This window comes from Microbispora sp. H10830 (genome assembly GCF_014161375.1).
In the GTDB taxonomy this organism is placed as follows: Bacteria; Actinomycetota; Actinomycetes; order Streptosporangiales; family Streptosporangiaceae; genus Microbispora; species Microbispora catharanthi.
On sequence record NZ_JABBWX010000007.1, the window covers coordinates 226320 to 341662 of the forward strand.

The 115343-nt window shown below is 71.2% G+C and carries 98 protein-coding genes and 1 pseudogene (1 of these 99 only partly in view); 47 read left to right on the forward strand and 52 right to left on the reverse strand.

The window, feature by feature from the left end; genetic code table 11:
* Positions 1–102 carry the 3' portion of an ATP-binding cassette domain-containing protein gene (locus HHX35_RS19875; protein WP_182900255.1) on the forward strand. 873 nt of this gene lie to the left of the window's left edge, so the window shows 102 of its 975 coding nt (coding positions 874–975); the start codon falls outside the window, past its left edge; its stop codon occupies positions 100–102.
* The gene (locus HHX35_RS19880) at positions 99–902 is read left to right on the forward strand and encodes an ABC transporter permease (RefSeq protein ID WP_182900256.1); all 804 of its coding nucleotides are present in this window, start codon (positions 99–101) and stop codon (positions 900–902) included. Before HHX35_RS19875 ends, HHX35_RS19880 begins: the two co-directional genes overlap by 4 nt.
* 40 nt (positions 903–942) lie before the next feature.
* Here the strand turns inward: HHX35_RS19880 and HHX35_RS19885 are convergent, their stop codons facing one another.
* The gene (locus HHX35_RS19885; RefSeq protein ID WP_182900257.1) at positions 943–1767 is read right to left on the reverse strand and encodes an SAM-dependent methyltransferase; all 825 of its coding nucleotides are present in this window, start codon (positions 1765–1767) and stop codon (positions 943–945) included.
* 160 nt (positions 1768–1927) lie between these two features.
* Between HHX35_RS19885 and HHX35_RS19890 the strand changes: the two genes are divergently transcribed.
* Complete coding sequence (locus HHX35_RS19890; RefSeq protein ID WP_220505635.1) at positions 1928–2305, forward strand: VOC family protein; 378 nt, start codon at positions 1928–1930, stop codon at positions 2303–2305.
* A 113-nt stretch (positions 2306–2418) separates the two neighbouring features.
* The gene (locus HHX35_RS19895; RefSeq protein WP_182900258.1) at positions 2419–3303 is read left to right on the forward strand and encodes a hypothetical protein; all 885 of its coding nucleotides are present in this window, start codon (positions 2419–2421) and stop codon (positions 3301–3303) included.
* 8 nt (positions 3304–3311) lie between these two features.
* Here HHX35_RS19895 and HHX35_RS19900 read toward each other — a convergent pair whose 3' ends face one another.
* Positions 3312–4175, reverse strand: a complete 864-nt coding sequence (locus tag HHX35_RS19900; RefSeq protein WP_139576730.1) for an aldo/keto reductase — start codon at positions 4173–4175, stop codon at positions 3312–3314.
* Positions 4176–4291: 116 nt separating this feature from the next.
* On the opposite strand from HHX35_RS19900, the gene HHX35_RS19905 reads away from it, so the two are divergent.
* From HHX35_RS19905 to HHX35_RS19915, 3 genes are all read left to right on the forward strand, one after another.
* The gene (locus tag HHX35_RS19905; RefSeq protein WP_182900259.1) at positions 4292–5164 is read left to right on the forward strand and encodes a LysR family transcriptional regulator; all 873 of its coding nucleotides are present in this window, start codon (positions 4292–4294) and stop codon (positions 5162–5164) included.
* Between the two features lie 105 nt (positions 5165–5269).
* Positions 5270–5413, forward strand: a complete 144-nt coding sequence (locus tag HHX35_RS19910; protein ID WP_167769261.1) for a hypothetical protein — start codon at positions 5270–5272, stop codon at positions 5411–5413.
* 187 nt (positions 5414–5600) lie between these two features.
* The gene (locus HHX35_RS19915) at positions 5601–7601 is read left to right on the forward strand and encodes a glycosyltransferase family 39 protein (RefSeq protein WP_182900260.1); all 2001 of its coding nucleotides are present in this window, start codon (positions 5601–5603) and stop codon (positions 7599–7601) included.
* A gap of 6 nt (positions 7602–7607) precedes the next feature.
* Here the strand turns inward: HHX35_RS19915 and HHX35_RS19920 are convergent, their stop codons facing one another.
* Positions 7608–8402, reverse strand: a complete 795-nt coding sequence (locus HHX35_RS19920; protein WP_182900261.1) for an inositol monophosphatase family protein — start codon at positions 8400–8402, stop codon at positions 7608–7610.
* A 175-nt stretch (positions 8403–8577) separates the two neighbouring features.
* Here HHX35_RS19920 and HHX35_RS19925 point away from each other — a divergent pair, with 175 nt between their 5' ends.
* Positions 8578–10161 (forward strand): fatty acyl-CoA synthetase, encoded by a 1584-nt coding sequence (locus tag HHX35_RS19925; RefSeq protein ID WP_182900262.1) that lies wholly within the window; start codon positions 8578–8580, stop codon positions 10159–10161.
* Positions 10162–10268: 107 nt separating this feature from the next.
* Here HHX35_RS19925 and HHX35_RS19930 read toward each other — a convergent pair whose 3' ends face one another.
* From HHX35_RS19930 to HHX35_RS19950, 5 genes are all read right to left on the reverse strand, one after another.
* A complete protein-coding gene (locus HHX35_RS19930; protein ID WP_182900263.1) occupies positions 10269–11708 on the reverse strand; it encodes a WD40 repeat domain-containing protein in 1440 nt (479 codons plus the stop codon).
* Positions 11709–12288: 580 nt separating this feature from the next.
* Positions 12289–13686 (reverse strand): WD40 repeat domain-containing protein, encoded by a 1398-nt coding sequence (locus HHX35_RS19935; RefSeq protein ID WP_182900264.1) that lies wholly within the window; start codon positions 13684–13686, stop codon positions 12289–12291.
* 10 nt (positions 13687–13696) lie between these two features.
* A complete protein-coding gene (locus HHX35_RS19940) occupies positions 13697–13963 on the reverse strand; it encodes a hypothetical protein (protein WP_182900265.1) in 267 nt (88 codons plus the stop codon).
* A gap of 298 nt (positions 13964–14261) precedes the next feature.
* On the reverse strand, positions 14262–14912 hold the full coding sequence (locus HHX35_RS19945) for a protein-L-isoaspartate(D-aspartate) O-methyltransferase (protein ID WP_240809141.1): 651 nt from the start codon (positions 14910–14912) through the stop codon (positions 14262–14264).
* Positions 14913–14995: 83 nt separating this feature from the next.
* Positions 14996–15562: a cysteine hydrolase family protein gene (locus HHX35_RS19950; protein ID WP_182900266.1), complete on the reverse strand. Its 567-nt coding sequence runs from the start codon at positions 15560–15562 to the stop codon at positions 14996–14998.
* A gap of 94 nt (positions 15563–15656) precedes the next feature.
* On the opposite strand from HHX35_RS19950, the gene HHX35_RS19955 reads away from it, so the two are divergent.
* Positions 15657–16085 (forward strand): Rrf2 family transcriptional regulator, encoded by a 429-nt coding sequence (locus HHX35_RS19955; protein ID WP_139576739.1) that lies wholly within the window; start codon positions 15657–15659, stop codon positions 16083–16085.
* A 73-nt stretch (positions 16086–16158) separates the two neighbouring features.
* Entirely contained in the window at positions 16159–17343 is a 1185-nt protein-coding gene (locus tag HHX35_RS19960; RefSeq protein WP_182900267.1) for an FAD-binding oxidoreductase, read from the forward strand.
* Positions 17344–17396: 53 nt separating this feature from the next.
* On the opposite strand, the gene HHX35_RS19965 is transcribed toward HHX35_RS19960, so the two are convergent.
* Entirely contained in the window at positions 17397–18206 is an 810-nt protein-coding gene (locus HHX35_RS19965) for an SAM-dependent methyltransferase (protein ID WP_310739183.1), read from the reverse strand.
* Between the two features lie 129 nt (positions 18207–18335).
* Positions 18336–19793, reverse strand: coding sequence for a GH1 family beta-glucosidase (locus tag HHX35_RS19970; protein WP_182900268.1), 1458 nt, complete (start codon positions 19791–19793; stop codon positions 18336–18338).
* A 398-nt stretch (positions 19794–20191) separates the two neighbouring features.
* On the opposite strand from HHX35_RS19970, the gene HHX35_RS19975 reads away from it, so the two are divergent.
* Together HHX35_RS19975 and HHX35_RS19980 are read left to right on the forward strand one after the other, a co-directional pair.
* Positions 20192–21217 carry a LacI family DNA-binding transcriptional regulator gene (locus tag HHX35_RS19975; RefSeq protein WP_220505637.1) on the forward strand — a complete coding sequence of 342 codons (1026 nt, stop codon included), beginning with the start codon at positions 20192–20194 and terminating at the stop codon, positions 21215–21217.
* Positions 21218–21452: 235 nt separating this feature from the next.
* Positions 21453–21758, forward strand: coding sequence for a DUF6401 family natural product biosynthesis protein (locus HHX35_RS19980; protein ID WP_182900270.1), 306 nt, complete (start codon positions 21453–21455; stop codon positions 21756–21758).
* Positions 21759–21828: 70 nt separating this feature from the next.
* On the opposite strand, the gene HHX35_RS19985 is transcribed toward HHX35_RS19980, so the two are convergent.
* Complete coding sequence (locus tag HHX35_RS19985; RefSeq protein ID WP_182900271.1) at positions 21829–23001, reverse strand: mechanosensitive ion channel family protein; 1173 nt, start codon at positions 22999–23001, stop codon at positions 21829–21831.
* Between the two features lie 145 nt (positions 23002–23146).
* Between HHX35_RS19985 and HHX35_RS19990 the strand changes: the two genes are divergently transcribed.
* Positions 23147–23572 carry a nuclear transport factor 2 family protein gene (locus tag HHX35_RS19990; RefSeq protein WP_310739184.1) on the forward strand — a complete coding sequence of 142 codons (426 nt, stop codon included), beginning with the start codon at positions 23147–23149 and terminating at the stop codon, positions 23570–23572.
* Between the two features lie 256 nt (positions 23573–23828).
* On the opposite strand, the gene HHX35_RS19995 is transcribed toward HHX35_RS19990, so the two are convergent.
* Positions 23829–24407 (reverse strand): TetR/AcrR family transcriptional regulator, encoded by a 579-nt coding sequence (locus HHX35_RS19995; protein ID WP_182900273.1) that lies wholly within the window; start codon positions 24405–24407, stop codon positions 23829–23831.
* 84 nt (positions 24408–24491) lie between these two features.
* Here HHX35_RS19995 and HHX35_RS20000 point away from each other — a divergent pair, with 84 nt between their 5' ends.
* Positions 24492–25373: an SDR family oxidoreductase gene (locus HHX35_RS20000; RefSeq protein ID WP_182900274.1), complete on the forward strand. Its 882-nt coding sequence runs from the start codon at positions 24492–24494 to the stop codon at positions 25371–25373.
* Positions 25374–25421: 48 nt separating this feature from the next.
* Here HHX35_RS20000 and atzF read toward each other — a convergent pair whose 3' ends face one another.
* Genes atzF through HHX35_RS20020 form a run of 4 tightly spaced genes read right to left on the reverse strand, consistent with a single transcriptional unit; the run spans position 25422 to position 32107 of the window.
* On the reverse strand, positions 25422–27092 hold the full coding sequence (gene atzF / locus HHX35_RS20005; RefSeq protein ID WP_182900275.1) for an allophanate hydrolase: 1671 nt from the start codon (positions 27090–27092) through the stop codon (positions 25422–25424).
* Entirely contained in the window at positions 27085–30627 is a 3543-nt protein-coding gene (locus tag HHX35_RS20010; RefSeq protein WP_182900276.1) for a 5-oxoprolinase/urea amidolyase family protein, read from the reverse strand. The genes atzF and HHX35_RS20010 overlap by 8 nt, the downstream gene beginning before the upstream one ends.
* Complete coding sequence (locus tag HHX35_RS20015; protein ID WP_182900277.1) at positions 30624–31295, reverse strand: urea amidolyase associated protein UAAP2; 672 nt, start codon at positions 31293–31295, stop codon at positions 30624–30626. The genes HHX35_RS20010 and HHX35_RS20015 overlap by 4 nt, the downstream gene beginning before the upstream one ends.
* Positions 31292–32107, reverse strand: coding sequence for an urea amidolyase associated protein UAAP1 (locus tag HHX35_RS20020; RefSeq protein ID WP_182900278.1), 816 nt, complete (start codon positions 32105–32107; stop codon positions 31292–31294). Before HHX35_RS20020 ends, HHX35_RS20015 begins: the two co-directional genes overlap by 4 nt.
* 130 nt (positions 32108–32237) lie before the next feature.
* On the opposite strand from HHX35_RS20020, the pseudogene HHX35_RS45145 reads away from it, so the two are divergent.
* Positions 32238–32330: pseudogene (locus tag HHX35_RS45145) on the forward strand (hypothetical protein); the annotation flags it as partial.
* Positions 32331–32445: 115 nt separating this feature from the next.
* Complete coding sequence (locus HHX35_RS44655) at positions 32446–33039, forward strand: TetR/AcrR family transcriptional regulator (protein WP_396780493.1); 594 nt, start codon at positions 32446–32448, stop codon at positions 33037–33039.
* Here the strand turns inward: HHX35_RS44655 and HHX35_RS20035 are convergent.
* Entirely contained in the window at positions 32971–34518 is a 1548-nt protein-coding gene (locus HHX35_RS20035; protein ID WP_182900279.1) for an amino acid permease, read from the reverse strand. The genes HHX35_RS44655 and HHX35_RS20035 overlap by 69 nt on opposite strands.
* Before the next feature lie 214 nt (positions 34519–34732).
* Between HHX35_RS20035 and HHX35_RS44660 the strand changes: the two genes are divergently transcribed.
* Together HHX35_RS44660 and HHX35_RS20045 are read left to right on the forward strand one after the other, a co-directional pair.
* Positions 34733–35197: a MarR family winged helix-turn-helix transcriptional regulator gene (locus HHX35_RS44660; RefSeq protein WP_220505638.1), complete on the forward strand. Its 465-nt coding sequence runs from the start codon at positions 34733–34735 to the stop codon at positions 35195–35197.
* A 40-nt stretch (positions 35198–35237) separates the two neighbouring features.
* Complete coding sequence (locus HHX35_RS20045) at positions 35238–36515, forward strand: MFS transporter (protein WP_182900280.1); 1278 nt, start codon at positions 35238–35240, stop codon at positions 36513–36515.
* Between the two features lie 30 nt (positions 36516–36545).
* Here the strand turns inward: HHX35_RS20045 and HHX35_RS20050 are convergent, their stop codons facing one another.
* The 3 genes from HHX35_RS20050 to HHX35_RS20060 form a co-directional block, all read right to left on the reverse strand.
* Positions 36546–37703, reverse strand: a complete 1158-nt coding sequence (locus HHX35_RS20050) for a lactate 2-monooxygenase (protein ID WP_182900281.1) — start codon at positions 37701–37703, stop codon at positions 36546–36548.
* A gap of 230 nt (positions 37704–37933) precedes the next feature.
* Positions 37934–38677, reverse strand: a complete 744-nt coding sequence (locus HHX35_RS20055; protein ID WP_182900420.1) for an SDR family NAD(P)-dependent oxidoreductase — start codon at positions 38675–38677, stop codon at positions 37934–37936.
* Positions 38674–39912, reverse strand: coding sequence for an acyl-CoA dehydrogenase family protein (locus HHX35_RS20060; RefSeq protein ID WP_182900282.1), 1239 nt, complete (start codon positions 39910–39912; stop codon positions 38674–38676). The genes HHX35_RS20055 and HHX35_RS20060 overlap by 4 nt, the downstream gene beginning before the upstream one ends.
* Positions 39913–40010: 98 nt before the next feature.
* Here HHX35_RS20060 and HHX35_RS20065 point away from each other — a divergent pair, with 98 nt between their 5' ends.
* On the forward strand, positions 40011–40652 hold the full coding sequence (locus tag HHX35_RS20065; RefSeq protein ID WP_139576761.1) for a helix-turn-helix domain-containing protein: 642 nt from the start codon (positions 40011–40013) through the stop codon (positions 40650–40652).
* A gap of 106 nt (positions 40653–40758) precedes the next feature.
* Positions 40759–41241, forward strand: a complete 483-nt coding sequence (locus tag HHX35_RS20070) for a hypothetical protein (RefSeq protein ID WP_182900283.1) — start codon at positions 40759–40761, stop codon at positions 41239–41241.
* A gap of 4 nt (positions 41242–41245) precedes the next feature.
* Here HHX35_RS20070 and HHX35_RS20075 read toward each other — a convergent pair whose 3' ends face one another.
* From HHX35_RS20075 to HHX35_RS20105, 7 genes are all read right to left on the reverse strand, one after another.
* Entirely contained in the window at positions 41246–42199 is a 954-nt protein-coding gene (locus HHX35_RS20075) for an alpha/beta hydrolase (protein WP_220505639.1), read from the reverse strand.
* Positions 42200–42201: 2 nt separating this feature from the next.
* Complete coding sequence (locus HHX35_RS20080) at positions 42202–43032, reverse strand: carbohydrate ABC transporter permease (RefSeq protein WP_182900284.1); 831 nt, start codon at positions 43030–43032, stop codon at positions 42202–42204.
* Positions 43022–43963 (reverse strand): carbohydrate ABC transporter permease, encoded by a 942-nt coding sequence (locus tag HHX35_RS44665; RefSeq protein ID WP_220505640.1) that lies wholly within the window; start codon positions 43961–43963, stop codon positions 43022–43024. Before HHX35_RS44665 ends, HHX35_RS20080 begins: the two co-directional genes overlap by 11 nt.
* Position 43964: 1 nt before the next feature.
* Entirely contained in the window at positions 43965–45245 is a 1281-nt protein-coding gene (locus HHX35_RS20090; protein WP_182900285.1) for a sugar ABC transporter substrate-binding protein, read from the reverse strand.
* A 41-nt stretch (positions 45246–45286) separates the two neighbouring features.
* On the reverse strand, positions 45287–46891 hold the full coding sequence (locus HHX35_RS20095; RefSeq protein ID WP_182900286.1) for an FAD-dependent oxidoreductase: 1605 nt from the start codon (positions 46889–46891) through the stop codon (positions 45287–45289).
* A 6-nt stretch (positions 46892–46897) separates the two neighbouring features.
* Entirely contained in the window at positions 46898–47935 is a 1038-nt protein-coding gene (locus HHX35_RS20100) for a LacI family DNA-binding transcriptional regulator (protein ID WP_220505641.1), read from the reverse strand.
* A gap of 101 nt (positions 47936–48036) precedes the next feature.
* Positions 48037–49998, reverse strand: coding sequence for a hypothetical protein (locus HHX35_RS20105; protein ID WP_220505642.1), 1962 nt, complete (start codon positions 49996–49998; stop codon positions 48037–48039).
* 331 nt (positions 49999–50329) lie between these two features.
* Between HHX35_RS20105 and HHX35_RS20110 the strand changes: the two genes are divergently transcribed.
* Both HHX35_RS20110 and HHX35_RS20115 read left to right on the forward strand, forming a co-directional pair.
* Complete coding sequence (locus HHX35_RS20110) at positions 50330–50752, forward strand: DUF6098 family protein (RefSeq protein WP_310739186.1); 423 nt, start codon at positions 50330–50332, stop codon at positions 50750–50752.
* Between the two features lie 288 nt (positions 50753–51040).
* A complete protein-coding gene (locus HHX35_RS20115) occupies positions 51041–55891 on the forward strand; it encodes a HAMP domain-containing protein (RefSeq protein WP_182900288.1) in 4851 nt (1616 codons plus the stop codon).
* A 10-nt stretch (positions 55892–55901) separates the two neighbouring features.
* On the opposite strand, the gene HHX35_RS20120 is transcribed toward HHX35_RS20115, so the two are convergent.
* The 3 genes from HHX35_RS20120 to HHX35_RS20130 all read right to left on the reverse strand — a co-directional run bounded on the left by HHX35_RS20120 (position 55902) and on the right by HHX35_RS20130 (position 59171).
* Positions 55902–57230 carry an NAD(P)/FAD-dependent oxidoreductase gene (locus HHX35_RS20120; RefSeq protein ID WP_182900289.1) on the reverse strand — a complete coding sequence of 443 codons (1329 nt, stop codon included), beginning with the start codon at positions 57228–57230 and terminating at the stop codon, positions 55902–55904.
* Between the two features lie 112 nt (positions 57231–57342).
* Positions 57343–58212 carry a GDSL-type esterase/lipase family protein gene (locus HHX35_RS20125; protein WP_182900290.1) on the reverse strand — a complete coding sequence of 290 codons (870 nt, stop codon included), beginning with the start codon at positions 58210–58212 and terminating at the stop codon, positions 57343–57345.
* 98 nt (positions 58213–58310) lie between these two features.
* Positions 58311–59171: a DUF1996 domain-containing protein gene (locus tag HHX35_RS20130; protein WP_182900291.1), complete on the reverse strand. Its 861-nt coding sequence runs from the start codon at positions 59169–59171 to the stop codon at positions 58311–58313.
* 815 nt (positions 59172–59986) lie between these two features.
* Between HHX35_RS20130 and HHX35_RS20135 the strand changes: the two genes are divergently transcribed.
* Positions 59987–62293 (forward strand): cellulose binding domain-containing protein, encoded by a 2307-nt coding sequence (locus HHX35_RS20135; protein ID WP_182900292.1) that lies wholly within the window; start codon positions 59987–59989, stop codon positions 62291–62293.
* Between the two features lie 69 nt (positions 62294–62362).
* Here the strand turns inward: HHX35_RS20135 and HHX35_RS20140 are convergent, their stop codons facing one another.
* Complete coding sequence (locus HHX35_RS20140) at positions 62363–62797, reverse strand: ester cyclase (RefSeq protein ID WP_182900293.1); 435 nt, start codon at positions 62795–62797, stop codon at positions 62363–62365.
* Positions 62798–63052: 255 nt separating this feature from the next.
* Here HHX35_RS20140 and HHX35_RS20145 point away from each other — a divergent pair, with 255 nt between their 5' ends.
* A complete protein-coding gene (locus tag HHX35_RS20145; RefSeq protein WP_182900294.1) occupies positions 63053–64315 on the forward strand; it encodes a site-2 protease family protein in 1263 nt (420 codons plus the stop codon).
* Positions 64316–64373: 58 nt separating this feature from the next.
* On the opposite strand, the gene HHX35_RS20150 is transcribed toward HHX35_RS20145, so the two are convergent.
* Positions 64374–64562 carry a hypothetical protein gene (locus HHX35_RS20150; RefSeq protein ID WP_182900295.1) on the reverse strand — a complete coding sequence of 63 codons (189 nt, stop codon included), beginning with the start codon at positions 64560–64562 and terminating at the stop codon, positions 64374–64376.
* Positions 64563–64767: 205 nt separating this feature from the next.
* Here HHX35_RS20150 and HHX35_RS20155 point away from each other — a divergent pair, with 205 nt between their 5' ends.
* Positions 64768–65385 carry a sigma-70 family RNA polymerase sigma factor gene (locus HHX35_RS20155; RefSeq protein ID WP_139576789.1) on the forward strand — a complete coding sequence of 206 codons (618 nt, stop codon included), beginning with the start codon at positions 64768–64770 and terminating at the stop codon, positions 65383–65385.
* A 1-nt stretch (position 65386) separates the two neighbouring features.
* Here HHX35_RS20155 and HHX35_RS20160 read toward each other — a convergent pair whose 3' ends face one another.
* Together HHX35_RS20160 and HHX35_RS20165 are read right to left on the reverse strand one after the other, a co-directional pair.
* Positions 65387–65755, reverse strand: coding sequence for a hypothetical protein (locus HHX35_RS20160; protein WP_182900296.1), 369 nt, complete (start codon positions 65753–65755; stop codon positions 65387–65389).
* A gap of 24 nt (positions 65756–65779) precedes the next feature.
* On the reverse strand, positions 65780–66796 hold the full coding sequence (locus HHX35_RS20165; RefSeq protein WP_182900297.1) for a DNA polymerase ligase N-terminal domain-containing protein: 1017 nt from the start codon (positions 66794–66796) through the stop codon (positions 65780–65782).
* Between the two features lie 121 nt (positions 66797–66917).
* On the opposite strand from HHX35_RS20165, the gene HHX35_RS20170 reads away from it, so the two are divergent.
* From HHX35_RS20170 to HHX35_RS42655, 5 genes are all read left to right on the forward strand, one after another.
* Complete coding sequence (locus HHX35_RS20170; RefSeq protein WP_182900298.1) at positions 66918–68687, forward strand: 5'-nucleotidase C-terminal domain-containing protein; 1770 nt, start codon at positions 66918–66920, stop codon at positions 68685–68687.
* 158 nt (positions 68688–68845) lie between these two features.
* On the forward strand, positions 68846–69589 hold the full coding sequence (locus HHX35_RS20175) for a hypothetical protein (RefSeq protein WP_220505643.1): 744 nt from the start codon (positions 68846–68848) through the stop codon (positions 69587–69589).
* 86 nt (positions 69590–69675) lie between these two features.
* Entirely contained in the window at positions 69676–70794 is a 1119-nt protein-coding gene (locus HHX35_RS44670) for a DUF559 domain-containing protein (RefSeq protein ID WP_182900300.1), read from the forward strand.
* A complete protein-coding gene (locus HHX35_RS20185) occupies positions 70787–71527 on the forward strand; it encodes a hypothetical protein (RefSeq protein WP_182900301.1) in 741 nt (246 codons plus the stop codon). The genes HHX35_RS44670 and HHX35_RS20185 overlap by 8 nt, the downstream gene beginning before the upstream one ends.
* On the forward strand, positions 71524–75228 hold the full coding sequence (locus HHX35_RS42655) for a helicase HerA domain-containing protein (protein ID WP_259405198.1): 3705 nt from the start codon (positions 71524–71526) through the stop codon (positions 75226–75228). The genes HHX35_RS20185 and HHX35_RS42655 overlap by 4 nt, the downstream gene beginning before the upstream one ends.
* Positions 75229–75289: 61 nt before the next feature.
* Here HHX35_RS42655 and HHX35_RS20195 read toward each other — a convergent pair whose 3' ends face one another.
* Positions 75290–75976 (reverse strand): TetR/AcrR family transcriptional regulator, encoded by a 687-nt coding sequence (locus tag HHX35_RS20195; protein WP_182900302.1) that lies wholly within the window; start codon positions 75974–75976, stop codon positions 75290–75292.
* A gap of 97 nt (positions 75977–76073) precedes the next feature.
* On the opposite strand from HHX35_RS20195, the gene HHX35_RS20200 reads away from it, so the two are divergent.
* The gene (locus HHX35_RS20200) at positions 76074–77120 is read left to right on the forward strand and encodes an aldo/keto reductase (RefSeq protein WP_182900409.1); all 1047 of its coding nucleotides are present in this window, start codon (positions 76074–76076) and stop codon (positions 77118–77120) included.
* Between the two features lie 62 nt (positions 77121–77182).
* Here HHX35_RS20200 and HHX35_RS20205 read toward each other — a convergent pair whose 3' ends face one another.
* Complete coding sequence (locus HHX35_RS20205; protein ID WP_182900303.1) at positions 77183–77758, reverse strand: hypothetical protein; 576 nt, start codon at positions 77756–77758, stop codon at positions 77183–77185.
* A 1-nt stretch (position 77759) separates the two neighbouring features.
* Complete coding sequence (locus HHX35_RS20210) at positions 77760–78527, reverse strand: DUF4239 domain-containing protein (protein ID WP_182900304.1); 768 nt, start codon at positions 78525–78527, stop codon at positions 77760–77762.
* Positions 78528–78675: 148 nt separating this feature from the next.
* On the opposite strand from HHX35_RS20210, the gene HHX35_RS20215 reads away from it, so the two are divergent.
* From HHX35_RS20215 to HHX35_RS20235, 5 genes are all read left to right on the forward strand, one after another.
* On the forward strand, positions 78676–79338 hold the full coding sequence (locus HHX35_RS20215; RefSeq protein WP_182900305.1) for an SDR family oxidoreductase: 663 nt from the start codon (positions 78676–78678) through the stop codon (positions 79336–79338).
* 226 nt (positions 79339–79564) lie between these two features.
* The gene (locus HHX35_RS20220; RefSeq protein ID WP_182900306.1) at positions 79565–82012 is read left to right on the forward strand and encodes a M14 family zinc carboxypeptidase; all 2448 of its coding nucleotides are present in this window, start codon (positions 79565–79567) and stop codon (positions 82010–82012) included.
* A gap of 190 nt (positions 82013–82202) precedes the next feature.
* The gene (locus tag HHX35_RS20225; protein ID WP_079315940.1) at positions 82203–82547 is read left to right on the forward strand and encodes an SPW repeat protein; all 345 of its coding nucleotides are present in this window, start codon (positions 82203–82205) and stop codon (positions 82545–82547) included.
* 260 nt (positions 82548–82807) lie between these two features.
* The gene (locus HHX35_RS20230) at positions 82808–83155 is read left to right on the forward strand and encodes a bifunctional 3-phenylpropionate/cinnamic acid dioxygenase ferredoxin subunit (RefSeq protein ID WP_079315939.1); all 348 of its coding nucleotides are present in this window, start codon (positions 82808–82810) and stop codon (positions 83153–83155) included.
* Positions 83156–83172: 17 nt separating this feature from the next.
* Entirely contained in the window at positions 83173–84339 is a 1167-nt protein-coding gene (locus HHX35_RS20235; RefSeq protein ID WP_182900307.1) for an NAD(P)/FAD-dependent oxidoreductase, read from the forward strand.
* Between the two features lie 87 nt (positions 84340–84426).
* Here the strand turns inward: HHX35_RS20235 and HHX35_RS20240 are convergent, their stop codons facing one another.
* Complete coding sequence (locus HHX35_RS20240) at positions 84427–85257, reverse strand: IclR family transcriptional regulator (protein WP_310739187.1); 831 nt, start codon at positions 85255–85257, stop codon at positions 84427–84429.
* A 41-nt stretch (positions 85258–85298) separates the two neighbouring features.
* Here HHX35_RS20240 and betA point away from each other — a divergent pair, with 41 nt between their 5' ends.
* A complete protein-coding gene (gene betA / locus HHX35_RS20245) occupies positions 85299–86933 on the forward strand; it encodes a choline dehydrogenase (RefSeq protein ID WP_182900309.1) in 1635 nt (544 codons plus the stop codon).
* 1 nt (position 86934) lies between these two features.
* Positions 86935–88392, forward strand: a complete 1458-nt coding sequence (locus HHX35_RS20250) for an aldehyde dehydrogenase family protein (RefSeq protein ID WP_182900310.1) — start codon at positions 86935–86937, stop codon at positions 88390–88392.
* Between the two features lie 4 nt (positions 88393–88396).
* Here the strand turns inward: HHX35_RS20250 and HHX35_RS20255 are convergent, their stop codons facing one another.
* The gene (locus tag HHX35_RS20255; protein ID WP_220505644.1) at positions 88397–89272 is read right to left on the reverse strand and encodes an alpha/beta fold hydrolase; all 876 of its coding nucleotides are present in this window, start codon (positions 89270–89272) and stop codon (positions 88397–88399) included.
* 69 nt (positions 89273–89341) lie between these two features.
* Between HHX35_RS20255 and HHX35_RS20260 the strand changes: the two genes are divergently transcribed.
* From HHX35_RS20260 to HHX35_RS20275, 4 genes are all read left to right on the forward strand, one after another.
* Positions 89342–89812: a MarR family transcriptional regulator gene (locus HHX35_RS20260; RefSeq protein ID WP_182900312.1), complete on the forward strand. Its 471-nt coding sequence runs from the start codon at positions 89342–89344 to the stop codon at positions 89810–89812.
* Between the two features lie 40 nt (positions 89813–89852).
* Positions 89853–90563 carry a Mut7-C RNAse domain-containing protein gene (locus tag HHX35_RS20265; protein ID WP_182900313.1) on the forward strand — a complete coding sequence of 237 codons (711 nt, stop codon included), beginning with the start codon at positions 89853–89855 and terminating at the stop codon, positions 90561–90563.
* Positions 90564–90603: 40 nt separating this feature from the next.
* Positions 90604–91530 carry a MerR family transcriptional regulator gene (locus HHX35_RS20270; protein ID WP_182900314.1) on the forward strand — a complete coding sequence of 309 codons (927 nt, stop codon included), beginning with the start codon at positions 90604–90606 and terminating at the stop codon, positions 91528–91530.
* A gap of 68 nt (positions 91531–91598) precedes the next feature.
* Entirely contained in the window at positions 91599–92246 is a 648-nt protein-coding gene (locus tag HHX35_RS20275) for a DUF6461 domain-containing protein (protein ID WP_182900315.1), read from the forward strand.
* 30 nt (positions 92247–92276) lie between these two features.
* On the opposite strand, the gene HHX35_RS20280 is transcribed toward HHX35_RS20275, so the two are convergent.
* Complete coding sequence (locus tag HHX35_RS20280; protein WP_310739188.1) at positions 92277–92960, reverse strand: hypothetical protein; 684 nt, start codon at positions 92958–92960, stop codon at positions 92277–92279.
* 76 nt (positions 92961–93036) lie between these two features.
* Between HHX35_RS20280 and HHX35_RS20285 the strand changes: the two genes are divergently transcribed.
* Complete coding sequence (locus tag HHX35_RS20285) at positions 93037–95640, forward strand: LuxR C-terminal-related transcriptional regulator (protein ID WP_182900316.1); 2604 nt, start codon at positions 93037–93039, stop codon at positions 95638–95640.
* On the opposite strand, the gene HHX35_RS20290 is transcribed toward HHX35_RS20285, so the two are convergent.
* From HHX35_RS20290 to HHX35_RS20300, 3 genes are all read right to left on the reverse strand, one after another.
* Positions 95622–95792, reverse strand: coding sequence for a hypothetical protein (locus tag HHX35_RS20290; protein ID WP_396780466.1), 171 nt, complete (start codon positions 95790–95792; stop codon positions 95622–95624). The two genes, HHX35_RS20285 and HHX35_RS20290, sit on opposite strands and share 19 nt — an antisense overlap.
* 165 nt (positions 95793–95957) lie before the next feature.
* The gene (locus tag HHX35_RS20295) at positions 95958–96566 is read right to left on the reverse strand and encodes a hypothetical protein (RefSeq protein ID WP_182900317.1); all 609 of its coding nucleotides are present in this window, start codon (positions 96564–96566) and stop codon (positions 95958–95960) included.
* Positions 96567–96633: 67 nt separating this feature from the next.
* A complete protein-coding gene (locus HHX35_RS20300; RefSeq protein ID WP_182900318.1) occupies positions 96634–102258 on the reverse strand; it encodes a LamG-like jellyroll fold domain-containing protein in 5625 nt (1874 codons plus the stop codon).
* 371 nt (positions 102259–102629) lie between these two features.
* On the opposite strand from HHX35_RS20300, the gene HHX35_RS20305 reads away from it, so the two are divergent.
* Positions 102630–103079, forward strand: a complete 450-nt coding sequence (locus HHX35_RS20305) for a transposase (protein WP_182900319.1) — start codon at positions 102630–102632, stop codon at positions 103077–103079.
* A gap of 403 nt (positions 103080–103482) precedes the next feature.
* On the opposite strand, the gene HHX35_RS20310 is transcribed toward HHX35_RS20305, so the two are convergent.
* Genes HHX35_RS20310 through HHX35_RS20350 form a run of 9 tightly spaced genes read right to left on the reverse strand, consistent with a single transcriptional unit; the run spans position 103483 to position 112909 of the window.
* A complete protein-coding gene (locus tag HHX35_RS20310) occupies positions 103483–104442 on the reverse strand; it encodes a UDP-glucuronic acid decarboxylase family protein (RefSeq protein ID WP_182900320.1) in 960 nt (319 codons plus the stop codon).
* A complete protein-coding gene (locus HHX35_RS20315) occupies positions 104439–105386 on the reverse strand; it encodes a glycosyltransferase family 9 protein (RefSeq protein WP_182900321.1) in 948 nt (315 codons plus the stop codon). Before HHX35_RS20315 ends, HHX35_RS20310 begins: the two co-directional genes overlap by 4 nt.
* Complete coding sequence (locus HHX35_RS20320; RefSeq protein WP_182900322.1) at positions 105377–106057, reverse strand: SDR family oxidoreductase; 681 nt, start codon at positions 106055–106057, stop codon at positions 105377–105379. Before HHX35_RS20320 ends, HHX35_RS20315 begins: the two co-directional genes overlap by 10 nt.
* A gap of 31 nt (positions 106058–106088) precedes the next feature.
* Positions 106089–107471 (reverse strand): D-glycero-beta-D-manno-heptose 1-phosphate adenylyltransferase, encoded by a 1383-nt coding sequence (rfaE2, locus tag HHX35_RS20325; protein ID WP_182900323.1) that lies wholly within the window; start codon positions 107469–107471, stop codon positions 106089–106091.
* Positions 107468–108019 carry an SIS domain-containing protein gene (locus HHX35_RS20330; RefSeq protein WP_030512289.1) on the reverse strand — a complete coding sequence of 184 codons (552 nt, stop codon included), beginning with the start codon at positions 108017–108019 and terminating at the stop codon, positions 107468–107470. The genes rfaE2 and HHX35_RS20330 overlap by 4 nt, the downstream gene beginning before the upstream one ends.
* A gap of 3 nt (positions 108020–108022) precedes the next feature.
* Positions 108023–109216, reverse strand: a complete 1194-nt coding sequence (locus tag HHX35_RS20335; protein WP_182900324.1) for a glycosyltransferase — start codon at positions 109214–109216, stop codon at positions 108023–108025.
* Positions 109213–110253, reverse strand: a complete 1041-nt coding sequence (locus tag HHX35_RS20340; RefSeq protein ID WP_182900325.1) for a glycosyltransferase family 9 protein — start codon at positions 110251–110253, stop codon at positions 109213–109215. The genes HHX35_RS20335 and HHX35_RS20340 overlap by 4 nt, the downstream gene beginning before the upstream one ends.
* Positions 110250–111260, reverse strand: coding sequence for a glycosyltransferase family 2 protein (locus HHX35_RS20345; RefSeq protein WP_182900326.1), 1011 nt, complete (start codon positions 111258–111260; stop codon positions 110250–110252). Before HHX35_RS20345 ends, HHX35_RS20340 begins: the two co-directional genes overlap by 4 nt.
* Before the next feature lie 8 nt (positions 111261–111268).
* Positions 111269–112909, reverse strand: coding sequence for a carbamoyltransferase C-terminal domain-containing protein (locus tag HHX35_RS20350; RefSeq protein ID WP_182900327.1), 1641 nt, complete (start codon positions 112907–112909; stop codon positions 111269–111271).
* Between the two features lie 196 nt (positions 112910–113105).
* Between HHX35_RS20350 and HHX35_RS20355 the strand changes: the two genes are divergently transcribed.
* From HHX35_RS20355 to HHX35_RS20365, 3 genes are all read left to right on the forward strand, one after another.
* The gene (locus HHX35_RS20355) at positions 113106–113684 is read left to right on the forward strand and encodes an HAD family hydrolase (RefSeq protein WP_310739189.1); all 579 of its coding nucleotides are present in this window, start codon (positions 113106–113108) and stop codon (positions 113682–113684) included.
* A 64-nt stretch (positions 113685–113748) separates the two neighbouring features.
* Positions 113749–114702: a glycosyltransferase gene (locus HHX35_RS20360; RefSeq protein ID WP_182900328.1), complete on the forward strand. Its 954-nt coding sequence runs from the start codon at positions 113749–113751 to the stop codon at positions 114700–114702.
* Positions 114703–114809: 107 nt separating this feature from the next.
* Positions 114810–115322 (forward strand): ester cyclase, encoded by a 513-nt coding sequence (locus tag HHX35_RS20365; protein WP_182900329.1) that lies wholly within the window; start codon positions 114810–114812, stop codon positions 115320–115322.
* The last annotated feature ends 21 nt before the right edge of the window (positions 115323–115343 follow it).

The window sequence follows — 115343 nt, forward strand, 5'->3', positions numbered from 1 at the left end:
GACGCCGGCCTGCGGCGGCCCACCCTCGACGACGTCTACCTCACCCTGACCGGACACCAGGCGTCCGGCACCGACCCCCAGGCCCGGGAGGCCGCCCGATGAACGCGCTCACCATGCCCATCGCCGACGGCTGGACCATCGCCAGGCGCAACACCCTGAAGATCAGGCGGTCGCCCGACCTGCTCGGCTCCGCGATCATGTTCCCGATCGTGTTCGTGCTGATGTTCTCCTACGTCTTCGGCAGCGTCATCGACGTCCCGGGGATGTCGTATCGGGAGTTCCTGCTCCCCGGCATCTTCGTCCAAGCCGTGATCATGAGCGCGCAGATCACCGGCTACACACTGACCCTGGACCTGCAGAAGGGCATCTTCGACCGGTTCCGCTCGCTGCCCATGGCCCCGTCCGGGGTGCTGATCGGCCAGACCGTCAGCGACCTGCTGATGAACCTCGCCAGCCTGGTCGTCATGGCGGTGATGGGACTGATCGTCGGCTGGCGGGTGCACACCTCGCCCTACGAGGCCGTCCTCGGCTTCGGGCTGCTGCTGCTGTTCGCCTACGCGTTCTCCTGGTTCACCGCGGCCGTCGCGCTGGCCCTGCGCACCCCGGAGAGCTTCAACAACATCGCCACGATGCTCTCCTTCCCGCTGATGTTCGTCTCCAACGCCTTCCTCGACAGCTCCGAACTGCCCACGCCGCTCCGCGTCGTCGCCGAGTGGAACCCGGTCTCCACCATCACGCAGGCCGTACGCGATCTCTTCGGCAACACCAGCACCGCGATGAGGACCTCGGACGCCTGGCCACTGCACCACGCCATCCCGGCGTCGCTGCTCTGGATCGCCGTCATCCTGGTCGTGTTCATCCCGCTGGCGACCCGCCTCTACAAGAAGGCGGTCAGCGCCTGACCATCCGCGCCGCCGGTCGGCGACGGGGCCGGGCGCCCGGTCAGGGCTTGCGGGCGACGGCTCCCACGATGCCGGACCGGCTCGTGTCGGCCGGCACCTCCCAGGGGACGTCGGGCCGCCACGCCTGCACGGGGACCAGGCCGGGCTCCAGCATCTCCAGGCCGTCGAAGTAGGACGCGATCCGCGCCAGCGGCCTGCCCGCGAGCCCGCCGGAGGAGGTGGCCGAGTAGACCTGCTTGCTCGCCTCGACGACCTCTTCCTGGATGTCGCCCTTGTGGATGTGCGACAGCACCAGGTGCCCGCCCGGGACCAGCCGTTCGCGGACGCTCGCCGCGATCCGGTCGGCGACCTCGTCCTCGGAGACGAAGTGGAGCACCGCGACCATGAGCACGGCGAACGGCCGGGTGAAGTCGATGTGGGCCCGCACCGACGGGTCGTCGAAGATGGCGCCGGGGTCGCGCAGGTCACCGCTCATGACCATCGTGTCCGGGTTGTCGGCCAGCAACGCCCGCGCGTGGACGAGGACGACGGGGTCGTTGTCCACGTACACGACCCGCGATCCCGGGGCGTGGCGCTGCGCGACCTGGTGGACGTTCTCCTGCGTCGGCAGCCCGGCGCCGATGTCGATGAACTGGGTGACGCCCGACTCGGCCAGGTGCCGTACGGCGCGGCCGAGGAAGCCGCGGTTCTCCCGGGCGATCTCCCGCCCGTCGTTGCCCATCTGGCGGCCGATGGCGAGCATCTTCTCGGCGGCCTCCCGGTCGGCCGGGAAGTTGTCCTTGCCGCCCAGGTAGTAGTCGTACATCCGGGCGACGCTGGGGACGGTGGGATCGATGCCCGCCGGTGCCTGTCCGAAGTCGTCCATGCGTCGCTCCTCACCGATGGGATCGCTCCCACGGATTCCATGACGTTGAAGATCATCCCCTGAGATTCACCCGCGGGCAACAGGGCAGCGGCACGGGCAACACGGCGCAGCGGCACGGGCAACCGGGCGCAGCGGCACGGTGACGATCTCAGGAGGACGCATGACGCCACGCATGACCCTGACGGCGGCGGTGCTCAACGCACCCGACGCGCGCGAACTGGCGGCCTTCTACCAGCGGCTGCTGGGCTGGCCGATCGATGACGACGAGCCCGGATGGGCGACGTTGCGCGCGCCCGGCGGCGGGACGGGCCTGTCGTTCCAGACCGAGAAGCTGTACGAGCGGCCCGTATGGCCCGCGGCGCCCGGGGAGCAGCAGATGATGCTCCACCTCGACATCGAGGTGGACGACCTCGACACCGCCGGGGCCCACGCCGTCGAGGCGGGCGCGACCCTCGCCGGCCACCAGCCGCAGGACGACGTGCGGGTCTACCTCGATCCGGCGGGGCACCCGTTCTGTCTCTGGGTCAGGACGGGCTGACCGGCACCCTGATGATCTGGCGGCGGGGACGACGGACGTGTGAAAGCGGATTAATGCGGGCGACATTCCACGGACCGTGACCACGTAACAACGCCCGGTCAGACTTCCGGGGTATGAGCGAACCGAGAAATGCCGCCGGCGGGGGCGGGCACGCGTCTCCCGGCCCGCATCCCCGGCCCCCGCATAACGAGCACCCGCATAACGAGCACCCGCACCACCGGCACCACGGCGTCCGGTCCTGGCGGCGGGAGGTCGCGGAGCTGGCCGCGCTCTTCCTCGCCGTCGGCCTCGCCCACGTGCTCACCACCCTGCTCGGCCACCGGGACCCCGGTCCGGTGGTCCTCGTCGGCCTCGGCCTGGCGCTGATCCTCGGCTCGGCCGTGCATCGGCGGCTGTCGGCCTCGGGAGGCGTACGGTCACGCGCCCACGTCAGGGCGGAGCAGCCCACGAGCCTGTGGCGGGTGCGGGCCAGGGTCGCCGAGCGCCCCGGCCGCCTCGCCGCGCTCGCCGGGGCGTTCGCCCGGCTGCGCTGCAACATCCTCGCCCTGCAGATCGCGCCCGCCGGGAGCGCGTCGATGATGCCGGGAGGCTGCGACGCCCTGGACGAGTTCATCGTCGAGGCCCCGGCCTCGCTGACGCCCCTCGACCTGTGGCGCGCGGTCGACCGGGCCGGCGGGGCGGAAGCCGTCATCGTCCCCGCCCAGGTCAGGGACCTCATCGACCCCGGCATCCAGGCGCTGCTGCTGGGTCGGCGCGTGCGCGACGACCCGGGCGAGCTGGCCGCGGCCATGACCGAGTTGCTGCGCACGGCGGACATCCGCAGGCAGGGACCCGGCGAGCCGGCTCCGGAGGAAGGACCGACCGTGATGGCCATCCCCGTGCCCGACGGCGGCGTGCTGGTGGCGCGGCGGCCGGACCTGCCGTTCACGCCGACCGAGACGGCGCGGGCCGCCGCGCTGGCCGCGGCGGCCCGCAACCGTCAGTGGGCGGACGAGTGAGGTAGTCCTCAGCCCGCCGCGTCGAGCCGGCCGAGCTCCTCGGGCGACAGCTCCAGGTCCACCGCCTTCACCGAGTCGAGGATGGTCTCCGGCCGCGACGAGCCGGGGATCGGGATCACCACAGGCGCCTTGGCCAGCATCCAGGCCAGGCACACCTGCTGCGGGCTCACGTTGTGGGCCCGCGCCACCTCCGCGAACGGCGCGAAGCGCGAGCCCAGCTCGCCCGCCCTGGAGATGCCGCCGAGCGGGCTCCAGGGCAGGAACGCGATGTCCAGCTCCGCGCACAGCTCCAGCTCCGGCTCGCTGGAGCGGAAGGCCGGGGAGAACTGGTTCTGCACGCTGACCAGACGGCCGCCGAGGATGTCGTCGGCCTGGCGGATCTGCTCGGGGTCGGCGTTCGAGATGCCGGCGTAACGGATCTTGCCCGCGTCCAGCAGGTCGCGGATCGCCCCGACCGACTCCTCGTACGGCACCCGCGGGTCCGGCCGGTGGAACTGGTAGAGGCCGATCGCGTCGACGCCCAGCCGCTTGAGCGAGGCGTCGCACGCCTGCTTCAGGTAGTCGGGCGAGCCGTTGAGCGTCCACGAGCCGTCACCCGGGCGCAGGTGCCCGCCCTTGGTGGCGACCAGCACGTCCGAGGTGTCCCCGTCGTAGCTCGCCAGAGCCTTGGCGATCAGCAGCTCGTTGTGGCCCACCTCGTCCGCGTGCAGGTGGTAGGCGTCGGCCGTGTCGATGAGCGTCACCCCGGCGTCCAGTGCCGCGTGGATGGTCGCGATCGAGCGCTGCTCGTCGGGCCGCCCCTCGATGGACATCGGCATGGCCCCGAGACCGATCGCGCCGACCTGCACGTCGCCGATGCGGCGAGTCCGCATAAGAAGATCCCCCTTCGAAGGACACAGATCAGAGTTCTGTGTCCTATCCTGCGAATCCGGCATTAAGCCGTCCAACAGAAGATTCCGATCGCATTGAGCAGCGTGGGTGATAAGCGGTGGAGTTGCGGCAGCTCAGGTACTTCGTGGCGGTCGCCGAGGAGAGCCACTTCACTCGGGCGGCCGATCGTCTGCACATCGCGCAGTCGGGCCTGTCGGCGTCCATCCGCGCGCTCGAACGCGAGCTGGGCGCCGACCTGTTCCGGCGCAACACCCGGCAGGTGCGGCTCACACCCGAGGGACGGGCGCTGCTGGTGGAGGCCCGCAGGGCGCTCGCGGCGAGCGACGCGGCCCGTGACGCCGTGGCCGCCGTCCAGGGCCTGCTGCGCGGATCGCTGTCCATCGGCTCCCTGCAGTGCCTGCACGCGGTGCACCTGCCGACGGTGCTCGCCGGGTTCGTGGCGGCCCATCCCGGCCTCGACATCCGGCTGCGCCACGGCGGCTCGGGCGAGCTGGTCGAGCAGGTGCGCGAGGGCCGCCTCGACCTCGCCCTGGTGTCCCGCCCGGCGCGCGAGCCCGACGACGTCGTGGTGGCCCCTCTCGCGGCCGAGCCGCTCGTGCTGGCCTGCGCGCCGGGGCACCCGCTGGCCGCGCTCGGGAGAGTGGGGCTGGCGGCGCTGCGGGGCGAGCGGTTCGTGGACTTCCCGCCGGACTGGGGCACCCGGACGCGGGCCGACGAGGCGCTCGCCGCCGCCGGTGTCGACCGGCACGTGGCCCTGGAGGTCACCGACGTCCACTCCCTGCTCGATCTCGTGGGGAACGGCCTCGGCGTCGCCCTGGTCCCGCGGTCGTTCTCGGCGAAGACCGCTCGCGTGCGCTTCCTGGAGCTCGCGGATCCGGCTCCGATGTGGGAGACCGTGGCGGTGAGCGGGGCGCCCGGCGGTGCCGCGGCCGCGGCGTTGCTGGACGAGATCCACCGCGCTGCTCGATAGCTTTCTAGTCAAAAATCACCCAAGTTGGTATATAACACCTCATAAGACTTCGGGGGTCCGGCCCCAGGGCCGCCCGAACAGCCGACGACCACGAAGGCGGCTCCTATGAGCGTGCACGTCCACGTCCGCCTCAACGACGGTTACGCCGTCACCGAGGACGGACAGCTGCTGGAGCGGAGCAGTTGCCACTGCGGCGCCTCGTGGGAGACGACCTACCAGGTGGACGAGGGCGAACCCGAAAGCATCTGACCCACCGGGATCCGGGCGCTCCGGCCCCGCAACCGGGACTCCAGGCGGCTCGGGACCCCGCGGCCGGGACTCGGGGTCCAGGGCTCCGGGCGGTTTCCTTCATCGGATCCTCATGCGGATCTCAGCGGAGGCCGAGATCTGCTTCCTAGCGTCGTGAGACGACGACACGACGCGAAGGACGATCCCGGTGACCGTTGACACACTCCGCCCACCCCGGCCGGCCGTGGGAATCGCCCCCCGCCGGGTGCCCGCCCGGCTCGCCCCGGCCGTGCTGCTCGCCGCCACGGCGGTGCTGTACGTCTGGGGCCTCGGCGCCTCCGGCTGGGCCAACTCGTTCTACTCGGCGGCCGTCCAGGCGGGCAGCGCGAGCTGGTCTGCCTTCTTCTTCGGCGCCTCCGACGCGGCCGGCGCCATCACCGTGGACAAGACGCCTGCCGCGCTGTGGCCGATGGCCCTCAGCGTGCGGATCTTCGGGCTGAACTCCTGGAGCATCCTGATCCCCCAGGCGCTGATGGGCACGGCCGCCGTGGGCGTGCTGTACGCCACCGTCCGCCGCCGTTTCCCCGTCTGGGCGGCGCTGCTGGCGGGCGTGGTCATGGCGCTGACCCCGGTGGCCGTGCTGATGTTCCGGTTCAACAACCCCGACGCGCTGCTGGTGCTGCTGCTCACGCTGGCGGCCCACTGGCTGGTGCGGGCGCAGGAGAAGGCGGAGACCCGGTGGCTGGTCCTCGCCGGGCTCTGCGTCGGCACCGGATTCCTGGCCAAGATGCTCCAGGCGTTCCTCGTGCTGCCGGGCTTCGCGCTCGTCTACCTGGTCGCGGCTCCGGCCGGCCTGCGCCGGCGGCTCGGACAGCTCTCCCTCGCGGGCCTGGCCGTCCTCGTGTCGGCCGGATGGTGGCCGGCGATCGTCGCGGCGATCCCCGCCGGCTCCCGGCCGTACATCGGAGGCTCGCAGGACGACAGCGTGCTTGAGCTCACGCTCGGCTACAACGGCCTCGGCCGGCTCAACGGCGACGAGGCCGGCGGGCTCGGCAACACCAACCAGCAGGCCGGGCTGCTGCGCCTGTTCGACACCGAGGTCGGCGGGCAGATCTCCTGGCTGCTGCCCGCCGCGCTGCTCCTCCTGGTGGCCGGGCTGTGGCTGCTGCGCCGGGCCCCGCGTACCGACCCGGCCCGCGCCGCGCTCGGCGTGTGGGGCGGCTGGCTGCTGGTGACCGGCCTGATCTTCAGCCTGATGCAGGGGATCTTCCACGCGTACTACACGGTCGCGCTGGCCCCGCCCGTCGCCGCGCTCGTGGGCATGGGCGCGGCCCTGCTGTGGGAGCGCAGGCACCGCCCCGCCGCCGTCGTCACGCTCGCGGCGACCGTGGTCGTGACCGCCTGGTGGGCGTCGGTGCTGCTGTCGCGCGCCTCCGGCCGGCTCCCCTGGCCGGCACTGGCGGTCCCGGCCGCCGGCGCGATCGCCGCCGTGGCGATCCTCGCCCTGTGGCGGGCGCGCGTGCGGCTGTACGCCACGGCCGCCGTCGCCGGGCTCGTGGCCTGCCTGGCCGGCCCCGCGGCGTACGCCGTGGAGACGGCGGCCACCCCGCACACGGGCGCCATCCCCTCGGCGGGCCCGAGCGGCTCCGGCGGACCCGGCGGCTTCGGCGCGCGCGGGGCCTTCGGGCGGGGCGGCTTCAACGGCGGTCCGCGCGGCGCGTTCCCCGGCCGGCCCGGTCAGGGCGGGTTCGGCGGGGGGCGTGGCATGGGCGGCCCCGGAGGCGGCGGCCCGGGCGGTGGCCCAGGCGGTGGTGCGGGCGGCGGGCTGCTGAACGCGGCGACGCCCGGTGCCGCGATCACCGCGCTGCTGTCCGCCGACGCGGGACGCTACACCTGGGTCGCGGCGACCGTCGGCTCCAACAACGCCGCCGGATATCAACTGGCCACAGAGGCACCCGTCATGGCCGTCGGCGGCTTCAACGGCACCGACCCCGCGCCCACGCTGGCGCGGTTCCAGCAGTACGTCGCCGAGGGACGGATCCACTACTTCATAGGCACGGGCATGGGCATGGGCCGCGGCGGAACGAACGGCGGCGACGAGGCCACCCGGATCGCCGCCTGGGTGCAGGAGACCTTCGAGGCGCGGACCGTGGACGGCGCCACGGTCTTCGACCTCACCACCGCGGCCACTCCGGCAACCGCCGCCTGACCGTGGTCACCGATGGGCGCGCGCGGTGATCTCCAGCAACGCGGTGTGCGTGTCCCGGTCGGCAGCCACGACGAGCCCGCCGGCACCGGTGTGCAGTGGTTCGCCGTGGATGCCGGTCACCACGCATCCCGCGGCCTGGCACACCGCGATCCCGCTCGCGAAGTGCACGCTGTCGCGCAGATGGCCGTCGGTGACGTACGCGGCGCGCCGCCCGGTGGCGACCCACGCCACCGCCAGGGTGGAGGAGACGACCCGTGGGTGGAAACGCTCGGCGAAGCCCGGGTCGGCGAGGAGCCGGGCGGCCAGGAAGTCCGGTGCGTTCGGGAACGGCGGATCGAGGTTGACGTCCACCAGTCGCGACTCGGCCGACGGCGTGAGCGGTTCGTCCACGGCGTCGCGGCGGACGTAGGCGTGAGCGCCGTCCGTCCAGAACACCTCGCCCGCGAACGGTTCGGCACAGGCCGCAGCCGTGGTGGTCGAGCCCACGCGCAGCGCGACGTTCACCGCGACGAGCATGGTGCGCGCGGCGTAGTTCCGCGTGCCGCACAGGGGATCGACCAGCCACATGCGCTCCGCGCCATCCCGCCCGGCGCGGCCGCTCTCCTCGCCCGTCACGGCGTCGTCCGGACGAGCCGCGCGGATGACGCCGAGGATGGCCTTCTCCGCTTCGACGTCCGCGACCGTGGCGAAGTCGTCCGCGGACTTCGCGAAGCGCGTCAGCGATGTCCCCCACATGGCGCGCACGACGGCGGCTCCGGCCTGCGCGGCCGCAAGGGCCAGCTCCTCGTCCGTGATCGACACGGGAACAGGACTATCACGCCCCCGGCGGCGTCATGACGCGCGAGTGCGGCCCCTCGGCTTGCCGCAGCGCTCCCGGCCGTCGCGGTGAGGGCCGGTGGGCCGCCCCCTCCCCAAGGCGATCGGTTCTCACTAGGCTGATCCAGAAGTTTCCTCTGTTCAGGTGTTGGAGCCGCTCATGTCCCCCGCCTCGCCGGATGTCGCCCTCGCCCGCCGCCAGTCGCTCGCGGACCTGCTCCGGCGCTCCGCCCGGCGGCACCCCGGCCGTCTGGCCGTGGCGGACGCCGCCCGATCCCGTACGTACGCGGAGCTCGACGAGGACGTGACGCGGGTGGCGGGCGCGCTGGCCGCGCGGGGTGTGCGTCCCGGAGACCGCGTGGCGGTGCTGTCGCGCAACAGCGTGGACTACGTGCGGACGATCTTCGGCGTGGCCCGCGCCGGGGCCGTCCTCGTGCCGGTCAACTTCATGCTCGGCGCCGACGAGATCGCCTACGTCCTGTCCCACTCCGGCGCGGTCGCGCTGATCGCGCAGGACGCCCTGCTGCCGGTGGCGCGGGACGCGGCCAAGCAGGCCGACGGGCTGCGGCTGCGTATGGTCTACGGCCCGGCGCAGGAGGAGGGCTGGGAGCCGTTCGACTCGCTGCTTCGGGAGGAGGTGGCCGAGCCGGTCGTGCCGATCGGGCCCGACGACCCCGCGCAGATCCTCTACACCTCGGGCACGGAGTCACGCCCGAAGGGCGCCGTGCTGTCCCACGCCGCGCTTATCGCCCAGTACGCGAGCTGCGTCATCGACGGCGGCATGACCCGCGACGACGTCGAACTGCACGCGATGCCGCTGTTCCACTGCGCCCAGCAGCACTGCTTCCTGGTGCCGGACATCCAGCTCGGCGCCTCCAGCCACATCCTCCCCGGGGCCGACCCGGCCGCCGTGCTGGAGGCGATCGAGCGCCACGGGGTGACCAAGTTCTTCGCGCCGCCCACGGTGTGGATCTCGCTGCTGCGCCATCCGGACTTCGACCGGCGCGACCTGTCCTCGCTGCGCAAGGGCTACTACGGCGCGGCGATCATGCCGGTCGAGGTGCTGCGGGAGATAGGCGAGCGGCTGCCGGACGTGCGCCTGTGGAACTTCTACGGCCAGACCGAGATGGCGCCCGTCGCGGTGATGCTCCAGCCGGAGGACCAGATCCGCAAGGCGGGCTCGGCCGGCCAGGCCGCCCTCAACGTCGAGACCCGGGTCGTGGACGCCGACGGGAACGACGTCCCTCCAGGGGAGATCGGGGAGATCGTGCATCGCAGCCCGCACGCGATCCTCGGCTACCTGGACGACCCCGAGAAGACCGCCGAGGCGTTCCGGGGCGGCTGGTTCCACTCGGGCGACCTCGGCGTGATGGACGAGGAGGGCTACCTCACGGTCGTCGACCGGATCAAGGACATGATCAAGACCGGTGGGGAGAACGTCGCCAGCCGCGAGGTCGAGGAGGTCGTCTACGAGCACCCGGCGGTCGCGGAGGTGGCCGTCGTCGGCGTCCGCCACCCGAGCTGGATCGAGGCGGTCGTCGCGATCGTGGTGACCAAGCCGGGCGTGGCCGTCAGCGAGGAGGAACTGCGGGCCCACGTCCGGGCGCGGCTGGCCGCGTTCAAGGTGCCCAAGGCCGTCGCGTTCGTCGACGCGCTGCCGAAGAACCCGAGCGGCAAGATCCTCAAGCGCGAGCTCCGTGACCGCCACTCCGCCCTCGCCGACCGCATCCCCGCCGCCCGCTGAGCAACGCGGTGCTGATTACGATGCTCGGGCCCCTCCGGTCGGCTCTGTTCTGACACTGCCTGCACGGCGCGGGGCTCCGATGCGAAAGCATCCCGGCGCACGCGGCGTCACAGGGAGCCCCGCCTGATGGCGCATACGGCAAGGGCGTCAGAGAGGTCCTCTCCTTTGTAGTCCGACCAGTCGGCACCGCCCGTGTAGCGGGCCCAGTCCGCTTTGCTGATCTCCGTGCCGGGGTTGTCTCGGCAGGCGGCCCGCTCCGGATCGGCGACGACCTCGGCGAGGCCCCTGAGATCCCATAGGTAGGTGCCCCCGGGGCCGGCCGCCAAGGCGACCTCTCCATCGGCGCCGAGAGCCACTGAATTAATCTCTCGTGTGTATCCCTTCAGTGCGGCCAGCCGGGCCGGCTTGTACGGGTCGGAAAGATTCCAGAGGATGGCGGAATCGCTCGGCCCCGCGAGCAGGGCGGTCTTTCCATCGGAGGTCACGGCCATGCCGTACAAATCAGTGAAAGGCACATCAAGCGCAGCCGTACGAACCGGATGCGACCGGTCATCGAGGTTCCAAATCTCGGCCCGATGCGCGTTCCCGACAAGAATCACGTGCCCATCCGCGTCCATCACCGTCGCCCTCGCATACTTCCCGGCAGGCAGGCCCAGGTCGGCCGACTTGACCGGGCGCGAGGGATCGGAAAGGTCCCAGATTGCCACCGCTCCGTTGTTGAACAAACCGTCGTACGAGATGACGGCGATCCCGCCGTCCGCGCTGAGCCTGAGGTCGCGAACAACAGAGGAGGAGCGCAGTTTCGCCACCGACAGGCGCGCCGGATGAGACCGGTCGGTCAGATTCCACATGATCAGGTCGCCGCCGAGATCCGCAATCGCCGCCGTCCGGCCGTCGCGGGACAACGCCATCGCTCGCACGCTGTTGGCGTCCTCGGCGTTCTTCCCGCCTACCAAGGCGGCCACCCGGATCGGCTTAGCCGGATCGGTGAGATCCCACACGACCGTGTCACCGACGCCGCCGCCGGTCAGCACGGTCCGCCCGTCGCCGCTCAGCGCCGTCATACTCAGACCCTCCCTGCGGTCCTTCAACACGGCGATCCGATCGGCCTTGTCGACAATTTTGGGCTCGAGCCAGGTCGTGAGGTCCCATACGCCCAACTCGTCGCCGCCGGCCAGGGCGATCCGCCCGTCGTCGCTCAGGACCACCTCGCCGGAGGCGTCCGGGCTGAGCACATCGCTGTGCATCCCGACCAACGTGTCGATCAGCCCTGCCCGGGTCTGCTCGTCAGAGTGGATCTCGACTGCGGCCAAACCGAGGTTCCGGGCCATGGCGGGGGCGGTATCCCGCAGCTCCGCGGCATGGAGCGCGAGCCCATGAGCCAGTGCGATGCGCTCCTGAACAGACGCCCTGTCGTGCTCACGCTTCCACACGAGTCCGGTGACGCCCCAGGGGACGGCCAGGAGCACGGCAAGCACCAACGCGCGCGTTCTCCAGCGGGGACCGCCGCGCGCATCCGCATGGCGGGCTCCGGCGAGGTCATTCATCTCGGTCTCCAGTTAGTTGGCTTCGGCGTAATCGTTGCGCCTGGCCTTGCACTCGGCGGTCGTCGACCTCACCCGGCAGTTTTCATACACCGCCGTGGCCGTCACGCAGACGTCACCCTGCACCGTGACTCCCCCACTATTCCGGCACATCTCATACTCAGAGCTGCCCTCGATACAGATACGGCGAGGCATGCGGTCGCCCTCCAGACAGCGGGCACGACACGATTCGAAGACAGGGGTGGCATCTGCACAAGGGTCGACTCCTCCCCGTAAGAAGCACGCTCCATAGACCGCAAGCGACTCGCAGAACAAGGCACGTCGACCGGCAAGCCACAGCTCACATAACTGTCGGCGACGGACTCCACCGCCTTTGCACATGTGTTTCCACTGCAGATAACAGGATCAGCCCCTCGGCATTCCACGATGAACGACTATTGATCGCGGCCAGGTCCAACTATCCGCTACACCCACTGTCCTCGAAGCCGGCCCCGCAACAAAGCGCCATGGTTTCTGCCGGCAGAGCTCGTTACGGCACCCTTCGGCCCAGGCAACATTGGCGGCAACGGCTGGGGGTTGGCCGTCAGGGTTGGGCGCACGGCGCGATGTCCTCCGCTTCGTCGAGAGCGGACGGCCAGGCATGTCCGTCCATCCAGCGGTCCCACCACTGCCGGTCGACGTGCTGGAAATATCGCGGGCCGTCGCAGAAGGTCCGTAGTGGATCCTCGCCGACCCCTGCGATGTTCCAGGTGAAAGCACCCCACCTCGGCGTGGCCATCATCACCGTCGTCCCGGATGCGGCCATGGCGACGCCGTTCGCAAGCGTGGCAGGCCCCTTGAGAGTGGCCGTCCGCACCGGACGCGACCGATCCCGCAGATCCCAGAGCATCGTCAGTCCGCCGAACCCGCTCGTCATGGCGGTCTTCCCGTCCGCCGCCAGCGCCACGTTGTAGACCTCCGACATGCGGGCGGGCAGAGTCGCCAGGTGAACGGGCCTCGCCGGTGTGGACAGGTCCCACACATGCGCCCCGTTGCGCCGATCGACGTCTGTCAGCCCGCCTACCAGAGCGGTGCGTCCGTCGGCGCTGAGCGCGACGCCCTCGACGGTGGAGCCGGGCCGGTCCAACGTCGCCAGCCGTACCGGCCGAGCCCGGTCGGTGACGTCCCATACGACGCCGCTGCCTCCCGCCGCGGTCACGACCGTGCGTCCGTCGGCACTCATCGCCAGGCCCCCAACGCGCGACTTCGCAGCTCTCAGCTCGGACAACCGGACCGGATGGGACTTCCTGGTCAGATCCCACAAGGTCACATCGCCGTTCTCGGTGCCGGCCACCGCGGTGCGCCCGTCCGCGGCCAGCGCCACCTTCGTGACCCCGTTGACCACATCGCCCACCACCATTCCCCCGGCCTTGACCGGGCGGCGTGGATGGGTCAGATCCCAGACGCTCATCGAGCCATCATCACTGCCGGCGGTCAGCGCGACTTTTCCGTCCGGCGTCAACGCGATCGCGGTCACCCAGCCTTCGTGATCTTTGAGAGCGGAGATATCGCTTGCTTCGACACTGTCGTCCATTTCGGACGACAATTCCCAAATCTTCACGCCGGTGTGGAGGTCACTCGTGATCGCCAGACTTCCGTCGGCGCTTATCGCCACCGAGTCGACGTTCACGGTGCCGAAAACGACGCTGCGACGGTGGAGGAGCAACGTGTCGGCCAGGCTCGCCCGGGTGACCTCGTCCGGCCGGATCGACACGGCCGCCGCACCCAGCAACGCCGCGTCTTCCGGCCGGGACTCGCGCAACTCCGCGCCGCGGAGAGCGAGCTCGTACGCCGCGGCGATTCGCGACGTGTTCTCGTACCGACGGAATGCGACGGCCGTACCCGCGGCAAGCAATCCGGCCGTCAGGACCATGACGACGAGGGCCGCGCGGGATGATTTTCTCGGGAAACGCGGCTTCGCGTCGCCGGATTCGGCGTCCATCACCTTCTCCTCAGCAAAGACGCAGGCCCGCGGCGTGGACGTCATGGACGACGATCACGGCCGACGCGGCGATCGCGAGGGTCAAGCTCAGCAGGAGCGCCCTTCCCCAGTGACACCACCCGAGGAATGCGAATCTCCGCGAGGCGGCATCCAGCAGCACGACGGAAATGACGGAGACGAACGCGATGGCCCCGAACACCGGGACCCTCTCCATCAGCCACAGGAATCCCGCGAACTTCTCCGGGGCGTTGAGGCTCCCCGTGCAGTTCAGCTGCATTCTTGTGACGAGGCGCGCGTCCAGGACGGGTCCGCCGAGGCCGATCCCCAGAGCGAGCAGCGCCGCACTCCCGCATCCGTGGAGTGGCCGCTCCTCTTCCTCGTCACCGTCATGGGTGATGGAAACTCCTCGCAATCGCGGCCCGATCGGCTCGATGAATCAGAGGCGCTTTTGATCTTACGGCACGAGCCGTCACTCGGATAGATCACCCGAAAACCGCCCTACGCCAATTAATGCAAATCTCCCTGGCGTCGGGCGTGCGGATTCCTGGACGTCCGCCCAAAGGCCGGCCGTACGGTCAGGACGGATAGCCGTAGCGGCCGTGGAGGCGGACGAAGCGGGCCAGCGTGAGGACCTGGCGCGGTTCGAGGCCGATGACGGTGCGCTCGAACAACACGACCTCCTCGCGGCCGCCCGTGCCGATGGGCTGCACCAGGCGACCGCCGAGCCGCAACTGCTCGACCAGCGGCGCGGGGACCGTGGGAAAGGCGGCCGAGACGATGACGGCGTCGTAAGGGGCGTGCCCGGGCACCCCCTGGCCGCCGTCGCCGACGCGCACCTCCGCGTTGCGGATGCCCTGCCGGGCGAGGTTGCGGCGAGCCCCGCGCACGAGGTCGGGCCACAACTCGACGCTGACCACGTCGGCGGCCATGCGGGCGAGCAGCGCGGTCTGGTAGCCGAGACCGCTGCCGACCTCCAGCACGTGCTCCCGGCCGGTGAGTCCCAGTCCCTCGATCATCGTGGCCGACAGCGACGGCTGGGTCGTCACCTGCCCGTGCGCGATGGGGATCGGCACGTCCTCGTACGCGTGGGCGATGTGCTCGGTGGGGACGAAACCGGCCCTCGGGGTCGAGCGCACGGCCTGGAGCAGGCGCTCGTCACGCACGCCCACCGCCCGGACGGCCCGGACGAGGTCTTCGGGACAGGCGGCTGCGGTCACGTCCACCACGCTCAAGTTCAGACGGTGAGCGGCGCCGTCCCCATCCGCGGCCCGCTCACCCTCGGTGATGCCCCCTCAGCCGCGCCGGAACCTCAGCCCGCGTCGGTGGTGAAGGTCACCTCCGCCGTGCCGACGGTCCCCGCGCGGCGGCCGGGGGCGCTCTGCCACTGCCAGTAGAGGTTCGTGTGCGCGATCACCTGCTCCGGGGCCGGCGCGCCGTAGGCGGTGAGGTCCTCGGTGGTGTGCGCGTCGCCGACCAGCGTCACGTCGTACCCCCGGACGAAGGCCCCATGGAGGGTCGAGCGGATGCACGCGTCGGTCTGGGCGCCGGTGACGACGAGACGGCCCACCCCGCGCTCGGCGAGCAGCGCCTCCAGGTCGGTGTCCTCGAACGAGTCGCCGTACCTCTTGTGGACGAGCGGCTCCGCGTCTTGGCGGACCAGCTCAGGCACGTACTGCCAGTTCTCACTCCCCCGCTGGAGATCGTGGTCGTCGGAGTGCTGCACCCAGATCACCGGCACGTCCTCCGCGCGGGCCTTGCCGACCAGGGTGTCGATGTTCCCGATGACGGCGTCGCGGTTGGGGGCGCCCGCCACCACCCCGTTCTGGACGTCGATGACCAGCAGCGCGGTGTTCGGGCGATCGGCAAGAGTCGTCATGGGCTCCACCCTAGAACCGGCCACCGACAACTTCGGTCCACGCGCAAAGCACCCCAAATTGGAGTGTTACATACCGATTTGATAGCGTCAGGGTGTGCGGTTGACGAAGTTCACGGACCTGGCCCTGCGCGTCACCATGCGCCTGGCGGTCCTGGAACCGGGGGCGTCGCTCACCACCCGCCAGGTGGCCGACGCGATGGTGATCCCCTACAACCACACCGCCAAGGCCATCGCCCGCCTGCAGCACCTCGGCGTCGTGGAGGCCCGCCGGGGACGCGGGGGCGGCCTGGAGCTGACCGAGTTCGGCCGTACGGCCTCGATCGGCTGGCTGGTCCGCGAACTGGAGGGAGAGGAGGAGGTCGTCACCTGCGAGGGGGAGATCCCCTGTCCGCTGCGGGCCGTCTGCAGCCTGCGCGGCGCGCTGCGCGCGGCACAGCAGGCCTTCTACGCCTCCCTCGATCCGATCACTGTGGATCAGCTGGCCTCCTCGTCGTCGAGGCCGGTGCTGCTCAGTCTCTCCTGACCTGCATCAATGGGAAGAACCAGCAGGTTCGTGGCTTTAAATTTGCATATTAGATACCAATTTGGAGGATGCCATGCTCTCCCCGGAGTCGGCCGCGACGGTCCGCGCCACCCTGCCCGTGATCGCGGGTGCGATCCAGGACATCACCGCCCGCTTCTACGACACGATGTTCGCCGACAACCCGGAGCTGCTGCGCGACCTGTTCAACCGCGGCAACCAGGCCAACGGTGAGCAGCGCGTCGCGCTGGCGGGCTCGATCGCCGCGTTCGCGACCGCGCTGGTGGAGCGCCCGGGGGTGCTTCCCGGCACGATGCTGTCCAGGATCGCCAACAAGCACGCCTCCCTCGGCATCACCGAGGAGCAGTACGCCGTGGTGCACAAGTACCTGTTCGGCGCGATCGTCGAGGTGCTGGGCGACGCCGTGACGCCCGAGGTCGCCCAGGCGTGGGACGAGGTCTACTGGCTCATGGCCGAGACGCTGATCGGCCTGGAGCGCGACCTCTACCGCGAGGCGGGCCAGGGCTGGACGCGGGCCACGGTGGTCGAGCGGTGCGACGAGACGGCGGACGTGGTCTCCTTCCTCCTGCGCCCGGACACCCCGATGTCCTTCCGGCCGGGTCAGTACGTCAGCGTCCAGGTGACGCTGCCCGACGGGGCGCGGCAGATCCGGCAGTACAGCCTGTCGAACGCCCCGGAGCGCGGCGACTGGCGGATCACGGTCAAGCGGGTGCGCGGCGAGGGCACCCCCGAGGGCGAGGTCTCCGCCTGGCTGCACGAGCATGTCCGGGCCGGTGACGTGCTCGCGGTCTCCGCGCCGTTCGGCGACCTGACCCTGCCCGAGGGCGACGGCCCGCTGCTGCTCGCCTCCGCGGGGATCGGGGTCACCCCCATCCTGTCGATGCTCGACCACCTCGCCGCCACCGGGTCGGACCGGCGGGTGCTGGTCGTGCACGCCGACCGCTCACCGGACGCGCACGTCCACCGCGACGAACTCGCGGACCTGGTCGCGGCCCTGCCCGGCGCCACCCTGCACCGGTGGTACGAGGACCTGCCGGAGGAGCATGCCGCCGGCCACGTCGCCGCCGTGGGCCTGGCCGACCTGTCGGCGATCGACCTGCCCGGGGACGTCGTGGCCTGCCTGTGCGGGCCGCTGCCGTTCATGCGGGCCGTGCGCGAGCAGCTGGTCGAGCTGGGCGTGCCCGCCTCGGGCATCCACTACGAGGTGTTCGGCCCCGACCTGTGGATCGCGGCCGCGTGATCCGGTGACCGGCCCGCCGCTCGCCCGCGGCGGGCCCTCTCACCGAGGCCGGGTCAGCGCAGCAGGCCGACGCCGGCGTAGCCGTCCACGCCGGGAATCCTCGGCAGCCTCGGCTCGTCGGGCTCGGGCCGCCACTCCTCGGTCACGACCAGACCCGGCTCCACCAGGTCGAACCCGTCGAAGAAGCGCAGCAGTTCGGCGTGGGTGCGCGGGGTGACCGCGCCGGCGGAGGTGTTCTTGTACAGCTCGCGCCCCTCGCGGATCTTCTCCTCGTCGAGGTCGCCGTACGACAGGTGGCTGATGGCCATCGCGCTGCCGGGGGCGAGCCGGTCACGCAGTGTGGCGATGATGCGCTCGGCGTCCTCGGTGCCGGGGATGAAGTGCAGCACGGCCACCATGAGCAGGCCCACCGGCTTGCCGAAGTCGATGTGCTCGTTGATCCGGGGGTCGCCGAGGATGGCCTCGGGCTCGCGCAGGTCGCCGTCCACGACGATCGTCTGGCTGTTGTCGGCCAGCAGGGCCCGGCCGTGGGCGAGCACGATCGGGTCGTTGTCGACGTAGACCACCCGCGAGTCGGGTGCTTCGCCGAGCGCGACCTGGTGGACGTTCTCCTGCGTCGGCAGGCCGGCGCCGATGTCGAGGAACTGGCGGATGCCCTCCCGGGCCATGAGGGTCACGGCCCGGCGGATGAAGCGCCTGTTGGTCCGCACGCCCTCACGCGCGTTCGGGGTCAGCTCGATGAGCTTTTCGGCCGCCGCCCGGTCGACGGCGAAGTTGTCCTTGCCGCCGAGGAGGTAGTCGTAGATCCGGGCGACGCTGGGGACCGTCACGTCGATTCCCGGCGGACCCTGCTCCATGTTCATCCGTCCTGCCCCTGATGCGCTCGTACGTTGATCAAACGTAGCCGATTAATCCGGATTTGGCGCATCAAAGGGGGAATTGACCGGCACGCGCCAGGGCGCGGCCGGTCAACCCGGAGCCCCGCGGGCTCCTCAGTCCCCCGCCGGGCGCTCACCCCCCGGGGTGCCGGCGACCAGGATGTCGACCGGGCCCGTCGTGGCGGGAGCGGCGACGACCGGGTCGGCGATGAAGTCGCGCATCCAGTGGAAGCTGGCCTTCGGCGTGCGCACCTGGGTGTCGTAGTCCACGTGCACCAGGCCGAACCTGGCGGAGTAGCCCCGGGCCCACTCGAAGTTGTCCATCAGCGACCAGCAGAAGTAACCCCGCACGTCCGCGCCCGCCGTCATCGCGTCGCGGGTCGCGGCCAGGTGGTCGCGCAGGTAGTCGACGCGCCCGCTGTCTTCGAGCACGCCGTCGTCGCCGTACCCGTTCTCGGTGATGTAGACGGGCGGCAGGTCCGGATAGCGGGAGGTCAGCCCGACGAGGGTCTCGTACAGCCCCTCGGGCTCCACCACCCAGCCCAGCCCGCTGGTGCGCGCGTCCTCCGGCGTGACGGTGCGCACGCCCAGGTCGAACGCCGAGCGCCGGGCGGGGTCGGCCTCCTCGTACGGCGCGGCCTCCACGTGCAGCCGGTAGTAGTAGTTCACCCCGAGGAAGTCCACCGGCGCGCCGATGATGTCCAGATCACCGTCTTGCCGGAAGGAGAAGTCGGTGATCCGGCCGAACGTCTCGGCCATGTCGGCGGCGTAGGCCCCGCCGAAGAGCGGTTCGGTGAACTGCCGGTTGACCAGCAGGTCCATCCGCCGCGCGGCCTGCACGTCCTGCGGAGAGGAGGTCACCGGCACCGTCGGCGACATGTTGAGCGTCACCCCGACCTGCTGATCGGGTCTGGCCAGCTCCCGCAGGCGCGCGACGGCCAGGCCGTGCCCCAGCAGCAGGTGGTGGGCCGCGGCCAGCGCGCCGTGCCCCTCCTTGGCGCCCGGCGCGTGCCGGCCCTCACCGTAGCCGACGATCGACGAGCAGTACGGCTCGTTCAGCGTGATCCAGTTCGAGACCGACTCGCCGAGGGCGTCGTACATCACCTCGGCGTAGTCGGCGAAACGCTCGGCGGTGTCGCGGACCCGCCAGCCCCCGCGGTCCTCCAGCGCCTGCGGCAGGTCCCAGTGGTAGAGGGTCACGTACGGCTCGATGCCGCCCTCGCGCAGGGCGTCCACGAGCCGGCGGTAGAAGTCGAGCCCGCGCCGGTTCACCGGTCCACGGCCGTCGGGCAGCACCCGCGGCCAGGCCACAGAGAATCGGTAGGCCCCCGCCCCCAGGTCTTTCATGAGATCGACATCCTCTTGCCAGCGGTGATAGTGGTCGCAGGCGAATTCACCCGACTCGCCCCGTGCCACCGCGCCGGGCACCCGGCAGAAGGTGTCCCATATCGAGGGCCCCCGGCCGTCGGTGTCGACGGCCCCCTCGATCTGGTACGCCGCGGTGGCCGTGCCCCACACGAAGCCGGCGGGAAAGGTCCGCCGTATGGCGAGGCGTTCGTCGGTCGCCGTCATTCCCTGTTCGCTCCAGGTTCCGTGCCCGCTTCGATGAACAGCCCGGACACGGCAACAGGCCGTGCGGGCGATGGGACCGTTCCCCCGAAGGCCGCGGGACCCGCCGAGCCGTACGGCGGGCACACACGCGGGCAGACGGAGTTCCGCAGCGGACACCTGAACTCCCTCGCAGGAGAAAGGGAAGCGGCTGCGAGACACGACAGCGGCCGAGCCCGTGGCAACGAGAAAGCGCCGGCCGATGCTCGCCATCACACATAAGAGGACGGGGAGTTGTCAAGTCACGAAAACGTGACGAAAGGAAATTCCGATTACTGGTTGACGAGCTTCCCGGCGTTGCCTATTTTGGGGAAACCGGTTGCATGAAACCGGTTACAGCGAGATGCGATAGCGTTTGGTCCGTGGCAACGATCAGAGAGCTGGCGCGCCTGTGCGGCGTGTCTCCGGCGACCGTCTCCCGCGTGTTCAACAACCCCGAGGTAGTGAACGCGAAGACCAGGGAGCAGGTCCTGCGGACGGCCCGCCAAATCGGCTACCTGCCCAACGAGTCCGCCCGCACCCTGGCCACCAAGAAGTCCTTCATGGTCGGCCTGGTGTGGGATACCGACCACCGCCGACCCGGCTGGCGGCACCCGTTCTTCCAGGAAATCCTCATCGGCCTGAAGACGGCGCTCAGCGGGCGCGGCTATCACCTCCTCATGCTCGCCACCAGCGGGGACACGAGCGGGGAGAGGACGGAAGACGCCTACGTGCGCGCCGTGCGCAGGCACAACCTGGACGGCGTCGTGATGATAGACAGCGGCACCTGGGATCCCTCACTGCGGCGGCTGTCCGAATCGGGCGTCCCCTGCGTCAGCCTCGACCGTCCCGTCGAGGGTTCCCGCGCCACATACGTGACCTCGGACAACGCGGGCGGCGCCCGCCTGGCCGTACGGCACCTGCACGAGCGGGGACGGCGAGCCATCGCCACGATCACCGGCCCGGCGCACACGCGTCCGGGCGCCGAGCGGCTGCGGGGCTACCAGGACGAGATGTCCCGGCTGGGGCTGCCGCACCGTCCCGAGTTCGTGGTCGAGGGCGACTTCTACCTGTCGGGCGGCCACGCCGCGATGCGCCGGCTGCTCGAGGCGGACGAGCGGCCCGACGCCGTGTTCGTCGCAGGCGACGAGATGGCCGTCGGCGCGCTGCGCGCGATCGGCGAGGCCGGTCTGAAGGTGCCCGAGGACATCGCCCTGGTCGGGTTCGACGACATCGAGGTGGCCGCGCTCGTGCCGCCGGGCCTGACGACCGTCGCCCAGGACAAGGCCGGGTTCGGCACCGCCGCCGCGGAGGCGGTGGTCTCGATGATCAACGGTGCGGACGCCCCGCCGCCCCGGATCCTGCCGACGACACTCGTCGTGCGCGGCTCCAGCACGCCCCCGCTCTGACCCTTTCCGCCCGCCCGTGGGCCGGAACACGCGCGCTGTCACGGCCCAGGCCCCCTCTCCGCCCGCCTGGGGCCGGACATCCGTGCCGGCCTGGGCCGGCTCTGCCCGCGCGCTGAGCCGCACCGGACGCTCCCGCTCGGGGTATCGGCCTCTCTGAGCGTTCTGGATCGCTGTGCTCCCGGAGGCGCTTATCGTGATGAGGCACCCATCACCCATGACCCTCCGGGGGACTTCTGTGTCCGAGCAGTCCTGGCCTGTCCGCATCCGTGCCGAGTTCGCGCAGCGCGTCCTGGAGCTGCGGCATCAGCATCCCGGGATCCTCGCCTCGCTGGACCAGCACATGACCGCCGTCAAGCACGCCATCGCGGAGCTGGGCGAGCGGGTCGGGCCGGCCTCCCTGCTCGCCTATCTGATCGGCTACTGGGACGGCGCGCGAGAGAAGGGCTGGCGGGCGCCGGGACCGGAGCAGCCGCTCGACTTCGCCACCCTCCGCATGACCGCGGTCTGCCTGATGCTCGACGCCGCGGCCGAACCCGCCTGACTCCCCACCGCTTCCGGCACAGCGGCGGGGCGCCCCTCCCGATGAGGGACGCCCCGCGCGACTGAAGGGCTCACCGGCGCGGCGACGGCGGCTCCTCCGGGGGATTCGGCCGGGAGGAGGTGGGCCGCACCACCTCACCCGGCGCGTCCTGCGGCATCGGCGGGGTGCCGGGGGCGCCCGGAGGGACCGCGCCCGCCGGGGGGATGGGAGTCGTCGGCGCGCCCGGAGCGACCGGCGGCGTGCTCTCGGGGTACGCCGGCCGGCTCGCCCGCGCCTCCCCGGCGCCCTGCGCGCCCGGGATGTTCCCGCCGACGTTCTGCGGCCGCACGGCGCTCTCCGGCTGCGCGATGTTCTCCTGCTGCGCCATGTTCTCCGGCTGCGCGCTGCCCTGCGGCTGCGCGATGTTCTCCGGCTGCGCGATGTTCTCCCGGGACGCGGTGCTCTGCGGGTACGCGGCGGAGGCCGGCTGGGCGAAGGCCCCCACCCGCTGCCGCGGCTGCTCGGGCCGCGGCACGGCGGCGGTCTCCATCGCGTCGGCGCGGCCACGGCTGTAGGCCGCGGCCTGGGCGCGGATGGTGTCGGTCTCGGCCTCCGCCCGGTTCAGCCAGTGCTCCCAGCGCTGCTGCATGGGCCGGACCAGGCCGCCGCCGACGCCGACGACGAGGATGCCGGCCATGGTGGCCAGGATCGCGATCAGCACGGGCGTGGTGACGGTGGTCGCGACCTCGATCTGGTTGAGCGCGGCGATGACGCCGAGGCCGATGATGAACACCGACGCGATCGTGGCCAGCGCCCGGCCGTACGACAGGGAGCCCAGAGCGGCGGTGACGATGTCCTTGACGGCCCTGGCGATGGCTGTGGCGACCACGATGATGACGATCGCCACGGCGGCCTTGGGCAGCCACGCCACCACTCCGGCGAGCAGGTCGCTGACGGGGTTGGGCCCGAAGACGGAGAAGGCGATCTGCAGCGTGATCAGCAGGATCGCGTAGTAGACGAGTTTCGCGAGCAGGCCGGACGTGTCGTGCTTGCTGCGCGCCAGCGCCCGTCCCACGGCCCCGCGTTCGACCCACCGGTCGAACCCGACGCGTTCGAGTACGGCGTCCACAACCTTCCGCAGTGCCTTGGCGACCAGCCAGCCCACCACGAGGACGACGACGAATGCGAGGAACTTGGGGACGAACGTGGCGACCGACGACCAGGCGTCGGCCACTCCTCTTCCCCAGTCGACCGGAGCGGCCATGGGTCCTCCTGTTGAGAGCCTTCCACGACATACGAGGCCCACGGCTACCCGGTGATCCGCGTCTCATACCCGATCCGTGTCCGGCCCGGCACTCAAAGCTTCCCGTATGCTGTACGGTACAACGTACGACAGAAAGGGGCATTTCGTGTACGAGCCGAGCGACGAGGAACTGAAGAGCGTCGAGGACTGGTTCGCCCAGTACGACGCACTCGCCGAGCAGGGGGCGATCGAGCGGCTGGCCGACCTCGCGGTCTTCCCGATGAACCTGGCCACCGACGTGCCGGGCGGCTTCGCGGCCGTACGGCAGTGGACGCGCGAGGAGTACGTCGAGGCGATGCGGGAGGCCATGGGCGGCGGAACGGCGGGGCTCGATCTGGAGTCGGCGAGGACGCCGCACTTCCTCAGCCCCAACCTGGTGTTCGTGGAGACCACGGCGACGATGACGGTCGAGGGCCGGCGGGAGAGCATGCACTACGGCGACCTGCTGGTGCGCACCGAGGACGGGTGGGCGTTCCAGACGATGGCACAGGGCGGCTGGGGCCACGGCTGGCCGCCCGCCCGGCGCGGCTGACCGGGCAGAGGGCCCGGAAAAGACAGACCGCCGACGCGACCGCGGCGCGGTCAGCCTTTCCCGTGTCGCGGAGGGACGGTGCTGCCGACCCGAACAGCGTGCCGCACCTGGCGGCCGAGGACTGGGCGAGGACTGGGACAGGCGGATCGACCTGAACATCAAGTGTGCCGGCCGGAGGCATCTGCGGCCGGCACAGCACAGACACGCGGGATCGTGCCCGGCTGCGCCTCCCTGTTCCCGGTCGGCGCAGAGTCGATCAACCCAGTGACGCCGTCGCCGTGCGCAGATCTTGCAGGGCGGCCAGCGCATGGTGCGCGAGCCCTCGTGCGTCATCACGATCGCCTTCGGACCACTGGGCGTAGCCCCGCTTGAAGGCAAGGACTCCCATCTCGGCCGCGAGGTGCGCGGTCGGGTCCGGCACACCGCGGGCGATGAGCGCGGCGGTCATGGCGGCAGCGAGACCGACGCTCTTGAGGGCGTCTCGCTCCTGAAGTTCGGCGCTGGCCGCCACGGCTGCTTTCAGGCGGGGGCCGAGTTCGCGGTTCGCCGGCCCCATGGCGCTGGATGCGCGTTCGAGACCGGCTGCGACCGCCTCGAGCGGGCTGGCGTTCGGGGGCGCCTCGGCGATCCCCTCCGCGAGCAACCGGCTCAGGGTCTCCTGGCCGGCGACCAGCAGCTCACGCTTGTCCGAGAAGTGCCGGAAGAAGGTGCTCTTGGTAACGCCGGCGCGCTCGGCGATCTGCGCCACCGTGGTGGCGTCGTATCCCTGCTCGGTGAACAGGTCGACGGCCGCGACGACGAGTCGCTGGGTCGTCTCCGGTTGCCATCGGGCCATGAACGACATCATAGGTGATGGGACAAGTGTCCCGTCGGTGTGTATGGTGATGGGACAATAGTCTCGTCACTTTCGGAGAGTTTCATGCACGTCTTCGTCACCGGCGGTACCGGCACCATCGGCTCCGCCGTCGTTGCCGAACTGCTCGCCAACGGTCACACCGTTCTCGCGCTGGCCCGCTCGGACAAGTCCGCGCAGGCCCTCACAGACGCCGGTGCCCAGGTGCTGCGCGGACAGCTGGCCGACCTCGACGTCCTGCGGGCCGGCGCCGCGCAGTCCGACGGCGTGATCAGCCTGGCGTTCGGCGGCGACTACAGCACTGACGAGGCGGTCGCGCAGTCGATCGCCGAGGAGAGCGCCGCTCTCGCCGCTCTGGGCGAGGAGCTGCTCGGCAGTGATCGTCCGGTGGTCACGGTCTCGGGCACGCCCTGGGTGCCGGGCCGCCTCTCCACCGAAACCGACCCCGCGGCGACCGAGGGACCGGTGGGCGGTCGCGGCCGTTCGGTCAATGCGCTGCTGGATCTGGCGTCGCGTGGGGTGCGCAGCACGGCTGTCCGCATGCCGCGCACGGTTCACAACGAGGGCAAGGGCGGATTCGCCGGCCTGTTGACGGATCAGGCGCGCCGCACCGGCGTGTCCGGCTACCCCGGCGACGGCACCCAGCGCTGGCCGGCGGTGCACGCGCTCGACGCGGCGGTCCTGTTCCGGCTGGCTCTCGAGTCGGCACCCGCCGGGACGGTCTGGCACGCCGTGGCCGATGAGGGCGACGCCGTACGAGACATCGCGACCGTCATCGGCCGGCGGCTCGGCCTGCCGGTCGAGGCGGTGCCGCAGGAGAACTTCGGCCCGTTCGGCCCGATCTTCGCCATGGACCAGCCGGCCTCCAGCGCCCACACCCGCGAGGTCCTCGGGTGGCAGCCCACGCACCCCAGCCTCCTCGAGGACCTGGAGAACATCCAGCCCTGAGACCTGCTCACCTGCCGTAGAGGACGAGCCGACCGCCGGCCCAGCGGGTCAGCCATGGACCGCCAGGGATCGGACGTAGGCGCGCCACCCTCCGTGCGCGGTGATGTCGGCCGCCCCCCGCAGCCCTTCCGGAGCGCAGAGGAAGCCGGGCACGTTCGTGCCGTCGGCCAGTTCGACCTGGCCCAGCGTCATCGGGCGGGGAAGGGCCGTGAGCAGGTCGCCCAGCCCTTCGGCGGGAAGTTCCCACACCTCGCACTCGATGGCCGCGCCGTTCTCGGGATCACCGTCCTCAAGCTCGCGGACGAGCCCGGGTTTGGGCGGGTCGGTGGCCAGGGCGTGCAGCCGGTAGCGCGCGGCGGTCGTGGTGGTGGCCACCAGGCGGGCGCCGCGCGTGGTGAGCTCGTGGTTGAGCGGTTGTCCTGACAGGTGCGCGCCGACCACGGCCAGGCGGACGGCCGGCTGGAGCAGCCGGGCGATGGCGGCCAGGTCGTCGTCGGCGTGGGCCCGGCCGACGAGCATGACCCCGTACGGAAGCCCGTCCACCTGTCCGGCGGGTACGGCGAGCGCGCACATGTCGAAGAGGTTGACGAAGTTGGTGAAGCGGCCGAGGTCGCTGTTGACGCCGATGGGGTCGGCCGCGACCTGCGCCAGGGTGGGATGGCGGGGAGTGACCGGCAGGAGCAGGGCGTCGCGGTCGCCGAGCAGGGACAACGCCCGCTCGCGCAGCGCCGCGAGCCGTTCCAGGTCGGCGAACAGGCGGTGGGCGGGCAGTTCGCGGGCCGCGGTGATGACGGAGGCGACAGTGGGGTCCAGGTCCGGGCCGCCTTTGTCGACGAACGCGCCCACGGCGGTGTAACGCTCGGCGACGAAGGCCCCCTGGTAGAGCAGCGCGGCGGCCTCCAGGAAGGGGGCGGGGTCGATCGGGTGGATCTCGGCGCCTGCCGTGGCCAGCCTGCCGGCCGTGGTCTCGAACGCCTCGGCCCAGCCCGGGGCCAGCGTGCCGAGGCCGGCGGTGGCGGGCACGGCCAGCCGCCAGGGTCCGGGGCGGCGGGCCGGGCGGGATGCGGGCAGTGCGGAAGGGGCGGTCATGAGGGCCAGGGCCTGCTGGGCCTCGGGGAGCGTGCGGGCGAAGACGCTGACGCAGTCCAGGCTCCGGCATGCCGGGACCACGCCTTCGGCGGGGATCAGGCCGCGGGTGGGCTTGAGCCCCACGATGCCGTTGAAGGCGGCGGGGACCCGGCCCGAGCCCGCGGTGTCGGTGCCGAGCGCGAGGTCGGCCAGGCCGAGCGCGACGGCGACCGCCGAGCCCGAGCTGGATCCTCCCGAGATCCGGTCCGGGTCGGTGGCGGCGCGCACCGCGCCGTAGGGGCTGCGGGTGCCGACCAGCCCCGTGGCGAACTGATCCAGATTTGTGGTGCCGAGCACGATCGCACCGGCCCCGCGGAGCCGAGCCACGGCAGGGGCGTCGGCGTCCGGACGGTAGGCGTAGGAGGGGCAGCCGGCGGTGGTCGGCAGCCCGGCCACGTCGATGTTGCCTTTCACGGCCAGCAGGCGGCCCGCGAGGGGAAGGTGCTCGCCGCCCGCCACCCGGACGTCCACGGCGGCGGCCTCGGCCTCCACCTCGCCCTGCGGCCGCAGGTCGATCCAGATCTCCGGACGGTCCGCCTCCGCGATCCGGGTGTAGGCCCTGCGGACCCGTTCCAGTGCCGTCTCAGCCACGATCACTCCTCAGCACCACCAGCGGGACGCCGGCCTCCACCTGATCACCGGGGCCGACCAGGACCCGTTCGACCACGCCGTCGGCGGGGGCCAGGACGGCGGACTCCATCTTCATCGCCTCCAGCACGATCAGCGGCTGCCCGGCGGCGATCCGCCGGCCGGGCGTGACGCTGATCTGCCAGACGCTCGCGGTGAGCTCCGCTTCCACCACCTGGCAGCCCGGTGGGAGTTCCAGCTCGGTCTCGGCCTGGCCTTTGGGCTGCTCCGCCCGGTCGAACTCGCCCGACGCCTGCCAGGCCGCCCGCTCGGCGGCGAAGGCGGCGGCCTGCCGTTCACGGAAGGCCGCGATGGAGTCGGCGTGCTCGACCAGGAAGCGGTGGTAGTCGGCGAGCCGGAACACCCCTTCTTCGATCTTGGGTTCGAGGCGCCCCGCCGCCAGGTCGGCGCGTAGTTCCAGCAGCTCTTCCGCCGTCACCGGATACCAGCGGATGCGGTCGAAGAAGCGCAGCAGCCAGGGAGATCCGGGCTGGAACGCGCCGCGTTGCTGCCAGCTCGACCACACCTGCGTCGTACGGCCCACGAACTGGTAGCCGCCCGGACCTTCCATCCCGTAGACGCACAGGTAGGCGCCGCCGATGCCGACGGAGTTCTCGGCGGTCCAGGTGCGGGCGGGGTTGTACTTGGTGGTGACCAGACGGTGCCGGGGGTCGAGCGGGGTGGCCACGGGAGCGCCGAGATAGACGTCGCCGAGCCCGAGGACGAGGTATTCGGCGTCGAAGACGATGCGGTGGACCTCGGCCACGTCCTCCAGACCGTTCACCCGGCGGATGAACTCGATGTTCGACGGGCACCAGGGCGCGTCGTCGCGCACTCCCGCCATGTAGCGGGCGATGGCCTCCCGGGTGGCGGGGTCGTCCCAGGACAGGGGCAGGTGGACGACGCGGCTGGGCACCTCCAGCTCCCCGGTGGGCGGCAGACCGGCCTCGATGCGGAGCAGTTCGGCCAGCAGATCGCGCTGAGAGAGCGCCGCCGGGTCGAGATGGATCTGAAGCGAGCGGATGCCGGGGGTGAGGTCGACGACGCCGGGCAGGTCTCGGGCGGCGAGCGCCTCCGCCAGGGCGTGCACGCGCATGCGCAGGCCCAGGTCGAGCTCCATCGGCCCGTACTCGACGAGGATGTTGTCGTCCCCGCTGCGCCGGTAGGTGACGCAGGGCCGCTCGCCGGTCTCGGGAAGACGGTGAAGCACGCCGCCGTCGCCGGGGACGCCGATCGCGGGGGGCACGGGGACGAAGGTGACGGTGTCTCCCGGCCGCAGCTGGCCGAGTTTCCAGCGTTCGGAGCTGACGACGGTGGCCGGGCAGACGAACCCGCCGAGCGACGGGCCGTCGGGGCCGAGCACGACCGGCATGTCACCGGTGTAGTCCACGGCGCCCACCGAGTAGGGCGTGTCGTGGATGTTGGAGGGGTGCAGTCCCGCCTCGCCGCCGTCGAGGCGGGCCCAGCGCGGTTTGGGGCCGATCAGGCGGACGCCGGTGCGGGCGGAGTTGTGGTGGACCTTCCACTGGGCGGCGTAGAAGTCGCGGATGTCGTCGTCGGTGAAGAACTCGGGGTTGGCGTGCGGGCCCTCGACCACGCCGATCCGCCAGGCGTGCCCGAACTCGGGCCGCTCCACTGTTTCGGCGCTGCCGGGGACGAGGCGTCCCCCGTATCCCCCGTGCTTGAGGGATCCGTGCAGGACGTCTCCGGCGCGCAGGGCCCGGCCGCCGTGGCCGCCGAACCCGCCGAGCGTGAACGTCGCGGCGCTGCCCAGGTAGGCGGGAACGTCGAACCCGCCCGCCATCAGCAGGTAGACGCGCAGCCCCGGCCCTTCGGCGGCGCCGATGTCCAGCACGCCGCCGGCGGGCACGGTGACCGGCTCCCACTGGGGGACGGGCGCGCCGTCCACCGTGACGGGTGCGGGCGCGCCGGTGACGCAGACGGTGGTGGTGTGGCTGAAGCGCAGCGCCGGGCCGCGCAACGTGCACTCCAGTCCGGGTGCGCCGGGGTCGTTGCCCAGGACGGCGTTGCCGTGTCTGAAGGAGCGGTCGTCCATCGGTCCCGACGGCGGCACGCCCACCTGCCAGTAGCCGGTCCGTCCCGGCCAGTCCTGGACGGTGGTGAGGGTGCCGGGCCGCACCACCTCGATCCGGCGGGAGCCGTCGGTGAGCCCGGCCAGGGTGGCGGTGCCGTGCGCGGCCGCCCGTACGGAAGGATCGTCCACGGCGGCGCGCAGCAGCCCGAGGTTGGTCTCGACACCGTCGATCCTGGTCTCGGCCAGCGCCGCGGCCAGCCGGTCCAGGGCCTGTTCCCGGTCGGCGCCGTGCGCGACGACCTTGGCGAGCAGCGGGTCGTAGGCGCTGCTCACCTGCGTACCCGTCTCCACCCAGCCGTCCACCCGCACGCCCTCGGGGAACGCGACGCGGGTGAGCAGGCCCGCGCTGGGCCGGTGGTCGCGGCTCGGGTCCTCGGCGTAGACCCGGGCCTCCACGGCGTGGCCGGCGGCCGCGGGCGGGGTCCGCAGGGCGGCGTGCACGTGGCTCGCGTCGCCCTGGGCCAGGCGCAGCATCCATTCGACCAGGTCGACGCCGTAGATCGCCTCGGTGACGGGGTGCTCCACCTGCAGGCGGGTGTTGACCTCCAGGAAGTACGGCTCGGCGCGCACCGGGTCGTAGATGAACTCGACGGTCCCCGCCGACCGGTAGCGCACCGAAGCGCACAGGCCGGCGGCGCTGCCGGCGAGCTCGTCCCGCACCCGCGGCGGCAGGCCGGGAGCGGGGGCCTCCTCCAGCACCTTCTGGTGACGCCGCTGCAGCGAGCAGTCGCGGTCGCCGAACGTGACGACGCCGCCCATGCCGTCGCCGAACACCTGGACCTCGACGTGCCGGCCGCCCTCGACCATGCGTTCCAGGAACAGCCCGGCCGAGGCGAAGCTCGCGGCGGCCGTGCGCTGCACGCTCTGCCACGCCTCGGCCAGCTCTCCGGCGTCGCGGCAGGCGCGCATGCCGATGCCGCCGCCTCCGCCGGTGGCCTTGAGCATGACCGGGTAGCCGACGTCCTGTGCGGCGCTCAGGGCCGCGTCCAGGTCGGGGAGCAGGCCGGTGCCGGGGAGCAGGGGCACGCCGGCCCGCTCGGCGGCGGCGCGGGCGGTGTGCTTGGTGCCGAACAGGTCGAGCTGCTCCGGGGTGGGACCGACGAAGGCCAGCCCGGCGGCTTCGACCCGGCGCGCGAAGGCGGCGTCTTCCGACAGGAAGCCGTAGCCGGGGTGGATGGCGTCCGCGCCGCTGTCCAGGGCGGCGCGGAGCACCCGGCCGGCGTCCAGGTAGCTCTCCCGGGCGGGGGCGGGGCCGAGCCGTACGGCGTGGTCGGCCAGGCGGACGTGGGCGGCGCCCCGGTCGGCGTCGGAGTAGACGGCGACCGTGCGCAGGCCCAGGCGGCGGGCGGTGGCGATGACGCGGACGGCGATCTCGCCCCGGTTGGCGATGAGGAGGGTGTTCATCGGACCGTCATCCGCACGGACGTGGGGTCGAAGCCGTTGCACGGGTTGTTGATCTGCGGGCAGTTGGAGATCAGGACCAGCACGTCGGTCTCGGCCCGCAGTGTGACGGCGAGGCCGGGAGCGGAGATGCCGTCCACGATGCCGAGCGTGCCGTCGGGCTCGACCGGGACGTTCATGAACCAGTTGATGTTGCTGACCAGGTCGCGTTTGCCGAGCCCGTGGCGGCTGCCCTCGATGAGGAAGTTCTCGACGCAGGCATGCTGGGAGTAGGTGTGGTGTCCGTAGCGCAGCGTGTTGGACTCCTTGGAGCAGGCGCCGCCCACGGTGTCATGGCGGCCACAGGTGTCGCCGACGACGGTCATCAGCGGGGTGTACTCGTTGGACAGCAGCACGCTGCCGGTGGTGAGGAAGATGCCGCCCTGGGCGTGGATGGTGTCGGGGGCGCTGTAGCGGACGGCGGTGTCGTGCGCGTCGTACAGCAGGCAGTCGACGGCCTGATTGCCGCCGAGGTCGGTGATGGTCAGCTCCTGCCCGGCCCGGATGATCGCCGACCAGGGGGCACGGGCGGGCACGGTCACCTCGAGCACGGGCGCATCAACCACGGGCGCATCAACCACGGGCACATCAACCACGGGCACGTCGAGCGTGGGAACGTCGGGCACGGTCATCGGGTCACCTCGGCGGTGTTGAGGAAGGCGCGGCGGCCTTCGGGGCCGGCCTGCCACAGGGGGTCGCCGGGGCCGGTGGGCCGGGAGCGCCAGGCCAGGACTTCCAGCGGGGTGCAGGTGTAGGCGGGGCGCGGGTCGACGGGGTGGGCGGTGTTGGCGATGAGCACGGTCAGCGGCATCTCGGCGCGCAGGGTGACGGACGCCCCGGGCCCGGCTGAGCCGGTGAAGGTCAGGCCGCCGTCGGGGCCGACCCTGACCCCCTGGAAGAAAGAGATCGACGGGGGCAGGTCCCGGGGCTGGAGTCCGTGCTTGGCGGCGGCCAGCTTGAACAGCTCGCGCCCGGCGGGGGCGGGGCCGTGCGGGGAGCCGTCGCCGTAACGTTCGGTGTTGCGCCGAAGGGTGGAGGCCCCGCACATGGTGTCGTGGCGACGGGAGGTGTCGGCGACCACGGAGGCCAGCACGCGGCCCTGGTCCGACAGCAGCAGGTGGCCTTCGCCGAGGTAGGCGTTCCACAGCACCTTGACGGTGTCGGCGACGTTGAGCCGTTCCCAGGGGCGGCCCTCGACGAAGAGCAGCAGGTGCGCGCAGGCGTCGCCGGCCAGGTCGGTGAGGCGCAGCTCGGTGCCCCGGGCCAAAACCTTGTGGGTGTAGCCGCCCCCGGCCACGGTCTCGGCCCACACGAGGTCGGCGGGGTCGACGCCGTCGGGCGGGGTGGGCCAGTCCGAGGCCGGGAGCACCGGCATGGTGTCGCTTGTGGTGCCTTCCTGTGCTCGGGCGTGCTCGCGCGCGCCGTAGGTCGTGCTGGTCGCCATGACGCGTTCTCCTCTGGGGGGTGAATTTCTGTCGCACGACAGAAATTAGGCGGCGCGTGTTTCCTCTCACGCGCCCCTGGGTTTCCCGCCTGTTACCGGAAGCGCACAGCCGCGGCGGCCGGTTGGAGGTGTGCGAGGATCGTGCGGTGAGTGCCCGTTCCACCACGCCCCGTTCCACCGCGCCTGGCTCCAGCGCGCCCGGTTCCAGCGCGCCCGGCTCCACCGCGCCTGGCTCCAGCGCGCCCGGTTCCAGCGCGCCCGGTTCCAGTGCGCGAAGGGTCGGCAGGCCTCGAGCAGTCGCGCGGCCGCGGACCGAGCTGAGCCCGCGGGAGGAGATCCTGGCGGCGGCGGCGGAGTTGTTCACGACGCACGGCTACGCCGCGACCTCGACGAGGGCGATGGCCGAACGGGCCGGGATCAGGCAGGCGTCGATCTACCACTACTTCGACGGCAAGGAGGACATCCTCGCCGAACTGCTGGAGAGCACGGTGCGGCCCTCGCTGGAGACCGCCCGCGCCCTGACCGGCGGCACACCGGAAGAGCGGCTGTGGGAGCTGTGCCACTGCGACGCCAGGCTGCTCTGCTCGGGCCCGTACAACCTGGGCGCGCTCTACCTCCTGCCCGAGGTGCGCACCGAGCGGTTCGCCGCCTTCCGGCGCATGCGCGGCGAGCTCAAGGACACCTACGCGCGGCTGCTGGCGGTCACCACCGCCGGCGCGGCGCTGACGCCCGCCGACCGGGCGCTGCGCACCGATCTGCTGTTCGCGCTGATCGAGGGCGTCATCCTGATCCGCAGGGACGCCCCGGGCGAGATGGCCGCCGACGCCCTGGAGACGCTGGCGGCCGCCACCGCCGACGCGGCGCTACGCCTGGCCGGCGTTCCCGACCGGGATCTGCCCGACCTGCGCAAGACGGGCCGCGGGCCGGCGTAGCCGCCGGTAGAGCGCGCCCAGAGCGACGACCGCCACCAGGAAGAGCAGGGTGAACCACTGGAAGAACCAGTGGCCGGTGATCGGGGCGTACACCTCGGCCCTCGGCCAGGCCAGGTTGACCATCATCGCCAGGCCGTAGCAGAAGGCCAGCGCGTTGACCGGCAGGCCCCAGCGGCCCATGCTGAACAGCCGGCTGCCGTCCTCGGCGAACCCGCCCGGCGCCCCGCCCCGCCAGCCGCCGCGCAGGCGCTGGAGCAGCAGAGGGCCAGTAACCATCGCGTACGCGAGGTAGAGCAGCACGATGCAGGTGGTGCCGATGGCGAGGAACGCCTCGGGAGAGGCGAAGTTGAGCAGCAGGATGGCCGCCGCGGCCACCCCGGTGACCAGCGCCGGCCCGGTCGGCATCCCGGTGCGGCGCGAGACCCTGGACAGCGGGCCCGACAAGGGCATCGCCCCGTCGCGCGCCATGGAGAACAACATCCTGGTGGCGGCCGTCTGGATCGCCATGGTCGCCACGGTGATCGCCAGCACCACGTCGGCCAGCAGCAGCTTGCCCACCCAGTCGCCCAGGCTGCTGGTGAGCACGTAGGACAGGCCCTCGGCGGCCAGCCTCCCGTCGGTCAGGCTGGGAGCGGCGAGCAGACCGGCGAACAGGATGAGTCCCCCGAGCACCCCGGCCGCCGTGAGCGCGGTCAGGATGGTGCGCGGGGCGACCCGCCGGGGACTGCGGGTCTCCTCGCTCAGTTCGCCCGCGCTGTCGAACCCGATGAGGACGTACGCGGCGGTGAACGAGCCGACGAGCAGCGCGCCGATGGCCCCGCCCTGCCCGCCGGTGCTGAACGTGACGCCGGGACCGTGCTCGGCGTGGGTGAGCAGCAGCACGACGATGAGAATCGCGCCGACGATCTCGGCGGTGACGCCGATGCTGTTGATCCGCGCGAGAACGCGGTTGTCGACGACGTTCACGGTGGTGGTGAGCGCGAGCAGGACCAGGCCGAGAATCGCGGCGTTGGCCGCTCCCGTGGCGGTGGTGGGCGCGGGATCGCCGCCGACGAGCTGGAAGCCCGGCCAGATCGCGGGCAGCACCACCTGCAGGGCGAGCGCCGCGGCGGCGATCACGACGATCTGCCCGAGAATCATGATCCACCCGGCGAACCAGCCGAACGTCGCCGTGCTGAGCCTGGTGGACCACTGGTAGATGGAGCCGGAGATCGGATAGCGGGCGGCCAGCTCGGCGAAACACAGGGCGACCAGGATCTGTCCGGCCAGCACGACGGGCCAGGTCCAGAAGAAGGCCGGACCGCCGAAGGCGTACCCGAAGGCGAAGAACTGGAAGACCGTGGTCAGTACGGAGATGAAGGAGAAGCCGGCGGCGAAGGAGGCGTACCTGCCCATGCTGCGGTGCAGCTCCTGACGGTAGCCGAACGTCTGCAGGGCGCTCTCGTCGGTGGGAGGCGAGGAAGGGACGGTGACGGCCATCGGGGCTCCGGGCGCTGGGGGGATTTCTGTCGGTTGACAGTTATTTACGGGGCCGTCGTTTCCGCGTCGTCACGGACACGTTCATCCGCCGTAACGCACTCCTCACCGCTCGCAGCGGCCCGCTGAGCCCTCGACGAGGGGGGGCGATGTGGTGCACTCCGTAGGGTTGTATAAGCTTCCTATGTAATTTCGGTTCCCGTCCGGAGGAACACCTGTGTCCGTCACCCCGAGCGCCGATCCCCCGGAGGAGTCCCAGGCGGTCGCGGCCGTCCTGGACGACCTCGCGGTGCTCGCCGTACGGCGGCTGTCCGCGCAGAGCGATCTCAGCCTCACGGCCGCGACGACCCTGTCGTACCTGGACCGCAACGGCCCGGAGCGGCTGAGCGTCCTGGCCGCGCGGCAGGCCGTCACCCAGCCGTCGATGACCCAGCTCGTGCAGCGCCTGGAGCGCGAAGGCCTGGTATGCCGGGCGGTCGACGACCTCGACGGCCGCGCGGTGCGGGTCAGCGTCACCGACGCCGGCCGGGCGCTGCTGGCCGAGCGGCGCCGGCGGCGCAGAGAGCGGCTCACCGAGATGCTCGGCACGCTGTCCCCCGGCGAGCTGCGTGAGCTGACGCGGGTCGCCGGCGAGTTCCTCCCCCTGCTCCGGCGCCTGCTCGAGGGCACGGCGGACGAGTAGGGATCAGGGCGCTCCCCCTCGCTAATTTCCAGGAGGTCCGGTGAGCTCTGCTCATGCCCCTGTCTCCAACCCGTTCAAGCAGCCGAAGGCGGTCTGGGCCGTCGCCTTCGCCTGCGTGATCTCGTTCATGGGGATCGGGCTGGTAGACCCGATCCTGCCCGCCCTCAGCACGAAGCTGCACGCCACGCCCAGCCAGGTGTCGCTGCTGTTCACGAGCTACCTGGTCGTCACCGCCGTGGCGATGCTGGTCACCGGGTGGGTCTCCAGCCGGATCGGTGCCAAGCGCACCCTCATCGTGGGCCTCGCCCTGATCGTGGTGTTCGCCGCCCTCGCCGGGACGTCCGGCAGCATCGGCGGCATCGTCGGCTTCCGCGCCGGCTGGGGCCTCGGCAACGCCCTGTTCATCGCCACCTCGCTCGCGGTCATCGTCGCGTCGAGCAGCGGCGGCTTCGCCGGAGCGATCATCCTGTACGAGACCGCGCTCGGCGTCGGCATCGCGGTCGGCCCCCTGCTGGGCGGCGTGCTCGGCGGCATCAGCTGGCGCGGCCCGTTCTACGGCGTCGCGGTCCTGATGGCGATCGCGCTGATCGCCACCGTCACCCTGGTGCGCCCGACGCCCACGCCGGCGACGAAGACCGGCATCGCGGCGCCGATCAAGGCCCTGCGTCACCGCGGCCTGCTCATCCTGGGCCTGACCGCGCTCTGCTACAACTGGGGCTTCTTCACCGTGCTGGGCTACGCGCCCTACCCGATGGAGCTCGACGAGCACCAGCTCGGCCTCGTCTTCACCGGCTGGGGAATCCTCGTCGCGATCTTCTCGGTCTTCGGCGCCCCGCGACTGCAGGCCCGCTTCGGCATCGCCCGCACGCTGTACGCCAACCTCGTGCTGTTCAGCCTCGACATCCTGGTGATCGCGCTGTTCACCGACAACCGGATCGCCGTGATCTGCGGCGTGATCGTGGCCGGCGTCTTCATCGGCGTCAACAACACGGTCACGACCCAGGCGGTCATGACCATCTCGCCCGTGGAGCGGCCCATCGCCTCCGCGTCGTACGGTTTCATCCGCTTCATCGGCGGCGGTCTCGCACCCTTCGTCGCGGGCAAGCTCGCCGAGCACTTCGACAGCCAGCACGCGCCGTTCTACATGGGGGCCGCGGCCGTGCTCCTCGGCGCGGTCGTCCTCACCACCGCGCATCGGCAGCTCGGCGAGGCCGAGCGCGCCCAGGCGGCCGAGGCGGCCGCCGCCGGCCCGGCCGCCGCGCGGCGGGAGGAACTCGAGGAGGAGGCCCTGGCCGAGGACCTCGGTTCGGCCACGTGATCGAGGCACCGGGGCCGGGCGCGGCGGCAGTCAGATCCGGGTGAGCAGGTCCGGGGTGAGCGCGGCGACCCCGGCGCAGCCGGAAAGGGCCAGGGTGAGATCGGTCTCCGCCAGCACGCAGCGGATCACGTGCTCCACCCCCGCCTGGCCGTCCAGGCCCAGTCCGTACGCGTACGGACGGCCGAGCAGCACGGTCCTGGCGCCGAGCGCGAGCGCCTTGACGACGTCGTCCCCGGTGCGGATGCCGCCGTCGAACAGCACGGTGAGCCGGTCGGCCACGGCGTCGGCGACGGCCGGCAGGGCGTCGGCCGCCCCGATCGAGCCGTTGACCTGGCGTCCGCCGTGGTTGGAGACGACGACGCCGTCCATTCCGGCGTCGGCGGCCAGGCGGGCGTCGTCGGGGTGCAGGACACCCTTCAGCACGATCGGGCCGTCCCAGTGCTCGCGCAGCAGCGCGAGGTCCGGCCACGTCTTGCCCGGGTCGCCGAACATCCCCACGAAGTGCAGTACGGCGGCGTTCGGGTCCTCGTGCACGGGCCGGGCGAGCCCGGCCTGGAACGCCGGGTCGGTGAAGTAGTTGGCGGTGCCGACGCCCCGCAGGAACGGCAGGTAGGCCTGGTCGAGGTCGCGGGGCCGCCAGGCCAGCAGCGGCGTGTCGAGGGTGACGACGAGCACGGTGAACCCCGCCGCCTTCGCCCGGGCGAGGAAGCTGAGGGTGACCTCGCGGTCCTTGCCCCAGTAGAGCTGGAACCACCGCTCGCCGTCCCCCATGGCCGCCGCGACGTCCTCCATCGGCGTGCTGGAGGCCGACGACAGGATGAAGGGCACGCCCGTCGCGGCGGCCGCGCGGGCGGCGGCCCGCTCGGCCTCCGGATGCATGATCGACAGCACGCCGATCGGCGCCAGTGCCAGCGGCGCGGGCAGCCGCCTGCCCAGCACGGTCACCGACAGGTCGCGTTCACGCACGTCGCGCAGCATCCTCGGCACGATCCGCCAGCGGTCGAGCGCCTCGCGGTTGGCGCGCTCGGTGCGCCCGCTGCCCGCACTGCCGGCGACGTAGCCGACCGGACCCGGCCCGAGCCGCCTCTCGGCCATCTCCTCCAGCCGGGTCAGGTCGGTCGGCAGCCGGGGCACGGCCCCGGTCATGCCGCTGAGATAGATCTCGTACTGGAAGTCCGCCCAGCTCATCGCGCTCGCCCTCGCTCCGCTTCCACCCGGCCGTCGCCCCGGCGGCTCCTGCCGAACACATTATCGGGAACCGATCATCGGGCCCCGCACGCCAGGTGGGGGTTCGCGGCGCGCGACGTGAGGCGTTCCCAGTTGCGGTGGGCGTCGCGGCCATCGGCCGGGAACAGACCCGGCGGCGGGTCGTCGAGGCCGCCGCCAGGTGGGTTCCGGCTCCTGACCGGGGACGGCGATCAGCGAGGGCCGGGGGCGCGGCGGAAGGCGAAGGGCTGGCTCTCGCGGCCCGGCACCACGAACCAGCACTCGCCCGTGCCCTCGCTCGCCAGCAGCGAGAAGAACGCGTCGACGACCGTCTCGACGTCGAGGATCGGGAACTTCAGCTCGTCCAGCAGCGCCTTGGCCTCGGCGTCGAGGATCGCCGTGTCCGCGAACGACGGGCACAGCCCCTGCACCCGGACGCCGAGGGGCTCCAGTTGCGGGCCGAGCGAGCGGACGAGCCCGACGACCGCGTGCTTGTTGGCCGCGTAGACGGGATCGGAGGGGATGTCCACGATCCCCGCCATGCTCGCGGTGGCCACGATCACGCCCCCGGCCCGCATCGCGGGCAGCGCGGCGTGCACGCCGAAGACGACGCCGTCGAGGTTGACCCCCATCACGCGCCGGTAGCGGGCGAGGTCGAAGTCCTCGCCGAGCCCGAACCCCGAGGCGACGCCCGCGTTGAGGAAGGCGAGGTCGAGCCGCCCGTGCCGCTCGACCGCGAGCGCGACCGCGGCCTGGTTGTCCTCCAGCCGCGACACGTCGGTCCGCACGAACGCGGCGCCGATCTCCTCGGCGGTGCGCGCGCCGGCCTCGGCGTCGACGTCGGCCAGCACGACATGCGCGCCGTACGCGGCCAGGCGGCGGGCGACACCCGCGCCGATGCCGCCCGCGCCCCCGGTGACGAGCGCGACCTTGCCGGAGATGTCGTCGGTGTTCACAGCGGCAGTCCTCCCGTTGCGGCCCTGGTCGAGCCGGTGGCCCGGTACGCCTCGATGGTGCGCTCGGCGATGCGCATCTGGTGGATCTCGTCGGCGCCGTCCGCGAATCGCGCCCATCGCGCGTGCTGGAACATGTGCGCCAGCGGAGTGTCGGTCGAGTAGCCGAGCGCCCCGTGGACCTGGATGGCCCGGTCGACGATCCGGTTCAGGCTGTTCGCCACGAAGTGCTTGGCCATCGAGACCTCGGTGCGGAAGTCCTCACCCTTGTCGATCTTCGAGGCGGCGTGCAGGACCATGAGCTTGCACTGGTAGAGCTCCATGGCCGAGTCGGCGATCATCCACTGCACGCCCTGCTTGTCGGCGAGCAGTGATCCGTGGCTGAACCTGTCCAGCGCCCTGCCCACCATCATGTCCAAGGCCGTCTCCGCCTGCGATATCCAGCGCATGCAGTGCGCCAGCCGGGCCGGACCGAGGCGGTACTGGCCCAGCCGGTGGCCGTTGCCCCGCCCGCCGAGCACGGCGGAGTCCGGCAGGCGCAGGTTGGTGATGACGATCTCGCTGTGGCCGGTGGAACCGTGCATGGTCTCGATCTCGCGTACGTCGTTCCAGCCGTCGGCGGGCAGGTCCACGAGGAAGGCCGTGTTGGCGCCCCGTGCGCCCTCCGGCAGGTCGAACTCGGTCTTGGCGATCAGGATGGCGAAGCTCGCCCTGCGGGCATTGGAGATGAACCACTTGTGCCCGTTGATCACCCACTCGTCGCCGTCCTTCACGGCGCTCGTACGGATGAGGGTCGGGTCGGAGCCGGCCACCTCGGGCTCGGTCATCGCGAAGCACGACATCTTCACGCCGTCGAGTAGCGGCCGCAGGTAGCGCTCCTTCTGCTCGTCGGTGCCCCAGTGCAGCAGCGTGTGCATGTTGCCCTCGTCGGGGGCCGCGCAGTTGAGCACCCACGGGCCGAGCCTGGTCTTGGCCGCCTCGGCCTGCACCATGGCCAGCTCGACGTGGCCGAGGCCCATGCCGCCCCATTCCTTGGGCATGTGCGGCAGCCAGAGCCCCTCCTCCTTGGCCCTGCGGCGCAGGGCCAAGATCGTGCGCAGGTACTCCTCGCGGGTGAGGACCTTCTCCTCGGAGTCCTCGAACGGCTTCACCGCAGGGATCACCGTCTCCTGGACGAACGTCCGCACCCGCGCGCGTATCTCCTCGTGCTCGGGAGCGAGCGTGAAGTCGATGGCCATGGCCCTCCCTCGGGCACGATAATGCGACTGACACGTCAAATAATGCGTTCGCCTGAAATACCGTATCCTTCGGCCGTACGAGCGACAAGGGAGGCACGATGGCGGCGGAGACCACGGTCCGGAGGCTCGTGGACGCCGCGGAACGCCTGTTTGCCGAGCGCGGCATCGACGCGGTGTCGCTGCGCGAGATCAACACCGCCGCCGGGCAGCGCAACTCCACCGCGCTGCAGTACCACTTCGGCGACCGCGCCGGGCTGCTGAAGGCGGTGCTCGCCAAGCACCGGCCGGAGATCGAGGCACGACGCCACCAGCTTCTGGACGAGTACGAGGCACGCGGCCCGCTGCCGCAGGCCGACGCCCTGCGTTCGCTCGCCGCCGCGCTCGTCCGCCCGGCCGCCGCCAAGCTGGCCGACCCCGACGGCGGGCGGGACTATCTGCGCGTCATGGAGCAACTGGTCCACCGCGTGCCGCCCAGCCTCCCCGAGGACGGCGGCGGCAGCATCGACCGCTGGCGTGAACTGGTCGCCCCCCTGCTTCCCGAGGCCGCCGTACGCCTGCACCAGCGCTTCATGGCGATCCGCATGACGTACGTCGAGCTGGCCCGCCGGGCGAGCGGCCCCCCGGCCCGGGACGACCGCCTGTTCACCAGCCATCTGATCGACGTGGTCTCGGCGGTCCTCGCGAGCGAGGTATCCGACGAGACCGCCCGCCTCCTCGCCGAACGCGAGCAGCGCCCCTGAGACCACGGCGCTCTCCTCTACTACGTCCGCACGGTCCGCCTCGGCTGCTAGCGTGATCATGCCCATATCCACGCATCTGGGGTGATCGATGATCCGACGAGAGCCTTTGGAGATCACTCGCTGGGTCGCGGGCGGCATGACCGTCGCCATCGCCACCGCCCTCACTCTGGTGTCCGCCGGACCGGCGCAGGCCTATCCCAAGGGGTCGTGCGGGCAGTCGTACCGCAAGGTGGCCAGTTATCCGCTGACCCAGGGGGCCAAGGACGGGAAGTCGTACGGCACCGTCACGCTGTACCAGAGCCCCACCGCGCACGCGAAATGCGCCATCGCCCGGGTGGCGTCCTCCTCCATCGGCAAGACCAGCTACCTGTACGTCGAACTCTTCGTGGACAGGAACCGGAACAAGAAGTACGACGGCCCGGACAAGGGGGCCGCCAGCGGCAGCGAGAAGTACAAGTGGTTCGCGGGCCCGGTGCACATCTACGGCGTCGACCACCGGTGCGTCCAGTTCGCCGGGGCGGTCAGGATCGGCTCCAAGCCCCTCGCCCGCGGCGGCACCCCGGCAGGCACGTGGATGTACTGCGGCTAGACCCTCAACGCAGGGCACGGGTGAGGGCGGCGACGCGCTCGGCACGGGCCCGGCGGCTGAGTGCCGCACCGGGCACGACGGTGTCGAAGCCGTGGAAGGCCCCCGGCCAGAGGTGGAACTCGACCGACACCCCGGCCCGGGCCAGCCGCAGCGCGTAGTCGGCGCACTCGTCGCGGAAGACCTCGAGCTCGCCCACGTCCACGTACGCCGGGGGAAGGCCGGACAGGTCGGCGGCCCGCGCGGGGGCGGCGTACACCGGCACGTCCTCGCCTCCGGCGGCGTCGCCGAGCAGGGCCGCCCAGCCGAACCGGTTGGAGCCGCGGTTCCACGTCACGGCGTCCTCGAAGGAGCGGCCGGAGGTGGTGATCTCACGGTCGTCGAGCATCGGGCACAGCAGGAGCTGGAAGACGAGCGCGGGCCCGCCGCGGTCGCGGGCGAGCAGCGCGGTCCCCGCGGCGAGCCCGCCGCCGGCGCTCACGCCGCCCACCGCCAGCCGGCCGGCGTCGACGCCGAGATCACCCGCGTGAGCGGCGGTCCAGGCGAGACCGGCGTAACAGTCCTCCACGGGCGCGGGATGGGGGTGCTCGGGTGCGAGCCGGTAGTCCACCGACACCACCACGCAGCCGACGCGACGCACGTACGACCCGGCACGGGCGTCGTCCGCCTCGGGGCTGCCGAGCACCATGCCGCCGCCGTGGATCCAGTACACCCCCGGCAGCGGGCCGTCCTGGGCGGCCGGCCGGTAGACGCGCAGCCGCAGGTCGCCGCCGGGGCCGGGGACGACCACATCCTCGACGCGGACTCCCTCGCCCACCGGCTGCGCCGCCACGGCCAGCCCGGCGGCCCGCCGGGCCCGCAGCTCCAGGAGGTCCTCGTACGTCGCGTCCGACAGGTTCGCGAACGCGGGCGGCTCCCGCTCGACGGCCGCCCTCAGCTCGGGGTCGAGGTTGGGGTGCATCCTCAGCCTTTCAGTCCCGTATGAGCCAGCCCCTCGATGAACTGCCGCTGCGCCACGACGAACACGACCAGCACCGGGATCGCCGTCATCGAGGCCGCGGCGAGCTGCACGTTCCACATCGGGCCGCCGTACGCGTCGACGAACTGCGTGAGCACCTGCGGCAGCGTGAACTTCTCCGGGGACGACAGGTACACGATCGGTTCGAGGTAGAGGTTCCAGGAATGGAGGAAGGTGAAGACGGCCACCGCGCCGAGAGCGGGCCGGGCCAGCGGCAACGCCACCCGGGCGAACGTGCCGAACCGCCCGAGACCGTCCACCCGGGCCGCCTCCTCCAGCTCGCCCGGCAGGCTGATGAAGAACTGCCGCATGATGAACGTCGCCAGCACGCTCGGCGCGCCGAAGATCGGCACCAGGATCAGGGGCCAGTGGGTGTCGGTCAACCCCCACCCGTTGAACAGCTGGAACAGCGGCACGATCGTGACCTCGCTCGGGATGAGCAGGCCGAGCAGCACGACGAAGAACAGCACGTTCTGCCCGGGGAAGCGGATGCGCGCGAAGGCGTACCCGGCCAGCGCCGCGACCGCCATCGTGCCGGCGGTCACCACCAGCGCGATGTAGAGGCTGTTCCAGTACTGCTGCGCGAACGGCTGGAGCTGGAACACCTGCCGGTACGCGGTGACGTCCCACCGGCCGGGCAGCAGCGACGGCGGGAACGCGAAGATGTCGCCGACCGGCTTGAACGACGAGGTGACCATCCACCACGTGGGGAAGACGAACGGCACGCAGAGCACGCACAGCAGCCCGTACACCGCGGTCTTCGCTCTACGACTCATTGAAGACCCACTTCCGGCGCATCCGCCACTGCACGAGGGTGAGGGCCGCGACGATCGCGAACAGCACGACCGACAGGGTCGCGCCGTACCCGAAGTGGTGGAACTGGAACGCCTGCTGGTACAGGTAGTAGACGAGCACGGTGGTCGACATGCCGGGACCGCCCTGGGTGAGCACCGCGATCTGGGCGAACACCTGGAGCGACCCGACCACCGTGATGATCGACGTGAGCAGGATCGTGGGGCTGATCAGCGGGATCGTGATCCGCCGGAACCTGGTCCACGCGCCCGCACCGTCGAGCTGGGCGGCCTCGTAGAGCTGCTTGGGCACGCCCTGCAGGGCGGCCAGGAACAGCACCATGTTGAGGCCCACGTTCTTGAGCACCTGCACGACGATCACCGAGACCATCGCGGTTGCCTCGCCGCGCAGCCAGTTCGGCCCGGTGACGCCGAACGCGCCGAGCACGCCGTTGATCCCGCCGTTCGACTGGAGCAGGAACTGCCAGACGATCGTCCAGGCGACCAGCGACACCACGACCGGCGAGAAGAACAGCGCCCGGAAGAACGTCGTGCCGCGCAACCGCTGGTTGAGCAGCACCGCCAGCAGGAGGGCCAGGCTGAGGTTGAGCGCCACCAGGCCCACGGAGAACAGCGCGGTCGCCCACAGCACCGAGCGCAGGTTGGCGTCGCCGAGGAGTTTGGCGTAGTTGTCGCCGCCGGTGAACTGGAAGGTGCCGGCCAGCACGTTCCACTCGTGCAGGCTGTACCACCCGACGAGCGCCAGCGGCAGCAGCACGAACAGGACGCTTCCGGCGAGCTGGGGAGCGATGAACAGGTAGCCCGCGAGCACGTCCCGGCGGCGGGTGTTCCAGAAGGGGACCCCGCGGGTGGCGGCCCGTGCCGTCACCCGCGAGTCGATCTCCGTCACCGCCACGTCACGCGCCCAGCATCGGCTGGATCTTCGCGCAGACGCCGTCCAGCACGGTCTTGACGTCGGCGCCCGGCTGCCACAGCGGGTCGAGCGCCGCCCGGACGGTCTGCGCCAGCTCCGCCTGGCCCGCGTGGTTGGGCTTGACCACGCCCTTGGCGATGCCGTCGATCACCACGCGCTGCAACTGCTCGGGCTTGAGCAGCGGGTTGCTCTTGGCCAGCGTCTCCGAGGTGAGCTGGGCGGCCCGCGGCGGCGGGAAGTACGCCGCGAGCTTGGCGGAGTTGGCCGGGTCGGTGAAGAAGGTGAGGAAGTCTGCCGCGAGGTCGGCGTGCGGGGAGTTCTTCAGCACGCCGATGCCGGCCTGCCCGAACACGGCGTACTCCCCCTTGGGCCCGGCCGGCAGCGGCACCAGGTCCCATTTGAACTTCGCGTCCTGCAGCAGCGACGCCCGGGAGATCTGGGTGATCGTCATGGCGGCCTCGCCGGCGAAGAAGTCAACGCTGGTCCCGGGACCGGGCAGGGCCTTGTCGGTGAAGATCGCCTTGTGGAGGGTCGTCATCGCCTCGACCATCTCGGGACTGTCGAACTGGCAGGTCCTGCCGTCGTCGCTCCACGCCCTGGCGCCCCAGCCACCCCAGAACGAGGCCAGGTTGTCCCAGTTCTTGTAATCGAAGTCGCGGATGATCAGGCCTCCCTTGCCCTCCTTCTTCGCCACCGCGGCGTTCATGGCCAGGGCCTCGTCCCAGGTCCACTTCCCGGCCTTGATCAGTTCCTCGGGGGTCTTCTGTCCGGCCGCCTTGAGCAGGTCCTCGTTGACGAACACGCCGAAGGGCGAGGTCGAGAACGGGTAGGCGTACAGCTCGCCGTCCTTCTCCCACAGCTTCGTCGCCGCGGGGGTCAGGTCGGCCAGGTCGTAGCCCTGCGCCTTGCCGAGCACACCCTTCAGCGGCACGAGCGCCCCGGAGGAGACGAAGTCGGGCGCCGACCCCTCCAGGATCCAGGCGAGGTCGGGGGCCTTGCCGCCGGCGATCTGGGTGGTGAGCGTGGTGGTGTAGCTCTCGAACGGGATGGGGTCGAACTTGATCTCCCCGACGTCCGGGTGCGACTTCCGGTACTCGGCCGCGATCTCGTTGAACAGCTTCAGGTGGGCCTCGTTGGAGGTCCAGATCGTCATGCGGAGCGGCTGCGGGCCGCTCGCCGCCGGCGCGGCGGCGTTCCCGCCGCCGCACCCCGTGGCGAGCAACGCGGCCGTCGCGAGGGCCGCCAGCCTCCCGAGTGGTTTCATCGTCGGTCTCCTTACCGTGCGTCCCCCGAAGTTCGTGATTTTCAGTAGCCGGCGACCTGCGGCCAGCGGAGCTCGACGCCGTCGTCCGTCAGACGGCGCTGGAAGTCGTCGAGGAGGGTGTCGCCCTCACGTACGGCGTGCGGGGTCGTGCCGCGGTCGAGGCAGAAGGCGGCCAGCGCGCCCGCCGCCTCACCGATGTTCCACTCGACCGGATGCAGCCGGTAGGCCCCGTTGGTGATGTGCGTGGTGCCGATGTTCTTGCCGGCGGGCAGCAGGTTGGTCGTCCGCCGGGGGATGAGCGCCCCGAGGGGGATCTCGAACGGCGAGCAGCCCACGTCGATGTAGTTGTCGCCGCCCGTGCTCGGGTGGAGGTCGATGCGGTACATCCCCACGCCCACGGAGTCGGCGTACCGGACCGCGCCCTTGTCGCCGCGTACCGCGAGGGACAGGTCCTGCTCGACCACCGTGTAGAGGGCCCTGATGCGCCGCGACTCCCGGATGTAGGCGGCCTGGGCGAGACCGTCGGCACCGCCGGTGACGTCACCGCGCAGCCGCAGGCCGGGGTAGCCGGTTCCGCCGTCCGGCCGGGGCGCCTCGGTCTGCAGCCAGTAGAGGACCGACAGCGACAGCTCGCGGGCCGCGGCGAGGTGCCTGCCCGCGTCCGGGACGTCGACGACCGGCCCCTCGAGGTAGTCGATCATGGGCCAGTTGACGAGCGTGATGTCGCTGTCGTAGGTGCCGGGGACGAAGTTGCGCCGGGCGGCGATCCTGCGGAAGGTCCACAGGTTGGCGTCGCCGGGGCTGAGCCGCTGGTCGGCCACCACCGACAGCGGATCGTCGTCGGGGTTGGGGGTGAACGACCGCTCGACGATCTCCAGGGTGCGGGGGTGCGGGCAGCGCCACGACAGCAGCCGGTCGCCCCAGAAGGGCGGCTGATACTCCCGCCAGAACCCGTAGGAGGCGGGCCTGTCGATGGTGTGGTCGCCGTCGACGTGGTCGATCGCGAAGCACACCGAGACCGCCTGCATGTTGAGCGGCTGCGCCTCGGCGGGCGCGCTCGGCTCCCCGGTCTCGGCCTGCGACTCGAACCCGGTGACGTACTCGGTGCCGGTCATCGGCAGCAGTTCGCCGGTCTCGGTGGCGTCGAGCACGTACGGCGCCGTGACCGTGGTCCGGCCGCCGCCGTCGCGGTGCTCCACCGTCACGCTCGTCACCCGGTCGCCGTCCACCTCCGCGGCCACCGGCCGGTACGGCTGGAGCACCCGCAGCCGTCCGGACCCCCGGTAGGGCGCCAGCATCGCCTCGATGACGGCGACCGCGACCCTCGGCTCGTGGCACAGGCGGCTCACGTGTCCGGCGCCGGGGTTCAGCTCGCGCCAGGCCCGGGACCGCTCGGTCAGCGGATAGTGGTCCCGGTAGTAGCGCCGGATCCCGTCGCGCAGCGCCCGGTAGCTCGCCGTCACGCCGAACCGCTCGACCCACGAGTGCTCGTCCGGCGGCACCGCCTGGCTGGTGAGCTGGCCGCCCAGCCAGTCGTGCTCCTCGGTGAGGACCACGGTGCGGCCGGCCCGCAGCAGGGCCAGAGCGGCGGCGACGCCGCCGAGCCCTCCGCCGACGACCAGCGCGTCCGCCGTTGTCTCGCTCACGTGCGATTACCTTCCTTCCTCGGACCGTGCGGGGGCGAGGGTCGATCCCTCCACGAACTCGCACGGCAGCAGTTCCTGGGGCGTTCCGCCGCGTTCGAGCACCAGGGCGAGCAGTTCCACGGCCCTGCGGCCCATCTCGCGCCGGGGGATGCGGAACCCCGTGAAGTCGATCTCGACGTGGACCGGCCGCGTGGGGGCGCCGAGCGCGAGGATCGACAGCTCGCCGGGCACGTCGACGCCGCGCTCCCTGGCGGCCTGCACGATCGCGACGCCGTCCGCGGACTCCTCCACGAACGCGGCGGTCACGCCCGCCGCGGCCAGGTCGTCGAGGACGTCCCCCGGCCCGCGATCGGCCACAGGCACGTGGATCCACTCCGTCCCGACGGCGGCGACCGCCTCGCGGAAGCCGCGCATGCGATCGGCCGGGGACTCCGCGCCCGTCCCGGCTCCGACGTAGGCCAGCCGCCGGTGGCCGAGCCCGTACGCGCGCTCGACCAGTGCGCGTACGGCCGGCGGGTAGTCGGCCCCGACGTACGGCACCGGCCCGCCCGCGTCGTCGCGGCGGCCGACCGACACGAAGGGGATGTTCTCGGTCAGCAGGCGGGCCAGGTCGTCGCGATCGACCGTGCGGCCGAGCAGCACGCATCCGTCGGCCAGGCGGATGCGGCTGTCGGCGTTGAAGATCCGCCGCCGCTCCCCCGACGCCTTGGCGCTGGTGAACAGCAGCAGGTCGCAGCCGATCTCCTCGGCGCACTCCTCGATGCCGACGAGGAACGGGTGGTAGAAGTCGGCGCTCGCCGTCGGGAAGACCGCCTCGTAGGTGAACACGCCGAGGATGCGGTTGCGCCGCTCCGCGAGCCGCCGGGCGACCGGGTCGGCGACGTACCCGGTCTCGCGGATCACGCGCAGCACGCGCTCGCGGGTCTCGGGCGCGATCCGCACGTCCGCGTCGGACCGGTTGTTCAGCACCAGCGAGACCGTGGTCTGGCTGACACCGGCCATGCGGGCGATGTCCTGCTGGGTGAGGCGGCGGTTGGTCACCACGTGGGGTCCTGTCTGATAATGCGTATTAGCGAAAGAGAGAACATCATTCTGGAAGCCGCGCGTGCCCGCGTCAAGACGTGTTCATCCTGAAGTAATGCGCATTAGTCGCACGTGATGACGACGTCGACGCTGCCGTCGTGCGGGACGCGCAGCACGTGGATGAGCCGCCTGGCGTCGCGGAAGTACGTCGAGGAGCCGAAGCGCAGCGAGGCCGCGCGAGCCGTCCCCCAGCGGATCCGGATCAGCGCCGCTCCCCTGCGCACGTCGATCCCGTCGGCCGTCGCGGTGGTGTTCGCGTGATACGGCGCGGGCGTGCCGTCGGTGAAGACGAGGGTGTCGGTCGGCAGCAGGACAAGCGGGATCTGCTCGGTCACCGCCCCGGACGCGCGGACGGCTCGGCGGACGGTGTCGCGCGTGACCGTCACCTCCGTGCGGATCGACCCGTCGGCGGCGCCGTAGCGGATGCCGAACGTCCCCTCGCCTCTGGAGTGCTCGCCGGTCCACGGGGCGGTGCCCGGCTCGCCGGCGAAGTACTCGGCCGCCTGGTCTCCCGCGTTGTCCGGCACGCCGTTCGCCCGCACGGTGCCCCAGCAGCCCTGGTTGTTGTTGTTCAGGGAGTGCACGATCGTCCCGGCGTCCGGGTGCCACAGGAACGTCAGGCCGGTCCTGCCGTACGACGTCCCGCGGGTGCCGAAGTAGCCGCCGAGGTAGAGGCCGGGACGGCGGACGAACACGAAGTCCTGCCCCAGGTCGCTGCGGATCTCCACGAAGTGCTTCCACTTCAGGTACGGCAGGCTCCTGACCGCCTTGTCCTTCGCCTTCCTGGTGGGGAAGCGTTCGCCGTAGATCGCGTGGGTGAGGATGCGCGGCGAGGTGTCCTGCTTCTGGGCCGGGGTCACGGGGGCGGTGTCGGCCGCCCAGGCGGCCCGCGCGGCGGCCAGGTCCTCGCGGGCGCTCAGGAACGCCGCCAGCGCGGGCACCTCGGGCACGAACAGCGAGTTGAGCGCGGTGCGGTCGGGGTCGGGCCGCACGTCGTCGTAGAACCGGCTGCTGGTGCGCGTCGACGGCGCGATGTTGCTGATGTAGCCGCTGCCGTCCGGCTCCCGGACCAGGTTGTAGCCCAGCCAGTCGGCGAACCGCCCGGCCATCCCCACGAGCGTCCGGTCGCCCGTCTGGTGGTAGGCGTCGGCCATCTCCGGCAGCATGACCTCGAAGTTGTAGTTCATGTCCATGCCGCGCTGCTCGTAGAAGAACCCGGCCGGGCTCTGGCCGTCCGCGGCGAGCCTGGCGATACCTTCCGCGAGGCGCCGGCGCAGCGCGGGATCGGGATCGAGGTTCAGGGCGAGCGAGGCCCCGGCCAGGCCCGAGGTGGTCTGGTTGGCGTAGGCCAGCGGCTTCTTCTGCCACACCTTGGTCGTCGCCGGGTCGAGGAACCAGGTCATCCCCCGGTGAAGAGCGGCTCTGATCTGCTCTTGGCGCTCCGGCAGCGCACCGGACCGCCGGAGGATGCCCAGGGTCTTGCTCAGGTAGCCCATGGCGAAGCCGGTGGGCGCCATGCCCCGTTCGTCGATGTCGTACTCCGGCCACGAGCCGTCGTCGTGCTGCAGGCCGAGGTAGTGGCCCAGCGCCGCGTCGAGCGCGGCGAGCAGCGCCGGGTCGCCGGCGTACGGGTTCCAGGGGCGGGCGTTCGCGTGGAACCAGGCCAGCGTGTAGACGTGCTCCTGGACCCGGGCGTTGTACGGCGCCGACGGGGTGCGCCACCAGCCCCCTTTGAAGAAGCCGTAGGTGGCCGGGTCGGCGTCCTCGATGTCTTTCACCATCGGCGCGAGGATCATCAGGTAGGGCGCGTAGCGCTGCTCTATGGGGGCGAACAGCCGGCGGTCCGGAGCCCCGGCGGGCAGCGCGGCCAGGTCCGGCAGCGGGCCCGTCGTCGCGGCGGCCGCCCGCCGGGCCCGGGCGGGCAGGGCGGCGAGGAGCATCGCTCCCCCGGCGGCGGCCAGCAGACCGCGGCGGCCGATCACGGGCAGGGCACGGTTACAGTCCTTCTCGATGTCCTGGTTCATGGGGGGCGACTCCTCAGGGGCGAGGGATCCGGGGTCGGGGTGAGCGCGAGCGACATCACCGCATGTAGTCACCTGTCATGGTGCTAATGCGCATTAGTCGCGCTGAGACGACATACTGCGGGCTCGCCCGTCCTCCCGTCAACGGTGTAATAGCGGTAATAATGCGCATTAGCAGCTCAGCTCGGGCATCCGGGCGGGTGTCACGCTGCGTGATGTCCTCTCCCGCCCTCACCGGACGAGGGTTTGCCCTGTTGGCGGGTGGGGAGGGGAGGACAGCATCGCGGACGGACCGTTTTCGGGCCGCCTTTTCCAGTGCGCCGTGGGGAGTGAGGTGAGCGGGATACCGACGATCAAGAGCCTGGACGAGCTGACCGAGCTCGTCGAGCACCGGCCCGGGCTGTACCTGCGCTATTCCAAGGGCCCCGACGCCGACGCCGGCAAGCCGAGCGTCGACTACGAGAGCCGTCTGGAACTGCCCGGCCTGTCGGTGACCGTGCTCGACGCCGAGCGCTGGTGGACCCTCCCGCTGCGCGACTGGCTGGCCCGTCAGATCTGCAAGTACACGCACCTGGCCGAGAAGGACGAGGATCGCCACGCGTGGGTGCTGGCCGGCCGCATGGCGGCCCGCGGCCCCGACCACGAGCCGCTCATCGACCAGGTCGAGCCGGTCGCGTGGCTCGCCGACTCCGTGGTCGAGCAGGCGCGCGAGCACTACGAGAAGGTGTTCGACGCCGGCCGCGACTCCACCGGATGAGGCTCAGGTCCGGGCGTCGCGCGCATGCCCCCGATGGGAACCGCAGGCCCCTGCCCTGCGGCGCGGTCGCGGGCTCGGGCGCGGCGAAGACGGAGCACAGGCGCAGTACGTGCACGCTGCGGATGTACCGCGAAGTCCTGATCGACACTGACACGTCGCCTGTGAGGGCGCTCCGCGGAGATCGCCCGCCCGATAGCCTTGCAGGCCGATCTGCCCGCTGCGTCCGCGGCCGCGGCCACAGGGGCCGATGCGTTCGGCAGTGCTTTATATGCTTTCTTTCTCCTGTTCATGACGGTGATCGCGAGGGTGGACATGGTCGAGAGGGCAGGCACCGCGAAGCGTGCGCGCTCAGCACGCGCCGCCGGCGGTGACCCCGAACTGGATCTGCGGCAGCTCCTGGCCGGCCTCACCGCCGTACGGGACGGCGACTTCGGCACCCGGCTCCCCGAGGACGGCGACGGCCTGCTGACGGAGATCGCGACGGTCTTCAACGGGATGGTCGACCAGCTCTCCCTGTTCACCTCCGAGGTGACGCGCGTGGCGCGGGAGGTGGGCACCGAGGGCCAGCTCGGCGGCCAGGCCGAGGTGCCGGGGGTGTCGGGCACCTGGAAGGACCTGACCGACTCGGTGAACGCGATGGCGGGCAACCTCACCAGCCAGGTCCGCTCGATCGCCGAGGTCACCACCGCCGTCGCCAAGGGCGACCTCTCCCAGAAGATCACCGTTGACGCCCGCGGCGAGATCCTCGAACTCAAGAACACCGTCAACACCATGGTCGACCAGCTCTCGTCGTTCGCCGACGAGGTCACCCGCGTCGCCCGCGAGGTCGGCACCGAGGGCCAGCTCGGCGGGCAGGCGCAGGTGCCCGGCGTCGCCGGAACCTGGCGCGACCTCACCGACTCCGTCAACTTCATGGCCGGCAACCTCACCAGCCAGGTCCGCTCCATCGCCGAGGTCACCACCGCCGTCGCCAAGGGCGACCTCTCCCAGAAGATCACCGTCGACGCCCGCGGCGAGATCCTCGAACTCAAGAACACCGTCAACACCATGGTCGACCAGCTCTCGTCGTTCGCCGACGAGGTCACCCGCGTCGCCCGCGAAGTGGGCACGGAGGGGCGGCTGGGCGGGCAGGCGCAGGTGCCCGGCGTCGCCGGAACCTGGCGCGACCTCACCGACTCCGTCAACTTCATGGCCGGCAACCTCACCAGCCAGGTCCGCTCCATCGCCCAGGTGACCACGGCCGTGGCCCGCGGCGACCTCTCCCAGAAGATCACCGTCGACGCCCGCGGCGAGATCCTCGAACTCAAGAACACCGTCAACACCATGGTCGACCAGCTGTCCTCCTTCGCCGACGAGGTCACCCGCGTCGCCCGCGAGGTCGGCACCGAGGGCCAGCTCGGCGGCCAGGCCGACGTCAAGGGCGTCTCCGGCACCTGGCGCGACCTCACCGACTCGGTGAACTTCATGGCCGGCAACCTCACCAGCCAGGTCCGCAACATCTCCCAGGTCGCCACGGCAGTCGCCAAGGGCGACCTGTCGCAGAAGATCACCGTCGAGGCCAAGGGCGAGGTCGCCGCGCTCGCCCAGACCATCAACACCATGGTCGACACGCTGAGCGCGTTCGCCGACGAGGTCACCCGCGTCGCCCGAGAGGTCGGCACCGAGGGACGGCTGGGCGGCCAGGCCGACGTCAAGGGCGTCTCCGGCACGTGGAAGGCGCTGACCGAGTCGGTGAACGTCATGGCCGACAACCTCACCGACCAGGTGCGCAGCATCGCCGAGGTGACCACGGCGGTCGCCAAGGGCGACCTGTCGCAGAAGATCCGCGTCGACGCCCGCGGCGAGATCCTGGAGCTGAAGGAAACCATCAACACGATGGTCGACCAGCTGTCCTCGTTCGCCGACGAGGTCACCCGCGTCGCCCGCGAGGTCGGCACCGAGGGACGGCTGGGCGGCCAGGCCACCGTACGCGGCGTGTCGGGCACCTGGAAGGACCTGACCGACTCCGTCAACGTGATGGCGTCCAACCTCACCAGCCAGGTGCGCTCGATCGCCCAGGTCGCCACGGCGGTCGCCAAGGGCGACCTGTCCCAGAAGATCACCGTCGAGGCCAAGGGCGAGGTCGCCGCGCTCGCCCAGACCATCAACACCATGGTCGACACGCTGAGCGCGTTCGCCGACGAGGTCACCCGCGTCGCCCGAGAGGTGGGTACGGAGGGCCAGCTCGGCGGCCAGGCCCGGGTGCCCAACGTGGCGGGCACCTGGAAGGACCTCACCGACAACGTCAACTCGATGGCCGACAACCTCACCAACCAGGTGCGCTCGATCGCCCAGGTCACCACGGCCGTCGCCCAGGGCGACCTGACCAAGAAGATCGACGTCGTCGCCCGCGGCGAGATCCTCGCGCTGAAGACGACCATCAACACGATGGTCGACCAGCTGTCCTCGTTCGCCGCCGAGGTAACCCGTGTGGCCCGCGAGGTGGGCAGCGAGGGACGGCTGGGCGGCCAGGCCGAGGTCGAGGGCGTGTCCGGCACCTGGAAGCGGCTGACCGAGAACGTCAACGAGCTGGCCGGCAACCTCACCCGCCAGGTGCGCGCCATCGCCGAGGTGACCAGCGCGGTCACCTCCGGCGACCTGACCCGGTCGATCACCGTCGACGCCGAGGGCGAGCTGGCCGACCTCAAGGACAACGTCAACTCCATGGTGGAGTCCCTGCGCGAGTCGACCAGGGCCAACCAGGAGCAGGACTGGCTCAAGACCAACCTCGCCCGCATCTCCGGGCTCATGCAGGGCCACCGCGACCTGTCAGCGGTCGCCGAACTGGTCATGAACGAGCTGGCCCCGCTGGTCAACGCGCAGCACGGCACCTTCCTGCTGGCCGAGGAGACCGCGGCGGGCGCGGAGCTGCGGGTGGTCGGCTGCTACGGCCACCGCGACGCCTCGCGCCGCTACGCGTTCGGCGAGTCGCTGGTCGGCCAGGCCGCGCAGGCCAGGCGGACGATCCTGGTGGAGGACATCCCGCCGGGCTACCTGACCGTGTCGTCCAGTCTCGGCGAGGCCGGGCCCGTCAACCTCATCGTGCTGCCGATCGTGGTCGAGGACCAGGTGCTCGGCGTGATCGAGCTGGCCAGCCTCAGGCGCTTCGCCAGCATCCACCGGGACTTCCTGGAGCAGCTCGTCGAGACGATCGGCGTCAACGTCAACACGATCGTGGCCAACGCCCGCACCGACGCGCTGCTGGCCGAGTCGCAGCGGCTCGCCACCGAACTCCAGGTGCGGCAGGAGGAGCTGCAGCGCTCGAACGCCGAGCTGGAGGAGAAGGCGGAGCTGCTGGCCCAGCAGAACCGCGACATCGAGACCAAGAACAGCGAGATCGAACAGGCCCGCCAGGAGCTGGAGGACCGGGCCCAGCAGCTCGCGCTGGCGTCCAAGTACAAGAGCGAGTTCCTCGCCAACATGAGCCACGAGCTGCGCACCCCGCTCAACTCGCTGCTCATCCTGGCGCAGCTCCTCTCCCAGAACCCCACCCGCAACCTCACGCCCAAGCAGGTGGAGTACGCCAACGTCATCCACTCGGCCGGCACCGACCTGCTCCAGCTCATCAACGACATCCTCGACCTGTCCAAGATCGAGGCCGGCAAGATGGACATCACGCCGGAGCCGGTCAGCCTGCGTCAGCTGCTCGACTACGTGGACGCCAACTTCCGCCCGCTGACCACCCAGAAGGGGCTGCGGTTCGGGGTGACGGTGGCCTCCGACGTGCCGGCCCAGCTGCTCACCGACGAGCAGCGGCTGCGGCAGGTGCTGCGCAACCTGCTGTCGAACGCGGTCAAGTTCACCGAGGCGGGCTCGGTCGAGCTGCGCATCGAACGCGCGGCCGACGTGGACCTGCCGGACGCCGCCGGCCAGGAGATCCTGGCCTTCCACGTGGTGGACACCGGCATCGGCATCGCCGCGGAGAACCTCTCGCAGATCTTCGACGCCTTCCAGCAGGCCGACGGCACCACCAGCCGCAAGTACGGCGGCACCGGCCTCGGCCTGTCGATCAGCCGGGAGATCGCGACCCTGCTCGGCGGCGAGATCCGCGCGACCAGCACGCTGGGCGAGGGCAGCACGTTCACGCTCTACCTTGCGCTGGCCCACGTCGACGGCGCGCAGAGGGACGAACCCGGGGCGCGGGAGGAGGAGCCGCCGCTGGTTGCCCCGCACTCCATCGCCGCGTACGATGCGCCCGCGGCGGCGCGGACCCCGGGCGGCCGGGACGGCGGCAGGGCGGGGCGCCGCCTGCTGGTCGTCGAGGCCAGGCCCGGCGGCCTGCTGTCCATGCTGGCCCAGAGCGTCGCGGCCGACCTGCACGACACCCACGGGCCGGTCCAGGTGTCGACCGCGAGCGACGCCCACTCCGCGCTGTCGATGCTGCGGCAGGAGAGTGTCCACTGCGTCGTGCTCGATCTCGGCATGCCGCACGACGCCGCGGCCGACTTCCTCAAGGGGCTCGACTCCGATCCCGCGCTGCGCGCGCTGCCGGTGCTCGCGCACCACTCGCGCAAGCTGTCGCGCCCGCAGGAGGACCTGCTGCAGGTGCGCTCCCGCAACCAGCCGCTGGAGCGCCTGCCCAGCCTCGACGAGCTGCGCGAGCGGATCACCCTGCACCTGTCCGCCGAGGAGCCCGGCAGCGTGCTGCCGCTCGTGCAGCCGGCCTCGGAGGAGGGCGCGCAGGAGCTCGGGAAGGTCGACAGCGCGCTCGTGGGCCGCAAGGTGCTGGTCGTGGACGACGACGTGCGCAACGTCTTCGCGCTCACCACGATCCTCGAACTGCACGGCATGCAGGTGCTGTACGCGGAGGACGGCCGCAAGGGCATCGACGTGCTGATGCGCAACGACGACGTGGACCTGGTGCTGATGGACATCATGATGCCGGAGATGGACGGCTACGCCGCCACCGCCGCCATCCGGTCCATGCCGCGCTTCGCCCAGCTGCCGATCATCGCGGTCACCGCCAAGGCCATGCACGGCGACCGGGAGAAGACGCTGTCGTCGGGCGCGAGCGACTACGTCACCAAGCCGGTGGACGCCGAGGAGCTCATCGTCTGCATGCAGCACTGGCTGGACCTGCCCGGCAACGGCGACAGGTAGGCGCGGCGCCTCAGGGCTGACGGGTCGGGGCCGGGCCCGGGGCCGGGGCGGTGCGACGGCCCCGGACCCGCGCCACCCGGCGCAGGTCCTCAAGCACCGCCCGGGCGGCCCGCCGGCCGGAGACCAGCGCACCCTGGTGGGAGCCGGTGTCCCTGTGGTCGCCGCACACGTAGCGCCGGGCGCCCAGCCCCACGACCTCGAGGCTCACCGGGCGGCGCAGCGGCATCGGTGGCGGCATGGCGGGCAGGGCCGCCTCGATCGCGTAGGTGGCGACGTGCTCCCACGACGAGGTGTCGCCATAGACTGTGTCACCGTAAATCTCCGTGAGCCGGGCCCGCACCCGGGGCTCGTCCCGGTCCGTGTGGACGCCGAGGACCGAGGTGGAGATCAGGGCGCGGCCGTCGGCGGAATACTCGGGCGCGGCGTCGGTGATCACGATCGTGTCGGTGATCACTCCCTTGGCGTCCACGACCAGCGTGGGCTCGCCGAGAGGCGAGGCAGGGGCGGCGTGGTAGAAGGTCGTGACCGGCCGCATGGCGGGCACCGGCAGGCCGGGCACCAGCCGTCCCGCGGTGGGCGGGTCCACCGCCACCACCACGGCGGCGCCCGCGATCTCTCCCCCGTCCGCGAGGGCCACTCCGTCGGGGGTCAGCGCGCTGACCGGCGTCTCCAGCGAGATCGCGTCCTCCGGCAGGCGGGCGGCGAGCTGAGCGGGGACCCGCTCCATGCCGAGGGCCGGCACGCCGATCCTGCCGCGGGAGAACGACCGCCACAGGAGGTGGAAGATCCTGCCGGAGGTCTCCAGCTCCCGCTCCAGCACGACTCCCGCGAGGAGGGGGCGGAACAGGTTCTCCACGATCTCGGGAGACGCGCCCCAGCGCCGCAGCTCGGCCAGGGTGGTGCGCTCGGCACCGCCGCGCCGCCGTACGAGGAAGTCGGGGAGCAGCAGGTCGCGGGCGGTCACCGCGGCGAGCACCGCCTTGTCGAACGGCGTGCCCACCGGGGCGAGCAAACCGCTGAGTGCGTGCCGGGGGTGCCGCCAGGGCAGCACGACCCGCTCACGCCGGCCGTCCCTGAAGATCATCGCTCCGTTGGTGAACCGCCGCAGGTCCAGCGCGCCGATGTCGAGGACCCGGCCGACCTCGGGGTAGCTGGTGTTGAAGATCTGGAAACCCCGGTCGAGCCGGAAACCGTCCACGAGGTCGGTGCGGATCCGGCCGCCCACGCCGTCGGACGCCTCCAGGACGCGGACCGGCACCCCCTCCTGACGCAGGTGCCAGGCGCAGGCGAGGCCCGCGAGCCCCGCGCCGACGACGATCACCGTGGCGGGCTGTGGCATGAGCGGTTCTCCTCCCCGACCGGCCGCCCCTGGCGGGGGGACGGCTCTGTCAGAACCTTCGGAAGGGAGGGGCGATGCGGATGCGAGCGACCGCAACCGGGGCCGGCGCCGGCTACCTGAGGTAGCTCGCGAGCGGGATGCCCTGGTCGCGCAGGGCCTGGGCGACCAGGCGGGCGATCTGCTGCGCTCCGGCCGCCTCGAAGTGGGTGTGGTCGTTGCAGAAGAAGGCGCCGACCTTGCCCGAGGTGTAGTCGCCGTTGTTGGGGCACAGCCCGAGGTTGTTGTACAGGATGTGGCTGAGCCTGTGCAGGTCGATCACCGGGACCCCGTTGGCCGAACCGGCCGCGAAGGTCTCGTTGACGAAGCCCCGGTTACCGGTCGCGGTGCCGCCCGAGCAGGTGATCGCCGCGACCGGCGTGAGCAGGATCGGGTGGGCGCCGCGCTGCTTGGCGGCCTGCGCCATCTCGCCGAGAAGCTGCTGGTAGCGCGCCGCGCCGACATGCCGGGGGCAGTTCCTGTCCCCGTCGTTGATGCCGAACTGGATGAACAGGTAGTCGCCGGCCTTCATGCCGCTGGTCGAATCGAGCATCGCCCGCCAGCGACTGGAGTAGGTCTGCGGGCTGATCACGCACTCCCCCGCCGAGTTCTTGGCCGAGGTGACGTTCGGGTCGTACAGCCAGGTCTGGACGCTCCGCCCGCCCGCCGCGCTGTTGATCACGGTGACCGCGTCGTTGAACAGCGCGTCGAACTGGCTGCCCCATCCGACCGGACAGGTGCCGGACGGGTTCGCCATGGTGGAGTCGCCGGCCATCCACACCTTGACCGGAGTCGCGGCGGCGGAACCGGACGTACGGGCGGTCGCGCTGTTCGCGGCGCATCTCACACTGGTGGGTGCGGCGGCCGAGGCGGCGGCCGCGCTCTGGGCGACGACCACGGCGAGTGCGGCCAGGACCACCGCCACGGCCGTCGAGAGGGATCTCATCGTTCCTCCACGCTTGCGATGTCGGGGAATGGGCTCCGGGCGGGCAGGCGTCCGGATGCGGGGACCGAAGGCGCGGGCGCGTTCCCCGCGCGGGGCCGTCAGGGATTGCGGCCCGGACTGGTGCCGGTGAAGTGCCCGCAGTCGTGCTTCTGCCGGATGCAGTAGTCGACCAGGTACTCCAGTTGGGCCTGGTCCCAGGTGTTCCAGAAGTCTGCGTGAATGGAGTACGTGTTGCCGGACGCCAGGGTGATGGTGCCGACGTCGACGCCGGTGTTGTAGTTGATGTTCAGCCGCATCGTCGGGAACGGCTTGGTGAACCCGGCGGGGCATTTGCCACCGCTCGGGTAGCGCACGTGGGAGATGTCGTTGCCGCCGGTCATCACCCCGTCCCAGCAGGAGGGGAACGTGATCCGGACCTGGATGCCGCCGCTGGCGCAGCGCGAGGGCGGCGGGTTCTTCACGCTCGCGATCTGGGTGTCGTCGGTGCAGCCCCAGTCGGTGTGGTCGGGGGCGCCCGACGACGCCTGGTTCATGGCGCTGCCCTTGATCATCCTGAAGCCCTTGGGGAAGGCGACCGTCTGCTCCTCACCCGGGCTCACGGCGTTGGTGTAGTAGATGCGCGCGATGGCCGGCTTGATCTTGACGCCGTTGCGGTAGAGCGCGGGCGCCCAGTAGGAGGCCCTGTCCTTGTTGGCACAGGTGCTGGTCACACCGTCCATGGATGCGTACGTCGAGTTGGCGTTGGTCCCGATGTTGCCGAAGAAGTCGTGCAGGTGGGAGGCGCCCGGCTGGCCCGGATAGACGATCGGATCGTCCATGAGCGAGTGGGAGTACTGGCAGTCGATCTTCCAGATGCCCGAAGCCGCGGCGTTGGCCACGCCGTTGCCCGCGACGAGCAGGCCACCGGTCGCGCCGACGCAGGCGAGCGTCGTCGCGAGCGTCCGTCTCACAGATCGCATGGGGGGAGTCCTTTCGGGGCGGGGGTCGTTCCCACGGTGCCGTCACCCGCGCGCCGTGCTCGCGGTACGCGCGCTCCGGCTGGTCCGCGGGTGCTCGGCGGGCGTGGTGTCCTGCGGACGTGGTGCCGCAGTCTTGAATGGGACGGCGGGTCCCGTCAAGCAGATTGGTCAGATAAATCTGCTATCGCTTCGTCGTCAGCACCATCGCCTTCCTGATGACTTCTTCCTTCTGAAAGCTTCAGACCTATCGGGCGGCCGTGATTGCACTGCTGAATGCGCACTCGGGCGGGTATCTGAACCGTCTACGGGTCGAGAGTGAGTAAGACGAGGCCTCGAAAGTCATCAGATGAGTCGAGGAAGAGGACTGACGGATTGTCCGATCAGCTCCTGCGCTCGGCGTGTCGCACGAGAGGTCATATGTTTACGTTCACAAAGACGGGGGGCCGGACTGGCCTGTCCCCCACACTGAAAGTTTCAGTCGGACCCGACTCCTGTGATCGGGCATGTGGAACCCTCCAGACCCGCTGCGGACCCGCGTTTACCAGCGAGGTTCAGATAGTCGAACTTGTCGGATGACTGGGCTGCCCCGAGAGGCGCTGCGGGCCGATTGACCACAGCGCGGCATCCGGGTTGAGATGGCGCGCACTCCCGGCATGGCCGGAGGCGCGGACAGGTCTCCCTGCCCGCGTCCGCTCACCGGCCGGCCCGACCCCCGGAGGCCTGGCTTGGGTGAATCCCGATCACGCGCCCGGCGCGGTACGGGCGCCGTCACGGCTCTGCCGGCACCCCACTCGGCACCCCCTTCTGGAGTTCTGATGACGACACGACGAAGATCCGCTCTGGTCGCCGCCGTGGCCTCGGCCGCCGCGCTCGCGGGGGCCGGGGTCCTGCCGGCCCTGCCCGCCTCGGCTGCGGCGGGCTGCCGGGTGGACTACCAGGTGACCAACCAGTGGCAGGGCGGGTTCGGCGCCGCCGTCACGATCACCAATCTCGGCGACGCGATCGCCGGCTGGACGCTCACCTGGTCGTACACCGCCGGCCAGACCGTCACGCAGGCGTGGAACGCCACGGTCACCCAGAGCGGCGCGCAGGTCAGCGCGAAGGACGCCGGTTACAACGCCTCGATCCCCACCGGCGGCACGGCGTCGTTCGGCTTCAACGGCTCGTGGAACGACTCGTCCAACCCCGTGCCCGCGAGTTTCGCGCTCAACGGCACCACCTGCACCGGCGGGGTCACGAGCAGCCCCACTGCGAGTCCCAGCGCGAGTCCCAGCGCGAGTCCCAGCGCGAGCCCGACCCAGTCGCCCTCCGCGAGCCCCACTCCGAGCCCCACGCCCAGCCCTTCCGCGAGTCCCACGAGCATCCCCGCGGGCGCGCGGCAGATGGAGGACCTCAACCGCGGCCTGATCAGCGTGCGGTCGGGCAGCGGCAACCTGGTCTCCTGGCGCCTGCTCGGCACCGAGAGCATCGGCACGGGTTTCAACGTCTACCGGGGCTCGACGAAGCTGAACTCCTCGCCGATCACCAACTCCACGAACTACTTCGATTCCGGGGCCGCCGCCGACGCCGCGTACACCGTGCGGGCCGTGGTGAACGGCGCGGAGCAGGCGGCGTCGGAGACGTCGCTGCGCTTCACCGGCGGCGACCACCTCGACGTGCCCATCCAGCCGCCGTCCGGCGGCACCACACCCGACGGGGTGGCCTACACCTACAGCGCCAACGACGCGAGCGTGGGCGACCTCGACGGCGACGGACAGTACGAGATCGTCCTGAAGTGGGACCCGTCCAACTCCAAGGACAACTCCCAGTCCGGGTACACCGGCAACGTGTTCGTCGACGCGTACAAGCTCAACGGCACCCGCATGTGGCGGATCGACCTCGGCCGCAACATCCGCGCCGGCGCCCACTACACGCAGTTCCAGGTGTACGACTACGACGGCGACGGCAGGGCCGAGGTGGCGATGAAGACCGCCGACGGCACCAAGGACGGCACCGGGAGGGTCATCGGCAGTTCCTCGGCCGACTACCGCAACTCCTCCGGCTACGTCCTGTCCGGTCCCGAATATCTGACCATGTTCAACGGCCAGACCGGCGCCGCGATGTCCACGGTCAACTACGACCCGCCGCGCGGGACGGTCTCCTCGTGGGGCGACTCCTACGGCAACCGCGTCGACCGCTTCCTCGCCGCCACCGCCTACCTTGACGGCACCCGCCCGTCGCTGATCATGTCGCGCGGCTACTACACCCGTACGGTCATCGCGGCCTGGGACTTCCGCAACGGCTCGCTCGTCGAGCGGTGGAAGTTCGACTCCAACTCCGCCGGCAGCCAGTACACGGGGCAGGGCAACCACAACCTCGCCGTCGCCGACGTGGACGCCGACGGCAAGGACGAGATCGTCTTCGGCGCGATGGCGATCAACGACAACGGCTCGGCGCTGTGGAACACCCGCAACGGCCACGGCGACGCCCTGCACGTCGGCGACCTCGACCCGTCGCGCGCCGGGCTGGAGGTGTTCAAGGTGGACGAGGACACCAGCAAGCCCGCGGCGTGGATGGCCGACGCCCGCACCGGCTCGATCATCTGGAGCAACGCCTCCTGCGGCTGCGACAACGGCCGCGGCGTCTCCGACGACGTCTGGTCCGGCAGCCCGGGCGCCGAGTCGTGGTCGTCCGCCGTCAGCGGCGTCTACAACACCAAGGGGCAGAACGTCGGGCGCAAGCCGGGCTCGGCGAACTTCCTCGCCTGGTGGGACGCCGACCCCGTCCGCGAGTTGCTCGACGGCACCCACATCGACAAGTACGGCACGAGCGGCGACACCCGGCTGCTGACGGCCTCCGGGGTGCACTCCAACAACAGCACCAAGTCCACCCCGTCCCTGTCGGCCGACTTGTTCGGCGACTGGCGCGAGGAGGTCGTCTGGCCGACGAGCGACAACACCGCCCTGCGGATCTACAGCACGACCACGGCGGCGAGCCGCCAGATCTACACGCTGATGCACGACCCGGTATACCGGGCGGCGGTCGCCTGGCAGAACACCGCCTACAACCAGCCGCCCCACACGGGCTTCTTCCTCGGGGACGGCATGGCGACCCCCGCCAGGCCGAATATCTATCTGAGGTGAGCCCCCGGCGGCCGCGGACACACCTGGCGAGGTCCGCGGCCGCCGCCGCGCCGAGCACGCCAGAAGCGCTCAGCCCGGGGCCTCCGTGAGACACAGACCGAGCTGGGTGTACAGCTCCAACTGGTCGAAGTACTCCCTGTGGGTCTTGATCTTGCCGTCCTCGATGAAGGACGCGCAGGTGCCGCGGAAGGTGACCGGGCGACCGGTCCCCTCCAGTTCGCGCCCGCTCGGCAGCAGGAGAGGCCCACGGTGGGTGCCCGTGGCCGTCCACTCCACCATCAAGGGCGTCTCGCAGGTGACGGCTTCGTACCACACGATCAGCTGGAAGTCCGGAAAGCTCTTGAAGATCTGCTCGTACATCCACGCGATCTGCTCATGTCCCTCCGCCACACCGAAGGGCGAGACGAGGACGGCGTCCGGACTGAAGGTCTCGAGGACGCCCTCCAGATCGTGTTCGTTGAGCGCGTCGGCCAGCTGGCGTTTCACAGCCCATGAATCGGACATGACGACAGTCCTTCGACGGTCGGTACGTAACGCAGGCCAACAACTTTAGCCAGAGGCCGGTCAGGCGCTGCCCACGATTACGTCGCCGGAGCACCACGAGCGGGTTCCGGTTCTCACACGGCTACACGGTTTCCGCACGGCGGTTCCGGCGGCGTCCCGTTGACTTCGCGTCGGCGTCTCCAAGTCCCCGCCCTCCGCTTGACCTGCGCCTTTGTGGGTAGGCCAGTCACAGCGGAGGGCCGGGGGGGTGGCAGGATGCGATCGTCGATCAGTCTCGGCCGCGTGGGCGGGGTTCCGGTCGGGCTCAACATCAGCGTCGTCGTGATCGTCGTGATCCTGGTGATCGGGCTGGCCTTCGGCCGCTTCCCCATCGCCTTCCCCGGCCTCTCGACGGCGGCGTACGTGCTGGCCGCGGTGGTATCGGCCCTGCTCTTCCTGGCCTCGTTGCTCGCGCACGAGCTGGCCCACGCGATCGTCGCCAAACGGCACGGCCTGGAGGTCAACGGCATCACGCTCTGGCTGCTCGGCGGGGTGGCCGAACTGCGCGGGGAGCCCCGCTCCCCCGGCGCCGACCTCAAGATCGCCGGAGTGGGGCCGCTGACCAGCGTCGTGCTCGGCGGCCTCTTCGCCCTCCTGTCCTGGGGGGTTTCGGTCATCGGCGCACCGCCGCTGATCAGCGGGATGTTCGGCTACCTGGCCGCGGTGAACGTGCTGCTGGCCGTGTTCAACCTGGTGCCCGCCGCGCCGCTGGACGGCGGCCGGGTGCTGCGCGCCTTCCTGTGGGCGCGCTGGCACGACCGCCTGCGGGCCGCCGTGGCCGCCGCCCGGGCCGGCCGGGTCTTCGGCTACGTCCTGATCGCGATCGGCTTCCTCAACCTCGTCTCCGGTCTCAGCCTCCAGGGGTTCTGGCTGGCCCTGATCGGCCTGTTCCTGGTGAACGCGGCCACCGCGGAGGAGCAGCAGACGCAGATCGACGCCGCTCTGCACGGGATCACGGTTGGTGAGGTGATGTCGCGTGATCCGGTCGTCGCCCACCCCGACGAGACCGTGGCGGGCCTGGTCGACCGGCTCGTGCTGCGCCATCACCTGTCCACCTATCCGCTGCGGGACGACGACGGCCGGTTCGCGGGACTGGTGACGCTGGGCCGCGTCCGGCGCGTGCCACCCGACGACCGCGTGATCACCAGGTTGCGGGAGATCGCGTGCCCGCCGTCGGACGTGCCCACCGCCCGCCCCGGCGACCAGCTCACGGAGTTGCTCCAGCGGATGAGCGGGTGCACGGACGGCCGGGCCGTGGTGCTCGACGACGACGGTCACCTGGTCGGCCTGGTCACCCCCACCGACATCAGCCGGACCATCCAGACAGTGGACCTGCGGGCGCACGAGCCGTACCGGACGCCGCGCGGCGCCGACCTCGCCCCGCCGCCTCCCGGAGACCGCACCCCGGGCGGACCCTCTTCCGGCGGCCCCGCTCCCGGCGGCACGGTCCCGCCGGCCGGTCGCCGCGACGCCGCCTGAACGCCGCCTGAACGCCGCACCGACCATGCGTCATCCGGTGCGGGTCATTCGGCCCGGGTCACTCGTCGGCGGGCTCCTCGGCGTCGGCGGGTTTCTCGACGTCGTCCGGCGAGTCGGCGCCGGGGGCGTGCCAGTCGCCGGACGCGCCGCCGTCCAGGTCCGCGCCGGGCTCCACGTCGGGTGACTGCGCCAGCGGCGGCAGCCGGTCAGGGATCAGGTGCTCCGGCCCCGCGTTGTCCTTCGGCATGGCCTCCTCCTCGGGCTGCTGCCTCTCCGTCTTCGCGTACCCCCGGGTGGCGCGGGCATTCGGTCAGGTCGCAGGACGGGCCGCGGTAGCCGAAAACAGATGCGCGAGCCGTGTTGAAAGGGAGACCAGGGGTAGGCGGACGGTGCGACCGGACCGGACAAAGCGGTCGTAACTGATAGAGGCAGGCTCTCAAGGAGGTGGGGATATGACGATCGTCGACGACACGGCGGTCGAACGGCGGCGGCTGCGGTTCGAGCGGGACGCGCTGCCGTACATCGACCAGATCTACGCCGGCGCCCTACGGCTCGCTCGAAACCCCGCCGACGCCGAAGACCTGGTGCAGGACGTCTACATGCGGGCCTTCAGCAACTTCCACCAGTTCCGCGAGGGCACGAACCTGCGGGCCTGGCTGTACCGCATCCTGACCAACACCTACATCAACACCTACCGGAGGCAGCAGCGGCAGCCGCAGCGGTCCGCGACCGAGGACGTGGAGGACTGGCAGCTCGCCGAGGCGGCCTCGCACACCTCGTCGGGGCTCAAGTCGGCCGAGGTGGAGGCCCTGGAGGGGCTGCCCGACTCCCGGGTGAAGCAGGCGCTGCAGGAGCTGCCCGAGGACTTCCGGCTGGCGGTCTACCTCGCCGACGTGGAGGGCTTCGCCTACAAGGAGATCGCGCAGATCATGGACGTCCCCATCGGCACGGTCATGTCACGGCTGCACCGGGGACGCCGGCAGCTGCGGACCAAGCTGGAGGACTACGCCGCCGAACTCGGCCTGCTCCGGTCGGCGAGCGCCGCCGCACGGGACGGCGAGAAGACCTGACTCAGGCGTCCTCGCGCTCGGGGTTCTCCAGCCGGAAGAAGTTGCTCGGGCTGCCGTCCTTGCGGTGCTCCTGGTAGATGAAGTTGAGCTTGCGCTGCTCGAACGTCGTGAACCACTCGTCCCAGGAGATCTCCTTCAGGTCGCCGCCGCCGTAGCCCGGGAAGTCGAACCGGAGGACCCCTGGACGGCCCTCGTGCTCGGTGCCGGGGACGGTGGCGGGTTTGGCGTCCCGTTCCTCGGCCCAGCGCCTGATCACCTCGTGGTCGGTCGTGATCAGGCTGCGTCCCGGGCGCTCCTCGTGCTCCTCCGAGGAGGCGATCTCCTGCTCGTACTTGTGCTCGCCGGTGACCTGGTGGTGCTGCTCGGACATCTCGGCACCTCCCCCTCGTGCTCCCTACCCCGCGCCACCGGCCTTACCCTGAGGCCTTCCCGGCAGCCGCACCCAGGCGGGGGACTCCTCCCCCGGCGCGTACGCGGAGCCGAGGCGCTTGCCCACCACACCGGGCAGGCCCTGCTCGGCCGCCGCCCGCCTTACCGCGTCCACCTCCCCGGGCCAGGACGGCGCCGTCTGCCAGCGCGGCCCGTCGACCGCGAGGTCCTCCAGCCCCGCACGGCGGCGCTCGAACGGCTCGTCCAGCAACGACCGGCCGTCGTCGTAGAGCAGGTCGTAGGCGACGTAGACGGGAGTGCCCGCGAACGTGACGACCTCGCCGTCGAGCACGACGGCCCTGCTGCCGAACGCCGCGGCCAGCGGGCGCAGCCAGCGGTGCTCCCCGGTGACGTCCGCGCCGGCCGCGTCGCGCAGGGTGAGCCTGCCGCCCTCCACGTACGCGAGCGCCCGTGCACCGTCCCACCAGAACTCCCAGGCGTACGCCTCCGGGTCGCGCGGCACGCGGGCGCGGGTCATCGGCGTCATCGGCGCGAGCGAGGCGGGCGGAGGCGCCCACCGCCCGCTGGGCGGGTCCATCCGGTGGATCATCCAGTTGCGGCCCCGGGTCTGGAACAGCACGTAGCGGCCCGCGACCCGGGAGCCGCTCAGCACGATCTTGACCTCGCGGTCGCTCCACTTCTCGGTCGCGTAGTGGCCGCGGTCCCAGATCGTCATCGTGCCGCCGCCGTACTCGCCCCTGGGGATCTCGCCCTCGAACCGGGCGTACTCCATGGGGTGGTCCTCGGTGTGGACGGCGAGGTGGTTGGTCGCGGGGTCGGGCGGCAGGCCCTTGGGGATCGCCCAGGAGACCAGCACCCCGCCGCGCTCCAGGCGCAGGTCCCAGTGCAGGGACCTGGCGTGGTGCTCCTGGATGACGAACGTGTCGTCCTCGCCCCGCGGCAGCGGCCCTTCGGCGGGGACCGGCTCGCTGGTGCGCGTCGCGTCGCGCTTTGCCCGGTAGGTCTCGAGTTTGTCCGCCATCCCACTGGTCCTACCCACGACGTGGCTCCCCGTGGGTGACAGGCGTGTCACCTTGTAGCGACATGTCCGGTTAAGGACTTCGTGACCACTTGGTAATTGGGCATCACTATCGTCACCCAGCATGAGTTCAGCGATCAGGTTGACCGCGGGCGCCGGCGTCGTGGCCCTCGGTCTCCTCCTGCCCGGCACCCCCGCCACCGCGGCCCCGAGCCACACGGTCAAGATCACCGTCATGGCCAGCTCCGACATCCACGGGAACGCGCTCAACTGGGACTACTACAAGAACGCGGAGTACGACGACAGCGCGCACAACGACGTGGGCCTGGCGAAGATCTCGACGATGGTGTCGAAGATCAGGGCCGACCGCGGCGCCGACCACACCCTGCTGTTCGACTCCGGTGACACCCTCCAGGGCACGCCGCTGGACTACTACTACGCCAAGATCGAGCCGATCACCTCGACCGGCCAGGTCCACCCCATGGCGAAGGCCATGAACGCCATCGGGTACGACGCCGTGACGCTGGGCAACCACGAGTTCAACTACGGCCTGCCGCTGCTCGGCGCGTGGGTCAAGCAGATGAAGGCACCGGTCCTCGGCGCGAACGCCGTCTCCGCCGAGACCGGCCTGCCGGCCTACCAGCCGTACGTCATCAAGACCATGAAGGTGAAGGGCGAAAAGCCGATCAAGGTGGGCGTGCTCGGCCTCACCAACCCCGGCGTCGCGATCTGGGACAAGGCGAACGTCGACGGCAAGCTGAGGTTCCTCGACCTCGTCGAGACCGCCAAGAAGTGGGTGCCGGTCATCCGCGGTCTCGGCGCCGACGTGGTCCTGGTCACCGCCCACGCGGGTGACAACGGCCTGTCGTCCTACGGCTCGGACCTGCCGGTGGAGAACGCCGCCGCCATGGTCGCCGAGCAGGTGCCCGGCGTCGACGCCGTCCTGTTCGGCCACGCGCACAACGACGTGCCGCAGCGCTTCGTGACCAACAAGGTCACCGGGCAGCAGGTGCTGCTGACCGAGCCCAGCAAGTGGGGCCAGCGCCTCAGCGTCGTCGACTTCACGCTCGCCAAGGAGCGCGGGAAGTGGACGGTGACCGGCAAGTCGTCCACCACGCTCAACACCAACACCGTGGCCGAGGACCCGAAGATCGTCGCGCTCGTGAAGGAGTCGCACGACAAGACGGTCGGCTACGTCAACAAGGTCATCGCCCAGTCCACCCAGGAGCTGTCGGCGGCCGAGTCGCCGTACAAGGACACGCCGATCCTCGACTACATCCAGAAGGTCCAGACCGACCTCGTCGGCAAGGCCATCGCCGGCACCGCCGACGCCTCGCTGCCCGTGCTGTCGATCGCCGCGCCGTTCAGCCGCACCGCCGTGTTCCCGGCCGGGCCGGTCAGCGTCCGCGACATGGCCGGGCTGTACGTCTATGACAACACGCTGCTCGGCATCAAGCTGAACGGCGCCCAGATCAAGGACTTCCTGGAGTATTCGGCGAAGTACTTCGCCCAGGTCGCCCCGGGCGCGCCGATCGACCTCGGCACGCTCACCAACGCCGGCGGCACGCCCGACTACAACTACGACCAGCTCTCCGGCGTGACGTACGACATCGACATCTCCAAGCCGGTCGGCCAGCGCATCGTCGGCCTGTCCTACCAGGGCAAGCCCGTCACCGCCGACCAGCAGTTCGTCGTGGCCATCAACAACTACCGCCAGTCGGGCGGCGGCGGCTTCCCGCACGTCTCGACCGCCCCCGTGGTCTACAACGCCCAGGTGGAGATCCGCCAGGCGCTGATCGAGTACGCCGCCGCGAGCGGCACCATCGACCCGGCGACGTTCGCCGAGGCGAACTGGAAGCTCGTCCGCGACGGGGTTCCCGTCTTCGAGAAGTGACGAGCTTCTTCGGGTGACGAGTGGGGGTGGTCCGCGTCCCGGACCACCCCCTTTCTACTGAGCGGTCGTACTCAGGCGATCCGGGTGATCCCACTCATGCCCGCGCGCCGATCCTGCGGCGACACTGACGTGTCCGAACGCCGACGGAAAGGATGGCCGTGAGCAGAAGCGGGATCGTCTTTCTCGCGATCGTCTCCACGATCGCGGGGATCGTCCTGGTCTACGTGGTGGACGTACCACTGCCGGTGGTCGTCTCGCTGGGCTTCGGAGCGCTGTGCCTGCTCTGGCTGATCGTGCTCCTGACGGTGCCGTGGAACCTGTACTTCCAGGCCCATGCCCTGATCCATGAGATACGTGTCAGCCGTGAACGCGGGGTGGAGGTCTCGCCGGAGCGCGAGGCGGAGGCCCGCCGCATCGCGATGCGCATGCGCAGAGCGGCCGTCGCCGCCCACCTGCTGTCGGCCGCCCTGCTCGCGGCCGTCACCTACTTCTCCGGCGAGACCGTCGGCTACTACTTCGCCGTCTTCTACCTGATCGCCACGTTCTTCAGGCCGGCCGGGGCCTGGTTCTCCCACCTGCGCAACCGCATGACCACGATGCTGGAGGAGGTCCGGTATCCGCGCGAGGACGTCGTCACGCTCGTCGAGCGAGTCACAGCGCTTGAGGTGCGGGCCGAGGAGTCCGAGGCCAGGGCCGCCGAACTGGCCGAGCGCCTCGACGCCCTCACCTCGGAGACGCGCGCCGGGTTCCACGCCGCCACCGCGCGCGGGGACGACCTCGACCGCCGGCTCGACGCCATGGGCAGGAAGTTCGAGGACTCCCTCAGCCGTCTCACCGACAACCAGGAGGTCCTGTCGGGCATCAAGGCGTTCCTCCGCCTGATCAGATCCGAGACCGGATAATTCCGATTTTGTGGACGGTCCTGCCACTGCCCGATACCCTCTGCCGGGTCGAGATTGTTGGATCTTCAACGACAGGCGGGGACGGCGTGGCACGCTCGTGGAGGGAGATTCCCACGGGCCGGGTCGTGCACCTGCACGCGGGCGGGGACGTGCACTTGCACGCAGGTGAGAACGTGCACCTGCACGCGGGCGGGGACGTGCACCTGCACGGCGACCCGGACGCCGTCGCCCTGGCGGTCGACCCCCTGCCCGATGACGCGCCCGCGCTGGTCACCTACGTGCCCCGCCTGGCCGGGACCCCCGCGGACGTGGTCGCCGACGTACTGGGGGAACTGGAGTCCGCCGCGCTGGCGATGTTCCCCGCCTGGCTGCCCGATGCGGACGGCATCACCGGACCCGGCGGCGCGGCCGTCCCCGCCGTTCGCGCCCTCGCCCTGCGTACGGGCTCCGCCACCAGGCACTTCGCGCCCTTCCTCGCCCACCTGGCGGAACGCGCCCTGCGCGGTCAGGCTCGGGGAGACTTCCCGCCCGAAATCCGTGCCGCCGGGCTGGCCCGGGTGCTCCGTTCGGGCTACCGGCGGCCGGAGGCCGCGATCCTCGTACGGGTTCCCTCCGGGCTCTCGCCTGCCGCCGAGGAGGTGCTGGTCGCGGCGTGCGAATGGCTGGCCCACCACGGCGGGTTCGGCGTCTGGCTCATCGGGCCGCCGCCGCGCTCCGTCGACCGGATCGAGACCATGGCCGCCCCGATCCCCGAAGAGGTCGCGGCGCTCGCCCGCGAGATCACTTCCGGCGGTGCCGTGGAGTCTCCGCTGCCGGCGCTCGCCTTCCCGCCTCTGGCCGGATCGCCGCACCCGGCCAGCGCCGCCGAGCGGCGGTTGGAGGCGGCACTGTCGCCGTGCGCCTGGGCGGCGGGCCGCGAGTGGAACCAGCTCCACGCCTCAGGACCGCTCAGCAATCCGATCCGCGTCGACCTGCTCTGGCGCGCCGAGCGATGCGTGGTCGAGATCGACGGCCCCGAGCATCTCCGGCCCCTCCGCCTCGCCGCGGACAGACAGCGCGACCTGCGCCTCCGCCGGGACGGCTACGCCGTCCGCCGCTTCACGAACGAGCAGGTGCTGGAACGCCTCGGCACCGTGCTCGCCGAGTTGGAGCGCTTCCTCCACCAGTGCCGCCATGGAACGCTCGAAGGGTCACTCCATGCCTGACAACACCCTCTCCCAGCGTGAGACCGCCATCCTCTTGCTGCTCATGGCCGAGGCCCGCGAGTTCACGAACCCGGAACTCAAGGACCAGTTCGGCCTGGAAATCAGCAAGGCCGAACGCCAGCACCTGCACCAGCTCAAGTTGATCGAGGTCGGAAAGAGAGGGCAGGCGTTCACGCACGCGTTGACGGACGACGGCTGGGCCAGAGCAGCCGAGATCTTCCGCGAGGGCGTCCCCAGGTCCGGCCGTCTCGCGGCACGGGCACTTGAAGCGGTCGTCCGGGCCATGGTCTCCGGCCTCCAGCGGCACATCGCCCGGAGCGAGAACAGCCTCGCCGAGATCTTCGGGCGGGAGGAGGACCTCGTCCCCGCGAACACCGGAGAACCGGTTGCGGAACCGCCCGCCTCCGAGCCGGCGGCAGCACCGATCGCGATCGTGGAAACGCCGGCCGCGAGCGTGCCCGCGTCCACGTCCGACGACATCGAGACGATGATCCGCAAGGCGTACGCGCAGCTCGCCGACAAGCCGAACGCCTGGGTCAGCCTGACCCGGCTGCGTCCGTTGCTCGGCGATGCCCCCAGGGACGAGGTCGACGCCGCCTTCCGCCGGATGATCGGGCTCCCCGACGTACGCCTGGTGCCCGAGTCCAACCAGAAGATGCTCACCGACGAGGACAGGAGCGCGGCTGTCGTGATCGGGGACCAGGCCAAGCACCTCATCTTGATCGGAGCATGATGACGAGCGACGAACTCGACGCCCTTCGGGCCCTGCGGTTCAACTACACGCGGGTCGCCGACGACGTGTGGCGCCCGTTGCCGTTCCATGTCGAGGGGATGCATCGGGACGCCGCGCAGGTCATCCTCGACGGTCTGCTGGAGGCGGAGGAGAGCGTCGCCGCGAGCCCCATAGGCGTCGCGATACAGGGCCAGCGGGGGACGGGTAAGACACACCTCCTCGGCTGGGTGCGCGAGAAGGTACACGAAGAGGACGCCTACTTCTTCCTGGTCAGCCTGCTCGACGCGAAGGACTTCTGGGAGAGCGTGCTGCTCTCCATGCTCGACAGCCTCTCCCGGCCGCTGGCCGGGGACGGCAGTCAGCTGAGGGAACTCTTGTGGCGCCTCTGCGTGCTCGCCGAGGTGCCACAGGCGGCACGGGGCCCGATCATCGGCGACGTCCCCCTGTCCCGGGCTGACCTGGATGCCTTCATCGACGCCCTGCGCCGATACGACCCGCACGTCGGCCGTGAGGTGCAGGACACCGCACGGGCCCTCACCCTGCGGGCTTCGCATGGCCTGGCGGCGCAGGACATCGGTGACGCCTACCTCATCTCGGCGCCGCAGGGAGAGCCCGGCGAGCGCGCGGGATGGGGGTTCCGGACCGTCGAGAAGACACCGCAGGAGATGGTCCACGACCTGTCCAGACTTCTCGCACTGACCGGTCCCACCGTCATCGCCGTGGACCAGGTCGACACGCTGATCGCCCAGTCCGCCACCCTCACCGGGGGCGGATCGGCGGAGGACCCGGAGCACCGCAGGACGATCGAACGCGTCGCGGGTGGTCTGATGACACTTCGCGAGGTGACCCGCCGCACGCTGACGGTCCTGTCCTGCCTCCCCCTCACATGGACGTTGATCGAAGAGCATGCCACCGACACCGTCCAGGACCGCTTCCGGATGACCCTGCCGCTGGGGACGATCCCGGACGCGGAGACGGGCCGGGCGCTGATCGAGAAGCGGTTCAGTGCGCAGTACGGGACGGTCGGGTTCACGCCGCCGTATCCGACCTGGCCGGTGAAGCCTGAGGCGTTCGAGGAGGCGAACCAGTACACGCCTCGCCAGTTGCTCATCCGGATCGACACGCATGTGCGGTCGTGCCTGGCGAGCGGGCAGGTCGCGGAGCTGGAACGGCTGACCGGCTCCCAGCCCACCAAGGTCATTACCACAAAGCAGCGCCCGAGACCGGGACCGGGACCGGACTTCGGCGAGCTCGACAGGCGCTTCGCGGAGTTGCGGCAGCGGGCGGACGTGGTGGAGGCGCTGGACCCGATCACGGAGGACGCCGTGATGCCGGGACTGCTGTCGGCCGGGCTGTCCGCCTGGATCGCCGAGCAGGGCGAGGACGGACGCCTGTTCGCCCAGGACCCGCCTCCGAGCACGAAGCCGCCCCTGCACGCCCGCCTGCGGCGGACCCTGGACGAGGCGACGGAGAACGAGGCCCACTGGTGTTTCCGGGCCATCTCCGCGTCCCATCACACCGCCGCGCTCAACCGGCTGAAGGCCGCGTCCACGGCGGCCGGGCTCGACGATCGGATACCCGCGCGCAAACTCTTCGTGCTCAGGAACCAGAGCTGGGCGAAGGGGCCCGCCACCCAGGAGACTCTGGCCGCCTTCGAGCAGGCGGGGGGCCGTGTCCTCCAGGTCGAGGAGAACGACCTGAGGATCTTCTCGGCTCTTCGCACCCTGCTGACCGAAAACCCGGCGGACCTCCAGGCATGGCTCGTCTCCCGCAAGCCGACGAACGAGGTGAAGCTGTTCGCCGAGGCGCTGAGCGACGCGGCCGTTCCGAGCGTGTCCAGCACCGGGAGCGGGAGGTCCTCGCGGCCGGCCCGGTCGCCGGACCGCCCCCGGCGCACCGCCAATCCCGAGCGGCGTCTGCTCCGCCGAGAGGCGGTGCCGGGACTCACGCCGCTGCCGATGGCCGAAACGCCGTCACCGGACGCCGTCACCATGTCATCCCCGGCCACCGGCACCGCGCCCTCACCAGCCTCCGGCGCCGCGCCGCCCGCGACCGCCGGCGATGCGCTGTCTCCGGCCTTCGGCGATATGCCGTCTCCCGCCGCCGGCGATGCGCTGTCTCCGGCCTTCGGCGATATGCCGTCTCCCGCCGCCGGCGATGCGCTGTCTCCGGCCTTCGGCGATGTGCCGGAACGTGTCGGTGCGAGCGTCGCGTTTCCCGGCGGCGTAACCCTCGGCCCGGCCGTTCCCGATCTGCAGGTCTGGCCGCCTCTGCCCTCCCCCGAGGCATCGCCGGTCGAAGCGCCGTCCGCGGAGGTGCCGGCTGTGGAGACGCCGGTCGCGGAGACGCCGGTCGCGGAGGTACCGGCTGTGGAGACGCCGGTCGAGGCGTCCTTTACGGAGATGCCGGCGGCGGAGGCAGCGGCCGTTCCGCGTCCGCGCAGGCCGCTGTCGGCGGACGAGGCCCCGGCCGCTCCGTACCTGACGATCGGGGCGGCGACCTCGGACGACCGGCCGGTGCGGATTCCGCTGGAGACCCTGCGCAAGCATGCGGCGATCTTCGCCGGCTCGGGCTCCGGCAAGACGGTGCTGATCCGCCGCCTCGTGGAGGAGTGCGCCCTTCAGGGGGTCTCGGCGATCGTCCTCGACGCGAACAACGACCTCGCGCGGCTCGGCGACCGGTGGCCGGAGCCGCCGCCGGAGTGGGGCGAGGGCGACGCTGCCAGGGCCGACGACTACCTGGCGAACACCGATGTGGTCATCTGGACGCCGCGCAAGGAGTCGGGACGCCCGCTGAGCTTCCAGCCACTACCCGACTTCGCCGGCGTCGCCGACGACCCGGACGAGTTCGGCGAGGCGGTGGACGCCGCCCTCGCCGCGCTCGTGCCCCGGGCGAAGCTGGAGGCCAAGACGGCCAGGGCCCATCTCGGCCAGGCGGTGCTCCGCGAGGCCGTCGCCCACTACGGACGGCGCGGCGGCACGGGACTGGGCGGCCTGATCGCCCTGCTCGACGACCTTCCTGACGGCGTGAGCAGTCTCGAAGGCGCGCCCAGGCTCGCGACCGAGATGGCCCAGCACCTCAGGGCGGAGACGATCAGCGATCCCCTGTTCGCGGGGACCGGGACGCCCGTCGATCCGGGCGTCCTGCTGACGCCGCCGGAGGGCAGGCGGGCCCGCGTCTCGGTGATCAGCCTCACCGGCATGGCCTCCGACGCCCAGCGGCAGGGCTTCGTCAACCAGCTGCAGATGGCGCTGTTCTCCTGGATCAAGCGGCATCCCGCCGGAGACCGGCCGCTCGGCGGGCTGTTCGTGATGGACGAGGCCCAGACGTTCGCGCCGTCGGGGACGGCGACCGTGTGCACCCAGAGCACGCTCGCCCTCGCCGCGCAGGCCCGCAAGTACGGCCTCGGGCTGGTGTTCGCCACCCAGGCGCCGAAGGGCCTGCACAACCGGATCACGGGCAACGCCGCCACCCAGTTCTTCGGCCTGCTCAACGCGCCGGCCCAGATCACGGCGGCGCGGGAGCTGGCCAGGGCCAAGGGTGGCGACGTCCCCGACGTGGCGCGGCTGCGGTCCGGCCAGTTCTACGCGGCGTTCGAGGGCGGGTCGTTCACGAAGGTCCGTACGCCGCTGTGCCTGAGTCACCACCCGAGCAGCCCCCTGACGAGCGAGGAGGTCGTGGCCCGGGCGAACCGGTCCTGAATGAGAGCGCGCGGAGCCGGCGCCGTCCTCGGACGCGACGCCGGCTCCGCTGCACCGGTGATCAGTCCGCGGGGTCTTTCCGCTGCTCTGCCCTGGGAATCCGGCTGGGCGGGGTGACCGGCCGGCCGTAGAGGATCGACACCCAGGCGTTGGTGAGAGCGTCGACGAGGACCTCCTCGTCGTCGAACGGGGGGACACCGGCCGCGGCCAGATAGTAGAGCCGTTCACCCATCCAGGTCAGCGACGCGGCGACGGCGCGCACGTCCATGTCCCCGAGCCGCCTGCGGGCCTGCGGGTCGGACTCGATCCGGGCCACGGCGGCGTCGGTGAACAGGTTCATCTGTTCCAGCCAGAGGGCTCGCAGCCCCTCGTCCGAGCCCTGGCTCTCCACGATCGCCATGAGGACGCCCGCGTTGTCGCGCCACAGCCGGGCACCGTCCCGCACCCCCGCACGCAGCGCGGCGACGGGGTCCTGCGACCCGCCGATCCACGGGGCCGCCGCCTGCTGCCCCTGCGCCACGGCGTCGCGCACCAGCTCACCGAGCACGGCCTGCTTGCTCGGGAAGTAGAAGTAGAAGCTGGCCCGGGAGACCTCCGCGGCGGTGAGGATGTCGGCGACGCTGAGGGTGTCGAAGCGGCGCTCCCGCAGCAGCTCGCGGGTCGCGGACAGGATCCGCTCCCGCAACCCGGTGGACGCCGGCTCCGCGGCCGATCTACGGGCCGACTTCGCGCCGGGCTTCAGAGGCATGCCCCTCAGGATACCGACGTGCTGTACGGACGCCTTGTACAGACACAATGTCCATACACGGTGTATGGTGCCCTTCATGACAAGTGCAGACATCGGTATGAGGTATCGCACCTTGGGCACGAGCGGTCTTCGGGTGTCCGAACTGATCCTGGGCGCGATGACCTTCGGAGAGCAGGGCGGGGTCGGCGCGCCGGCGGCGGAGTGCCGGCGGATGCTCGACCTGTACGCCGAGGCCGGTGGCAACATGATCGACACGGCCGTCAACTACCGCGACGGAGCCAGTGAGGAGATCCTCGGCGAGCTGCTCGAGGGCAGGCGCGAGTCGTTCGTCCTCGGCACGAAGTACACCGTCTCCCGCGACCGCTCCGACCCGAACGCCGGGGGGAACCACAGGAAGAACCTCCGGGCCTCCCTGGAGACCAGCCTGCGCCGGCTGCGTACGGACTACCTCGACCTCTATTGGGTGCACATGTGGGACCGTGACACGCCCATCGAGGAGACCATGCGCGCGCTGGACGACGCCGTCCAGGCCGGCAAGGTGCTGTACGTGGGGATCTCCGACGCCCCCGCCTGGGTCGTGGCCCGCGCCAACACCCTCGCCGAGTGGCGCGGCTGGAGTCCCTTCATCGGCCTGCAGGTGCCGTACAGCCTGCTGCAACGTGACATCGAACGGGAACTGCTCCCCATGGCCGAGTCCCTCGGGCTCGGCGTCACGGCGTGGAGCCCGCTCGGCGGCGGGGTGCTGTCCGGCAAGTACACGCTGTCCGGTGAGGACACCCGCCCGGACGGGGCCGTGCCCACGGGACGGCTGAAGGCCGAGTCGCTCTCGGCCCGCGACCACGCCGTCGCCCGGGCCGTTCAGGAGGCCGCCGACGACCTCGGCGCGACCCCGGCACAGGTCGCGATCGCGTGGACGATGAGCCGCTCTCCCGCCGTCCATCCGATCGTCGGGGCGCGTTCCGCCGACCAACTGCGGGGCAATCTCGCCGCCGCCGGCCTCGCCCTCCCCCCTGAAGTGCGCACCCGCCTGGAGCATGCCACCGAGTTCACCCTCGGATTTCCCGGCGACTTCATCGCCCAGACCTCGCCGTGGGTGTTCGGCGCCGCGCTCATCGACCCCCCTTCCGGCGCAATCCGGCGATGAGGGCCGCGTCAGCGCCTGCCGCCCACTTCGTTCTCCGGCCCGGCGTCGCCGCCCGTGTCCTCCTACCGGCGGAAGGCTGCGGCACCGGCGGCGGCGATCGCCACCGACAGGACCACGACGACCGTGAGCGTCCCCAGGGGGTTGCGGTGCCGTACGGGCGCGATCGCGCGCATGGCCGGCACGCGGGCAACCGGTGACCTCGACGGCGACGGGGCGGGACGCGGCGTCGCACGAGGGCGGGGGGACGGCACCGCCACGGGCGGCCGGGGCGCGACCGCCACCCGATGCGGAGAGTGCCGGGGCGCCGGGGCGGGCTTCTCGGGAGCCGGCGCCGGAGGCTCCGGGGAGGGTGCCGGCGGCGGGACGGGCGTCGGCGGCGTGCAGCCGGGCCCTCCGATGCCGACCTCGGCGTGCAGGTCGACGATCACGTCGACGTCGACGCAGACGCCGACCCGCAGGCCCGGTCCATCCGGATCGTCGGCCGTGGAAGACGCGCCGGCGGCTGCCCGCACCGGCGCGGGAAGCGCGGCGGCCGACGTGGCCCAGGTCAGGGTCGCACAGGTCAGGGTGGCACAGGTCAGCACGGCACCGGCGCGGACGAGCGCGACGGCCACGCGCGGGCCCGCCGTCCTGCCCATGTCAGCGGCCCTCGGGGATCCGCTGGAACTCGTGCAGGGCGCTCACGAACGCGTCGGGCTTCACCGCCAGGCCACCGCTGAAGGGGTGGGAGATGTTCCAGGCGAGATAGACGCCGACGCCGAGCAGGACCGCCATCGCCGTCAACGGCACGAGCGTGAGCCCCCGGGGACGGGCCCCGGCCAGGAACGGGAAGACGACGACGAGGACGCCCGTGAGGACCGTCAGCAGCATGACGCCGGGAGGCAGCGCGGTGCCCGCGTCGGCGGCGCGCTGCCTGCGGGCGGCGAACAGGTCCGCCATCCGCTCCAGCACCGCGTCCTTCGCGTCGCGCGCCTCGTCGGTCGTGGCCGGCAGTTCGGTCACCCGGGCGCGCAGCGACTCCAGCCGCGCCGTCCCCTCGGTGCCGAGGCGCCCGGCCGCCATCTGCGGCCACTCGTCCTCGAGGACGTATCTCGCGTACTCGCGCAGTCCCTCGCGCACCTGGGCGGCGTCGGGGGCGGGGAGCGGCGCGGCGGCCCAGTAGGCCTCCACGAGCGCCTGGGTCTCCGAGTAGGTGTTCTGCCGCGCCGAGTCGGCCGAGGTCCACGGCACGACGATCGCGATGGCGAACACGAGCAGGAACAGCGAGGAGAGCATCGACCCGGCGTGACCGGCGGACGTGCCGCCGGGATCGCGATCGTCGGTGCCCCGGCCCAGCGCGCGGAACAGAAGGGCCGCCACGGCCACCAGCCCGACGGCCGCCGCGACCGCGAGTACGCCCATGAGCATGTCGTCTCCACAGACACTTTGCTGATTACTAGTAGTGACATGACTATCACAAGAAGTAACCATTGACCAGTGAAGACGGGCAAGTGACGGCGCGGCCTGCCCGGGCGGCCGGGAGGGGTCGTGGCAGGATCGGCGCGGAGGTGAGCGCATGCGCGTGGTGATCGCGGGCGGACACGGGAAGATCGCCCTTCGGCTGGCACGCCTGCTGAGCGGGCGGGGCGACGCGCCGGTGGGGCTGATCCGCAACCCGGATCAGGTCGCGGACGTGGAGGCGGCCGGCGCCGAGGCGGTGCTGTGCGACCTGGAGCGGACCGCGCCGGAGAAGGTGGCCGAGATCCTGCGGGGAGCCGGAGCCGTCGTCTTCGCGGCCGGGGCGGGGCCCGGCAGCGGCGCCGCGCGCAAGTTCACGGTGGACCAGGGCGCCTCGGTGCTGCTCGCCGACGCGGCCGGGCGGGCCGGCGTGTCCCGCTTCGTCCAGATCTCCTCGATGGGCGCGGGATCGCCGCCCGCGCCGGGGAGCGACGAGGTCTGGACGGCCTACATCACCGCGAAGACGGCGGCGGAGGAGGACCTGCGCGCCCGCCCGCTCGACTGGACGATCCTGCGGCCGGGGCGGCTCACCGACGGGCCGGGGACCGGCCTGGTGACGCTGGCCGATCCGCCGCTTCCCTCCGGGGCGGTGCCGCGCGACGACGTCGCCGCCGTGATCGCCGCGCTGATCGACGCCCCGGAGACGCGGCATCGCGTCCTCGAACTCATCGGCGGAGGCGTGCCCGTCGCCGAGGCCGTACGGCTCGTGCTGATGCGGTGACGGAGAAGGGCCTACCCGGGACCGTTACTCATATCGGCCCCACATGACAAGAGGCGCTAAATACCCAATTAGGCACTAAGCCATCTCGTTGCGGAAAAATCCCGAATTTGGGGGGTTCATGCACCTTGACGACCTTTTCGGGGTGACAAAGACTTCCCTCGACCTCGCGTGATCCGTTCCGGGCTGACCCCCCTTCCCGGACGGCACGCCAGATGGAGGAAACTCGATGAGGAGCTCTCCCCGCAGGGCGCGGCGCTACGCCGCCGCACTCGCACTCCCCCTGGCGATCACCCTGAACGCCCTCCCTGCGCTCGCCGGTCCCTCTCCCGATCCGGTCCCGCCCGACCGGGCGTCCAGCACCGCACAGAACGGCGTCGCGCTGATGCGCGTCGTCGTCGCCGACCAGTCGGGCGTGGACAAGCTGGTTGCCCTGGGCGTCGACCTGGCCGAGTACAGCAAGCCCGTCGACGGCGGCATCGAGGTGCACGCCGTGCTCAGCCCCGACGAGGCGCGGAGCCTGCGCGACCAGGGCTTCGACGTCCGCGACGCCATCTCCGACCAGAGCGACTACGCCGCGAACCTGGCCGAGCGGCGCCAGGCTCTGGCCTCCGCGTCGGCCGACGCGACCGAGACCGACACGCTCACACCGCTGCGCGCCGAGTGGTTCACCAGCCTCGACAACCAGCGTTTCCTTTCGGTGGAGGTGAAGACGAGCGCGACGGACGCCCAGACCGTGCTCACCGCCACCTGGGACAGCGGCCCCGGCACCGCCCCCGACTCCGGCGGCACGGCGACGATGTCCCGCTTCACCGACGCCGGGCAGTACATGTACCACCGGTTCAACTCGCCGCTGCCGATCACGGAGGCCCCCACCAAGGTCACCATCACCAGCAACCGGGGCGGCTCGATCACCGTGCCGGTGACGAAGTGGCTGGGCGAGCCGCGCAAGGCGCCGAGCAAGCACTACGTGCAGGACTTCGTCGACCACTACATGGACCCCACCGAGGTCACCGGCCGGATCGTGGCGCTGTCCAAGGAGTTCCCGAAGATCTCGGAGATCGTCGACCTCCCGAACAAGACGAACGGCTACCGCCGCCAGGCGCAGGCGCAGTTCGGCGCGGGCTCGGGGAGCGCGCTGGCGAGCACGTTCTACGTGACGTCCAAGGCGTACGGCAGCGAGGGCGGCAACGACGTCGGCGTCGCGCTGGTGAACCCCGGGACCGCCTCGGCCCCGCTTTCGGTCGCCGTCAACGGCAAGGACGTGGTGGTCAACCTGGCCACGGACGCCTCCGGCGTGGTCACCAGCACGGCCTCCCAGGTCGTCGCCGCGCTGAACGGCAGCTCCGCCGCCTCGGCGCTGCTGACCGCGAGCCTCTACCGGACCAGCACGGGCGCCGGTGTGGTGGCGGCGGCCCCGGCGACGAAGCTGACCGACAACCTGAAGGCGCCGGCGAGCGTCTCGCGTCAGCCGTTCCAGATGAAGGCGCTGCGCATCGGCAAGAGCCGGAACGGCTCGAAGACCGGCGTGTTCCTCTACTGCCAGGAGCACGCCCGCGAGTGGGTGACCCCGATCACCTGTGTGGAGACCGCCGAGCGGCTGCTGCGCAACTACGCGCAGGACCCGGACACCAGGAAGCTGGTGGACGATCTCGACATCTTCATCGTGCCGACGATCAACCCCGACGGCGCCCACTACTCGATGTACGACTACAACATGCAGCGCAGGAACATGGTCAACTACTGCGCCGCCGACGCCGCGGACCCGGGGCGGCGCAACTCCTGGGGCGTCGACCTCAACCGCAACTTCTCGGTGGGCAGCGTCCGCGACGGATACAACGGCGGCTCGACCACCTGCACCAGCGACACCTTCGCCGGGCCGGCGGAGCTGTCGGAGCCGGAGACACGCAACGAGGTGTGGCTCACGGAGAAGTTCCCGAACATCAAGTTCGCGATGAACACCCACTCCTACGGCGGCTACTTCATGTGGCCTCCCGGGGCGTACAAGACCGCGGGACGGGAGACGCTGCCGCGGACGGACCTCGGCACGGAGGAGTACTTCTGGAACGCCTCCACCCACATCCTGTCCGCCGTCCAGGGCTGGCGCGGCACGGCCATCTGGCCGGGACGCACCGGCCCGGTGATCGACGTGCTCTACTCGGCGGCCGGCAACAGCGCCGACGAGTTCTGGTACAACAAGGGCATCATCGGCTGGGACTTCGAGGTCGGCGCCGACGTCTACGACCAGGCGACCAAGCAGTATCTCGCGGTCGGCTTCCAGCCTCCGTTCGAGGAGGGCCACGAGGAGGCGATGGAGTTCTCCAACGGCCAGATCGGCATCCTCGAGGTCGCCCGCGCCTACGACAAGGACAAGCAGCGGCCCGATTCGACGCTCGTGGTGACCGACAGGACCGACACCTCGACGACGTTCACCTTCACCGTGGACGAGCCGGCGAACGTCTACTACACCCTCGACGGCAGCCGGCCGACGCTGAGCTCGCCCAAGCTGACCTCTTCGGGCATGCGTGAGGGCGCCGCGAAGATCTCGATCGACAAGACCACCGAGGTGCACTGGTTCGCCATGGACCTCGCGGGCAACGTCGAGAAGAACTACAAGCCGGACGGCAACGGCAGGAACTACAGCAAGGAGACCGTCGCGGTCGGCGGCAACCGCTGACCGTCGCGTTCCACGGTGGCCGCCGGCCGGGGACTTCCCCGGCCGGCGGCCACCGTCGCTCGCCCCGGCGGGATGGTTCAGGACGATGTGACACAGGGTTAGGAAATCCTGACGTAACGGATTGTTGACCGGGCGGTCAATCAGGCACACCGTCGGGTCATAGGTCACCTCTCCCCGTACGGAGGCACGGATGGATCTCACGAGATCGTTGTCCGACATCGTCGCCCTCGTCGCCGGGCTGGTCGCGGTGCTCGCACCGTTCTTCTGGGCCGACGCCCAGGCGGCCACGCAGCCACTGCTCGTTCTCGGCGCCCTGCTCGTCGTCTCCGCCCTGTGGTCCATCCTGGGCGCGGGCGGCGCCAGCTCCTGGGTGACCGCGGCGTTCGGCGCCCTGCTGTTCGTCTCCCCCTGGGCGTTCGGCTTCGACGGCGACTCCGCCTCGGCGTGGACCGCCTGGATCACCGGCGCCGTCACCGTCGTCGTCGGCCTGCTGACCGTCCTGCAGGTGCGCGGCCGCACGACCGTCGCCGCCTGACCCCCCACCCGACCCACATCGCGTGCGGCCCCGCCGCCTGTCGCCCCTCCGGCGACCGGCGGCGGGGCCGTATGTCTTTCCGGCCTTTCCGGTTCTCGCGGTCGGCAGGAGCGGTAAACAGGGGCCTCACCTGCGCCCGGATCAGAGTCGCGCTTATCACCCCGTAGGCGATATGTCGCCCCTTGACTTTGGCGCGATCTCCGCTCAATCTGTTGCGTATAGCGCTTCCTGTTCCACCTTACGAAACTGGAAACCTCCGCATGATTCCTGCGTGCCCCCTCGCCGCCCTGCCCAGGGGTGAGGCCCTCCGAATCGAGACAGATCCCCCGATCGCCGTCTTTCACACCGAGGACGGCGAACTGTACGCGGTGGACGACACCTGCACGCACCAGGACGCCTCGCTCGCGGACGGGTGGCTGGAAGGATGCGAGGTGGAGTGCCCCCTGCACGCGTCGCGCTTCGACCTGCGCACGGGCCGGGTGGACGCTCCTCCCGCGAAGCTGCCGGTGCGCACCCACCAGGTGGTGGTCCGGGACGAGACCGTCTACGTCGTGCCGTCGGACCTGCCGCCGAACCTCCCGCCCGGCGTCCGCACCGGTTCGGCCTGAGACGTCGTGAGGGTGCCGTGAAATCCGTCGCCATCGTCGGCGCGTCGCTCGCCGGGCTGTCGGCGGCCCGCGCGCTGCGCGCCCAGGGCTTCGGCGGGCGCCTGACGATCGTCGGGGCCGAAGCGCACCGCCCCTACGACCGGCCCCCGCTGTCCAAGGAGTTCCTCGCCGGCCGGATGACGACGGTGGACCTCGCCCTGGAGGGCGACGGCGAGGACCTCGACGCCGAGTGGCGCCTGGGCGTCGCCGCGACCGGGCTGGAACAGGGCCGGTCGCTGCGGATCGCGCTCGCCGACGGCTCAACGGTCGAGGCCGACGGCGTGGTGATCGCCACCGGCGCGGTCGCCCGCACCCTCCGGAGCGATCTGTCCGGCGTGCACACGCTGCGTACGATCGAGGACGCGGCGGCCCTGCGGGCCGATCTCGACGCCGCACGGCGGCTCGTGGTGATCGGGGCGGGCTTCATCGGCGCCGAGGTCGCCTGCGTCGCCCGCACGCTCGGGCTCGACGTGACGATCGTCGAGGCGGCGCCCGCGCCGTTCGCCCGCGCGCTCGGGCCCGAGATGGGCACCGCGCTCGCCGGGCTGCACGAGGCGCACGGGGTGCGCCTGATCTGCGGCGCCGCCGTACGGACCCTGACGGGCGAGGGCCGCGTCGACGGCGTGCTGCTGGAGGACGGGCGCCGCCTGGACGCCGACGTGGTGCTCGTCGGCATCGGCGCGCGGCCGGCGGTGGACTGGCTCGACGGCAGCGGGGTGAAGGTCGGCGACGGCGTCGTCTGCGACACCGGCGGCGCGACGAGCGTGCCGGGAGTCGTCGCGGTCGGCGACTGCGCCGCCTGGTTCGACCCTGCTCTCGGCACCCACCTGCGCGTGGAGCACTGGACCGGCGCGGCGCGGCGTCCCGCGACGGCCGCGCAGACGTTGCTGTCCGGCGGCTCCGCCGTTCCGGACGCCCTCGCGCCGCCCTACCTGTGGTCCGACCAGTACGGCATGCGCGTGCAGTTCGCCGGGCACACGCTGCCGGGAGACGAGGTGAGCGTCGAGGAGGGCGACCTCGGGTCCCACCGCTTCCTGGCCGTCTACCGGCGGGAGGGCCGCACGGTCGCGGTGCTCGGCGTCGACCAGCCGCGCTCGTTCACCCGGTGGCGGCGCCGCGTGAACGAGCCCGCCGGGGCGCGATGAGCGCCGTCGCGTCCCGCCGGGGACGTCCCTCCGGCGCCGTGTCTTCTGGTGTCGGGTCCCCCGATACCGGGCGTGCGGTGACCCCGGTCACCCGGCGTGGCCGAGACGGTGGCTGATGTCGGCGGCGCCCGCGACGAGCACGGGCGCGAGCTCGCGCATGCGCTCCTCGCTGAACCGGTAGGCCGGGCCGGAGGCGCTGACGGCCGCCACCACCTCACCCTCGTGGGAGTGGATGGGCGCGGCGATGGCGTTCAGCCCGATCTCGTACTCCTCCACGGTGACCGCGTAGCCCCGCCGCAGCGCCTCGTCGAGCTGCCGCCGCAGTTCGGCGGCGTCGGTCACCGTGGCCGGCGTGAAGCGCTCCAGCCCGGCGGCGGCGATGAGCCGTTCGCGGCGCCGCTCGTCGAGGTGGGCGAGCAGGACCTTGCCGCTCGACGTGGCGTGCAGGGGGGTGGGCTGGCCGACCCAGTTGTGCGCGGTCACGGCCGCCTGGCCGCGCACCTGGTCGAGGTTGATGGCGTAGTGGGACCGCGCGACGGCGATGTTGACGGTCTCGCCGATCTCCTCGGCGAGCCGCCGGCACACCGGGCGGCTCTGCTGGACGAGGTCGAGGCGCGCGGCCACCCCGGCGGCGAGCCGGACGATGCCGAAGCCGAGGCGATACTTGCCGCGGTCCTCGGCCTGCTCCGCCAGGCCGCGGGCCTCGAGGGCGCCGAGGAGCCGGAACGCGGTGGACTTGTGGACGCCGATCTCCGCGGCGACCTCGCTCACGCCGGCCTCGCCGCGCTGGGAGAGGATCTCCAGGATCGTCACGGCCCGGTCCACCGACTGGACGCCGCCGCTCCCCTCGGACCGCACGACGGCCTCGTCGGCCCCCACGAGATCGGGGTCCGACGCGTGACGTTGCGAATGCTGCACTCTATTGCGCATATCAATATCATCCTGCCCGGGAGGCGGACATGTATGACTTTGTCATCGTCGGTGGTGGATCAGCGGGGAGCGCTCTCGCGAACCGGCTGTCGGCCGACCCCTCGAACCGCGTGCTCGTGCTGGAGGCGGGCCGTCCCGACTACCTGTGGGACGTGTTCATCCACATGCCGGCCGCGCTGATGTTCCCCATCGGCAGCCGGTTCTACGACTGGAAGTACGAGTCCGAGCCCGAGCCGCACATGAACGGCCGGCGCATCTACCACGCCCGGGGGAAGGTGCTCGGCGGGTCGAGCAGCATCAACGGCATGATCTTCCAGCGCGGCAACCCCATGGACTACGAGCGCTGGGGCGCCGATCCGGGCATGGAGACCTGGGACTTCGCGCACTGCCTGCCGTACTTCAAGCGCATGGAGAACTGCCTGGCCGCCGACGCGTCGGATCCGCTGCGCGGGCACGAAGGGCCGCTGGTGCTGGAGCGCGGCCCGGCCAGGAATCCGCTGTTCAAGGCCTTCTTCGAAGCCGTGCAGCAGGCGGGCTACCCGCTGACCGACGACGTGAACGGCTACCGCCAGGAGGGCTTCGCGCCGTTCGACCGCAACGTACGCCGCGGGCGCCGCCTGTCGGCCGCCCGGGCCTACCTCCACCCGGTGATGAACCGCCCGAACCTCACGGTCAAGACCGGGGCGTTCGTCACGAAGATCCTGTTCGAGGGCAAGCGCGCGGTCGGCGTCGAGTTCGACGGCAAGCGGGTGCGGGCCGGGGAGGTCATCCTCTGCGGTGGCGCGATCAACTCCCCGCAGCTCCTGCAGCTCTCCGGCGTGGGCGACGCCGACCATCTGAAGGCGCACGGCGTCGACGTGGTCCACGACCTGCCCGGTGTCGGCGAGAACCTCCAGGACCACCTGGAGGTCTACATCCAGTACGCCTGCAAGCAGCCGGTCTCGATGCAGCCCGCGATGAAGTGGCGCAACCGGCCGATGGTCGGCGCCCAGTGGCTGTTCCTGCGCAAGGGCCCCGGCGCGACCAACCACTTCGAGGCCGGCGGCTTCGTGCGCGGCAACGAGGACGTCGACTACCCCAACCTGATGTTCCACTTCCTGCCGGTCGCCGTGCGCTACGACGGCAGCGCGCCGGCCGGCGGGCACGGCTACCAGGTGCACATCGGGCCGATGTACTCCGACGCCCGCGGCTCTGTGAAGATCAAGAGCGCCGACCCCCGCGTGAAGCCCGCGCTGCGGTTCAACTACCTGTCCACCGACCAGGACCGCCGCGAGTGGGTCGAGGCCGTACGGGTGGCTCGCGACATCCTCAACCAGCCCGCCATGGACGGGTTCAACGGCGGCGAGCTGTCCCCCGGCCTGGAGGTCGAGACCGACGAGCAGATCCTCGACTGGGTGGCGAAGGACGGCGAGACCGCCCTGCACCCCTCCTGCACGGCGAAGATGGGCGTGGACGAGATGTCCGTGGTCGACCCGCTGACCATGGGGGTGCACGGCCTGGAGGGCCTGCGCGTCGTGGACGCCTCGGTCATGCCGTACGTCACGAACGGCAACATCTACGCGCCGGTGATGATGGTCGCGGAGAAGGCGGCCGACCTGATCCTCGGTAACACTCCCCTGGCCCCAGAGCCGGCGGAGTTCTACCGGCACAGGAAGGACGCCTGACATGAAGGACCTGTACATCGGCGGGCAGTGGCGCGACGCGGCCGAGGGCGGCCGGCGCGAGATCCGCTGCCCGGCCGACGGACAGCATGTGGCCACCGTCGCGGAAGCCGGCCGCGCCGACACGGAGGCCGCGATCGCGGCGGCCCGGCGGGCGTTCGACGAGGGCCCGTGGCCGCGCACGCCGGAGCGGGAGCGCGGGGCGTTGCTGCTGCGGGTGGCCGGTCTGCTGGAGCGCGACAAGGCCGAGATCGCGCGGGCGGAGTCGCTGGACACCGGCAAACGCCTGGTGGAAAGCGAGTACGACGTCGACGACGTGATCGCGAGTTTCCGCTACTTCGGCGGGATCGCGGGCACCGACGCCGGGAGGGTGGTCGACACCGGCCGCGCCGATGCGATCAGCCGGGTGGTGTACGAGCCGGTCGGGGTCTGCGGTCTGATCACGCCGTGGAACTACCCGCTGCTGCAAACCTCCTGGAAGGTGGCGCCCGCGCTGGTGGCGGGCAACACCTTCGTGCTCAAGCCGAGCGAGCTGACCCCGTCCACGGCGATCCTGCTGATGCGGCTGCTGGAGGAGGCGGGGCTGCCGCCGGGGGTGGGCAACCTGGTGCTCGGGGCCGGCGCGGAGGCAGGGGCGCCGCTGGCCGAGCACCCGGACGTGGACCTGGTCTCGTTCACCGGCGGGCTGGCGACCGGGCGGCGGATCATGGCCTCGGCCGCGCAGACGGTCAAGCGGGTCGCCCTGGAGCTGGGCGGCAAGAACCCCAACATCGTGTTCGCCGACGCGGACTTCGACACCGCGGTCGACTTCGCCGTGACCGCCGTCTTCCTGCACTCGGGGCAGGTCTGCTCGGCCGGCGCCCGGCTGCTGGTGGAGGACTCCATCCACGAGAAGTTCGTGGACGCGGTGGTGCGCCGCGCCGAGCGGATCAGGCTCGGCGGGCCGTTCGACCCCGAGGCGGAGACCGGCCCGCTGATCTCGGCCGGGCATCTGGCCAAGGTCGAGGCGTACGTCGAGGCGGGGATCGCCGAGGGCGCGACACTGCGCTGCGGCGGGCGGCGCCTGGAGGGGCAGGGGTACTTCTTCCCGCCGACGGTGCTGGACGGGTGCCACCGCGACATGCGGGTGGTCCGGGAGGAGTCGTTCGGGCCGGTGCTGACGGTGGAGCGGTTCTCGGGTGAGGACGAGGCCGTCGCCCTGGGCAACGACACCGACTACGGGCTGGCCGGGGCCGTGTGGACGACGGACGCGGGCAAGGCGCAGCGCGTGGCCGGGCGGCTGCGGCACGGCACGGTGTGGATCAACGACTACCACCCGTATGTGCCACAGGCGGAGTGGGGCGGGTTCAAGCAGTCCGGCGTCGGCCGGGAGCTCGGCCCGACCGGCCTGAACGAATACCGCGAGATCAAGCACATCTGGCAGAACACCGATCCCCGCCCCCAGCACTGGTTTCGCCCCTGACAAGTCAACCGTCTCGCCCGTGCGCGGCGAGGAACTCCTCGATGCGCGCGTCCATCTCGGGCGGCGCAGCGAGGGGAAGGGTGTGATGGGTGGCTCCGGGCAGCACGGCCGTCTCCACGCGGGGCAGGAGCGCCGCGGCGGAGGCGGCCACCCGGCCGATGTCGTGTGCCCGGCTGTGCTCGGCCAGGAGAAGCAGCACCGGGAGCCGCAGCGCCCGCAGCGCCTCCGGGGCGGGACCCGGACCGGTCAGGGGCCGGGCGGTGGGGAAGGCGGCGGCGCGGTCGTAGAGGCGGAGCCACGTCTCGTCCAGCGCCGCGCGCCGGGTCTCCCATTCGAGGAACGCGCGGCGCCGCCCCACGGTCGGGCGGAGCAGCATCGGAAGGGCCCGCAGCAGGTAGCGGCGGGAGAAGCCGCTGAAGCAGTTCGTCGGGTCGATCAGGACCAGCGCCCTCACCCTGCCGGAAGCGTGCGCCGCGTAGTGCAGGGCGCTCCACGCGCCGTAGGAATGGCCGCACAGGGACACCGTCGAGGTGCCCGCTCCGTCGAGCACGGCGTCGAGCACGGCGTCGAGCCAGGCCATCTGGTCGCCCAGCGTCCGGATCGCCCGCTCGCCGGCGACGCTGCGTCCCGCCTCGCCGACGGTGTCGACCGCGTGCACCCGGTAGGCCGTGCCCAGCGCCCTCGCCGTATCGGACCAGACGGTCGAGGTGGTCCCGCCGCCGTGGAGGAGGACCACCGGCGGCGCGTCCGCGGGGCCGACGGAGTTGACGTGGGTCGTGCCGTAGGGCGTGCGGATCTCGGCCGACTCGGTGGAGGCGGGCCAGCGCGCCGCCAGGACGGCGTCGTAGGCCGTGAGAAACGCGTCGTCGATGGTCGTCAAGACGCCTCCATAATGTCTCGCTGAGCGATAATCTCGTTGAGCGAGATAATAGGCCGAGGAGGGGCTGCCATGGCGCCAGGGGTGGCACGTGAGCGCGAGGGCCCGGAGATGGAGATCTTCCATCTGCTGCGGGCGGTCGCGGTGGAGTACGGCCTGCGGCAGGCGGAGTTCGCGGCCGAGCACGGCATGCACGTCACCGACGTGCGGGCGCTCATCTGCCTGCTGGACGCGGAGCGGGCCGGAATCGACGCCACCGCCGGTTTCCTCGGCGCCGGGCTGGGCCTGAACTCGGCGGGCACCACGGGGGTCGTCGACCGGCTCGAACGGCTCGGCCTGGTCAGCCGGGTCCGCGACGTCAAGGACCGGCGCCGGGTGCTGCTGAGAGTCAAGGACCGCGCCAAGGAACTGGGCTGGAGCTACTTCGGCCCGCTCATCGACAGGACGGTCGGGGTGCTGTCCGGGTTCGACGAGCGGCACATGGCCGCGGTGCGGCTCTTCCTCCAGACGGCACTGGACGCGTTGACCACGGAGGACCCATGACCGGCGGCCATACGTCTGGGCCGGGAGGCATGCTGGGGGCATGGACGTGCCCGTACGGTTCGCACCCGAGCTGTGGATCTTCCTCGCACCGCGCAACCGGCGGCCCGAGGTGCTCCTGCCGTACGACGGGACGTCCTCGCTCGGCCACCTGATCGAGTCGGCGGGCGTTCCGCTGACCGAGATCGGCGAGCCGCTCGCCGGAGGCCGCCCGGTCACTCGGTCGCACCGGCCGGGTCCGGACGAGGTGGTGGAGGTGCCGGCCGTGCCCAGGCCGCAGGCCGTGCCGGGCTGCCGGTTCGTCCTCGACGTCCACCTGGGAACGCTGGCGCGGCGGCTGCGACTGGTCGGCCTGGACACCGCCTACCGCAACGACATGGACGACGACGCCCTGATCGAGCAGGCCAACGCCGAGGACCGGGTGCTGCTCACGCAGGACCGGGGCATCCTGCGGCGCCGGTCGCTGCGACTCGGCGCGTACGTGCGCGGCGCCCGGCCGGACGACCAGTTCCTCGACGTGCTCGGCCGCTTCCGGCCGCCGCTGGCTCCGTGGACCCGCTGCACGGCCTGCAACGGGCGGCTGGCGCCGGTCGGCAAGGAGGAGGTGGAGGACGCGCTGGAGCCCGGGACCCGGCGCAGCTACGACGAGTTCGCCCGCTGCCTCGCCTGCGGCCGGATTTACTGGCGCGGCGCCCATGGCGGGAACCTGGCCGCCGTCGTCGACCGCGCCCTCCACGCCGTCCGTCTCGGGTAGCGGTTGCGTCTCCAGTAGGGGGAGACGCCAGGGTGGGGGCATGGACGGCGACACGCTCTACTCGATCGGTGAGCTGGCCCGGCGGACCGGACTGACGGTCAAGGCCATCCGGTTCTACTCCGACTGCGGGATCGTGCCGCCCACCGGCCGCAGCCCGGCCGGCCACCGCCTCTACGACATCGACGCCGCCGCCCGGCTGGAGCTTGTACGCACGCTGCGCGACCTGGGGATCGACCTCCCAACGATCCGCAAAGTCCTGGACCGGGACACCACGCTCGCTCAGGTCGCGGCGGCGCACGCCGAAGCGCTGGCGACGCAGATCCAGGTGCTGCGCCTGCGGCGCGCGGTGGCGACGGCGGTGGCACGGCGCGGCTCCACCCCCGAGGAGATGGATCTCATGCACAGACTTGCCAGGCTTTCCGAGGACGAGCGCCGGCGCCTGGTCGACGGCTTCCTCGACGCCGCCTTCGGCGGCCTGGACGCCGACCTGACGGGAATCAGGCGCACGATGACCCCCGAGTTGCCCGACGACCCCGAGGACGAGCAGGTCGAGGCGTGGATCGAGCTGGCCGAGCTGGCCGCCGACCCGGAGTTCGGCCTGCTCATGCGGCGCGTCGCCGAGCAGCACCTGGCCGACCACGCCCGGGGAGACGTCCCGCGCCCGGGCGCGGTGGCGATGGTCCGCGACCACGTCGCCCCCGCACTCGCCGCGGGCGTCGACAGCGCCTCACCTCGGGCCGACACGATCGTCGCCGCCGTAACCTCACGGTATGCCGGCCTCGTCGGCCACCCGGACGACGCCACCCTTCGGCGCCGGCTGCTCACCCTGCTGGAGACCGCGAACGACCCGCGCAGGGAGTCGTACCTCCGGCTGCTCGCGGTGGTCAACGGCTGGCCGCCCCCGGACCCGCTGACCCCGGCCCTCACTTGGTTCATCGAGGCGCTGAGAGCCCGTTCCGGCCGGTGAAGGAACATCTGTCGGCGCCTTCTGGCACGATCACGCCGACGGATCCGCCCCCTGCTCCGGAGTGTCCCTTGAACGACGACCGCCCTGCCCCCGCCGAAATCTTCTCCCACTACCTGAAGCTGCTGCGGGATGAACCGTGGCTGGAGGTGGCCATGTGCTGGACGGTCGTCGTTCCGCACGACCATCGGCCGTTCCCCGTCGCCGACGCCGGAGCACGGGTGAGCGGCGGAACCCGGCACGAGGTGCACGAGGCCGCGCCGTTGGAAGCGCTTCCTTACGACGACGGAGTCCATCCGATGCTGGTGGAACCGGTCGGATCGGCCGTGATGCTTTTCGAGAACAACGGATTCCTGGGCAGCCTGCCCGAGGTGCTGCGGCGGCTCAGCCGCGACGGCCGGGTGTGCGGCATCTACTGGAACGTCGAAGGTAACAACAGGCTGAGCTACGCGGCCGACGGACGGGTCCTCGTAAACCTCGACGCGATGTTCTGGGATGAGTGGGCGGGCGACGACTTCGCGGTGCTCGAACCCGAGTTGCGTGCCATGACCGGACTGCTCGCCGGCGACGAGGACGACTGGCAGGCCGCCGCGATGACCGTGGTGGAGCTGGTGACCGGTGTGCGGCTGACCGGCGAGTGGCTCACCGAAGCCCATCCGTACGTCACCTTCCGCTGGCCCGTGGCCCCGGAACCTCTCGTCCGAGGACGCTCCGCATAGGCGGCGCGCATCCCCAGGGGGCTCCGTCGGTTATGCCTCGTCTTCGACGTCGATCGGACGGCCGAACGTGACCGCGTCGCGGACGACAGCGGGCACGGTGGAGCGAAGAGGAGCGTCGGGGCGCAGGCCGAGCGCGTCGTTGACCGTCGAGAAGGCCAGACGGAGTGCCACGAACGCAGTGATCGTGAAGATCTGCGAATCGTCGAATCCGGCGTCGCGCAGCTCCTGCACATCCGCCTCGGTGGTGCCGTTGGGGTCGCGCGCCACCTTTCGGGCCCACGCGGCCATGGCCTGCTCACTGTCGTCCAGGCCGTCGTCGACGCCCATGAGCACCCCTGCGGCGGTCTCCGCGCCTGCCGCCTGCGCCAGCCTGTTTCCCCACATGAGCGAGCAGTAGGAATCGCCGAACGCCGACGCGCACGCGGCGACGAGGACGAAGCGCTGACGCGGGCTGAGGCGATCCCCGGTGTTCACCTGCCGCAGCAGGGCGAACAGCCCGGTCACCGTCGCCGGCTGATAGGCCCACAGGCGTGAGACGCTCATCACGTAACCCACCTCGGCGACGTCCTCGTCGAAGATCTGCTGGGCCTCGGCGGTGACGTCGGGGACGCCGAGAAAACCGATTCTGTCCATGGTCTCTTTTTCACGGGTCGCGGGCTCGCTTGCAATGCAAGCGTCGCCGTTCTCCGGCCCCGGCTCATCCGTGCGATGCACGGATCCTCGTACGGACGCGGTCTCCGTATCGCAGGTGTCCGTGTCGCGGCTGTCCGTGCCGAAGGACAATGCGTACATGAGGCACCACGAGGGCGGCCCGCGCCTGCCCGATCGGCTGGCTCGCGCAGGGGTCACCGGACGCGAGGCCGAGATTCTCTGGGCGGTCGCAGAACGACTGCGTAACCGCGAGATCGCCGAGCGGCTGCACGTCTCGGTGCGCACCGTGGAGAGCCACATCGCCGCCTTGCTGCGCAAGCTCGGCGCCGCGGATCGGGCGGCGCTGGCCGAGACGGGCGCGCGACTGCGACGTGCCGCACGGGCCGGCGCCGTTCTGCCCGCGCCCCTGACCAGCCTCGTCGGCCGGGCGGCCGAGACGAGCGAACTCGTCGCACTGCTCGGCACCCATCGCCTCGTCACGCTCATCGGTCCGGGGGGTGTGGGCAAGACGCGGCTCGCGCTGCACGTAGCCGAATCCGCATGGGCCACCGCCCTCGCCGACCGGTTCCCCGGGGGCATTCGGCTGGCCGACCTCGCTCCGGTGGAGCCGGAATCCGTCGGCGACACCTTCGCGCGGGCGCTGGGCGTCGTGCCGGAGCCGGGATGGCCGCTACGCGACATCCTGCGGGAGGTCGCCGCGGGTTCGGGCTGCCTGCTGCTCGCTGACAACTGCGAGCACGTCGTCGCGGAGGCCGCAGAGATCGTCGCCGACCTGCTCGGCGCCGGCGGCGCGCTGCAGGTGCTCGCCACCAGCCGCGAACCGCTCGGCATCCCCGGCGAGGTCGCCTACCAGGTGCGGGCGCTGCCCCTGCCCGCCGCGGACGCCTCCGAGCGAGCCGAGAGCATCGCGCCCTACGACGCCGTACGCCTGTTCGTCGACCGGGCGACGGCCGCATCACCCGGCTTCGCCCTCACCGACACCGTCGCACCTGCGGTCGCGGCGCTGTGCCGGCGCCTCGACGGGCTGCCGCTGGCCATCGAACTGGCCGCGTCGCGGCTGCGCACCTTCGGGCCGGTCGAACTCGTGGAGCACCTGGACCAGCGTTTCGAGCTGCTGTCCGCCGGAGCCCGTACGGCCCCGCCGCGGCACCGCGCCCTGCGCAGCACCATCGACTGGAGCTACCAGTTGCTGGACCACGGCGAGCGAGCCTTGTTCGATCGGCTCGGCGTGTTTCCCGCCGACTTCGACCTGGCGGCCATCGTGTCGGCGTGCGAGGGCGAGGATCTCGGTGGCGAAGCCGTGATCACGCTGCTGCCCAGGCTGGTGGACAAATCGCTCGTCTGCACCGTGGGGCGCGGCACCCGGCGCTATCGGCTGCTCGAGACGATCCGGGCGTACGCCGCCCAGCGGCTGGCCGGCTCGGGTGGTGAGCAGGCCGCCAGGCGCCGTCACGCCGCCCACTACCTCGTCTTCGCGGAACAGGCGGCCGAGCGATTACGCACCTCGGACCAGCGCGCATGGCTCGACCGCATGACCATGGAGCAGCCGAATCTGCACGCCGCGCTGGCGCACGACATCGGCATCGGCGACGTCGAGTCCGTGTGGCGGATGATCGCCGCGCTGCAGCGGTTCTGGGATGTCACCGGCCGTCGTCGCGACGCCCACAAGTGGGTCCGGCAGGCGCTGGCCGTCGCCGACCCGCCCGCCACGCCCGCCGTCGTCGCCGGACTCACCGAGGCCTGCCTGATCCTGGACTCCCGGGACGCTCGCGCCGCGTTCGACCTGGCGCGCAAGGCGGCGAGCCTGGCAGCCGGCCTCGACGATGTCACCCGCGCCAGGGCGGCACGCGCGGTCGGGATGAGCGCGACCTGGATCCGGCCGGAACTGGTCGCCCCGGCGTTGCAGGAGGCACTCGCCGGGTTCGGCGACGAGCATCCGTGGGACGGCGCGCTGACGATGCAGGGCATCGCGATCACCACCGCCGACCTGAGCCGGGCGCTTCAATGGGGACGAGACAGCGCGGCGTTCTTCCGCAGGGCCGGCGACCAGATCTGCGCGGCCAACACGTTGTACCTCATGGCGCAACGGTCGCTGTTCGCCGGCATCGCCGGCGACGAGGTGCACGGATGGCTGACCGAGAGCCGCGCACTGGCCGAGGCCGCCGGCAGCGAGGCGGACATGGCGCACGCGACGGTCGGCTTCGGGCAGCTGGCGTGGCTGCGCGGCGACCACGACCGGGCCGCCGAGCTCATGAGCGAGTGCCTGCCCACCCTGCGCCGGCTCGGCGACCGCCGCTGCACGGGCCGCGCGCTCCACATGCTCGGTCAGCGGGCCTACGAGAATCAGGAGCCGGCCCGGGCCGAAGAGCTGCTGCGCGCCAGTGTCGAGGCCATCGCGCTCGCCGGCCAGTCGTTCGTGCTCGTGTCGGCACTCGAAGCCCTGGCGGCCGTGTACGCGGCGCAGCAGCGCCCCCGCAGCGCAGCCGTGCTTCTCGGCACGGCGCACAGCGTGCGCGAGGCGGCCGGCGCGCACATGCGCCCCCCGCAGCCACCCGACCAGGAGTTGCGCCACACCCTCGTACGGATCCTGGGCACCGGGTCCTTCGTCAGCGCCCACGCTCAAGGGGAGCGCCTGTCGCCGGCCGAGACGCTGCGGCTCGTGCCTTTCGACGAACCCGGCTCTTCCCGGACCCCGCTCAGTGAGGGATCCGGGAAGCCACGGGGTCAGGAGGCGACGGAGTAGGCGGCGAGCTCCTTCTCGAACCAGTCGATCGTGCGGCGCAGGCCGGTGACGGGATCGACGCGCGGACGCCAGCCGAGCCGCTCCTCGGCGAGCGAGGTGTCGGGACGGCGGACGGCGGGATCGTCCACCGGCCGCTCGACGAACCGGATCATGACCCACTACACGGTGCTGCTGACTCTGTCTCACGACGACGCCTGGCGAACGCGCGCCCTCCGCGTCGACGTCCGACTCCGCGCTCCCGGTCCCCTCGGGTCGCGGGCCCGGGAGGCCGCGGCGTCAGGAACGCCACCCTGCCCTCGTGACACTCGGGACCGTCATCATCTCCCCCATGAGCTGTCGGGTATGCGGTAGAAGGTGCGGGTCGCCGTCCACCAGTCCCGGTCGGCGAAGCGTCCTGTGATACGGCCCATCATGCAGAACATGAGGTGGATATCCCGCTCGTGGTCTCGTTTCGTGCCGAGTTCCAGTCCTGCCGCGTAGGGAAGATAGTCCGAAATGTCCATCTCTCCACCCGCTTCGTCCGGCGGGGTGACGTCGCCGAGCTGTTCTCCGTCGTAGTTGAGGTACAGCGGCTCAAGCCCTTCGCCCACTTCTCCCGCGAAGTACATCTCGAAAACCCGCCGCTTGCCCAGATTGCGAATCACGGGATGGAAAGAGTACATGCCGAAGGCGAACATATGTGTCCAGCCGGGCGCGTGCGGGCCCATCCAGACAGCCTTGTCCGGCGAGCCCGCATAAGTCGTGAACACGGTCTGCAGGTCGCACTCCAGGCGTGAGCCGGGATCCACCCCGAGCAGTCGCGCCAGCTCCTCCTGATCATCGCTCTCCACCCAAAGGGAATGAAATTCGAACTCGAGCCAGTGCCCGTACTCCGCCAACAGGCCCCACTGGTCCTGAGCGGGAAGCGCCTGCTCCCTGTTCATCATGCTCAGCGCCCTTTCATCGGATGAGATGATGCGGGGCCGCGTCGAGCGGCCCCGCATCATGTCGCCGTCAGTCCACGATCTTCACCCAGAACGGGCTGTCACTGACCTTGGTGATTGTATTGACAGGGTCATAGGTGAGGAGCCGGTAATGGCCGTAGAACGCTTTGAGAAGCTTCCCGTGCAGCAGGTTATGACTCTTCCGGACCCCCTGCACTGAATAGTTGATCTTGTCTTTCGCGGCCCCTTCTTGGGTGGAGGCGAATGGGTACTCGTCACACTGCACCTCTGTGTAGCCGTACTGCACGTAGACATCCGAGGTGTAGTACTTGCAGTAGTTCACGCCATAGTTGGCGGCGCCGGGTTTGCCCATCGCGAAGTTATCCTGAGGCACCGAAAACGGATGCTTGGAGAAGATGGCCCGGTTTTCATCGTAGCCCTTGTCGGTGCCCCTCCACAGCGGAGCACCCTCAGGGGTGTTCGGTGGCTTCGCGTAGTTGCCCGCGATGACCTTCGGCAGTTCGTTCCCCAGGGGCCCCTTCACCGGCGGAAGGTTGATATCCCGATTGCTCGTTGTGTCTCCCGGACGGTACGGCGGATAGGTGCCGGCGTTTGTCGCCGGGTTCAGCGCCTTCTCAATATGGCGGATGACGTCCAGGAACTCGTCATCTTCGCTCTTGGACATCGTGAATACCCGGTCGGCTCTGATGTAGATGCAGCCTCCCACATTCCCGCCGCCCTTCTCCCCGACCGAGAGTTTCTTCCAGTCGCAGCGGAAACTTGGTGACCAGAGGCTGTTGCTGGGAATGCCCTGTCCCCACCGCACCACGCCGAGCCTCTTGCCCTGCTGGCTGAGGAGCTCCTGGTCCCACAAGGGCAGCCGGCCCTTATTCTCCTTGTATTGGGTGATGGCGGGCATGATGGAGCAGACTTCTCTGTCGTGTGCCGCCGGCTTGGGTGTGTAAACCAGGTACTCGAGATACGACGTCGAGCGCCAGCCCTCGATCGTCTTGAGCTGGGTGGGGTCTCCCCGCTGGATCTGGCACCCTTGCGTGGCGAGGTCGAACTCGATCTGGACGTCGTCCAGGTCATCGTCGAGTTCCGTACGACGGACGCCTCTGTTCCAGATGCCGAAGTCGGTCAGTTTCACGAAGAACTTGATGTTCTGCGGTTTCAGGCCGGCGGTGGTTGTGCCGCCCTTGTAGATGGCGTCGCCGGTCTGATCGCCGATGTAGGTGTGTGCCACCCAGGTCGCCCGGAAGGTGAACACGTCATCGTCGGTCACCTTGTCCAGCAGCTTCGCCGGAATCCGCAGCGGACCCGGGAACAGCTTGACCCACCAGGCCGTCCTGTTCTTGCGCTTCTTGACACCGTGGTCGTCGTACTCCTCCCATCCTCCGTGTCCGATCCAGGTGGTCCAGCATGCCGAGTGCGGGCGCTCCTGCATCCGCGACCACGCGTCGGTGCGCCAAGGCGCACGTGCCGTCTCGTAGCAGTCCTCCAGCGACGGGTGCTTGTACTCGAAGCCGGAAGTTGCGACTGTGGCCTGGGGCGCTGTGGCCTGGGAGGCTGTGGCCGATGCCGGCCTGGCAGCCGCCCGGGCATCGCCGGCCTCGAACGTCTGCCATTCCGACCACGCGCCGGACGCGCCGGGGACCGTCGCGCGGGCCCGCCAACGCAGCCGCTGCCCCTTCTGCAACTTGCCGGCCGGCACCCGCAGCGTGTGCCGCGGCGAGTCGGCCTTCCCCGTCACCGTGCCGGTCCAGGCCAGCTCCTTCGTCGTCGCCCATCCGTCTTTCGGCAACCTGGGCTTCGACGACTTGGCCGGCTGACGCGCCACCTCCACTTCGACCTTCGCCGGACGGCTCTGCGGATCCGACACCCACACGGTGAGCTCCGTGGCGCCGGCAGCTCCCCCATCGCCGGACACCGCCAGTTTCGCGATGCCTGGGGCGGCGCCGGTGGACACGGTGCGGCGATCGGCTGAGGTCGGCGCCGGGGCGGTGGGGATCGGGGTGTTCATGTCGGCCTGGATCTCCGCCGCGCTCTGGGCGCGGTTGTAGACGCGCACCTCGTCGATCAGGCCGCGGAAGAACTCGCCCCAGAAGGCGTTGCCGCCGATCCGCAGCGCGCCGCCGTCGTCGATGACCTCGCCGGCGATCGGCGCCTGGGAGACCTGGGCGCCGTCGACGTACACCGTGGCCGTGCCGCCTTCGTAGGTGAAAGCCAGATGGCTCCACTGGTTCAGCGGCAGCTGACTGCTGCCAGTGAGAGCGCCACCCTCTTCGGCGGTCTGCAACCAGCCGGCCGGCGCGGCGTACTCGGTGGCGGCGTAGAGGCCGTAGCCGCCGCCTGCCTCGGCGTGCTCCTTCATCAGCACGCTGCGCCACACCGTGCCCAGCGCCGCGGGACGCACCCATGCCGAGAGCGTCAACGCGTTCGTCAACCGCAGCGACGGAGCGTGCGGGATGGTCACCCAGCTGGAGGTGCCGTTGAACGACAGCGCACCGCCGTGCCTGCCGGTCGCCCAGCTGGTGTCCCGGGCTGCTCCGGTGTTGTTCTGGCCGGAGGAGTCGGCCACGGTCGTGCCGGTGCTCTCGTTCATGCCGTACGCCGCCACGAGCCCCGCCACCGGCGTCGGGGTGGGGGTCGGTGTGGGTGTGGGTGTGGGTGTGGGTGTGGGTCCCGGCGCGCCGGAGCCCACGGGAGTGGTCATGTCGGTCTGGATCTCGGTCGCGCTCTGGGCGCGGTTGTAGACGCGCACCTCGTCGATCAGACCACGGAAGAGCTCGCCCCAGATGTCGTTGCCGCCGATCCGCAGCGGGCCGCCGTCGTCGTGGAGGCCGCCGCTGAGCGCGGTCTCTGCGACCTGCTGACCGTTGACGAACAACCGCAGGGCAGCACCGTCGTACGTGAGCGCCAGGTGACTCCAGGTGTTCACCGGCAACGGCGAGACGCCTCCGACCGCCGAGTAGTCCTCGGCAGAGGTCTGCACCCAGCCCGAGGGGACCGAGCCGCCGTTGGCGGCGTACATCGAGTACGAGAGGCCTTCGGAGGTCCTCAGCTCCTTGGCCACAACGGTGCTCCAATCGGCCACCACTGCGGGGTTGACCCAGGCCGACAGCGTCATCCCCGTTGTCAGGCGCAGCGACTCGGCGTCCGGGACCGTGACCCAGCTGGACGTGCCGTCGAACGACAGGGCCTTGCCGTACTTGCCGTTCTGCCAGGAGGCGGCGGTGGACACCCCGGCGTTGCCGTGGCCGGAGGAGTCGGCCACGCTGGTCCCCGCGCCCTCGTCCATGCCGTAGGCCGCCACCAGCCCGGTCGGCGGTTGCGCGCCGGTGGTGAACGACCAGGTGTACGGCTGGGCCATGGGGTTGCCCGAGGCGTCCTTGGCGCCGGACACCTCGGCGGTGTACGCGGTGGTCGCAGCCAGCGGCTGGGCGGGGGTGAACGTGAGCACCGTGTGGGTGGTGTCCATGGCCGTCGTGCCCGCGACCGCCGTACCGGCCGGGTCCTTCAGCGTGATCTGGGCGTCGGTGACCGCTTCACTGAACGTCACGGTGACCGGGGAGGTGACCGGAACATCCTTGGCTCCGGCAGTGGGGTTCGTCGCCGTCACCGTCGGCGCCGTCGTGTCCGGACCACCGGTGGTGAACGACCACGAATACGGAACCATGGTGTTCTCCGCGGAATCGATCGCACCCGAGACCACCGCGGTATACGTGGTTTCCGGCTTCAGAGCCTGCGCCGGTGTGACGGTCACCGTCGTATTGGTGCTGTCGTATGCCATCGTCGCCGTGACTTCGGCACCGTCGGCATCCTTGAGCACCACGGCGGCCTCGTCGACCGGTTCGGAAAAAGTGACCTTCAACTTGGTGCCGAGGGGGACGTCGACGGCGCCATCCGCAGGCTCGACCGCGATCACCTGCGGCGGGCGGGTGTCCTCACCGCTCCCGTCGTCGCCGTCACTGCCCTCGGCGGGGAGATCGAGATCGGATGTCCTCACTTCGAAGGCTTCCCCGTCGCGCTGTCCCGCGATCTGACCGGCGAACTCGTTGCTGATGCTCGTCTGCTCGCTGCCCGTCGGCTCATATATCGACCTGGCACGGGCCTCCTCCCACGTCGGGAGGCTCGTGATGGGGTCGGGCGACATGAAGGTGAAGCCATCGACGACCGGCGGCGGAGGCGGTTCGAAGTCCACGGTGAGGATGGGCGGATGAAGTGTCCCTTGACAGTTCTGCAGCGGCTCCGTTCTGCAACCGCCGGCCTCGTCGGTCCGGTAGCGCCGCCAGTTGGTCACATCCGATTCACTGCCGGCGGTGAGCTGGATGCCGTAGTTGGTGGCACCGTCGACCCATGCCTGGACGATGTCGTCGACCGAGTGGATCAGGTCCCAGGCGTAGGCCATCGAGCCGGTGCAGTCGTAGTCGCTGTAGGCGCCGTACTCGGTGTCCGCGCCGGTGTTGGTGACGGACGGCTGACTGTTCCAGGTGAGCGTCAGCTCATCCCAGTCGGAGATGATGCGCCGTGCAGTGATGCCGGAGCCGACGCGCTCACCGCAGGCGTTGGAATAGTAATTCCACAAGATCAGGTCGGCGTTCTCCACCGTGCTGCCCGCGAATTCGGCAGGGATGTCGGGGAACTGGAGGTAGCCGCGCCAGCGCACCGCGCCGTTGTTGGATTTGCCGACCAGGATCCGGTCGAGGAGGAAGTTGTCCCAGCTGTCTGAGTAGTCGGCATTGTTGACGAAGGTGTCCATGCCACCGAGCGACGACTGGCCCGTGTGACCCTCCCACCAGTCGGACACCGCGGCGGTCATCGTCACCGGGTACGTGACTGCCGGGTCGGCCAGGAACGCGGCGTCCGGCGTGAACACCAGAGTCTTGCCATCCTCGCCGAGAGCGACGGCGGCCTTGCCCACCTTGCCCGCCCCCATGGCGGCGTTGGCGTCGGCGGCATTGGCGTCCTGTATCAGGGTCGGCCGTACCTCGGTCAGCGTCTTGCCGTCCTTGCCCACGATGGTGGGCCTGCCCGCGATGTTCTTCTTGAACGACAGCCCCTCGGGCAGGTCCACCGGCACCTTGAAGGAAACCGGGCCCGTGGGCCGTTCGGCGATGGTGATCTGCTGCCGGAAACCGGTCGGGTTCACGGTCACCAGCAGGTCGCGGCCCTTGCCGTAGGCGCCAGAGTAGACGGCGATGTTGCCCTTCAGCTTGGGTTTGGGCAGCACCGACGGCGTAGCGATCTCTGCCGTGGCGTCCGCCGCCCGGCTCCTGAGCAGAGTCTTGTCCTGGCCGGCGGACAGCACAAGGTTCCCTTGCGTGGCCTTGGGCTTGATGACATCGTCCGCCTCGACGAGAGTGGTGTCGATCGGCGTGAAACCCTTGCCGTCAGCGTTCCTGACCCGGATCGGCTGGGCGCTGAGCTCCATCCGGAGCGTCCGGCCGTCGGGGTTGGCGTACAGCGTGACCGTCTCGGTGTCGCGTTCCGGGATCCCCACCCTCTTGCCAGACTTGCGGGCCTCGGCCTTGGCCTCTTCGACCACCCGGTCGACGGCACGCCTGCCACCCGCGGCCGCCGAGGCTTCGGAACTCTGGGGCACGGCCGGTTGTGGCACTTCTGCCAGGGATGGGACGGCGGCCAGTCCAATAGCCATGTTCGTCGCGATGAACAGGACCGTGGTCCGCAGCAAAGGGGTACCGCGGCGTTTCGGACGTTGCCGTCTGGGCGAATCCGCCCATTCAGAAGCTTTCGGGGGTAACGGTGTCACGCACACTCCACTTTCATGTGAGCCCGAAAAGAGCACAATTAGGTGGATTTAGCAGGATGTTAGAAACGCGCGTCAAGATCGACAGGGTGTGACCATCGGTTGGGACGGCAGGACGTCAAGAAGAAGGAGAATGCCTGCTCGAAGTCGGTGACCCACCCTTCCATGACACCCATACAACACGGACCGTCACTACGCTGCGTTACTGCTCTCGGGCATGTTTGAAAAGGTCGTCACCTACCTGAGCGCAGCGACGCGATCTTCTCCCTGGTCCGATTTGTCGCCATAATGCGCGTGTGTCCCCTCGCCGTTACCCCTCCGACCTCACCGATGCGCAGTGGGAACAGATCCAGCCCTTGCTGCCGGCACCCAGCACGGACGGGCGGCCGGAGAAGCATCCCCGCCGGGAGATCGTGAACGCGATCCTGTATCTGGTGCGATCGGGCTGCCCCTGGCGATACCTGCCCACGGACCTGCCGCCCTGGCAGACGGTCTATTGGCACTTCCAGCGGTGGGAGCAGGCAGGAGTCCTCGCAACACTGCTGTCCGAACTGGGCATCAGGGCCCGCCCGCAGACCCTCCTTGATGCCGACGATGCGAGCGTCGCACGCGATGACGTCGCCAAGAAGAACAGGCGGAAGCGCCTCATTCCCGACATAACCCGGCCACTGGTTGCCCTCTCAATGATGGCCGCAGGTTTCCGGGAGCGTGACTGCGTCGAGCAGGTCATGCTTTTAGTGTTCTGACAAGGTCGGTCTGGCATGTTCTACGCGGTCCCGTCCCGCATCAACCGCCACGCGGCGAAGCCGCCAGAGCACGCATTGCCGATTTCAAACACTGTCCCCTGTCTGTGGGGGTTTCATCAGAAGTGATTTGCATCACACTTCGGTGCCGGCGGCGTGTCTATTCACGGGTCCCTCGTAATGCCCACCACCCGCCGCGAATAGGTGGCCAGCACGACGCAGCAGTGGACCTTGTCCTCCCGGACGGGTGCTCGGTGATATCGGTGACTTACAGCCGGTTCGGGCTGGAGCGGGCGAACAGCCGGTCGGCCATTCTTTCTCTCAGCGATCGACGGCGCCGCCCGGAGGAGGCAGGGGTGACCCGACAAGACGCCTGTCGCCGCCCCGGGGGTCCGGGGCGGCGGAGTCAGGAGGCGACGGAGTAGGAGGTGAGCTCCTTTTCGAACCAGTCGATGGTGCGGCGCAGGCCGGTGACGGGGTCGACGCGCGGACGCCAGCCGAGCCGCTCCTCGGCGAGCGAGGTGTCGGGACGGCGGACGGCGGGGTCGTCCACCGGCCGCTCGACGAACCGGATCGGGGAGGACGAGCCCGCCAGGCCGCGGATCGTCTCCGCCAGCTCCGCCATCGACATCTCGGCCGGGTTGCCGATGTTCACCGGCCCGGCGAAGTCGCTCTCCGCGAGCGCGAGCACGCCGTCGATCGTGTCGTCCACGTAGCAGATCGAGCGCGTCTGGCCGCCGTCGCCGGTCACGGTGATCGGCTCGCCCAGCAGCGCCTGACGGATGAACGTGGGGATCGCCCGGCCGTCGTGGGGCCGCATCCGCGGGCCGTACGTGTTGAAGATCCGCACGATCGCCGTGTCGGCGCCCCGCGAGTTGCGGTAGGCCGTGGTCAGCGACTCGGCGAACCGCTTGGCCTCGTCGTAGACGCTGCGCGGCCCGACCGGGTTGACGTTGCCCCAGTACGTCTCCTTCTGCGGGTGTTCCAGAGGGTCGCCGTACACCTCGCTGGTGGAGGCGAGGACGAACCGCGCGCCCTTCTCGGTGGCGAGGCCGAGGGCGTGCAGCGTCCCCATGCTGCCGACCTTCAGCGTCTCGATCGGATGGCGCAGGTAGTCGGCGGGGGACGCGGCCGAGGCGAAGTGCAGCACCAGGTCGACCTGGCCCGGCACGTGGACGAACCCGGTGAGGTCGCACTCCACGAGCCGGAACGCCGGCCGCCCGATCAGATGCTCCACGTTGCGCGGCGACCCGGTGAGGAAGTTGTCCAGGCAGACGACCGCCGCACCACGCTCCACCAACCGTTCGCACAGGTAGGAGCCGAGGAACCCGGCTCCCCCGGTGACCACGACACGGGATCCCTTCACCGCACTCCCACCCCTCGCAACCTTCTGACGGCGTCGAGCACCTCGGACACCCCGATTTCGAGCAGCCCCTCCGACGGCCGGTCGCCGTGCGGGTCACCCCTGCGTCCGGCCCACAGCGCGATGTGCGGGCGGCCCGGCGGCGGCCCCCACAGCGCGGGCGGCACCGGGCCGTACAGGATGACCGAGGGCGTGCCGACGGCGGTGGCCAGGTGCGACATGCCCGTGTCGCCGCAGACGACGAGCGCCGCGTGCGCCGTCAGCGCGGCGAGCTCGGGCAGGTTCGTACGGCCGGCCAGCACGGACTCCTCCGGCAGACCGGCGAGCGCGGCGACGTGCCGGGCGAGCGCGATCTCGGTCACGCCGCCGGTGACGACGACCCGGTGGCCCTGGCCGGCCAGTTCCGCCGCCACCTGGGCGAAGCGGTCCGGCGGCCACTGCCGTGCCCGGAACGCCGCCCCCGGGTGGATGATCACCTCACCGCCGGCGAGCGGGCTCGGCCCCGGGTCGCCCAGTGCGAGGTCCTCCGGGTCGGCCGGGATCCCGTACCACTCCAGCAGGGAGCACCACCGCCGTCTCTCGTGCGTCTCCGGCTCCCAGGGCGGCCCGTCCGGGCCCGGCACCAGGTCGTGGGCGTGCGTGAGCAGACGGCCCGGGCGGGTGCGGCGCAGTGCCTGGATGCTCTCCGGGCCGCTGCCGTGCAGGTTGACCGCGACGTCGGGCGACTCGTACGGCACCGGCCCGGGGCCGGACACGTCGAGCAGCTCGTCGACGCCGCCGATCAGCGGCAGCAGCCCGCCGAGGTAGGCCGGGGTGGCCAGCACGAAGTGGTGCTCCGGGTGCGCCCGCCGCAGCGCCCGCAGCGCGGGCACCGAGGTCAGCAGGTCGCCGAGCCCGAGCCCGCGCAGGGCGAGCAGGACCGGTCTTCGCGGATCTTCTAGGGCCATGACGTCTCCGTGGAGGCGCACACGACCAGCTCCCTGACCTCGCAGCCCCGCGGCTGGCCGAGCGCGAACAGGATCGCCGAGGCGACGTCCTCCGGCTGGTTCAGCCGGGCGTCGGGGCCGGGCTTGTACTGGTCGGGGCGGTCGTTGAAGAAGTTCGTCTGCATGCCGCCGGGGATCAGCAGGGTCACTCCCACCTGCCCGGCCAGCTCGGCGGCCAGGGCCCGGGTGAAGCCCACGACGCCGAACTTCGAGGCGCAGTAGGCCGTCGCGTCGCCGAACGCCCGCACCCCCAGCGTGGAGGCGACGGTGACGACCTTGCCTCCCGACCGGCGCAGATACGGCAGGGCCGCCCGGACCACCGCGGCGGTCCCGAGCAGATTGACCCCGATCACCCGTTCCCACTGCTCGGCGGCCACGTCCTCCAGCCGTCCGCAGGCGTCGATGCCCGCCGCCGTCACGACGCCGTCGAGCCCGCCCGCCCGGTCGGCGAGCTCGCGCACGGCCCGCTCGGCCTGCTCGCGGTCGGCCAGGTCGGCCCGCACGTGGTCGAACCCGCCGTCCGGCTCGTTCACGTCCACGACCAGCGGCCGTCCGCCCGCCTTGGCGACCGCCATGGCGGTCGCCCGGCCCAGGCCGGACGCGCCACCGGTGATCAATACGTTTCCCACCATTGAGGTCGATCCCTTCGATAGGCGGCCGATGTCACGAAGCGGCTCGGGCGGCGGCGATCAGGCCGGTGGTGGAGTAGCCGGGCACGGTCGGCAGGATGACGACCTCCCCGCCGGCCCGGCGTACGGCCTCGGCCTCCGGCATCGACCGCTCGTCGTAGTCGCCGCCCTTCACCCACACGTCCGGGCACAGGCGCTCGATGACCCGCGACGGCGTGTCCTCGTCGAAGACCGTCACCGCGTCCACGCAGCCGAGCGCGCGCAGCACCTCGACCCGGTCACGCTCGCTCACCAGCGGCCTGCTCGGTCCCTTGAGCCGCCGGATCGAATCGTCGGAGTTCACGCAGACCACCAGGGCGTCGCCTAACGCCCGGGCCCGCCGCAGCAGGCTCACATGCCCGGCGTGCAGCAGGTCGAAACATCCGCCGGTCGCGATGAGGCGGCCTCCGGCGGCGCGTACGGCGGCGGCCGCCTCGAAGGCGGACGCGCCGGGCGCGAACGGCACCGGCGATTCCGCGGCGGGGCGCGGCAGGCGCAGCGCGGCGGCCCCGCCCTCCTCCACGAACCTGGTGGCCTCGCCGACCGCGCGGGCGACGGCGTCCTCGGTGGACGTGCCGTCCGCCAGTGCGAGCGCCGCCGCCGCGGCGAAGCGGTCGCCCGCGCCGCAGGCGTCCGTGCCGGACGCGACGTGCGGGACGGGGACCGGCCCGAACCTGCCGCCGCGGCGGGCCAGCATCGCGCCGCGCTCCCCCAGTGTGATCGCGACGGCCTCGGCGTCGAGGTCGCGCACCAGCCTGCGGGCGGTGCGCTCCGGCGAGACGTACGGCTCCTCGCACATGCCGCGGGCCTCGGCCTCGCTGGGCGTGACCAGCGCGCATCCCGGCACGGGCAGCGACCCGCGGGGATGGGGGTCCCAGACCAGCGGCACGTCGAGGCCGCGCAGCGGCTCGCGCAGCAGGTCGGCCACGCCGCGCCCGTAGTCGGCGACCAGGACCGCGCTCGCCGCGGCGAGGGCGTCGGCCGCGCGGGCGAACGCGGAGGCGGAGGCCACCTGGCCGGGCCGGCCCAGCGCCCGCCCGTCGCCGGTGTCGATCCTGACCAGCGTCTGCCCGCGGGCGCGGACCCGCGTCTTACGCACGGTCGTGCCGCGCAGCGGCAGCCGCACGATCTCGACGCCAGGCGACAGCAGCCCCTCCAGGCAGCGGCCGGAGGGGTCGTCGCCCATGGCGGTGATCAGCACCACCCGCGTGCCGTCGCGGGCGGCCAGCAGCGCCGCGAGCCCCGCGCCTCCCGGCCGGTGGTGCTCCGCCTGCTCCTCCACGACGGGGACGGGGGCGTCGGGGGCCAGCCGGTCGGCGGTGCCCTCGACGTCGACGTCGAGCAGGGAGTCTCCGACGATGACAAGTGGTCCGCTCACGCGACCGCCTTCTCGATCACGTCACAGAGCATGTGGATCACCGTGAGATGCACCTCCTGGATGGTCGCGGTGTCGTCCGCGGGCACGGTCAGGGCCTCGTCGCACAGCTCGGCGAGCGGGTTGGGTCCGGGGCCGGTCAGCGCCCAGGTCGTCAGGCCGCACTCGCGGCCGGCCTCGGCCGCCTCGGTCACGTTGCGGCTCGTCCCGCTGGTCGACAGGCACATCAGCACGTCGCCGGGGCGGCCGTGCGCCCGCACCTGCCGCGCGTACAGCTCGGCCATGCCGAAGTCGTTGCCGATGGCGGTCAGGGATGAGGTGTCGCCGTGCAGCGGGATCGCGGCGTACGGCCGCCGGTCGGCTCGGTAGCGCCCGACCAGTTCCGCGGTGAGGTGCTGCGCCTCGGCGGCGGATCCGCCGTTGCCGCAGGCGAGCAGCCGTCCGCCGCCGCTCAGCACGGCCGCGAGCTTGTAGCCCCAGGCGTGGATCTTGGGCGTCTCCGGGTCCACCGCCGTCAGCGCGGTGCTCAGCCGGGCCAGGTGAGGATGCATCGCTCAGCCTCCCGCGGCGGCGAGGGTGCGCAGGCACCCGCCGACCAGGTTTCGGTACACGGACTCGGTCTGCTCGGCGATCCTGGGCCAGCCGTAACGGGCGCGGGCGCGCCGTGCTCCGGCGGCCGACAACGCCGCCCGCAGGCCGGGCCGGATCAGCAGATCGCAGAGCGCGCGGGACAGCGCACGCGGCCGCCGGGGCGGCACGAGCACGCCGCATCCCGCGACGGTGTCGAGGTGGCCGCCGACCGCCGAAGCGATCACCGGCACCCCGCAGGCCAGGGCCTCCAGGGGCACCATGCCGAACGGCTCGTACCACGGGACGGTCACCAGGACGTCCGCGGAGCGCATGAGGGCCGGCACCTCGGCACGGCTCACGCTGCCGATCAGCCGGACCCGGTCGCCGAGGCCGAGGCCGTCGGCCAGCGTGCGCAGCCGCGTGCTCTCCTCGTCGCCCGGGTCGCCGCCGGCGATCACGAGCTCGGCGCCGGGCACCTGCCGCATCGCGCGGACGACGGTGTCCACCCCCTTGCGCGGCACCATGCGGCCGATGCTCAGCACCCGGGGCCGGTCGCCGCGCGGGGCGGCCGGGCCGTCCGCGCGGAACAGGCCGAGGTCGACGCCGCACGGCACGACCGCGATCCGGTCGCGCGGCACGCCCATCACGACGAGTTCGCGCACCTCGTCGGAGCAGGTCGCGATGACCGCGACCGCCCGGCGGCCGATGTCGCGCTCGATCGCGAGCCGGCTCGGCGGGCTGGTGTCGGCCTCGCCCTGCCAGCGCCGCTTCACGGTGCCGAGCGCGTGGTAGGTCTGCACGACCGGTATTCGAAGAGGCTCCGCCGCCGTCAGCGTGGCCAGCCCGCTCATCCAGAAGTGCGCGTGCGCCACGTCGGGCGGCTCGGCCTTCCACCTGCGGGCCAGGTGCTCCCCGAACTCGGGCATGTGCGGCAGCAGTTCGTCCTTGGGCAGCGGCTCCGCCGGGCCGGCCGGCACGTGCTCGACGGTGACGCCGGGCGCCATGGGCACGGCCTCCGGCTGGTCGGGGGAGGTCCGCCGCGTGTGCACGACGACCTCGTTGCCCCGTTCGGCCAGGGCCACGGCCAGGGCCGCGACGTGCACGTTCTGCCCGCCGGCGTCCACACCGCCGAGGGTCGCCAGCGGGCTGGCGTGCTCCGACACCAGGGCGATCCTCATGGCACCCTCTCCTTCACCGCCTCCTCGGCCGGTATGAGGCGGCGCACCGCGTCGACCACCTGCTCACCGCCGACCGAGGTCAGGCACGGATGACCGGGAATGGGACAGATCCTCGCCCTGCTCCCCCGGCAGGGTGCGTCCTGGTCGCCGAGGACCACCGTGGGCACGCCGTACGGCGCCCAGCGGGCGGCGGGCACGACCGGCGCGAACAGGCTGACCACGGGCGTGCCGACGGCGGCCGCGAGGTGGGCGGGGCCGGTGTTGGCGGCGACCACCGCCGACGCCCCGGCGAGCACGGCGGCGAGTTCGGCGAACGTGGTCGCCCCGCCCAGATCGAGCGCGAGGCCGGAGACGATCGCGGTCAGCGCCCGCTCGCCCGGACTGCCGGTGACGACGACCCGCTCGCCCGCGGCCAGCAGCGCCTCGATCGCCTCCGCCCAGCGCTCGGCGGGCCACGCCCTGGCCGGCGCGGTCGTGCCGGGATGCACCACCACGTAGCCGGGCGGGCCGGTGAGGTGCTCCACATCCGGCAGCGGACCGCGCACGGCGAGCCGCCCGTCGTCGCCCGGCGGGAGGTCGAAGCCGGCGGCGCGGGCGAGGCCGAGCATGCGCTCCGGCTCGGGGACGTCCACGCTCTCGTCCACGAGGTGACGCACGTCGAGCAGGGAGCCGGGGTAGTCCTCGCTGATCGCGGCGATCCGCGGCACTCCGGCCAGCCGCAGCAGCAGGGCCGTCGGCAGCGCCGACTGGTGGAAGGACGTGAAGACGACGGCCACGTCCGGGCCGACGGCGCGGACCTGCTCCACCAGGCGGGCCGCGTGCTCGGAGGTCATCGGCATCCGGTCGGGGTCGATCCAGGGGGCGCGCCACTCCAGGACGCGGTCGACGCCGGGCAGCAGTTCGGCCGCGGCCCTGCCGTGCGGGCCGGCGAGCATCACGACCTCCCGCGCCCCGGCGGCGACGGCGCGCACGGCGGGCCCCGCGAGCAGCACGTCGCCCGCGTTGTCGGGCCGCACCACCAGAGCGGTCCCGATCACGAGCGCCTCCCCGTCTTGCCCGTCCTCACCTTCACCTCGCCTCTGATCCGGTGCGCGCAGGCCACCGGAGGGATGACCACGCTGGTCGCGGCCATGCGCGCGATCTCCTCCGGCGTACGCGGGCCCGGGGCGATGCGCGCCCAGGCGAACTCGGCGGTGAGGCCGAGCCAGGCCAGTCCCGCGACGGCGGCCGATCGCCTCCGGCGCCCCCCGGTGGCGGCGAGCGTGAGCGCGAGCAGGCCCATGCCGGTGGTGAGTGCGTGCCGCTTGAGCCTGCCCGGGTGGCCGCCGATGGCCGCCCGCCAGTCGCGGCCGTGCACGTGCCGCATGAGCGCGTCGGACGCGTTGCCGCGCTGGAAGCGCACGCTGGACCAGAAGCCGTCGTCGCGCACCGGGTGGCGGGTCAGGCGTTCGCCCTTCACCAGGGCGAACCCGGCCTGCTCGACGCGCAGCGCGAGGTCGGCGTCCTCCCGGTACGCCCCGGGGAAGCGTTCGTCGAATCCGCCGGTCGCCTCCAGGGCCGTCCTTCGGTAGGCCATGTCGGCGGTGATCCAGTCGGCGCCGGCCAGCCCGGCGGTGTTGCGCTCGGCGTCGGTCGGGCGGCGGCCCGCGGGCAGCGGCACCTCCAGCCGTCCCTGGCTCCCGCCGACGTTCTCGGGCAGGCGGGCGAGGTCATCCGTCAGCGCGCGGGCCCAGCCCGGGCCCGGTACCACGTCGTCGTCGAGGAACACCACCCACGGCGTCGTCGCGGCCCGCCATCCGGCGTTGCGCGCGGCGGCCGGGCCGCGCCCGCCCGACCTGAGCACGCGTACGTGACCGGGCACCGGCAGCGGGTCCCGGTCTGCCCCCCGCCGGTCGTCCACCACGATCACCTCGGGACCGGAGCCGACGGCGGCGAGCGTGGCGGCCAGGCTCGGGCGCCCGATCGTCGGGATGACGACCGTGACGGCCGGTCCCGTTCCTTGGTGCGGCTCCCCGGTGGGAGCCGGGTTCGTTTCCCGGGTCATCTCAGTCGTCATCCGGCGAACACCGCCCCCCTGCGCACGACGTACGGACCGAGGACGAGCACGTCCACCGGGGCCGAGCCGAAGCACTCCAGCGCGTCGCGGGGGTCGTCCACCATCGGGCGGCCGGCCGTGTTGAGGCTCGTGTTGACCACCACCGGCAGCCCGCTGCGCGCCTCGAACTCCTCGAGCAGCCGGGCCAGCAGCGGGTCGCGGCCGCGCTCGACGGTCTGGATCCTGGCCGTGCCGTCGACGTGCACCACCGCGGGGATGCGGTCGCGCCACTCCGGCCGCACGTCGTGGACGAACAGCATGTACGGGCTCGACATCGGGCCCCTGCCGAAGATCATGGGGGCGCGTTCCGCCAGCACCATCGGGGCGATGGGGCGGAACTGCTCGCGGCCCTTCACGTCGTTGAGCCGCTCGGTGTTGCGGGGGTTGCCGGGGTGGGCGAGCAGGGAGCGGCGGCCGAGCGCGCGGGGGCCGTACTCGGCGCGTCCCTGGAACCAGGCGATCACGCGGTCGGCCGCGAGCTCGGCGGCGACGGTCGCGGCGAGGTCGGCGGGGCGCTCGTACGGCACGCGCGCGACGTCGAGCCAGGCGCCGAGCTCCTCGTCGGTCCAGCTCCGTCCGAGGTCGGCGCCGGGCATCGGCGTGACGGGGTCGCCGTTCGCCTGCGCGAGGTGCAGCGCTCCCCCGAGCGCGGTGCCGGAGTCGCCCGCCGCGGGCTGCACCCACACCTCCTCGAACGGGCCCTCGGCGAACAGGCGGGTGTTGGCCACGCAGTTGAGCGCCACTCCCCCGGCCATCGTGAGGTAGCGCGCCCCGGTGCGCTCATGCAGCCACGTGGCGAGGTCGAGCAGCACCTCCTCCAGGCGGACCTGCACGCTCGCGGCGAGGTCGGCGTGGTCGGCCGTCCACTTCTCACCCTTGCCGAGCGCCTTGGCGTAGACGCTCCAGTCGATCGGCTCGACCCGGAAGCCGCCGTCGCCCGTGGGATGGATGAGCTCGCGCATCTCGCGCAGGAAGCGCGGCTCGCCGTAGGAGGCGAGGGCCATCACCTTGTACTCGTCGCTCGACCGGAGGAAGCCGAGGTGCTGGGTGAGATCCTCGTACATCAGCCCGAGGGAGTGCGGCAGCGCCTGGCTCGCCAGGACGGTCAGCTCGCCGTCCCGGTAGTGCCCGGCCAGGTGAGAGACGGCCTCGCCGCGGCCGTCGCAGACCAGCACCGCCGACTCGCGGTAGGGCGCGGCCAGCCCGGCCGACGCGGCGTGCGCGATGTGGTGGGGGACGAACCGCACCTGGGCGGCGTCGAGCCCGGGCAGCGCGGTGGCCAGGAAGTCGGGGGCGCGGCGTGCGTAGGTGGTGCGCAGGTCCTCCCAGCGCTCGTCCTGCCCGGGCCCTCCGGGCACCACGAGCTCGGGGTCGTAGGAGTAGGCGACGCCGTCGAGGTCCTCGGGCCGCAGCCCGGCCTGTTCGAGGCACCACGCGGCGGCCAGCTCCGGCAGCTCCCAGGCGGAGAACGGGACCGGGCGCTTGCCGTGCTTGCGCCGGCTGAAGCGCTCCTCCTCCGCCGCGGCGACCACCTCACCATCCACGACCAGCGCGGCGGCTGGATCATGAAAAATCGCGTTTATCCCCAAGAACCGCATCGGTTTCCCTCCGTGGCACAGTGGAGGTCTGGTTACCGAGAGAAGCGCTCCTAAACACTCCTTTGTAGAGAAGTCGACGTGAGAGGGGGATGCACTCAATAACTGCTACTCTGCGTAGTCGCGGGCGAAGTTGTGGCGGTGTTTGCCGACCTGTCCCCCGGGTAGCCCGGCGGGCGATTCGTGCAGGAGGTTGCTCGTGCCAGAGGCCGCCCGTCCGCCCGCCGCGGTGCTTTTCGATCGTGACGGAACGCTGATTCACGACGTCCCTTACAACAGCGATCCCGAGCGCGTGGAGCCCGTCGCCGGGGCCCGGGAGGCGCTCGACCGGCTGCGCGCGGCGGGCGTCCCGGTCGGGATCGTGACCAATCAGTCGGGGGTCGCCAAGGGCCTGATCGCCCCGGAGGCCCTGCGCGCCGTGAACGACCGGGTGGACGCCCTGCTCGGCCCCTTCGACGTGTGGGAGATCTGCCGGCACGACGACGGCGACCGCTGCGACTGCCGCAAGCCCGCGCCCGGTCTGGTGCTGCGCGCGGCCCGTCGGCTCGGCGTCCGTCCGGAGGACTGCGTGGTGATCGGCGACATCGGCCGGGACGTGGAGGCGGCCCGCGCCGCCGGCGCCCGGGGCATCCTCGTGCCGACCCCGGTGACCCTGCCGGAGGAGGTGGCGGCCGCCCCCGAGGTGGCGTCCGGCCTCGCCGCCGCGGTCGATCTGGTGCTCGGGGGAATTCCGCTCACAGCTGAGGATGAAGAGGGCATGACCAGGGCAGGTGGGTGAGGCGCCCGCGGGCGGAGGGCACGGTGTTCCGAGGTCGGCAGAACGACGGACGGGGAGCGATGCGATGAAGATCATGGTCTGGCATGTCCACGGGTCGTGGACCACCTCTTTCGTGCATGGGCGGCACGACTATCTGGTGCCGCTCACCCCCGACCGCGGTCCCGACGGGCGGGGCCGGGCCGACACCTATCCCTGGCCCCACAGCGTGCGGGAGGTCCCGTACGACCGGCTGGCGGGTGAGGACGTCGACGTGGTCGTCTACCAGCGGCCGCACGAGCTCGACCTGGCCCGCGAATGGCTGGGGCGCGACGTGCCCGGCGTCTACGTCGAGCACAACACGCCCGCGGGGGACGTGCCCAAGACCCGTCATCCGCTGGCCGACCGCGACGACATCCCGATCGTCCACGTCACCCACTTCAACGACCTGTTCTGGGACTCCGGCCGCGCCTCCACCCATGTCATCGAGCACGGGGTCGTCGACCCCGGCTACCTCTACACGGGCGAGCTGGCCCGTGCCGGCGTGGTCGTCAACGAGCCGATCAGGCGCTGGCGGGTGGCGGGCACCGACCTGCTGCCCACGTTCGCCGCGACGGCCCCGCTCGACGTGTTCGGCATGAAGGTGACGAACCTGCCGTCCAAGCTCGGCCTGGACGGGGAGATGGAGGTGTTCGAGGACCTGCCGCAGGCCGCCATGCACGCCGAGCTGGCCCGGCGCCGGGTCTACCTGCACCCCTACCGCTGGACCTCGCTCGGACTGTCGTTGATCGAGGCCATGATGATCGGCATGCCGGTCGTGGCGCTCGCCACCACCGAGGCCGTGGAGGCGGTGCCGCCGGAGGCGGGGGTCGTCTCGACCAAGCTGCCGACGCTGCTGCGGGCGCTCGACCGGTACGCCAACGAGCCCGAGCTCGCCGTCCAGGCGGGCAAGGCGGCCCGCTCGGCCGCACTGGCCCGATACAACCTCGACCGCTTCCTCGCCGACTGGGACAGGCTGCTCGGCTCGATCGTTCCGGGATGACTCTCATGCGGCCGCGCCGCTGATGTCTTCCGGGGGAAGGCATTACCCCTCCATGAGACCGGCAGGTCTCCCTGCCGACGTACGCTTCAGGGAGGCGAGGGGGAGCCATGCGCGATCCTCGGGAGATCCATGACGCTTTCGCGGAGGCGCTCCGCGCGCACGACGAGAGGCGCCTTCTCGACTGTTTCCACCCGGACGCCGTTATCGTGACCCCCGTCGGCATGGTGGAGGGGCACGAACAGATCGAGTGGTATTTCGGCCAGTTCTTCTCCACCGTGCCCGACCTGACGAGCAGGGTCACCACGATGCTGGTTCACGATGACACCGTCGCCGTCGAATGGGTCTCGTCGGGAACCCAGACGGGGGAAATGCTGCTCCCGGACGGCACCGTGATCCCCGGCACAGGCCGCCCCGTCTCCTGGACGGGGTGCGGCATGTGGACGGCGGAAGACGGCAGGTTCGCCACCGGGCGCATCTACTACGACCAGTTGCACGCTTACATGTCGTTGGGCTGCCGGCTCGTACAGACCGAGCCCGCCCGTCCGCGCGACCAGGGGACCCGAGCCGAGTCGCGCTCCGGATCCGTCCGCCGGCTTCTCCGCAGACTCGCCGGCCGGTGACAGGACGCCGCCTTGCCGGAT

Coding starts and splice junctions, on each gene's coding strand:
- HHX35_RS42655 (WP_259405198.1), top strand. CDS start 71,524: ATGATGACGAGCGACGAACTCGACGCCCTTCGGGCCCTGCGGTTCAAC.
- HHX35_RS20145 (WP_182900294.1), top strand. CDS start 63,053: ATGCGATCGTCGATCAGTCTCGGCCGCGTGGGCGGGGTTCCGGTCGGG.
- HHX35_RS20215 (WP_182900305.1), top strand. CDS start 78,676: ATGCGCGTGGTGATCGCGGGCGGACACGGGAAGATCGCCCTTCGGCTG.
- HHX35_RS19970 (WP_182900268.1), bottom strand. CDS start 19,793: ATGACGGCGACCGACGAACGCCTCGCCATACGGCGGACCTTTCCCGCC.
- HHX35_RS20010 (WP_182900276.1), bottom strand. CDS start 30,627: ATGAACACCCTCCTCATCGCCAACCGGGGCGAGATCGCCGTCCGCGTC.
- HHX35_RS20285 (WP_182900316.1), top strand. CDS start 93,037: ATGAGGCACCACGAGGGCGGCCCGCGCCTGCCCGATCGGCTGGCTCGC.
- HHX35_RS20140 (WP_182900293.1), bottom strand. CDS start 62,797: ATGTCCGATTCATGGGCTGTGAAACGCCAGCTGGCCGACGCGCTCAAC.
- HHX35_RS20000 (WP_182900274.1), top strand. CDS start 24,492: ATGCACGTCTTCGTCACCGGCGGTACCGGCACCATCGGCTCCGCCGTC.
- HHX35_RS20210 (WP_182900304.1), bottom strand. CDS start 78,527: ATGCTCATGGGCGTACTCGCGGTCGCGGCGGCCGTCGGGCTGGTGGCC.
- HHX35_RS19985 (WP_182900271.1), bottom strand. CDS start 23,001: ATGGCCGCTCCGGTCGACTGGGGAAGAGGAGTGGCCGACGCCTGGTCG.
- HHX35_RS20035 (WP_182900279.1), bottom strand. CDS start 34,518: ATGGCCGTCACCGTCCCTTCCTCGCCTCCCACCGACGAGAGCGCCCTG.
- HHX35_RS20125 (WP_182900290.1), bottom strand. CDS start 58,212: ATGAGATCCCTCTCGACGGCCGTGGCGGTGGTCCTGGCCGCACTCGCC.
- HHX35_RS20160 (WP_182900296.1), bottom strand. CDS start 65,755: ATGTCCGAGCAGCACCACCAGGTCACCGGCGAGCACAAGTACGAGCAG.
- HHX35_RS20290 (WP_396780466.1), bottom strand. CDS start 95,792: ATGATCCGGTTCGTCGAGCGGCCGGTGGACGATCCCGCCGTCCGCCGT.
- HHX35_RS20230 (WP_079315939.1), top strand. CDS start 82,808: ATGATTCCTGCGTGCCCCCTCGCCGCCCTGCCCAGGGGTGAGGCCCTC.
- HHX35_RS19925 (WP_182900262.1), top strand. CDS start 8,578: ATGTCCCCCGCCTCGCCGGATGTCGCCCTCGCCCGCCGCCAGTCGCTC.
- betA (WP_182900309.1), top strand. CDS start 85,299: ATGTATGACTTTGTCATCGTCGGTGGTGGATCAGCGGGGAGCGCTCTC.
- HHX35_RS20330 (WP_030512289.1), bottom strand. CDS start 108,019: ATGCATCCTCACCTGGCCCGGCTGAGCACCGCGCTGACGGCGGTGGAC.
- HHX35_RS20315 (WP_182900321.1), bottom strand. CDS start 105,386: ATGGCCCTAGAAGATCCGCGAAGACCGGTCCTGCTCGCCCTGCGCGGG.
- HHX35_RS19890 (WP_220505635.1), top strand. CDS start 1,928: ATGACGCCACGCATGACCCTGACGGCGGCGGTGCTCAACGCACCCGAC.
- HHX35_RS20105 (WP_220505642.1), bottom strand. CDS start 49,998: ATGAACCAGGACATCGAGAAGGACTGTAACCGTGCCCTGCCCGTGATC.
- HHX35_RS20265 (WP_182900313.1), top strand. CDS start 89,853: ATGGACGTGCCCGTACGGTTCGCACCCGAGCTGTGGATCTTCCTCGCA.
- HHX35_RS19950 (WP_182900266.1), bottom strand. CDS start 15,562: ATGACGACTCTTGCCGATCGCCCGAACACCGCGCTGCTGGTCATCGAC.
- HHX35_RS19995 (WP_182900273.1), bottom strand. CDS start 24,407: ATGGCCCGATGGCAACCGGAGACGACCCAGCGACTCGTCGTCGCGGCC.
- HHX35_RS20295 (WP_182900317.1), bottom strand. CDS start 96,566: ATGATGAACAGGGAGCAGGCGCTTCCCGCTCAGGACCAGTGGGGCCTG.
- HHX35_RS20165 (WP_182900297.1), bottom strand. CDS start 66,796: ATGGCGGACAAACTCGAGACCTACCGGGCAAAGCGCGACGCGACGCGC.
- HHX35_RS20015 (WP_182900277.1), bottom strand. CDS start 31,295: ATGACCGTGCCCGACGTTCCCACGCTCGACGTGCCCGTGGTTGATGTG.
- HHX35_RS20135 (WP_182900292.1), top strand. CDS start 59,987: ATGACGACACGACGAAGATCCGCTCTGGTCGCCGCCGTGGCCTCGGCC.
- HHX35_RS20345 (WP_182900326.1), bottom strand. CDS start 111,260: ATGACCCGGGAAACGAACCCGGCTCCCACCGGGGAGCCGCACCAAGGA.
- HHX35_RS20225 (WP_079315940.1), top strand. CDS start 82,203: ATGGATCTCACGAGATCGTTGTCCGACATCGTCGCCCTCGTCGCCGGG.
- HHX35_RS20075 (WP_220505639.1), bottom strand. CDS start 42,199: ATGCACCCCAACCTCGACCCCGAGCTGAGGGCGGCCGTCGAGCGGGAG.
- HHX35_RS20320 (WP_182900322.1), bottom strand. CDS start 106,057: ATGGTGGGAAACGTATTGATCACCGGTGGCGCGTCCGGCCTGGGCCGG.
- HHX35_RS19910 (WP_167769261.1), top strand. CDS start 5,270: ATGAGCGTGCACGTCCACGTCCGCCTCAACGACGGTTACGCCGTCACC.
- HHX35_RS20335 (WP_182900324.1), bottom strand. CDS start 109,216: ATGAGGATCGCCCTGGTGTCGGAGCACGCCAGCCCGCTGGCGACCCTC.
- HHX35_RS19880 (WP_182900256.1), top strand. CDS start 99: ATGAACGCGCTCACCATGCCCATCGCCGACGGCTGGACCATCGCCAGG.
- HHX35_RS20150 (WP_182900295.1), bottom strand. CDS start 64,562: ATGCCGAAGGACAACGCGGGGCCGGAGCACCTGATCCCTGACCGGCTG.
- HHX35_RS20260 (WP_182900312.1), top strand. CDS start 89,342: ATGGCGCCAGGGGTGGCACGTGAGCGCGAGGGCCCGGAGATGGAGATC.
- HHX35_RS20195 (WP_182900302.1), bottom strand. CDS start 75,976: ATGCCTCTGAAGCCCGGCGCGAAGTCGGCCCGTAGATCGGCCGCGGAG.
- HHX35_RS19960 (WP_182900267.1), top strand. CDS start 16,159: ATGCTCTCCCCGGAGTCGGCCGCGACGGTCCGCGCCACCCTGCCCGTG.
- HHX35_RS20360 (WP_182900328.1), top strand. CDS start 113,749: ATGAAGATCATGGTCTGGCATGTCCACGGGTCGTGGACCACCTCTTTC.
- HHX35_RS20120 (WP_182900289.1), bottom strand. CDS start 57,230: ATGCCACAGCCCGCCACGGTGATCGTCGTCGGCGCGGGGCTCGCGGGC.
- HHX35_RS20220 (WP_182900306.1), top strand. CDS start 79,565: ATGAGGAGCTCTCCCCGCAGGGCGCGGCGCTACGCCGCCGCACTCGCA.
- HHX35_RS20065 (WP_139576761.1), top strand. CDS start 40,011: ATGGCGGCGGAGACCACGGTCCGGAGGCTCGTGGACGCCGCGGAACGC.
- HHX35_RS20250 (WP_182900310.1), top strand. CDS start 86,935: ATGAAGGACCTGTACATCGGCGGGCAGTGGCGCGACGCGGCCGAGGGC.
- HHX35_RS19900 (WP_139576730.1), bottom strand. CDS start 4,175: ATGCGGACTCGCCGCATCGGCGACGTGCAGGTCGGCGCGATCGGTCTC.
- HHX35_RS19940 (WP_182900265.1), bottom strand. CDS start 13,963: ATGCAGCTGAACTGCACGGGGAGCCTCAACGCCCCGGAGAAGTTCGCG.
- HHX35_RS20200 (WP_182900409.1), top strand. CDS start 76,074: ATGAGGTATCGCACCTTGGGCACGAGCGGTCTTCGGGTGTCCGAACTG.
- HHX35_RS19930 (WP_182900263.1), bottom strand. CDS start 11,708: ATGAATGACCTCGCCGGAGCCCGCCATGCGGATGCGCGCGGCGGTCCC.
- HHX35_RS20060 (WP_182900282.1), bottom strand. CDS start 39,912: ATGGCCATCGACTTCACGCTCGCTCCCGAGCACGAGGAGATACGCGCG.
- HHX35_RS20365 (WP_182900329.1), top strand. CDS start 114,810: ATGCGCGATCCTCGGGAGATCCATGACGCTTTCGCGGAGGCGCTCCGC.
- HHX35_RS20020 (WP_182900278.1), bottom strand. CDS start 32,107: ATGGCGACCAGCACGACCTACGGCGCGCGCGAGCACGCCCGAGCACAG.
- HHX35_RS20205 (WP_182900303.1), bottom strand. CDS start 77,758: ATGGGCAGGACGGCGGGCCCGCGCGTGGCCGTCGCGCTCGTCCGCGCC.
- HHX35_RS20350 (WP_182900327.1), bottom strand. CDS start 112,909: ATGCGGTTCTTGGGGATAAACGCGATTTTTCATGATCCAGCCGCCGCG.
- HHX35_RS20115 (WP_182900288.1), top strand. CDS start 51,041: ATGACGGTGATCGCGAGGGTGGACATGGTCGAGAGGGCAGGCACCGCG.
- HHX35_RS20270 (WP_182900314.1), top strand. CDS start 90,604: ATGGACGGCGACACGCTCTACTCGATCGGTGAGCTGGCCCGGCGGACC.
- HHX35_RS19885 (WP_182900257.1), bottom strand. CDS start 1,767: ATGGACGACTTCGGACAGGCACCGGCGGGCATCGATCCCACCGTCCCC.
- HHX35_RS19895 (WP_182900258.1), top strand. CDS start 2,419: ATGAGCGAACCGAGAAATGCCGCCGGCGGGGGCGGGCACGCGTCTCCC.
- HHX35_RS20155 (WP_139576789.1), top strand. CDS start 64,768: ATGACGATCGTCGACGACACGGCGGTCGAACGGCGGCGGCTGCGGTTC.
- HHX35_RS20050 (WP_182900281.1), bottom strand. CDS start 37,703: ATGAGCTGGGCGGACTTCCAGTACGAGATCTATCTCAGCGGCATGACC.
- HHX35_RS19965 (WP_310739183.1), bottom strand. CDS start 18,206: ATGAACATGGAGCAGGGTCCGCCGGGAATCGACGTGACGGTCCCCAGC.
- HHX35_RS20090 (WP_182900285.1), bottom strand. CDS start 45,245: ATGAAACCACTCGGGAGGCTGGCGGCCCTCGCGACGGCCGCGTTGCTC.
- HHX35_RS20185 (WP_182900301.1), top strand. CDS start 70,787: ATGCCTGACAACACCCTCTCCCAGCGTGAGACCGCCATCCTCTTGCTG.
- HHX35_RS19935 (WP_182900264.1), bottom strand. CDS start 13,686: ATGGACGCCGAATCCGGCGACGCGAAGCCGCGTTTCCCGAGAAAATCA.
- HHX35_RS20170 (WP_182900298.1), top strand. CDS start 66,918: ATGAGTTCAGCGATCAGGTTGACCGCGGGCGCCGGCGTCGTGGCCCTC.
- HHX35_RS20080 (WP_182900284.1), bottom strand. CDS start 43,032: ATGAGTCGTAGAGCGAAGACCGCGGTGTACGGGCTGCTGTGCGTGCTC.
- HHX35_RS20130 (WP_182900291.1), bottom strand. CDS start 59,171: ATGCGATCTGTGAGACGGACGCTCGCGACGACGCTCGCCTGCGTCGGC.